This is a genomic window from uncultured Algibacter sp. (assembly GCF_947490405.1).
Lineage (GTDB): Bacteria > Bacteroidota > Bacteroidia > Flavobacteriales > Flavobacteriaceae > Algibacter_B.
The window spans coordinates 288,357-389,135 of sequence record NZ_CANLGU010000004.1 but is presented as its reverse complement, the minus strand read 5'-3'; the positions used below and the strand labels follow the sequence as shown (position 1 = coordinate 389,135).

90 protein-coding genes and 1 riboswitch (1 of these 91 cut by a window edge) are annotated in these 100,779 nt (G+C 31.7%); of the genes, 16 read left to right on the top strand and 74 right to left on the bottom strand.

The window, feature by feature from the left end; translation table 11 throughout:
• The 4 genes from Q0772_RS11450 to Q0772_RS11435 all read right to left on the bottom strand — a co-directional run.
• On the bottom strand, nucleotides 1-1,199 hold a 1,199-nt coding region (locus Q0772_RS11450), incomplete at its 3' end, for a PorP/SprF family type IX secretion system membrane protein (RefSeq protein ID WP_298344626.1).
• 1 nt (nucleotide 1,200) lies between these two features.
• On the bottom strand, nucleotides 1,201-2,646 hold the full coding sequence (locus Q0772_RS11445) for a gliding motility-associated C-terminal domain-containing protein (protein ID WP_298344623.1): 1,446 nt from the start codon (nucleotides 2,644-2,646) through the stop codon (nucleotides 1,201-1,203).
• A gap of 139 nt (nucleotides 2,647-2,785) precedes the next feature.
• Nucleotides 2,786-4,114 (bottom strand): hypothetical protein, encoded by a 1,329-nt coding sequence (locus Q0772_RS11440; protein WP_298344620.1) that lies wholly within the window; start codon nucleotides 4,112-4,114, stop codon nucleotides 2,786-2,788.
• Between the two features lie 255 nt (nucleotides 4,115-4,369).
• Nucleotides 4,370-4,816 (bottom strand): hypothetical protein, encoded by a 447-nt coding sequence (locus Q0772_RS11435; RefSeq protein WP_298344617.1) that lies wholly within the window; start codon nucleotides 4,814-4,816, stop codon nucleotides 4,370-4,372.
• A 313-nt stretch (nucleotides 4,817-5,129) separates the two neighbouring features.
• Between Q0772_RS11435 and Q0772_RS11430 the strand changes: the two genes are divergently transcribed.
• On the top strand, nucleotides 5,130-7,172 hold the full coding sequence (locus tag Q0772_RS11430) for a hypothetical protein (RefSeq protein ID WP_298344615.1): 2,043 nt from the start codon (nucleotides 5,130-5,132) through the stop codon (nucleotides 7,170-7,172).
• A 5-nt stretch (nucleotides 7,173-7,177) separates the two neighbouring features.
• On the opposite strand, the gene Q0772_RS11425 is transcribed toward Q0772_RS11430, so the two are convergent.
• From Q0772_RS11425 to Q0772_RS11350, 16 genes are all read right to left on the bottom strand, one after another.
• On the bottom strand, nucleotides 7,178-10,354 hold the full coding sequence (locus Q0772_RS11425; protein ID WP_298344612.1) for an efflux RND transporter permease subunit: 3,177 nt from the start codon (nucleotides 10,352-10,354) through the stop codon (nucleotides 7,178-7,180).
• A gap of 18 nt (nucleotides 10,355-10,372) precedes the next feature.
• Complete coding sequence (lepB, locus tag Q0772_RS11420; RefSeq protein WP_298344609.1) at nucleotides 10,373-11,518, bottom strand: signal peptidase I; 1,146 nt, start codon at nucleotides 11,516-11,518, stop codon at nucleotides 10,373-10,375.
• A 288-nt stretch (nucleotides 11,519-11,806) separates the two neighbouring features.
• Nucleotides 11,807-12,289 carry a hypothetical protein gene (locus tag Q0772_RS11415; RefSeq protein WP_298344607.1) on the bottom strand — a complete coding sequence of 161 codons (483 nt, stop codon included), beginning with the start codon at nucleotides 12,287-12,289 and terminating at the stop codon, nucleotides 11,807-11,809.
• Between the two features lie 2 nt (nucleotides 12,290-12,291).
• A complete protein-coding gene (locus tag Q0772_RS11410) occupies nucleotides 12,292-13,479 on the bottom strand; it encodes a DUF4221 family protein (RefSeq protein WP_298344604.1) in 1,188 nt (395 codons plus the stop codon).
• 116 nt (nucleotides 13,480-13,595) lie between these two features.
• Nucleotides 13,596-13,856 (bottom strand): hypothetical protein, encoded by a 261-nt coding sequence (locus tag Q0772_RS11405; RefSeq protein ID WP_298344602.1) that lies wholly within the window; start codon nucleotides 13,854-13,856, stop codon nucleotides 13,596-13,598.
• Nucleotides 13,857-14,139: 283 nt separating this feature from the next.
• Nucleotides 14,140-14,340: a DeoR family transcriptional regulator gene (locus tag Q0772_RS11400; protein ID WP_298344599.1), complete on the bottom strand. Its 201-nt coding sequence runs from the start codon at nucleotides 14,338-14,340 to the stop codon at nucleotides 14,140-14,142.
• A gap of 12 nt (nucleotides 14,341-14,352) precedes the next feature.
• A complete protein-coding gene (locus Q0772_RS11395; protein ID WP_298344596.1) occupies nucleotides 14,353-15,831 on the bottom strand; it encodes a TolC family protein in 1,479 nt (492 codons plus the stop codon).
• Nucleotides 15,832-15,866: 35 nt separating this feature from the next.
• Nucleotides 15,867-18,950 (bottom strand): efflux RND transporter permease subunit, encoded by a 3,084-nt coding sequence (locus tag Q0772_RS11390; protein WP_298344594.1) that lies wholly within the window; start codon nucleotides 18,948-18,950, stop codon nucleotides 15,867-15,869.
• An 11-nt stretch (nucleotides 18,951-18,961) separates the two neighbouring features.
• Complete coding sequence (locus Q0772_RS11385; protein WP_298344592.1) at nucleotides 18,962-20,056, bottom strand: efflux RND transporter periplasmic adaptor subunit; 1,095 nt, start codon at nucleotides 20,054-20,056, stop codon at nucleotides 18,962-18,964.
• Nucleotides 20,056-21,744, bottom strand: a complete 1,689-nt coding sequence (locus tag Q0772_RS11380) for an O-antigen ligase family protein (protein ID WP_298344591.1) — start codon at nucleotides 21,742-21,744, stop codon at nucleotides 20,056-20,058. The genes Q0772_RS11385 and Q0772_RS11380 overlap by 1 nt, the downstream gene beginning before the upstream one ends.
• Nucleotides 21,745-22,478: 734 nt before the next feature.
• Complete coding sequence (locus Q0772_RS11375; RefSeq protein ID WP_298344589.1) at nucleotides 22,479-23,825, bottom strand: DUF3526 domain-containing protein; 1,347 nt, start codon at nucleotides 23,823-23,825, stop codon at nucleotides 22,479-22,481.
• Between the two features lie 2 nt (nucleotides 23,826-23,827).
• Complete coding sequence (locus Q0772_RS11370) at nucleotides 23,828-25,276, bottom strand: DUF3526 domain-containing protein (protein WP_298344586.1); 1,449 nt, start codon at nucleotides 25,274-25,276, stop codon at nucleotides 23,828-23,830.
• A 5-nt stretch (nucleotides 25,277-25,281) separates the two neighbouring features.
• Nucleotides 25,282-27,771: a TonB-dependent receptor gene (locus tag Q0772_RS11365; RefSeq protein WP_298344584.1), complete on the bottom strand. Its 2,490-nt coding sequence runs from the start codon at nucleotides 27,769-27,771 to the stop codon at nucleotides 25,282-25,284.
• A gap of 14 nt (nucleotides 27,772-27,785) precedes the next feature.
• Nucleotides 27,786-28,481, bottom strand: coding sequence for an ABC transporter ATP-binding protein (locus Q0772_RS11360; protein WP_298344581.1), 696 nt, complete (start codon nucleotides 28,479-28,481; stop codon nucleotides 27,786-27,788).
• Nucleotides 28,482-28,483: 2 nt separating this feature from the next.
• Complete coding sequence (gene folE, locus Q0772_RS11355; RefSeq protein ID WP_298344578.1) at nucleotides 28,484-29,137, bottom strand: GTP cyclohydrolase I FolE; 654 nt, start codon at nucleotides 29,135-29,137, stop codon at nucleotides 28,484-28,486.
• An 8-nt stretch (nucleotides 29,138-29,145) separates the two neighbouring features.
• The gene (locus tag Q0772_RS11350) at nucleotides 29,146-29,547 is read right to left on the bottom strand and encodes a MerC domain-containing protein (RefSeq protein WP_298344575.1); all 402 of its coding nucleotides are present in this window, start codon (nucleotides 29,545-29,547) and stop codon (nucleotides 29,146-29,148) included.
• Nucleotides 29,548-29,627: 80 nt separating this feature from the next.
• Here Q0772_RS11350 and Q0772_RS11345 point away from each other — a divergent pair, with 80 nt between their 5' ends.
• A complete protein-coding gene (locus Q0772_RS11345; RefSeq protein WP_298344572.1) occupies nucleotides 29,628-30,005 on the top strand; it encodes a transcriptional repressor in 378 nt (125 codons plus the stop codon).
• Between the two features lie 256 nt (nucleotides 30,006-30,261).
• On the opposite strand, the gene Q0772_RS11340 is transcribed toward Q0772_RS11345, so the two are convergent.
• The 28 genes from Q0772_RS11340 to mnmE form a co-directional block, all read right to left on the bottom strand.
• Nucleotides 30,262-30,903: a DUF6266 family protein gene (locus Q0772_RS11340; protein ID WP_054724105.1), complete on the bottom strand. Its 642-nt coding sequence runs from the start codon at nucleotides 30,901-30,903 to the stop codon at nucleotides 30,262-30,264.
• Between the two features lie 125 nt (nucleotides 30,904-31,028).
• A complete protein-coding gene (locus Q0772_RS11335; protein WP_298344561.1) occupies nucleotides 31,029-31,469 on the bottom strand; it encodes a hypothetical protein in 441 nt (146 codons plus the stop codon).
• 1,115 nt (nucleotides 31,470-32,584) lie between these two features.
• A complete protein-coding gene (locus tag Q0772_RS11330; protein ID WP_298344558.1) occupies nucleotides 32,585-33,025 on the bottom strand; it encodes a heavy-metal-associated domain-containing protein in 441 nt (146 codons plus the stop codon).
• 35 nt (nucleotides 33,026-33,060) lie between these two features.
• Complete coding sequence (locus Q0772_RS11325) at nucleotides 33,061-34,839, bottom strand: efflux RND transporter periplasmic adaptor subunit (protein ID WP_298344555.1); 1,779 nt, start codon at nucleotides 34,837-34,839, stop codon at nucleotides 33,061-33,063.
• Nucleotides 34,829-35,311, bottom strand: a complete 483-nt coding sequence (locus Q0772_RS11320) for a DUF305 domain-containing protein (RefSeq protein WP_106688417.1) — start codon at nucleotides 35,309-35,311, stop codon at nucleotides 34,829-34,831. The genes Q0772_RS11325 and Q0772_RS11320 overlap by 11 nt, the downstream gene beginning before the upstream one ends.
• Nucleotides 35,312-35,329: 18 nt before the next feature.
• A complete protein-coding gene (locus Q0772_RS11315; RefSeq protein WP_054851356.1) occupies nucleotides 35,330-37,825 on the bottom strand; it encodes a heavy metal translocating P-type ATPase in 2,496 nt (831 codons plus the stop codon).
• Nucleotides 37,826-37,829: 4 nt separating this feature from the next.
• Nucleotides 37,830-39,065 (bottom strand): TolC family protein, encoded by a 1,236-nt coding sequence (locus Q0772_RS11310; RefSeq protein ID WP_298344539.1) that lies wholly within the window; start codon nucleotides 39,063-39,065, stop codon nucleotides 37,830-37,832.
• Nucleotides 39,065-42,769, bottom strand: coding sequence for an efflux RND transporter permease subunit (locus Q0772_RS11305; RefSeq protein WP_298344536.1), 3,705 nt, complete (start codon nucleotides 42,767-42,769; stop codon nucleotides 39,065-39,067). Before Q0772_RS11305 ends, Q0772_RS11310 begins: the two co-directional genes overlap by 1 nt.
• A 107-nt stretch (nucleotides 42,770-42,876) precedes the next feature.
• The gene (locus Q0772_RS11300; protein WP_036122971.1) at nucleotides 42,877-43,290 is read right to left on the bottom strand and encodes a hypothetical protein; all 414 of its coding nucleotides are present in this window, start codon (nucleotides 43,288-43,290) and stop codon (nucleotides 42,877-42,879) included.
• A gap of 71 nt (nucleotides 43,291-43,361) precedes the next feature.
• Nucleotides 43,362-45,314, bottom strand: a complete 1,953-nt coding sequence (locus tag Q0772_RS11295) for a heavy metal translocating P-type ATPase (protein WP_120201169.1) — start codon at nucleotides 45,312-45,314, stop codon at nucleotides 43,362-43,364.
• 10 nt (nucleotides 45,315-45,324) lie between these two features.
• Complete coding sequence (locus Q0772_RS11290; protein ID WP_120201171.1) at nucleotides 45,325-45,531, bottom strand: GDCCVxC domain-containing (seleno)protein; 207 nt, start codon at nucleotides 45,529-45,531, stop codon at nucleotides 45,325-45,327.
• Between the two features lie 5 nt (nucleotides 45,532-45,536).
• Entirely contained in the window at nucleotides 45,537-46,124 is a 588-nt protein-coding gene (gene merTP, locus Q0772_RS11285) for a mercuric transport protein MerTP (RefSeq protein WP_133355506.1), read from the bottom strand.
• On the bottom strand, nucleotides 46,121-46,483 hold the full coding sequence (locus Q0772_RS11280; RefSeq protein ID WP_120201175.1) for a DUF3703 domain-containing protein: 363 nt from the start codon (nucleotides 46,481-46,483) through the stop codon (nucleotides 46,121-46,123). The genes merTP and Q0772_RS11280 overlap by 4 nt, the downstream gene beginning before the upstream one ends.
• A 56-nt stretch (nucleotides 46,484-46,539) precedes the next feature.
• A complete protein-coding gene (locus Q0772_RS11275) occupies nucleotides 46,540-46,953 on the bottom strand; it encodes a transcriptional repressor (protein ID WP_133355505.1) in 414 nt (137 codons plus the stop codon).
• Between the two features lie 2 nt (nucleotides 46,954-46,955).
• Nucleotides 46,956-49,142 carry a TonB-dependent receptor gene (locus Q0772_RS11270; RefSeq protein ID WP_148870045.1) on the bottom strand — a complete coding sequence of 729 codons (2,187 nt, stop codon included), beginning with the start codon at nucleotides 49,140-49,142 and terminating at the stop codon, nucleotides 46,956-46,958.
• A 49-nt stretch (nucleotides 49,143-49,191) separates the two neighbouring features.
• Nucleotides 49,192-49,509, bottom strand: coding sequence for a DUF6660 family protein (locus Q0772_RS11265; RefSeq protein WP_298344491.1), 318 nt, complete (start codon nucleotides 49,507-49,509; stop codon nucleotides 49,192-49,194).
• 102 nt (nucleotides 49,510-49,611) lie between these two features.
• Entirely contained in the window at nucleotides 49,612-50,343 is a 732-nt protein-coding gene (locus Q0772_RS11260) for a hypothetical protein (protein WP_298344488.1), read from the bottom strand.
• A 9-nt stretch (nucleotides 50,344-50,352) separates the two neighbouring features.
• Nucleotides 50,353-52,464: a Piwi domain-containing protein gene (locus Q0772_RS11255; protein ID WP_298344485.1), complete on the bottom strand. Its 2,112-nt coding sequence runs from the start codon at nucleotides 52,462-52,464 to the stop codon at nucleotides 50,353-50,355.
• 30 nt (nucleotides 52,465-52,494) lie between these two features.
• Nucleotides 52,495-52,818, bottom strand: coding sequence for a hypothetical protein (locus Q0772_RS11250; protein ID WP_298344482.1), 324 nt, complete (start codon nucleotides 52,816-52,818; stop codon nucleotides 52,495-52,497).
• 5 nt (nucleotides 52,819-52,823) lie between these two features.
• Nucleotides 52,824-53,117 (bottom strand): helix-turn-helix transcriptional regulator, encoded by a 294-nt coding sequence (locus Q0772_RS11245; protein ID WP_298344479.1) that lies wholly within the window; start codon nucleotides 53,115-53,117, stop codon nucleotides 52,824-52,826.
• Between the two features lie 155 nt (nucleotides 53,118-53,272).
• Nucleotides 53,273-55,024 (bottom strand): DUF3987 domain-containing protein, encoded by a 1,752-nt coding sequence (locus Q0772_RS11240; RefSeq protein WP_298344477.1) that lies wholly within the window; start codon nucleotides 55,022-55,024, stop codon nucleotides 53,273-53,275.
• Nucleotides 55,021-55,929 carry a BT4734/BF3469 family protein gene (locus Q0772_RS11235; protein WP_298344474.1) on the bottom strand — a complete coding sequence of 303 codons (909 nt, stop codon included), beginning with the start codon at nucleotides 55,927-55,929 and terminating at the stop codon, nucleotides 55,021-55,023. Before Q0772_RS11235 ends, Q0772_RS11240 begins: the two co-directional genes overlap by 4 nt.
• Nucleotides 55,916-56,212: a helix-turn-helix domain-containing protein gene (locus Q0772_RS11230; RefSeq protein WP_298344471.1), complete on the bottom strand. Its 297-nt coding sequence runs from the start codon at nucleotides 56,210-56,212 to the stop codon at nucleotides 55,916-55,918. The genes Q0772_RS11235 and Q0772_RS11230 overlap by 14 nt, the downstream gene beginning before the upstream one ends.
• Nucleotides 56,209-56,508 (bottom strand): helix-turn-helix domain-containing protein, encoded by a 300-nt coding sequence (locus Q0772_RS11225; protein ID WP_298344469.1) that lies wholly within the window; start codon nucleotides 56,506-56,508, stop codon nucleotides 56,209-56,211. Before Q0772_RS11225 ends, Q0772_RS11230 begins: the two co-directional genes overlap by 4 nt.
• A gap of 157 nt (nucleotides 56,509-56,665) precedes the next feature.
• Nucleotides 56,666-57,616 (bottom strand): DUF6617 family protein, encoded by a 951-nt coding sequence (locus tag Q0772_RS11220; protein ID WP_298344466.1) that lies wholly within the window; start codon nucleotides 57,614-57,616, stop codon nucleotides 56,666-56,668.
• On the bottom strand, nucleotides 57,616-58,710 hold the full coding sequence (locus tag Q0772_RS11215) for a site-specific integrase (protein WP_298344464.1): 1,095 nt from the start codon (nucleotides 58,708-58,710) through the stop codon (nucleotides 57,616-57,618). The genes Q0772_RS11220 and Q0772_RS11215 overlap by 1 nt, the downstream gene beginning before the upstream one ends.
• A gap of 6 nt (nucleotides 58,711-58,716) precedes the next feature.
• Nucleotides 58,717-59,169, bottom strand: a complete 453-nt coding sequence (locus Q0772_RS11210; protein ID WP_298344461.1) for a helix-turn-helix domain-containing protein — start codon at nucleotides 59,167-59,169, stop codon at nucleotides 58,717-58,719.
• A gap of 130 nt (nucleotides 59,170-59,299) precedes the next feature.
• Complete coding sequence (gene mnmE, locus Q0772_RS11205; RefSeq protein ID WP_298344458.1) at nucleotides 59,300-60,718, bottom strand: tRNA uridine-5-carboxymethylaminomethyl(34) synthesis GTPase MnmE; 1,419 nt, start codon at nucleotides 60,716-60,718, stop codon at nucleotides 59,300-59,302.
• Nucleotides 60,719-61,137: 419 nt separating this feature from the next.
• On the opposite strand from mnmE, the gene Q0772_RS11200 reads away from it, so the two are divergent.
• Nucleotides 61,138-61,566 (top strand): hypothetical protein, encoded by a 429-nt coding sequence (locus tag Q0772_RS11200; protein ID WP_298344454.1) that lies wholly within the window; start codon nucleotides 61,138-61,140, stop codon nucleotides 61,564-61,566.
• Here Q0772_RS11200 and Q0772_RS11195 read toward each other — a convergent pair.
• A complete protein-coding gene (locus tag Q0772_RS11195) occupies nucleotides 61,549-62,388 on the bottom strand; it encodes a S1-like domain-containing RNA-binding protein (protein WP_298344451.1) in 840 nt (279 codons plus the stop codon). The two genes, Q0772_RS11200 and Q0772_RS11195, sit on opposite strands and share 18 nt — an antisense overlap.
• 298 nt (nucleotides 62,389-62,686) lie before the next feature.
• On the opposite strand from Q0772_RS11195, the gene Q0772_RS11190 reads away from it, so the two are divergent.
• Nucleotides 62,687-63,187, top strand: coding sequence for a hypothetical protein (locus Q0772_RS11190; protein WP_298344448.1), 501 nt, complete (start codon nucleotides 62,687-62,689; stop codon nucleotides 63,185-63,187).
• Between the two features lie 350 nt (nucleotides 63,188-63,537).
• Here the strand turns inward: Q0772_RS11190 and Q0772_RS11185 are convergent, their stop codons facing one another.
• Nucleotides 63,538-63,876: a DUF2853 family protein gene (locus tag Q0772_RS11185; RefSeq protein ID WP_298344445.1), complete on the bottom strand. Its 339-nt coding sequence runs from the start codon at nucleotides 63,874-63,876 to the stop codon at nucleotides 63,538-63,540.
• A gap of 98 nt (nucleotides 63,877-63,974) precedes the next feature.
• Nucleotides 63,975-65,735 (bottom strand): thiamine pyrophosphate-binding protein, encoded by a 1,761-nt coding sequence (locus Q0772_RS11180; RefSeq protein ID WP_298344442.1) that lies wholly within the window; start codon nucleotides 65,733-65,735, stop codon nucleotides 63,975-63,977.
• 91 nt (nucleotides 65,736-65,826) lie between these two features.
• Between Q0772_RS11180 and Q0772_RS11175 the strand changes: the two genes are divergently transcribed.
• A complete protein-coding gene (locus Q0772_RS11175; protein WP_298344439.1) occupies nucleotides 65,827-66,423 on the top strand; it encodes a hypothetical protein in 597 nt (198 codons plus the stop codon).
• Between the two features lie 37 nt (nucleotides 66,424-66,460).
• Here the strand turns inward: Q0772_RS11175 and Q0772_RS11170 are convergent, their stop codons facing one another.
• The 6 genes from Q0772_RS11170 to Q0772_RS11145 all read right to left on the bottom strand — a co-directional run bounded on the left by Q0772_RS11170 (nucleotide 66,461) and on the right by Q0772_RS11145 (nucleotide 72,544).
• Nucleotides 66,461-67,576 (bottom strand): chorismate-binding protein, encoded by a 1,116-nt coding sequence (locus Q0772_RS11170; protein ID WP_298344436.1) that lies wholly within the window; start codon nucleotides 67,574-67,576, stop codon nucleotides 66,461-66,463.
• Nucleotides 67,577-67,580: 4 nt separating this feature from the next.
• Nucleotides 67,581-68,006: a PaaI family thioesterase gene (locus tag Q0772_RS11165; RefSeq protein WP_298344433.1), complete on the bottom strand. Its 426-nt coding sequence runs from the start codon at nucleotides 68,004-68,006 to the stop codon at nucleotides 67,581-67,583.
• A 382-nt stretch (nucleotides 68,007-68,388) separates the two neighbouring features.
• A complete protein-coding gene (locus Q0772_RS11160) occupies nucleotides 68,389-69,078 on the bottom strand; it encodes an Abi-alpha family protein (RefSeq protein ID WP_298344430.1) in 690 nt (229 codons plus the stop codon).
• 201 nt (nucleotides 69,079-69,279) lie between these two features.
• Nucleotides 69,280-71,043 (bottom strand): serine hydrolase, encoded by a 1,764-nt coding sequence (locus Q0772_RS11155; RefSeq protein ID WP_298344427.1) that lies wholly within the window; start codon nucleotides 71,041-71,043, stop codon nucleotides 69,280-69,282.
• Between the two features lie 147 nt (nucleotides 71,044-71,190).
• Nucleotides 71,191-71,679, bottom strand: a complete 489-nt coding sequence (locus tag Q0772_RS11150) for a PAS domain-containing protein (protein WP_298344425.1) — start codon at nucleotides 71,677-71,679, stop codon at nucleotides 71,191-71,193.
• A 101-nt stretch (nucleotides 71,680-71,780) separates the two neighbouring features.
• A riboswitch (cobalamin riboswitch) is annotated at nucleotides 71,781-71,910 on the bottom strand.
• A gap of 28 nt (nucleotides 71,911-71,938) precedes the next feature.
• The gene (locus tag Q0772_RS11145; RefSeq protein WP_298344422.1) at nucleotides 71,939-72,544 is read right to left on the bottom strand and encodes an MSMEG_1061 family FMN-dependent PPOX-type flavoprotein; all 606 of its coding nucleotides are present in this window, start codon (nucleotides 72,542-72,544) and stop codon (nucleotides 71,939-71,941) included.
• 136 nt (nucleotides 72,545-72,680) lie between these two features.
• On the opposite strand from Q0772_RS11145, the gene Q0772_RS11140 reads away from it, so the two are divergent.
• The gene (locus tag Q0772_RS11140) at nucleotides 72,681-73,037 is read left to right on the top strand and encodes a hypothetical protein (RefSeq protein WP_298344419.1); all 357 of its coding nucleotides are present in this window, start codon (nucleotides 72,681-72,683) and stop codon (nucleotides 73,035-73,037) included.
• Here the strand turns inward: Q0772_RS11140 and Q0772_RS11135 are convergent.
• The 3 genes from Q0772_RS11135 to Q0772_RS11125 all read right to left on the bottom strand — a co-directional run bounded on the left by Q0772_RS11135 (nucleotide 73,030) and on the right by Q0772_RS11125 (nucleotide 79,487).
• Entirely contained in the window at nucleotides 73,030-73,977 is a 948-nt protein-coding gene (locus Q0772_RS11135; protein ID WP_298344416.1) for a nitronate monooxygenase, read from the bottom strand. The two genes, Q0772_RS11140 and Q0772_RS11135, sit on opposite strands and share 8 nt — an antisense overlap.
• A gap of 106 nt (nucleotides 73,978-74,083) precedes the next feature.
• Complete coding sequence (locus tag Q0772_RS11130) at nucleotides 74,084-75,805, bottom strand: efflux RND transporter periplasmic adaptor subunit (protein WP_298344413.1); 1,722 nt, start codon at nucleotides 75,803-75,805, stop codon at nucleotides 74,084-74,086.
• Nucleotide 75,806: 1 nt separating this feature from the next.
• Nucleotides 75,807-79,487: an efflux RND transporter permease subunit gene (locus tag Q0772_RS11125; RefSeq protein WP_298344410.1), complete on the bottom strand. Its 3,681-nt coding sequence runs from the start codon at nucleotides 79,485-79,487 to the stop codon at nucleotides 75,807-75,809.
• A gap of 314 nt (nucleotides 79,488-79,801) precedes the next feature.
• Here Q0772_RS11125 and Q0772_RS11120 point away from each other — a divergent pair, with 314 nt between their 5' ends.
• Entirely contained in the window at nucleotides 79,802-80,302 is a 501-nt protein-coding gene (locus Q0772_RS11120; protein WP_298344408.1) for a nicotinate-nucleotide adenylyltransferase, read from the top strand.
• Nucleotides 80,303-80,305: 3 nt separating this feature from the next.
• Here Q0772_RS11120 and Q0772_RS11115 read toward each other — a convergent pair whose 3' ends face one another.
• From Q0772_RS11115 to Q0772_RS11095, 5 genes are all read right to left on the bottom strand, one after another.
• Nucleotides 80,306-81,535, bottom strand: coding sequence for a class I SAM-dependent rRNA methyltransferase (locus tag Q0772_RS11115; RefSeq protein WP_298344405.1), 1,230 nt, complete (start codon nucleotides 81,533-81,535; stop codon nucleotides 80,306-80,308).
• A gap of 110 nt (nucleotides 81,536-81,645) precedes the next feature.
• Complete coding sequence (locus Q0772_RS11110) at nucleotides 81,646-82,821, bottom strand: T9SS type A sorting domain-containing protein (RefSeq protein WP_298344402.1); 1,176 nt, start codon at nucleotides 82,819-82,821, stop codon at nucleotides 81,646-81,648.
• A gap of 134 nt (nucleotides 82,822-82,955) precedes the next feature.
• Nucleotides 82,956-83,768: a T9SS type A sorting domain-containing protein gene (locus Q0772_RS11105; RefSeq protein WP_298344399.1), complete on the bottom strand. Its 813-nt coding sequence runs from the start codon at nucleotides 83,766-83,768 to the stop codon at nucleotides 82,956-82,958.
• A gap of 360 nt (nucleotides 83,769-84,128) precedes the next feature.
• Nucleotides 84,129-86,036: a molecular chaperone DnaK gene (gene dnaK, locus Q0772_RS11100; protein ID WP_298344396.1), complete on the bottom strand. Its 1,908-nt coding sequence runs from the start codon at nucleotides 86,034-86,036 to the stop codon at nucleotides 84,129-84,131.
• Between the two features lie 319 nt (nucleotides 86,037-86,355).
• Nucleotides 86,356-86,814 carry a nuclear transport factor 2 family protein gene (locus Q0772_RS11095; protein WP_298344393.1) on the bottom strand — a complete coding sequence of 153 codons (459 nt, stop codon included), beginning with the start codon at nucleotides 86,812-86,814 and terminating at the stop codon, nucleotides 86,356-86,358.
• A 120-nt stretch (nucleotides 86,815-86,934) separates the two neighbouring features.
• Between Q0772_RS11095 and panB the strand changes: the two genes are divergently transcribed.
• From panB to Q0772_RS11080, 3 genes are read left to right on the top strand one after another with little or no spacing between them, the layout of a single operon-like run.
• Entirely contained in the window at nucleotides 86,935-87,753 is an 819-nt protein-coding gene (panB, locus tag Q0772_RS11090) for a 3-methyl-2-oxobutanoate hydroxymethyltransferase (protein WP_298344390.1), read from the top strand.
• On the top strand, nucleotides 87,753-88,451 hold the full coding sequence (locus tag Q0772_RS11085) for an RluA family pseudouridine synthase (protein WP_298344387.1): 699 nt from the start codon (nucleotides 87,753-87,755) through the stop codon (nucleotides 88,449-88,451). The genes panB and Q0772_RS11085 overlap by 1 nt, the downstream gene beginning before the upstream one ends.
• Nucleotides 88,452-88,480: 29 nt before the next feature.
• Nucleotides 88,481-89,860, top strand: coding sequence for an aldehyde dehydrogenase (locus tag Q0772_RS11080; protein WP_298344384.1), 1,380 nt, complete (start codon nucleotides 88,481-88,483; stop codon nucleotides 89,858-89,860).
• Here Q0772_RS11080 and Q0772_RS11075 read toward each other — a convergent pair whose 3' ends face one another.
• The 5 genes from Q0772_RS11075 to Q0772_RS11055 all read right to left on the bottom strand — a co-directional run bounded on the left by Q0772_RS11075 (nucleotide 89,861) and on the right by Q0772_RS11055 (nucleotide 93,123).
• The gene (locus Q0772_RS11075) at nucleotides 89,861-90,511 is read right to left on the bottom strand and encodes an ATP-binding protein (protein ID WP_298344381.1); all 651 of its coding nucleotides are present in this window, start codon (nucleotides 90,509-90,511) and stop codon (nucleotides 89,861-89,863) included.
• Between the two features lie 125 nt (nucleotides 90,512-90,636).
• Nucleotides 90,637-91,341 carry a hypothetical protein gene (locus tag Q0772_RS11070; RefSeq protein ID WP_298344379.1) on the bottom strand — a complete coding sequence of 235 codons (705 nt, stop codon included), beginning with the start codon at nucleotides 91,339-91,341 and terminating at the stop codon, nucleotides 90,637-90,639.
• 97 nt (nucleotides 91,342-91,438) lie between these two features.
• Nucleotides 91,439-91,960: a hypothetical protein gene (locus tag Q0772_RS11065; protein WP_298344376.1), complete on the bottom strand. Its 522-nt coding sequence runs from the start codon at nucleotides 91,958-91,960 to the stop codon at nucleotides 91,439-91,441.
• Nucleotides 91,961-92,036: 76 nt separating this feature from the next.
• Nucleotides 92,037-92,663 carry a CPBP family intramembrane glutamic endopeptidase gene (locus Q0772_RS11060; RefSeq protein WP_298344372.1) on the bottom strand — a complete coding sequence of 209 codons (627 nt, stop codon included), beginning with the start codon at nucleotides 92,661-92,663 and terminating at the stop codon, nucleotides 92,037-92,039.
• A gap of 1 nt (nucleotide 92,664) precedes the next feature.
• A complete protein-coding gene (locus Q0772_RS11055) occupies nucleotides 92,665-93,123 on the bottom strand; it encodes an Lrp/AsnC family transcriptional regulator (protein ID WP_298344369.1) in 459 nt (152 codons plus the stop codon).
• Between the two features lie 159 nt (nucleotides 93,124-93,282).
• Here Q0772_RS11055 and Q0772_RS11050 point away from each other — a divergent pair, with 159 nt between their 5' ends.
• Nucleotides 93,283-94,515, top strand: a complete 1,233-nt coding sequence (locus Q0772_RS11050) for an aminotransferase class I/II-fold pyridoxal phosphate-dependent enzyme (protein WP_298344365.1) — start codon at nucleotides 93,283-93,285, stop codon at nucleotides 94,513-94,515.
• 165 nt (nucleotides 94,516-94,680) lie between these two features.
• Here Q0772_RS11050 and Q0772_RS11045 read toward each other — a convergent pair whose 3' ends face one another.
• The 3 genes from Q0772_RS11045 to Q0772_RS11035 form a co-directional block, all read right to left on the bottom strand.
• Complete coding sequence (locus Q0772_RS11045) at nucleotides 94,681-95,703, bottom strand: metal-dependent hydrolase (RefSeq protein WP_298344362.1); 1,023 nt, start codon at nucleotides 95,701-95,703, stop codon at nucleotides 94,681-94,683.
• 42 nt (nucleotides 95,704-95,745) lie between these two features.
• On the bottom strand, nucleotides 95,746-96,516 hold the full coding sequence (locus Q0772_RS11040) for a hypothetical protein (protein WP_298344360.1): 771 nt from the start codon (nucleotides 96,514-96,516) through the stop codon (nucleotides 95,746-95,748).
• Between the two features lie 93 nt (nucleotides 96,517-96,609).
• Nucleotides 96,610-96,834 (bottom strand): hypothetical protein, encoded by a 225-nt coding sequence (locus Q0772_RS11035; RefSeq protein ID WP_298344357.1) that lies wholly within the window; start codon nucleotides 96,832-96,834, stop codon nucleotides 96,610-96,612.
• Between the two features lie 110 nt (nucleotides 96,835-96,944).
• On the opposite strand from Q0772_RS11035, the gene nhaC reads away from it, so the two are divergent.
• The 5 genes from nhaC (at nucleotide 96,945) to Q0772_RS11010 (ending at nucleotide 100,505) form a co-directional block, all read left to right on the top strand.
• Nucleotides 96,945-98,426 carry a Na+/H+ antiporter NhaC gene (nhaC, locus tag Q0772_RS11030; RefSeq protein ID WP_298344354.1) on the top strand — a complete coding sequence of 494 codons (1,482 nt, stop codon included), beginning with the start codon at nucleotides 96,945-96,947 and terminating at the stop codon, nucleotides 98,424-98,426.
• A 150-nt stretch (nucleotides 98,427-98,576) separates the two neighbouring features.
• A complete protein-coding gene (locus tag Q0772_RS11025) occupies nucleotides 98,577-99,221 on the top strand; it encodes a peroxiredoxin (RefSeq protein WP_298344350.1) in 645 nt (214 codons plus the stop codon).
• Between the two features lie 102 nt (nucleotides 99,222-99,323).
• Nucleotides 99,324-99,638, top strand: coding sequence for a thioredoxin family protein (locus Q0772_RS11020; protein ID WP_298344348.1), 315 nt, complete (start codon nucleotides 99,324-99,326; stop codon nucleotides 99,636-99,638).
• The gene (locus tag Q0772_RS11015; RefSeq protein WP_298344345.1) at nucleotides 99,619-99,876 is read left to right on the top strand and encodes a hypothetical protein; all 258 of its coding nucleotides are present in this window, start codon (nucleotides 99,619-99,621) and stop codon (nucleotides 99,874-99,876) included. The genes Q0772_RS11020 and Q0772_RS11015 overlap by 20 nt, the downstream gene beginning before the upstream one ends.
• A gap of 173 nt (nucleotides 99,877-100,049) precedes the next feature.
• Nucleotides 100,050-100,505, top strand: a complete 456-nt coding sequence (locus Q0772_RS11010; RefSeq protein WP_298344342.1) for a GNAT family N-acetyltransferase — start codon at nucleotides 100,050-100,052, stop codon at nucleotides 100,503-100,505.
• A gap of 151 nt (nucleotides 100,506-100,656) precedes the next feature.
• Here Q0772_RS11010 and Q0772_RS11005 read toward each other — a convergent pair whose 3' ends face one another.
• A protein-coding gene (locus Q0772_RS11005; RefSeq protein WP_298344340.1) for an ankyrin repeat domain-containing protein crosses the window boundary here: on the bottom strand, nucleotides 100,657-100,779 show its 3' end. Its footprint extends 348 nt past the window's final position; only the last 123 of its 471 coding nucleotides appear in the window; its start codon lies beyond the right edge, outside the window; its stop codon occupies nucleotides 100,657-100,659.

The window sequence follows — 100,779 nt, the reverse complement described above, 5'->3', positions numbered from 1 at the left end:
ATTCTTGCCTCTTCAGCTAATTTTGCCTTAGCCGCTTCTTCAGCTTTTAACCTTGCTGCTTCTGCTATTCTTGCTTGCTCTTCTTTATTTAATTCATCAACTGATTCAGTTTGGGTTTTAGCTATTACTACTTCTTCTGCTTTAATTTCGTCGTTGTTAACTACAGTAGGTTTTGTTTTTTTATTTGATTCAGATTTTGATGTTTTTCTTCGTTTTGCAATAGATCTTGCTTTTCTATTTGGAGAAATTAACAGCGCTTCCTCTTCATCATCTCCAGCATAATCATATCTGTTACGGTTAATAAATTTGAATGCTACAGTAATATCATGAGAATTACCAAAGCTTGAAAAACCTCCAACACCGTTTTCATAATTATATTCAATTGCAATTTGAGAAGTAACATTTAAACCAATACCAGCAGATATAGCGTATAAACTATTATAGCCTATTTGTCCCCAAATACCTTTAGGCACATTTAACATTATCATACCGGTTAGTATGGTTTGGTCTTTTCTAAATTCAGAGCTTACCAATCCCGTAAATCTACTTTCGTCAAAAAAACCACGTGCATTCATATAACCTGTATACATAATATGTCCTTTAATACCTTGCTCTGGGTTATCTTCAATCATTCTTGAAGATGTAAGATTATAGGAAACAAAATTATTGATGGAAACACCAAAGTCTAAAAACTCAGTACCATAGTTTATTCCAGGGTTTAAAGTAATAATTGAATTTGAAGGTATATTATCTAAAGCACTATCAGGAACGTTAGTTACAACATTACCTTCATTTAGTCCGCTCTTGTAAAAACCTAGATTCATCCCAAAAGTCAAATTGCTGTCCCGGTTAAGAACAGCATTGTAAGCGAAATTTGCAACCCCTCCAAAGGTGGTTAGAACACCATAGTTTTGTTGAAACAAACTAACTCCAGCTCCAATATTCTCTTGGAATCTTCCGGAATATCCAAACAAATAGGTTTGGGGGGCACCATTGAATTGCACCCATTCGCGTTTGTTATTAAAGCTTATATATTTATTTTGCTCTCTAACAAAACTAAACGTTGGGTTTATAAATTGTCTGTTAAATTTCAAGGAATTTCTAGCAGGAATATTAAACGCAACTACACCATCCTCTTGAGAATTTAGCAGCTGTACAATACAGAAAAATAAAACTATATGTAATAGATATTTTTTCACGCTATTTAATTACTGTTATTGTGCCTTTTTTTTGTTTACCGTTTATTGGTGTAATAATGTAATAATACACAGGGTTTACATCCGCAAAAATTATTTCGTTTTCTGGCCAATTATTTTGATAGTTATTTGTTTTAAATTCAACTTTACCCATAGAACTTATTATAACAACTTCAGCATTTGTACCATTAACATATTTTTGCGGAATTACCCATGTGTCATTTGCACCATCGCCGTTAGGACTTATTACATTTGGAATTTTTTCAACATTTGGAAATGCATCTCTTACCACAAAAGGAAATTCAATAGAAGCGTTACAACCCGTTGTTTGTGTAACTACAGCTTTATAAGTTCCTGTTTGTGTTATTTCGTAACTACCACTTGTAGCATCACTTATCATAACATCATTTAAGTACCATTTAAACTCAGGATTATTTGCAGTGGTAGTAATTGTAGCAACTAAGGTTTCGTTTTCATCAATATTATTAACATCGTCAACATCAATACTACTTGAAAAGCCTGTATTGTCTATATTGATTGAAGCGCTTGTCATACAACTTCCTAAATCAATATTTACCGAATACGCACCAGCTTCATTAGTTTCATACATCTGGCTTATTGCACCAGAAATAGCTTCACCATCTTTAAACCATTGATAACCATTAGCATTTATAGCACTTAAAACTGTTGGTCCATCTGTAGAACAATATGGGTTTCCTAAACTGGAATTAATACTAGTAGTTGAATTTGTTGTTGCTTCACTTAATGTTACTCGGTTTGATTCAGACTCTGATGTACATGAACCGTAATTAGTTTTAACAAAATAAGTACCTGGTTGATTAACTGATAACGTAGCACCTTCAGATATAAAAACAGATGTGGTCTCACTAGTCTCTTTATACCAGTTGTAAGTTAAATTAGGATATTGAATAGGAGAATCTCCTGGAAATTTATTAGGATTGTCAATACTCAATAGGTAACTGCCACCAGAACAATATACCGCTGTAGCTATTAAGTTATTAATCGAAAAATCTGTATCATGAACTTTATAATAGGCTGGAAACACATTTGAACTTCCGCTAATTGATGCTGGTGCAGTACTCCTTACACGCATGGTATAGTTTTCTCCTGATGCTGTTGTAGGAAGTGAAAAACTAAAATCTACAGGAGAAGTTGTAATTTCCCCTGGATTAGAAACATATATTTGGGTTGGATTAGAAAAGCTACTATTTCCATCAGAAAGCTCTACTATAAATTGATTAGATGCTTCTAAATTTGATTCTGGCGAAAACGTAAAAGCCACATCATAATTATTAAATGATGAACTTGCACATAACTGAGTAACTATATCTGTAAAACTAGGTTTACCTATTACTATTTGCGCATGAAGCGTTACGTTTAAAGATAAAACGAAAAAAGCAATAATGTAAAATAGAGTAAAGTTCCTCATACAGTTTCATTTAAAAAATAAAACATCTAGAAACCGATACTACACAACTGAACTTTTAGTTAGGATTTAATCATCCAAAATCTTGAAAAGTGTAAACATTAGAGTATAAAGGTCTAGAGTTTTATTATCCATTTTATATTTAATCTACTTGTCTTAAATCAGGATCTACCTCGTTAGACGCAATTATCTTGTTTATTTTCAATCTAAAATCTGGCCGCTTATTGTTTTCTGAATCAATAAAGGTTTCGTAATTATCACCTTTAGAATACACATTAAAAAAAGCACTATTGCCATACCAGTTTTCTAAATCATCATTGTTAGCATTGTATTCAACAAAGATATTTCCATTACAATTATTGAATAACATGGCTTCAAACTTGATTTTCTCTAAATTCTCTTGGTTTATATAAATATTCTCGTCCAAAATAACGGCTGGATTAAATCCCGAGATTACACTTTTAGACATTTGAATTTTAGCATTACTCCCAACAAATACAGATTCTTCAACCAAATTCATTTTTATATCAGTTTTCAAATCGTTACTAATATTAATTAACGTTAAATTTTCTGCCTGAATATTTGTTATATTTTTTGAAAAATCGAACTCTTCCTTTTGTTCATAAGATTTCACCTCTAAACACCTAGATCCTGTACCGTTAGAAGCATAAGGAGATCTTACCGCAAGAGAGTTTTTAATAATGGACTCAGAACCATAACTAAATTTATAATCACTTCCTTCATTGTTAAAAGAAACCATTCTAAACAAATCTAATTTACCTCCTAACACTTCAAAACCTTTACCTGCAGAGTGGCTAACCATAACATTAGATAATTTAGTTTGTTTCCCAACTCCTGCCAGTAATAATCCACTAAAGTACGCGTCTTTAGATACTCTTCTACCAGCATATTCAATTCTTACATATTCAATTACACCAGAACCATCCACTTTATCATCACCGCCATAGTTAGCATTTGCATAGCTACTACTACTAATATTTGGGTATAACATAGCAACAGAACCTGCTCCAAATTTATTAACAGGTGCTTTTCCTAATAAGATAAGGCCACCCCAGTCTCCTGGTCTTTTTAAACCTCTATTAGAACTGAAAATAATTGGGTCGGTTTGCGTTCCTTTTGCAAAAAGTTTTGCTCCACGTGAAATAGTTAATGAACCATTTGATTTAAAATCTCCTAAAATAACGGTTCCAGGTTCAATAGTAAGCTCTGTACTGTCTGTTACAAATACGCTACCTAATAGTAAATAAACATTCCTCTTGTTTAAAGTGGTATTCTCAGTAATATTTCCTGTAAGGATTTTTGTAGGCTCTCCATACTCACTTTGGCTGGACCTAAACTCTGTCCAATTATTTAGCCAGTTTTCTTCTCCAAGAATACCTTTCTCTTGCTGAGCAAAACTACTGGCTATTCCAAAAAGAAATATGAAAATGATTTGGGTAAAGTTTTTCATAATGAAATAATTAGTAAATAATTCTTTGATATAATAATAATCAAAAATAGAAAAAAACCTATGAAATACCAATTATTTCGTTGAAATACAATATTTAAAAAGAAAAAGACTACAAATTTAATCGATTAAGTGTAAAAATTGGTAATAAAAATTGAAGAATAATTTCGATAAAAAAAAATCGAATTTCTTTTTTAGAATTGTAAACTAAAAAGGAAATCCGATTGTATGTAATAATTATTATATAATAACCAACTTTTAACGAAACTCGTTATACTGATGAAGAGACTTCATAATTTCCTCATAAAACAGTATACCAGCAATTAAGTTACCTGTATCTGAGTATGGTAAATACTCACTGTGAAACTCGTCTGTATTTTCTAAATAATTATCAGTAGAATCAAATTGATTATCTAATGCTTTTTTATTATCATTATTTGTAGGTATACCTAATGTAGCCATAGTAATTCCTGGCTTTGTAGCAAATGCAACATAAGGCAAGGTTCTTGCCAATACTTTAATTCGTTCAGAATATAAAGTAATAAGCTGACCTTTTGCCATTCGTTCTAATTCAGCTTTATTATGATACTTACTTATTGTGGCTTTCTCACTAATGAAACTTTTTGGTCCTTTCTTTTTTTGAGAAAAACCAATGCTAGTAAAGAATAGTAGGCTAAAACTGAATAAAATAATCTTCAATTTCATGATATAGATTTAAGGGTTTGTAGCACAAATGTATGTAATTTATCGTCAAAAACAAGCGTTTTATCGATTTTTTTAATAAAACAAATATTAAATATCACTTTTATAAAGTCTACATTAGCAATAGTGAATAGTATTTTTATATAAATAATCAGATAAATCATTTATCCTTATAAAGTTTATAGAAAACTATTTAAGTATTCAATTAAACTTCTAAAAAATTAATTATTGTATTAGTGAGATAAGTACTAAATGTTAAATATATTTATAACTAGATTAAGTTCTATATTAAACAAGAAGCCCAAAGACAGAAAACATGAAAAAACTATTTATAATTCTTATTTTAACAGGGTTGATTTACGTGACCTATCTTAATAAAGAAATTTTTTATAAGTACCCAGAAGCTGTAAGATACACTTTAAAAAATTCAAATGAATTACAAAGAGCAGAATTTGAAAAAGTTTTAAAATATTTCAATAAAGAGGAAGATAATTTAAAACTAAAATGTGCACAAGTCCTTATTTCTAATATTCCTTTGTATTCCTATAAAAAAGAACCTGAAACTTTTAATCAAGTAGTAGATTCAATTCATGCATTAAAAAATAAATTAATAATTTACTCCGATAGTTTAAAGTATAATAAACGAATGCTAAAAAAAGTTCAAGATTTATTTGTAGATAAAATGAATTTTCTTTGTAAAACTAATGATTTTTTTGACAAAGAAGAAGTCAGAGACATTGACACACTTAGTTCTTCTTTTCTAATTGAAAATATAAACTTAGCATTTGAAGCTCACTATAAACTTCCAAAAAAATACAGAACCAATTTTAATGATTTTTGTAATTACGTTCTACCATATAGAAATGATCGAGAACCATTAGAGTTTCAAAAAAGAAGAGAACTATATGAAAAATACTCTTGGGTTTATGATTCCATAAAAATAAAACCTTTAGAAGATATAGTCATTCAAATATATGACGATTTAAAAATAAATATTGACTTTAAAAAATTAAGTAATCTAAATCTTAGCCCCACTCCTTCACAAATAGAAAAACTTCAGTATGGACTTTGTAGAGACGTAACAAATTATTTTGTTTTACTTTTTAGATCATTGGGCTTTGCTGCTGGTACAGATTATATTACAACTTACGGTAATAGACATAGCCCAATTGGACATAATTGGTTTTTTATTATGTATGATGATACTTTCTTACCTATACAAGCAAGATCTAAAAGTTTAATATTTTCTGATATCGAAAAAATTTTTAAACTTACCAATATGCCAAAAGTATATAGAAATGTATTCAATAAGATTAATTTTAAAAATTCATCAATTAATATAGATACGGATGTAACTAATATGTATAGACCCACCTCGACAGTGCAAATTGAAAATATTTTTCAAACTAGCAATAAAGAAGATTTTAAACTATGTGTGTTTAACAAAAAATCTAATTGGTTTGAAGTAGATAAAAATTTTAAATTGAATAATAATAAAGTTACATTCAATAATGTTGGGAGAGGAATAGCATATGCAGTTACAAACAGCTTCTTAGAACCTATTAATTATCCCTTTTATTTAGACTATAAAGGCAATTTAATGTTTTTAAAAAACAAGAATTTGAAAGAAGATATACCTTTTAATATCACAAGAAAATATCCTCCAATAGACCTACCCAATAAATGGAAAATAGATCGAATAAAAGCATTAAATAACTGCAAATTACAAGGAAGTAATTATTTAGATGAAAATAGTTTTAAAGATATTTATACAATAAAGAACTTCTGTAGTACTCAAAAAAGTCAATTTCTGTTTAAGAAAGAAGAAAAATATAGATATTATCGGTTAATTGCAGAAGAAGTAACTTCATATACATCGTATATAGCAGAATTTGCATTAATTAATACGGATTTAGAACCAATAAAAAATGTAAAAATAGATTTTTATGGAACTAAAGAATCTAAACTTAAGCAAAAATCAAAAATAACAGATAACGACCCTTTAACTTTCGGAAGATTTTTAAATATGAAAATTACTTTTGAAGTAGAAAACAATCAAAATGTCAGTGGCTTTGAAATACAAGCAAGGAATGATGATAATCATATAAATATAGGTGAAGAATATGAATTAAAGGTATTTGATAAAGCATGGAAGCGTGTTAGAAAAGAAAAAGCAAAAGATACCGTTCTTAATTATAAAAGTCTTGCAAAAGATGGTTTATACATACTACACAATTTGACAAAAGGAAAAGAAGAAACTGTTTTTACTTTTGATGAAAATGGAAATCAATTTTGGTTTGGAGTTTCTGATGTCAATGATTTAGGTGTTGGTGCTCCAATGTCGATGGGTTTTAAGTAAAAAACTTAATTTCTTCCTGATTTTAGTTTCTTTTCAAACACTTTATTATTCTTTTTCAAAGAAAAAATTGGTAAATAAATGAATATTCCTATTAAAGAAAAAATCAATCCCCCAATAGAACCAACAGCAAATGAAAACCAAAAAGCTTCATTTTGACCATTCCAAACAAAAGGTATCAAACCAATAATAGTGGATATTATAGTTAATACTATTGGGATTATTTTGTAATTAAAAGCTTTAAAATACAAAGTGCTACTATTTCTGTTTGGATAATCTTTCTTCAAATTATTAAAGTCGTTAATAATATATAATGCAGAATTAACACTAATACCACATAATAAAATAAATGCGGCGTAACCACCTTGATCAAAATTAAAGTCAAAAATGTAAAAAGTTAAAAATACACCAATAAAAGAAATTGGAATCATACTAATTATGGACAAAGGTTGTTTTAAGGATTCTAGTAATATGGCACCAATAAAAAATATAATCACAATCACTATAAATAGATAGTAATATTGTGTTTTTTCATCTTTATCCCAGTTTTTATTTTTTTTCTGAAAAATATTATAACCTAATGCTAGTTTAGGTTCAAATTGTTCAACGGCAATATTTCTTACTTTTTTAGCCATTTCTTTTGTTCCTAAAAAATCATAAGCTACAGTTAGTCGATACTGTTGATTATTCTTTTTTATTGTATTTCCTGTTTTCTTTTTTTCAATAGATACTAATTGATTTAGTTTATACGTTCTATTTTGAATTGTTATTGGTCTATTTTTTAAGTCCCAAATATTAAATTTTTTATATTTATTTGAAACTAATTTTACATCCTGAAATTCATTGTTTTGAATAATAGAAGCTAACTGTCCTGAGTGTACTTGGTTTTTTAAATAATCATATAATTTGTTTTCAGATATATTAGCATCTGCCAATTTATTAGAATCAAAATTTAAATGATACTCGTTTAAAGCATTTTCTCTAAAACCACCGCTAGTTATTTCTACATCTTTAACACGTGAATTAAAATTTTCAACCAATTGTTCTTTTAGTTGTTCAGCATAACTATACAATTTATCATAATTGTAACCTTCTAAAATAATTCTATTTTGCTTGAGTCCATTACCTAAAGCATTAGAAAAACCTCTCCCTACACCTGTAATAGTCCAATCTAATCCCCCTAAGCTTATAGCTTTAGTTTGTAACAAATTTTTTAAAGCGTATGGAAAACCATTAAATTCATAGCCCTCATTAAAATAAATAGAAATACTAGAATTTTTATGACTGGATATACGCGTTTCAAACAAATCAATTTCATCGAACCTACTTAAATAAGATTCCATTTTCATTATAGCTTCATTAAGTTGTTGTATAGTACAACCATCAGGCATGGAACCTGAAACCTTTAAGGTAGTTCTTTCAACTTCAGAATAATAAGAATCTTCAAAAACATGTTCGGTAAACAACCTTAAAGAACCTCCAATAACTTTTTCTAAAGTAGGTCTTACATCATTTGAAAACCATTCATTGCCAACAATTTTACTGTATATGTTTGAAAAAAAATCATCATCATCTTCTTCTAGGTTTTTAGGTAATAAATGAAAAGGAATTCCAAAACCTAATATAAAAATTACAATAAGTGCCCATTTATAGCTTGGTCTTTTAATCCAAAAAATAATTCTTTTATAAAAATTTGTAAATTTTATAACGTTTCTTTTTCGTTTCCTAGAAAACTTAACCTGTTTGCTAGTTAAGTTCATTTTGTTTAAGAGTGCTGGCACATAATACAAAGACACCAATAAAGAGACACCAATATTTATCGCAATAACTAGCGCAAAATCTAATAAATCGGCTTGTTGGCTTTCTTCTAATAAAAAGATAATCATTAGTGCTCCAATAGTGGTTAACGTTGATGCTAAAATGGCTAAAAAAGCTTTTTTATCACCTTTGTTTCTAATGTGACCTATCATTATAATACTATTATCTATAATAATTCCAAAAGAAATAGTAATACCTGCAAAAGAATACAGTTGTAGTTCTACTTTAAGCAGATAGTAAAAAATTATGGCAATTAGTAAATTGGTAATAATACTTAAGAATAAAACAATTAGATATTTCCAACTTCTATTAATTATTAGAATTAAGATTAATAATATTAAAAATGAAAAGAAAGTACGTTTTTGTATTTTTTGCAATTCTTCTACCACATATTCTGTCCCGTCCTGGGTTAATCTTATATCATAACCCTCGCGTAAATCATTATTCAAGGTAGTTATTTTAGCTTTAATAGTATTCGCTAAGTCTATGGTATTAACTCCATTTTCAGCATAAACGGTCATGTTAACGGTATTCAATCCATTTATTCTATAATAACTATTTACGCCGGCTTCTTTATATTTTACTTTCGCAATATGCTTTAAAAAAATAATTCTACCACCTATATGTTTTATAGGAATAGTATTCCAGTTAATTTCATTTTTAGATTTATACGACAATTGTAAACTAATTTGAGAGTCATAATTATCACTCTTAAAAACACCATTACCTAATTCTTGATTACTAAGGTGATTATTAATAGCGTTTTTTATATCATTTACAGTTAGATGTAATTGTAATAGCTTATCAGTATCATATTCAATAACCCATTCAAAAGGAGCAGCACCATAAACATCTAACTTGTTAACTCCTTTAATTATAGCTAGTTTAGGTGCAATATAGTTCTCTATATATTTTTTAATATAATAAGGGCTTTCGTTAGCATTAATACTGTAAGACAAAACAGGTGACTTATTTTCATTAATAGTACTTTGCGATATATTTGGATAAGTAACCCCTTCAGGAAATTCAGAATAAGATTGACGAATTAGGTTGGCTATTTCAAACCTAAGCGCATCCATATTCATATTATCCTTGAACTCAATTGAAATATTCCCTTTACCTTTATTAGAAGTAGAACTTATTTCTTTAATACCTTTTATCGTATTAAAAACACCCTCTAATTTTGAAGTAACTTCTTGCTCTATTAATTTAGCAGAAGCATCTTGCCATTTATAATTTACACCAATTGATGCTGTTTTTGCAGAAGGAGATAATTTGATATTTAATAAAGGTATAAGACTTGCCCCAATAATAGATAAACAGACAAAAACAATAAGGATAGAAAAAGAAGAAAACTTAAAGTTCATAAACCATTTAGCTTACATTTAATAAATACTTTTAAATAACCGTCCCCATTGAAAAGTATCTTGATAGTTTGATAAAAAAACCCCTTGTACATAACCCACAATATTCTTTTCTGGTAAAAAACCAAAAAACCTTGAATCTATAGTTTCATCCCTATTATCTCCCATCATAAAATAATAATTTTGTTTAAAAGTATACAGGTCTTTTATAACATCATTAATAAAATAAGTACCATTTACCCTTTTTATTTTAACTTTTTCGTATTTTCGGAGCGCTTTGTGGTAAATGGCAAAATTCTTATCATTAAGAATTATTTGCATTCCCTTTTTCGGGGTTATTATAGGTCCTAAATTATCAATCGTCCATTGTTCTTTATTTTTGCGATAAAAAAACTTATCATTTTCATTAAAGGCTTTAATTGTATATCCAAATGAATCTATTGAAGATAATTGATTCATTTCTTTTGCTTTTTTAATTGATAAATTTATTGTTGAGTATTGCAGTGAATCGGTTTCTATATTAATGCAATCTGTTATTTCTAAAGCGTCAATATCTCGATGAAATTTATCAACATTTTTAATCTTAAATTGATAGCTTTTTTTAATATTATTATTAAACTCATGGTATGTGTTATTAATATATACACTTCCGTTTTTAATGTAGAGTGTATCACCAGGAATGGCAACGCACCGTTTTACAAAAAAAAAGTTTTTCCTAAAGTTTTCATAAACAATTATATCGCCATTTTTCACATTTGAATAGCCTGATAAACGTTTATAAGCCCACCAGTTTTTTTTTATTTTTTCTTTAGCTTTTTTATTAAAATAAAACGCAATATTCAAAATGGGAATATCAAAAGGAGAACGGGGCAGTTTGGGTCCATATTTCAGCTTGTTTACAATAATTATATCTTTAGGAAACAAGGTGTCTTCCATTGAAGAACTAGGTATTTTGAAAATATCGAAAATAAACAACCTAATTATTATTAAAGCAAATAAAAGTGAAAATAAAACAAATCCTTTTTTAAAAAATGACTTACTTATTAGCGCTAAAATTTTCTTAAAGATTAAGACCAAAATAAACAATACTAAAAAAAGCCAGAATAGGTTTATCAATGCAAATAAAATTGCAAGCAAGCAACTTAAAAAAATAGTTCTTTTGGTCATTTACTTGTTTGTTCTTTATGAGGTTAATTATCAGTACTTTTTCTAGGTAAATAAAAAACAACTATATTTTAAAATAAGAATTAGCCTTACTTAATAATACGTAATAACAAAAATTAAAAGACTCATTAATGTAAAATGGAGATTTATAAATCCATTTTTAATTTTATAAGAGTTTTTCTTCAAGTAGATTTTTTTTAACTAAAAAAGAATACTTTATCTCGTTTTGGGTAGAGACAAAGTATCATACATATAATTTTTCAGTACCTTATTAGTATATTCATCTCATCTTTATTGTTTAGCCAAAGCTTTTATTTGCGTACTTAATTTAACAAACGCCTCCCCATTATCAGGAGACTGAAACTGATAATTTTGTGTTTTACCATTTTCTAAGCTAATTATACATGGGTATATACTATTATCAGAAAGAATAATAAAATCATCTTCCCTATCAATATAAATATTAGAATGATCTTTAACTTTAATACCTATCTTATTTTGTAATGTTTTAAGAGATTCTACCTTTGTAAGCACAAACAATACTTTCTTTTGGGCAATATTTTCTTTTATAAACATTTCTGCTTGTTTTATACAGCCTTTGCAACCTAACCCTGGTAATACTACAATCCAATTGTATTGCTCTAAATTTTGATCTAATTTTTCAACAAATTGTTTTATATCTGTAAAATCAGAACTTTCTTGAGTTTTTTTACAACTGGTTAAAGCATTAGAAACCAAAAAGAGTATAAATATGTATTTATAATGTTTTATCATAACTAAATATCTTTAGGTTGGAAAATTTTAAAAATTAAAGCGACTTCGTTTATATTATGGTTATCTAAAAACTCGATATTCAATCCTTCTTCTGTTACAAAAGAGTTTTCCCAATTCCAGTTTCTCCAAGTCCCCAAAACTTTTTCTCCTAAGTAATTAAAATTTTCATCCATTATAATTACTACTACTTTCTTTTTCTTAGAATTAGTCTTAACAGTAACATTAGGTAGGGCTTTAAGCATAAATCTATAGTAAACTTTGCTCCATTTATCATACAATAACCCGCCATAAATATCTTGTTGATTAAACTTTAAGCCAATTCTATTTTTTGGTATTCGTTTTTTTTCAGAGGCATCAAAAGATGTTATTGTACCAGCAAAATTACTGCTCGCATGTACTTTATCTAATTGATTAGTTGACAAATTGTGTCTGTATAGATGATGAGAAACTGGATAACTATAAACTAACTCGTTTTTGTTAGGGTTATAAACTGGGTAAACAATTTTATATAAAGGATCTCCCCAATTAAAATTTCTATACAATTCTTCTGGATAGGTATGCTCAAAACTAACATTATTATTAATCTTATTAAACCTTAAAGTGTGTTTTGACTTTTTTATAGATTCTTTTGAAGAATTATAAATAAAAAAACCTGCTAAAAATAAGTTATCCTTTACATTTATGAATGGAACGATTGAAGTAGGATAATATTGTGGATAAATCTGCGCCCAATTACTTTTTCTAAAATCTTTGTTGCCTATTAAAGAATGTCTGCTTAAAATTTCAGAATCACCATTTGCAATTACAATTTCTAAATTAGAATTATCATAGGCATATATAGAATCTAAGTTTTGGATATGATAACCAAGTAATCCAAATATTCCATTCGGTCCTTTTTTGTCAAAGGAAATCTTTTTTAAGAATGATAAGTCTTGATAGTTATAAAAATAAATCGAATTATTGTAGGAATTCAAAAAAGTTAAATTTCTCTTATTGTTTATATCTTTATAAATTTGTATGTACTTAGGGTTTGGTGCCGTTACACTATCTAAAGGGAATTTTTTGACATCTGTTTCTTTTAAAGTTTTACTGCTTTTTAACTTTCCTTTATTGATATTTTCTATTTCCACTACATGATTTGAACATGATAAGAAAAACAATATCATTAATAACGATAATGGTATTTTCATAATTTATTTAATTAGATAAAAAAGCAATTTCTAAAATAATTTTAGAAATTGCTTATTTAGAGTGAAATAAGAATAGATATTAATAACTCAATTGTTTAATATAATACTAATGACCATTACCTAAAACTGTAATAAGGATCGTAATCGTTCCAAGTATTACATTCGTCTACATAAGCATCATGGTAACATCTACCCGACCATGATGACCTACCAAAACCCCAATCATTGTAATCAATTGACTCTGCATTAGCAGTATTTAAACTTAATAAAGAAGATAAACTAACATCTTGGTTTCCTTTAATCTCAAAATTTGTAGTGTTAAAAAGCATGGTTAATGCAAATACAAAAGCTCCTACTATTCCTAATATTTTTTTCATTTTTATTGAAATTTTAATTATTTAAACAATTATTATTTTCAAAAGTCTTCGAGGAAATACTACTTTTGCCGAATATTAAATAGTACTACGAGTAGTACTACTTAGTCTAAAAAAAAACTTCCTCTGGGTATTAATCTTATTTATGTCATTGGCATGAATTTTTAGTTAAACAATTTGTGATTATATTTTTTAACCTTATGCACAGAGGTTTTTTTAGATTTTGTTTTTTTAGATTTTGTTTCCTCAAATTTAAAACCTCAAAGGGACAAATTTTGTCACTTTGCTATTCTTCAAGAAAATATTTACTAGTTTTTCTGCAGTATACTATGGTTTTACCTTCATTTCTTAGATTTTCTAGCATCCGTTTTACGGTTCTAATACTACAACCATAATCATTTGCCACTTTCTCTATTGAGCATAGTCTTTTTTGCTCTATTAAATACAACAAATGCTTTTCTTTTTCTTTTCTTTCAGGATAAGTCATATTTGCCAAATTTTAATTTTCTAGTATCGTTTCAAAATCTTGTATTAATGGCGTGTCATTAATAAAGTTATATAGCGTTAACTGTTGTACTTTATAATAAATCGTCCAATAATTTTGTAAGGTTCTTATATAGTTTTCATTAGCCTGTTGCCATGCCTTTCGAGAAGCGGTTAAGTTTAAAAAATCTACATTCCCAGATAAAAATCGTTTTTCTGTAAGTGTATAAGATTCTTTGGCTAAATCCCTTGTTTTCAATGCACCATCTACCAATTCTTTTTGTAAATTAAAATCTAGTACATTTAAGGTAATATCTTGTTTATAGCTATCTTCATTTTGTTGCAATTCTATATCTACAACATCTTTATTCATTTTTGCTGTTTTTATCTTGCCTTTACGTTCACCCCAATCTAGAACGGGTACATTTAATTGTATTGAAACCATTTGTTGGTCTAGAAACCTACCATAGGCATCAACAAACGTGTTGGCTTGTTGATTTAAACCATAACTAGCGTTTAAAGACAAATCGAACCGATTATCCTTTATGGCTTTATCTAAATCTCTTAAGGCTTCAATTTTTCTAAGCTTTAAATCAAGTATATCTGGGTTGTTTTCATAAGCGAGGGCTATAGCCTCATTTAAATCTATACTCAAATTAGTTATTAATTCGGGCAATTCTGGAATAGTGTTTTGAGGTAACTGATCCCTTAAAAACAGTTTTAGCTCCGCTTCTGTTTTTTGTAGGGTTTGTAGGTTTTGTGCTAATTTGATATTTGCATTATAAACATCTAATTCTAAGTTTAGAAGTTCATCGCGTTCTATAGCAATTAAATCGTAGCGTTTTTTACCTATATTGAATAGTTTTTCTGCAGATATTTTATTCTCTTGCGCAATTTCTACTTTTTTACTTGCTAGCGCCCATTTAAAAAATAAATCAACCGATTTTAAGTTGATGGTTTGTAACTCGTACAAAAAATCTTGTTTTGCTTTTTGAAATTCTATAGGTGCTGTTTTTTGTTGCCATTTAAAGGGGTTAAAAGCCATTATCGGTTGCGACAAACCTATTCTAACAGGGGTAGCATTGTAGCTTTCGGTTTCAAAATCGCCAAAATTTTCAAGCCTATTAAAACTAGAATTTATAAATAATCGCGTGCCTGTTGCAGCTATATTTTGACTTAACGAAAGGTTTCCAAAACTGTTTATAGTTTGCTGTTGCCTAAATACATCAATGTTTTGTTCGGAATCATAACGTTCAATCAACGCACTATTATACGTAAACGGTCTTGTTTCAAAATCAATTTTAGGTAATAGACTAGATTTAAAAGAACGAAACTGCCAATAATTTACACCGTATTTTCGTTTAGCCTTAAAAACATCTAAGGAGTTTTTACTAGCCAATTTTAAAATATCGTTAAGTGTTATGGTTTGATGAGTAATAATTAAGCTATCTTGTTGTTGTGCTGCAAGTTTACTGCTACTTATTAAGACGCACACACAGAGCGCAATTTGCTTTATTTTCAAGTATTTAATCATATTCTTTTAGTAAAATAATAATAACAAAGAGGTATAAAATAAAGACTTACTATCGTACCTAATAACATACCACCAATTAAAGCCACCGCTAAAGGTGCTTGTAATTCAGCTCCTAACCCACTTGAAAACAATAATGGTACTAAGGCTAGAATGGTTGTTAAACTCGTCATAAGTATAGGTTTCAATCGTCTTTGTCCTGCAACTAATAGAGCTTTTAGTAATGGATACCCTTGACGTTGCAATTGAATGATAGTATCTATTTTTAAAATTGAATCGTTAACAATAATACCACTCATAACCACAAGGCCTATCATAGACATTAGGTTAATACTCATGTCAAACAATTTTAAAAATAAAAACGCGCCCGCTAAGTCTATAGGTACTTCTAATAATATGATGAGCGGTAAAACAAAAGACTCAAATTGAGACGCTAGAATAAAGTAGAGCAGCACTAAAGAAATTGCTAAAACGATTTTAAGTTCTCCCATGAGTTCTTTATTTGAAAAAAAACTACCTGAGAAATTAACATCAAACCACGAATTATTGCTAACTACATCTTTTATATTACTTATTGTAGATTCTACCTCATTATCATTAATATGAAGCTCAACAGGAAAATATTCACCTTCCCTACCCCCAGTTATGGTTTTCAAATCTTTTGCCTTTACCGTTTTAATAAAGTTTTTTATTTGAAAAACAGCACTATCTTTCGCCTTTACTGTAGTTTCATTTAAAATAGCGTTAAGATGCTTGGTTTTATTTCCAAGAATAACAGGAACAAAATTTTGATTATCGGTTATCGTTAAAATTTCACGTTCGTTAAAAGCACTTTTTAAGGTGTTAAATAATGTGCTAGAAGACACATTATTATAGGTTATTAACTTTTCTTGGTCTGCTATTAGCGTAATATGGTTTTCCCATGCTATCGGTTTTAATGTAATCTCATTTAGATTGCCTTGTATTTGATGCCAAATGGTTTTTAACTGTTCATTTTGTTGACTTCCTAAATTTTCTACATGCCTTAAACGAGCAACTAAAGGCGTTTCTCTATCCGAAAAGATTAAGCTAAAAATATTATCAACATCTTTATAATTATAATTCGCATCAGGATAAGCTAACACCAAATCATCGTTTAAAGTATCCATTATTTTAAACAATTCTGTTTGCGATTTGGTCTGAATATAAATAATGGTTTCAGATGTTTTTGCATCTGCATTTTTATCTAATAGAAATTGTTGCGTGCCTACGAGTGCGGTTTGATTAATTAAGTCTGGGGTTATGGGCTTTAATAAATCTAGAACTCTACGTTTATTTTCGTCAACATTAATAGGTTCGTTCCAATCTATTTTAAGTATGGTTTCCGTATTAGAAAATTGAGGCATTTGAGATTTTGGTAATGCGGTAAATAATGCGATTGCAGCTACCAAAAGCAAAAGACTTATACCCCAAGAAATTCTTTGTTTACGCATCACCCAACGGAATCCATTTTCATAAAGAAAAGCATAGTCTACTGTATTTATTTTAGCTAGATAACGATTCATTTTAAGTGATGCTTTCGTATTACTTAAATGGAATAAGCGGTACAATACAGGTAGTAATGTAATAGAGACAAAAAAGGAAATAAATAAACCAATACTTATGGCCATAGCTTGATCGTAAAACAAAGCACCACTAACACCACTTAAAAACACCAAAGGAATAAATACAGCACAAGTTGTTAAAGCAGAACTTAACAAAGGTTTTATAACCTCTGTAGTTCCTGTAATACAAGCTTTAGATAAATTATAACCACGCTCTCTATACTGGGTTATATTATCTATAACAATAATAGAATTATCTATCATAAGTCCAATACCCAACACCAAACCAGAAAGCGATATTATGTTTATTGAAATGTTTAACAAATGAAAAAACAATAAGCAAACAATAATTGAGGTTGGTATGGTAACACCTATTAATAAAGGAGATGTTATATTTTTTAAGAAAAAAAACATGACTATAAAAGCCAATAACATACCCCATAATAAACTTTGAAATAAATTAGTTATAGCGTAGTCTAACAGTTTCGTTTGATCTCTAGTTATTGAAAAATTAATATGCGGATAGTCTTTTTTTAGCGCTTTTATTAGTTTGTTAAGTGACGCTTTTAAATCGTTCATTTTGGAGTCACTTTGTTTTATAATAGCCATGGTTACGGCTTCATCCCCCTGAGACAAAACCAACCCTGTTCGCTTTTGCGGATGCTCAATAACTTTAGCAAGTTCTTTTAACTGAAATACACGATTTTGATGATTGATATAAACGGACTCAATATCCTTTATAGTATTTAACGAAGTGCCTAAGCGTACATCGTATTGGTACTGATTGTCTTTAATTAACAAATTACCTATGTCTAGATCATTCTTTTTTATACTAGATTCTAAATTTTCTAAGCTAATGCCCAGAGCATCTAATTTATTTTGATTTGGAATTATTAGGATTTCAGAAGACACCAAACCACTCATATCAACCATAGCAACCTCGTTAACCTGCTCTATACGCTTTCGAATAACTTGATTGGTAAACCGATTAAAATCTACAAATTTTTGAGATACAGGATATAAACCACTCGTCTCATTTTTTCCGTTTTCAATCTTGCCCTCTGTCTCATTAATTGACATGCTTAAATAAAAAACAGGGATATCTGTAGCACTAGCCTTTATAACTTTGGGTCGTTTTACAGTTTTAGGCAAACCACCCATAATCCGGTCTATCTTTTCGTTTACTTCTATAAACGCATAGTCTATATTGGTGCCGTGAGTTAAGCTTAAACGTATAATGCCAGACGATTTACTGGTTTCACTTTTTATATCCTTTAAATGACTGACTTGCATTAAACGATATCGTAAGGGTTTTACAATAGCATCTTCTAATTGTCTTGCCGACATGTTATCTGCCTGTACCTGAACCGTAATTTCAGGCACATCAATATCTGGCATCAGAGAAATGGGGATAAAACTAAAAGCATATATCCCTAAAATAAGAATGCCTAGAGCTGTCATTAAAACGGCAATGGGTTTATGTATTAAAAATTTCACCATATTATTATTTATTAATGGCTTGATTTAATACTTATCTCACTATCATGAGCTAAATTTAAATTGTTGGACACAATAATAGTATCTCCTGCCTTTAACAAAGCACTACTTTTATCTGGATGTGGTATTACGGCGTAAGCTCTACTATTTTCTAGTGTTATAAGGACATAAGTCCAATAGGCTTTTCCATTTTTAACGGAAAACAAAACTTCTTGATTATCTCTTAAAACAACAGCAGATTTAGGTACTACAAATTGATCTGAAATATCTTTTTTAACAAACACCTTCACATTCATTCCTTCAAGTAAACTATTATCATTTTTTACCAACGCTTTAATTAAAATGGTGCCATCTTTTTCAACTTGGGGATTTATAGTAATAATTTCTCCTTCATAAATTTTATTTGAAGCAAAAGGTTCAATAGTTATTTTATCTTTTACTTTAATATCTTTTAGTTCAGATTCTATAACATAAAATTCCACCTCAAAAATTGCGTCATTTATTAATATAGCAAATGTTTTACCTGAACTTATTTGATCGTGTTTTTTACTAATTACATTCGCTATTTTACCACTAAAAGGCGCTATAAGCTTAGTCGATCTTAAATCAAATCGTGCATTTTCTAATTGGTGAAGGGCATTTTTATAACCTGATTTAATAGCCATTCTATTGTATTCTTCAACTGGAATAGATGCTTTATTATTAGAGTTGAAACCACGACGTATTTGCAAATCATCAAATTCTAAAGTCGCTTGTTTTAAATCTATTTCTGCTTTATTTACTTTTTGCTGAAATGTAAAAGCATCCAAATTTGCTAATAATTGTCCTCGCTTAACATAATCTCCATTTTCTATATAAATACTTTTAAGCTTTTCACTTACATTAAATTTAAGCTCATTTTTTTCTAAGGCTACAAGTCTACCATTACTAACTAGTTCTTTCTTGAATATGCTCTTATTTAAAACAATAATATCTACTTCGTTTTTGTCAGGTAGGTATTGCTTTTTATTTATAGCTTCTTCTCCGTGTTCTTTATGTTTATTGCAATTCACCAAAACGCCAAGGCAAATAATTAAAAAGACACTTTTTAAAATATATACTTTATCCATTATTTCATGTTAAGCTTAATCATGAGATTATTCATTTCGTGTTTTATTTCCGTTATTGCTGTAGACGGAACTTTTATTTCTTTTTTTAAGATAATCTCCGCCATAGACATTGCTTTTTCTTTTTGTCCGCTCTTATCGTATAATTTTGCCAATAAATAAAGAGGATAAAATCGTGAAGGAATCATATCAGCAGCATGTTTATAAACTATTTCAGCTTCTTTGTAATGTTCTATACTATTGTAAGCATTACCTAAAGCAGTTTCAATAATAGTTGTATTTAAATGGATTTTTGCACGTTCTAAAATTTCTACTGCTTTTTTATCTTGTTTATAAATAGAAAGTGCTTTTCCATAATTCATTAAAAACTCACCATTATTCCTCAATTCAGGATATGCATTTTTGTATTTTTGTATCGCTCTTTCATAATCACCATATTGATAACTATTTAATGCTAACTCCCAATTTTTAAAGCCTGAATTCAATTTATTTAAATATTTAAAGCTGAATATAATTGCTAATAAAACTGCTCCTTTTATTAAAATTTTCAGAGTACGTTTAGCACGAATCTTTATTTTAAAGGTTTGTAATGGCTTTATTATGTTTTCGTCCAACTTAGCTAGAGCTGCCAATAAAAAACACATCACAAGTTTAATAGGTAAAATTTCCATTGGGTAAGAAAAAAATGCAAAAACCCCTATAGACAATAAGCTTATGCCCAAAAGTTTACCTAAATAAAAATTCTCTTTTGTTATTAATATTTTGGTAATAAAATATAATATTGACATCAATATTATAAAACCCAATATGCCATTTTCAGAAGTAAATTGCATAAATTCATTAAATGCATAATAAGTATTATCAGCTACCAAAGCTGTACTAGCTTCTTCGTTTTTTGAAAAATAGTTAGCTTGATAATTCATGTAATGCGCTTTGAAACGATCAAAACCAACTCCAAAAAACGGATTGTCTTTTATAATTTCTGTAGAGGTTTTCCAAATAAATAAACGACCATCAGAAGAACCTTTTTTGAGATGATAAACGCCAAATAAGCTCATTCCAACAATCAATAATATGAGAATAGCTAATACTACTTTTTTTAGTTTAGACAATAGATTAAATCGTTTTTTCAGCGTTTTATAACGAAGTTCCAATAAGAAAATACTGCTTAATATAGCAGCTAACCACGATGCTCTAGATTGCGTAGCAGGAATTACTAAAGAAATGCTTATTACTCCAATTACCGAGATATACTTCACAGCATGCTCTATAAAAGTATTAATAAGTAAAAAACTTTTATTTTTTATATTTAGTTTCACATGACTGATCACGTTTTCTCTAAAAAGATAAACACCTAAAGCTATTGGGAAAACAGAAACAAGAAAACCTGCATAAGGTCCTGGATTAAAAAAACTACCTGTTAAAATAAATACCGAATGATTTGAAGGAAAATAACCTAGCAATTGTAAATTCCCATAAATAGACTGAAAAACACCAGAAACAATAATTCCTAAAAGTAAAAAATAAAATAGCTTAATATTTAAAGTTCTAAAAATCACATAAAGGAAGCTAAGACCCAATAATTCTAAAAAACGAATGGAAAAGCTATATTCTGATTGAAAAAAATATCTATTACAAACTATATAGATAAATAGTGTAGCTAATGTAATGTCTACTTTAGATAATGACAACTTGGTTACTTTGGATTTCAAAATCCAGAAAACGGAAAGACAAAATAAACTAGTACAAAAATATATAAATACGATAAATTTACTTGTAATTGTGGATTTAGGAAAGCTTGGTAAATTTATTTGTGGGATACATACTAACAAAAGTGTTAAAGATGATATCAATAAAAACTTTTTCGTCTTTAAACAAATAAAAGTTGATATAATATTATCTCTGAACACAAGCATTTTCTATTCTGTTTTTACTTATTGCTGAGAGATATCTTTTAAAAAAAAGACTTACGTGAAATAAAAAATTTTACTTACAGATTGTATCCTGTGCTATCCTGTTTTTTTTTATGTTTTGTTAAACAGTTTATAGAAACCTATTAATATAATGCTAATATTCCTGAAATTTTAGACAAAATAAAGTCTGATAGAATTAAGTATTATTCGGGCTAAGCGAAATCGCTAATTTAGTATTCATAAAATAAGTTTCTGATTTCTCTGAATCTTTATAATTAATAATTATGTATTCTAGATTTAAATAATAAGTAATTAAAAATCCAAAGAATAATTTATAATTAACGTTTTACAATTGGGAAAACATGAACTCATAAGCAAAGAACATTGTAGATCCTTTCTACTTTGAATAAATATAAATAACTGGAATAACTAATTCTTAATCTTAAGTCTTTTGAGCAATAGAAACTTTGACAAAACCAAAAACATAGACTAAAAAACATTTTGATTTCATGTCATTTAAAATATTTCAAGTTTCTAAAAACTGCAAAACCAACTAAAATTATCGTTATTAATGTTATTGGCAATAGATTTTTTACCCAAGTGAAATTTAGTTCAGATATAAAAAACTCTGGTTTATACTTTTCAAAATCTACAGTATCTGGATGGTGCTCTTCAAAAACTTTAGGGTAAATATCTAAACGAATATCCTCATGAAATTTAGTGGTGGCATGTAAAAAATCAATATGATCTGTTAAACTTGTTTTTGCTATAGCATTCATGGATAACTGCAGTTGCAGTGGAGGAAAAAATTGGGCTATTTTTTTACTTAACACCTCTCGTTTTTTTATTTTCTTATACAACGCATCCCGATCAGTTTTAGAATCGTCATCTCCCATTTGCTGCATAGCATAGTACCATAGCCATGAAAAGCCTTCTGTTTTAAAACCGTATTTACGCAATTGCGGATAGTGCTCATAAAAATGTTCTAAAGTTTCTTTTTTATCGGTATCCCACTTTTCATGGTAAGCATCACGTTGCTTAATCACCATAGTAAATGCTTCGTCTACAGGATACACTTTATTTATATAATTACTTATTAGCACGGGAATAAAAACAACCAATAGTAGCCAACTAGCCAATAATACAATAAGGTTGGTGTTTGAAGAGTTTCGTAGTAGAATAACAAAAAAGCAGAGTGCAAACCAAAATAAAATATAAAAGCAACTCATGGCAATAATGGCAAAAAAATCTGAGCTTAAAGGAATATTTAAAACTAGTTTTACACCAAGAAACAGGCATAGTAAAATGGAAAAAACAAATACCAAACGTATCGATATTTTAGATAACAAAAAGCGAAACGAAGACTTAGATTGAATGGTTACCATTTTCCAAGTACCTTTTTCTTCCTCTTCAGATAACACATTAAAATTAAGTGCAATAATTACTAGCGGAAAAAGAAAAACAATAAGAAAACTAACATCTAAATTTCCCACTTGTTGCCGCATAGGGTTTACCAAATCGGTATTGTGTTTTTGTGCTTCTAATGCTGTAATACTAACACTTTGAATATGCGAATTTATATCGCTTTGCCCAATAGATATACCAGTCAAGGGGCTTACAGGATTTATAAAAGAAAACTTTAGATAGTACGATAATAAACCAATATCATCCTTATTATATTGTCGTTGCGTTTCTAAATGTTTTTGTTGCTGTTCAATAGTTTTTGCAATTGCGTTGTTCTGTTGAGATAAAAATTGTTTCCCTGTACTTATACTCAAAACACTTAAAATAAAAAGTATAGCAACAGTTAGCCATACAGTTTTCGATCTAAAAAATTGTGTTATCAACAAGCTGTACATGACTAAATGATTTTAAAATAGTTAGAAAAATTTGTTATAACTACAATAGCTAATAATAGCCAAATACCTAAAGCCAATATTGAGATGATTTGATAATCTGTTGTTTTAGAAACAGACAAATACTTATACCTAAACTTTGGTGCATTTTTCCAATAGGTTTTATCTACAACATGTATTTTTCCTTCACTACCTTTTGCTTTATTACTAATAAATTTCATTTGTAGTTTGTTCATATACTGCGACTGCTTATAGCGGTATTGCTCAGTTTGTGCTAAAAAATTGGTATACGTATAAAAATCGGTTCCAGACAAGCCCATAGATAAATTTTTAATGGCTAAATACGGGTTTATTAAAACTAAACTATTAGTAATACTATTCTGTTTTTCGTAGGTTTTAATCAATTTATTATACTGATCTGCATATATTTTTGCCGTTTGCTCTTCGCCTTTACTCATTAAAAAACCACTATAATTAAATGGCAAATCTTTTACACTGCTTACGTTATGCGCTTTTAAAATAGAGTCGCGTATTTTATTAAAATGCGGATCGTCTGGATTGTGGCTATCACCTTGTTTTGCAACCTCTGTCTCAATAGCTTCTCTGAATTCTATCTTTGATAAATTTGGATTCAAATAATACCCTAGAACTTGACCTGCTTTTGGAATAATAATAAAAAACAATAACCAGCCACCTAATAAACTTAATAAGGCTTTATTTGAACTTTTACTTCTTGCCGATACAATTACTGTAATAAAACATAACACGATAAAAAACAAAAAGTAGCAAATGGTAATTAACAATGAGCGCATTATAATTTCACTATTTACCTGATGATTTTCTAAAAATGCAATACTCCATAAAGCGATTAAGGCTGGTACAAAAAATAACGCAGATACCATTAGCAAACCAACCGCTTTACCTAAAAGTATTTGTTTCATTGATGCACCTTGTAAATACATAATTTTAAGTGTACCATTTTCCTTTTCAGAGGTAATAGACGCGTATCCAATAAAAAAGATGATTAAAGGTAAAATAAGCTGCAATAACAACGCAATATTTAAATCGCCAAAACGTACCAAACCTGTTGATAAAGCAGCTTCAGAAAAATTAGCAGTATTTTGCTTGTGCGCTTCCAAAAAAATAGAGTTTCCTGTATAACTTTCTAATCCAGAATCGAAAATACTTAAAGGGTGTTGTGTTCTAAAAGCAAAAGAACCAAAATGTGCCATTCTATGTGGGTGCTTGTCTGGATTGGATTCCCAACTTTCTCTAGACGCGTCTTGATGATGTTCTACACTATCATGACGCGCTTCAAAAACATTCCATCCGTTTACAGTAACATAAACTAACACTAACCAGAAAAGTGATAACAGCACAAGAAGACCTCTAGTAAAAAAGGTCTTCTTAAAAAACTGTTTCCCTAATAAAATGACTAAATCATTATTTTTCATTCATATTAAAAATTATAAGTTGCGTTTAGCAAAATATTTCTTGGTGCTCCTGGACCTAATCTTGAAGGATTAAGACCACCCAACCAATAAGTTTTATCAAATAAGTTATTTATTTTAAGTGTTAATTGAATTCCAGTATTATTTGGTCTATAATATACTGCAGCATCAAATATGGTATAGTCTGGTAGTAGTACTCTTCCAGTAGAATATGTTGGGTTGTACCATGTAAATCTTTCATCTACATATTGCGCCCCAAAACCAAGACCAATGCCTTTTAAGGTGTTACCTGTAAAATCATAACGTCCCCAAAAATTCGCGTTATGTTTTGGCGCACCACCAATTCTAGCACCAATAAATTCTTCAATGGCATCCTCTTCAATTGTAGCATCGTTAAATGAATAAGACGCTGTTAATTGTAAATTTGGCATAATGTAACCTGAAATATCAGTTTCAAAACCTCTACTTCTTTGCTCTCCTCTAGTGGTCAAATTGTCTAAATCATAAGTATCGCCAAGTAAGATATTTTTTTGAGTAATGTTAAATATAGCAAAGTTGGCAAATATTTTTCCATTTAAAAATTCCCCTTTTGCGCCTATTTCGGTTAAGCTACTCTCTAACGGATCAAATCGACTTGGTGATGCTGCCCAAAAGAAGCCTTCTGCAGTTGGAGATAATGAAACAGTATTGGTATGCGGTTGAAACCCTCCAAGATATGTAGCGTAAGCACTAATAGTATTAGTCACTTCATAAGTTAAACCTAACCTAGGTACAAAAGCACTTGTTTTAAATTCTTCTTCATCCCCTTTATAATCAAAAATATCTGTAAACCACTCATATCGTAAATTTACTAAAGCAGAGAATTTACCAACTTTAAATTGATTTTGGATATAGATACCATTAGAAGTATTTAAGTTAGCTGGAATACTTAGTTGAGCAATGTTGTAATTTCTTGTATCTCTAGCACCATTAAAAGGATTATTTAAATCGAAAAACGCAGCAGATGGCGCAGGAAGCGTTATACCGTTTACCTCTACTTGTTCAAACGCATCAGGATCACTTGCATCAAAATTGGATTGCGCACCATTGGTTCTTGTATATCTTCTGGCACGAAGAAATCCAGCTCCTAGTTTTCTTTCCCATCGCGTAGCATCGTACCCTACCAGTAATTTATTGGTTATGTTACCTGATTTAATATCATAATTAAAGTAGGAACTAAAATTATCAGTTTCCCAAAATTGTTGTCTTTCATCATATCGTAATCGTATTAAACTAGGCACAGAATTACCATCAATATCTACAGCATTTGTTTCTACTCTATGTTCAGCTAAATCTTCATCCCAAGTTTGTTTCATATACTGTGCAGTGAAACCAAAATTATCAGTAAACTTTTTATTAAAGCTCACCATAAGCATTAACTCCTTGTTTATATAGTGGTCACTAGATGCTCCTACATTACGAGTTATAGGTGTACTATTTATATCATAATCACCACCTGTGTCAAAAATAGGTTGTCCTCTATCTAAATTTCCTTCAGCATCACTATATACCATTTCTACATTAAGAGATGTTGTTTCATTAGGAACATAACTTAAAGAAGGTGCAATTAAAATAGCATTATTATTCACAACGTCTCTAAATGAATCTGCATCTTGATACGCAGCATTAAAACGATATAATAATGTTTTAGAATCGTTTAATGGACCAGTAAAATCTGCTGTTGCTCTTAGAGTTCCAAAACTTCCTGTTGTAAATGCTATGGAACTTCTTTTTTCTGCCAATGGTTTTTTAGTGACCATATTTACAGTTCCACCAGGATCTGCACTTGAAAAGGTAACAGATGCAGGCCCTTTAATTACTTCTACACGCTCTAAATGCGAAGTAATAGGTTGTAAAAAGTAATATTGACGCGTACGCATACCATTAATAACTTGTCCATCATCAGCTTGTGTAATACCTCTAATGTTATAGTGGTTATATAACCCCGTGGCAGAGACACTACTTACTGTTTTTACGGCATCTGGTAATTGAAATGCTAGACGATCATCAATAAGCTCTTTGGTTACAGTAGCCACCGCCTGTGGCAATTCTCTGTTTTTAATAGCTGTTTTAGTGGCTGAGAAGGAATAATCACTGTTATAATCTTTTCTTACACGTCCCAGTATTTCTACGGTTTGTAGTTGTTCATTACCTTCCTCTAAAGTAATTGTACCAATGCTTTTAGCTTCATTATTAGTAACCTCAATAGTTGATTTATAAGACTGAAAGCCTAAATATCTAACTTCGATATTGTAACTACCTAAAGCAACTTCAATTTCAAACTTACCATCTTTATCTGTAAGTTGGCCTAATGTGCTTTTGGAATTTTTGAGTACTATAGTAGCTCCTGGAATTGGAGCATTGTTTTCATCTAAAATATTTCCATTAACCTTAGATTGCGAAAAACCAAGTTGTATCGCTAGCAAAATTATGGCGAATATGCCGTTTTTAAAATTCATTTTTAGTTAGTTATTTAATTAATTGTTTTTATGTATAAATCTTGTAGTTCTTGAGCAGATATTGTTGAAGTTTCTGCGGTATGTACCAGAGCTCCCTCTCGCATTATTCCGATTTTTGAGCCAATGTTAACAGCATTAAAGATATCGTGTGTCGCCATGAGGACACCCACACCATCTGCTGATAATTCTTTACAGATTTCAGCAAATTCTACTGATGCTTTTGGATCTAATCCAGAAGTTGGCTCATCCATTAATATGTAAGATGCTTTTTTGGCTAAGGCAATTGCTATTCCAACTTTTTGTCGCATCCCTTTGGAATAGGTAGATAATTTGTTCTGGTGCGCCACTTCCTCAAGATTAACACGTTTTAAAAGACTACCAAGCTCTTCTTGGGTATAAACAAACCCTGCTAAACGACTGAAGAAATTTAAATTCTCTAACCCTGACAGATTTCCATATAGTTGTACTATTTCTGGTATATAGGCTATTAAACGTCTTATTGATGTATCCTCTATTACAGATATATCATTTATTAAAGCCTCACCCGAAGTTGGTTTAAGCAGCCCTAAAAAAATATTAATTGTAGTGGTTTTACCTGCTCCATTTTGTCCTAAGAGACAAAAGATTTCTCCAGGTGCAACCGTAAAACTTAAATCGTTTAGCGCTAAAGTATTGTCATAGCGCATACTTAGTTTATTTGCTTTTAGCATAGCTAAATGTTTAATATGTTTAAAAATTCATCACGATATAACTTGTTTTCAAAGCAACCTCCATATTCTATGGTAGTGGTAAAACTATCTTTATCTTTTATACCTCGAGATGAAACACAAAGGTGTTTTGCAGAAATCATAACGATGACGTCTTTTGTTTCTAAAACATTTTGAAGATCCTTTAGTATTTGTAATGATAGACGTTCTTGAACCTGTGGACGATGTGCATAATAATCGACTAACCTATTTATTTTTGAAAGGCCAACAACTTTATCTTTTGGCAAGTATGCAATATGTGCGTGTCCTGTAATAGGTAAAAAATGATGCTCACAGGCAGAATCTATAATGATATCCTGCTCAACAAGCATTTTCTTGTAACCATATTTATTTTCGAAAGTAGAAAGCTTAGGCTTATTCTTGGGATTTAAGCCGTAAAACAATTCTTTTACATACATTTTGGCTACACGATATGGAGTACCTGACAGACTATCGTCTGATAAATCAAGTCCCAATTCCTCCATAATCTTTTCAAAATGATGCTGAATATTTTTTATTTTATCATCATCAGAAATTTCAAATGCATCGTCTCGTAACGGTGTTTCAACACTTGAAGATATATGGTTATCGCCTATTATTTCGATGTTTTCCTTATTCATTTTCATTTCTAGGTATTAGCACAACATTTTTCATCTTTACACTGACAGAAGATGCTACCGTACCAGTGAAAAAACATTAAACTTATAGAAGGCACGTAAATGGCAGCTTCAGGAATATCAAACCACAACATTTTTTCATTTAATATTATCATTATAAGTAAAAACCAACTAAACCAGAGAGCAATTACAATCCATTTTTTTGATACATTTGTGCTAGATTTATATATAGCTAAAGCAGAAATTAGTAGAAATATAAAATCTAAACTAGACCACCACAAAGGCTTTGCTTCGCAGCACTTTATGCTATGTGCTTGAACTGCAAATAAAAAAGGGGTGGCAATACAATGCATTAGGCACAAAGCACTGGAAAGTATACCTATTGAATCTGATTTATTAAGAGATAAGGTCATCTAAAAACTTTAAAGCAACTAAGTTGCAATATTAGTTTAGATTTTTTTAAAATGCAACTCAGTTGCAATATATTTATATCATGGGAATAACAAGACAAACAAAACAGGTTAAAGTTTTAACTGATGTATTCGATAGAGGACAAAAAGCAATCTCTGTAGCAAGCTTAGTTAAAATGTTAGCATCTGAAATGAATAAAACTACTGTTTATCGCATTTTGGATAAACTTATGGATGATGGAATTGTACATTCTTTTATTGGAAAAGGAGGTTTAAAATGGTATGCTAAATGTCAAGATTGTTCTTGTGAAACACACAATGATGTACATCCGCATTTTCAATGTAAAACCTGTGGAGAAGTAAAATGCTTACCTGTAAAATTTTCTATACCACCCGTTGATGGCTATAAAATTGAATCTGCTAGTTTGCTTATGGTTGGAGAGTGTAGTGCTTGTTCTTAATTTAAAATTTATTCAATTAAGGTTGCCACCAACTTCGCCTATTAAACTAAAATTTACATAAAAATAATCAACTATTTCCCAATACAATATTTAACTAACCCTATGTCCATTGGTACTATTACATTTGGGCAACAAATAGCATACAAAAAACATATAAAAAGAGAAGATTAGCAACAACTATTAATAAATTGCTCAACAAATATAGCATAAAAAAACCGCTCGATTAGAGCGGTTTCATAATAAAAAACACCAAGCATTAATTAGCTGTACCAGAGCCTAAATAAATACTGTTTGATACTTGACTACCATCAGCAGTAATAAAAGCCATAAATAGCTCTACAGTATCTCCTGCATAAGTTGTTGGGATTGGAACAATTTGAGAACCTACTGTTCTATCTGCTCCATCAAGTAAAGAAATAGATTCTCTTTTTGATGGATTGTAAACCAATAACATAGACTTGTCAGTAGTATTTGCATTACCTTCAGCAGAGTTATCATCCCAACCAAACGTTACTTCTCCAGCTGTTGCCAAATCAGTCGTTGGGTTTAACGCACCAGATAAACCTCCTCGACTTACTAAAGCGTTCGGATAGTCGATAACAAAGTTAGGTTCTGTACCTGTAATCGCATTATTCAACACATACGACATCGCAGCATTAAATTCTGTTTTCTTAACAGCTAACCCTTTATAACCTAACTTAATAAAAGGTTTTACAGCTTGTAAAAATTCTAAAGTGGCAGTAAACTTTGTTCTTTGGTTTACCTGACCAACAGTTCTTGGATTGGCTACACTTGAAGGTTTAATTCTAATGTAATCAATTCCTTTCCAGCTTCCACCGATAATGTTTCCAACCTTACCTGAAAGCCCTCCTAAAATACCTTGAGCAATTTTACCCATAACATAAATGATTTAAATGAAACTTACTTTTGTTCGGACTTGGTACGGACTTGAAATGTAGTTGTACCCTCCGCTGAAATATATGGCAAGTTTTATGCTATTCTTTTGATATGGATTTTGTTGCTTTAGATTGCTTCTTTTTGCATTATAGAAAATAAACTTTGAATATAAGATACTTTTAAATCTGCCATTTTTGAAATGATATTATGAAGCTCCGCTTTCTTTTTGCTAATTGCTGACACTATATTAATATGCTTTTGCAACTGAATTTCATTATAAAAAAATGAGATGTAACTGTTTTTTAAAGTGTTTCTACAATCATCTATCGAGATAAACGGAATAACACTACCTTTTAAATAGTAAGCGTAAAAACCGCCAATTTGCAACATCATAGATATGTGAAAAAGCGTGTTTTTTTCTTCTTTGGTTGAAGTTGTGACTACAAAACAATTAGGACAAGGATTTGTCAAGGGTTTTCCGCTGTTTAGTCCTTTGTTTAGTATAAAAAAGTGAGGGTTTGAGTAAGTTCTTCCGACTTGGTGTGTTTTTAGTTCAAAAGTTGACATAGCTATCCAATTTAAAATTGCTTCGCTACGCTTCGCCACATTATTTTTTTGAAAAGAAAAAAGATAGCCATAGTACTTGTGGCGTGGGTAAGGCTGTCAAGGTTTTTGGGTAAAAGTTTTTTGAGTTAAAATGTTTAAGGAAAAAGAATAAGGGTATTTAAAAAAGTTTTATTCAAAACCCGAAGGGCTTGACCTTTATAGCCTTGTGCGGCTGGCAGAGGTAGCCACATATATTTGCTACCTTTTTTTATTTTAATATTTCAAATTGGTTTTATCTTGATTGAAATGCTTTTAACTTTTCTGGGGAATTAACACTTAAAAAAATAGGTTGCTGTTCGTTTTTGAGCGTTGGGTGAAGTGTTTGTATAGGTAGCGTTTTAAATAGTTGTTTGATAAAACAGCATTTAAACAAGCTACTTATACAGGACTTTTAGATAATAGCTTATTGCTTTTTTGAGGTACGATAAAAAGTAATGTGCTATGACGTACTACAAATTATTGTAAACCTATTTTTTTATATCCGCTGACTTGGGTGGTGGGGAAAAGTGGACTTTAATATTTGTTAGCGAAATGAAACAAACAAAGACTTGAGGTAAGGAATACTTGGACTTAACGATGGTTTTGTGCAGATGAATGAGATAACGAATATTATTCAAAATTAACGTTACCCTTTAAATGTTCGACTGTTTAATGCTTGTTCAAAATGTGGTTAAAAGTTCGGATGTGAGCGTGGGATAAGCGGATATTTTACATAATAGCAGTTATAGCTACGAAAATATAATAAAACGCCGTAGGCAACCATTGAAAGGATTTTTGCTACTATAACTTCTATTATGTAACATAGCTTGGGATTGGTTTTGTGGCGTTATAATTGTTTGAGCGTTGGCAATGGCTCTTTGCTTTTTTATTGTACCATTTTCTCAAACTAAACTATGTTAAATAAAACAAGTAATGTGCCATTATAGCTTTGGCTACAAGTATTATAACATAAAACCAATTATGCATTGGCGAGCGGAACAACACAAAAGACAGAGGATTTTGAGGTACGAAAAAACTGGGTTTTGGGTTGTGGGGAATAAAAAAGAGCCTTCCGAAAAAGACTCTTTTAATATTGTTTAGTGGTCGTGATTTGAATGGTCTTCCGATTTCATTTCTCCTGTTTGATTCATAGCCATTTCGTGGTCGTATTGACAACATCCTGGTAAGTTTTTATAGGCTTCTTCACTACCTGCAACTTTTTCAGTATCATATCCTGAAGCTGCAATAGCTTTGTGAATTGTCATAGCATCTGTTTTGGTATCATCAAAAGAAACATCAATCTTTTTTTTATCGACATCCCAATTGGCACTTGCAACACCTTCAACACTATTGGCTGCTTTTTCAATGGTACTTTTACACATACCACAATTTCCTCTTACTCCAAAAGATAAATCCGTCATTGCGATTTCTTTTGACACTTCTGTTGTCGTAGTATCTTCAACTTTTTTAGTTTCGTTTTTACAACTTGTTAAACCTAATGCTGCTATTGCAACTACACTTAAAATTACTTTCTTCATTGTTTAAAATTTAATTGTTATTACTTGATTTGTTATTATTCTATTACTTGTTTTATTTCTCCACAGGTTAGCATTGCTTCACCAAAATATGGATTGATTACTTTTTCTTCTTTACTCAACCAGTATGCGCCATTGTTGTTATCTGCCATAGGACAATACTCAACATACACTTTTTCCTTAACACCAAACAGTTGTACAGTATTTATTAAATGTAATGATAGATGTTTGAAATGGTCTCTTTGTCCTTTTATATCTGACGTTTTAGAAATGGATGTTGCAGAAGATTGTATTTCTTTTACTAATGACATCCAATGTGCGTGAGCATTATTGTCCGATAATAATTTCATATCAACTTTACCTAAATTGTCTAATAAACTTGTTGCATTAACTGAAGTATTTTTTGAATCTTCTTTAACTAAAGCATCTTTTAAATTGATGTAATCATTGTAAACAAATTTTAATTGTTCTTGGAATTTCTCTGATACCGTCAATCTTTCGTTCATATTAGTATGGTCACTTTCTTTGTTAGATGCATTGTTATCCATACCTAAATGACCTTCGTGTCCAGTCATTACTTTACCACCATCTTTATTCATCATAGACTTTTTGCCTTGTAATTGTGCTGCTGCATCAACCGTAAATGTTCCGTTAGTCACTATTTCATTTCCAACAAATAAACCTTCTACAACTTCATATTCATTACCAATTTGATTGCCTAATTTAATTTCACGCATTTCAAAAATAGGTTGGTCTGGATTTGTTTTAAGGTACACCACAGAACGTTCACCTGTCCATAATACAGAAGATGCAGGAATTGATAATACTTCATCATTTTTAGCTGTACTGCCTTCAATATTTGCGGTTACAAACATTCCTGGTTTAAATACATCGTCCTTATTGCTTAAAACAACACGTAAGGTTACAGTTCTTGTTTTCGTGTTTAAAACTGGGTCAATGAAATCAACTTTACCTTTAAATTCCTTGTTAGGATAAGCGTTGGTTGTAATCATCACTTCCTGTCCTTTTTTAAAGCGGTCAATCTGATTTTCATACACATCAAAATTTCCCCAAACTGTGTTGAGATTGGCAATTTTTAATAAGGGTTGTCCTTGTTTGATGTAATCGCCTTGCTCTACCAATTTTTCTGTAACAGTACCCGAAACGGTTGCATAAACAGGAAAGTTTTCTTTTACTTTTCCTGTTTCTTCAATCTGGTTGATTTGATTTTCAGAGAGTTTCCATAATTTCAATTTATTACGGACTGCTTTGTATAAAGCAGGTTGAGATTCTTTTAAAGAAGCTGCTGTGATTAATTCTTGTTGTGCTGCATAGAGTTCTGGCGAATAAATGGTTGCCAATAATTGACCTTTACGAACTTCTTCGCCTGTAAAACTCACATTCAAACGTTCAATTCTACCCGAAAAATAACTGACTTGTACTGCATTGGCTTCTTCGTTTTCAGCAATTTTACCAGATAACTTTATGGTGTTGCCTTCAACATTTCCCTTGCCTACAACAGTTGTTTGAATATTGGCTAATGCCATCGCATTTTCTGTTAGTTTAAATTGGTCTGCCATTAAGCCATCACTTCCGCTTTCCGCAGGAATTAAATCCATACCACAAATGGGGCAGTCGCCTGGCTCTGGTTGCATAATCTGTGGATGCATAGAACACGTCCACATTTGATTGGTTGCTGCAACCGCATCGTGATTATGGTCTATTTCTTCATTTGATGAGCCACCAAAAAGCAACCAACCCAATAACACACCTACTACGAGTATGCCAATATATATGACTATTTTATTATTTTTCATTCTCTAATCGTTTTATCATTGCTTTCATTTCTTCTATTTCTTTACGTTGTGCTTTTATAATGTCTTCTGCTAATTTTTTAACTTCTGGGTCTTGAATATCTGCTCTTTCACTTGTTAAAATAGCGATAGAATGATGTGGTATCATTGCTTTCATCCATAGTACGTCACCAATGATTGGTGCTTGTGTTCTTACTAATCCTAATGCACCTACAAACAGGATAAAACTACCTGCAAGTATGGCTATGTTTTTCTTTCTATCATTATACATTTTTCGCATAAAAAACCACATTATTACTGCCATTGCTGAAATACCTAAACAGGTCATATAAAATCGGGTTAAGCTAAACCACACGTGGTCTATTGCATAGGTGTTTAGATACATTGTGATGTACATTGCTACAAATGAGCAAGCCAACATTATAAAGAAGGTTTTGTAATTTCCTTTGTTTGAGTGTTCTTTTGAATTTTCCATAATTATTTGATTTTATAGTTAAACTTTAATTGTTCTTAATCGTAGTGCATTTCCAATAACTGAAACAGAGCTAAAACTCATTGCTAAAGCTGCTATCATTGGCGAGAGCAATATTCCAAAGAATGGAAACAAAACTCCTGCTGCAATAGGCACACCTAAAGTGTTATAAATAAGTGCAAAAAATAGGTTCTGCTTAATGTTCTTCATTACAGCATTACTTAAATTTTTTGCTTTTACAATACCGTGTAAATCGCCTTTTACGAGTGTTATCATAGCACTTTCTATCGCTACATCTGTTCCCGTACCCATTGCAATACCTACATCACTTTTTGCCAATGCTGGTGCATCATTAATGCCATCACCTGCCATAGCAACTACTTTTCCATTTTTTTGTAGTTTCTCTACTTCTTTGAGTTTGTCTTCTGGTAGCATACTGGCTTTAAAATCTGCAAGATTTAGTTCTGATGCTACTGCTTGTGCTGTATTGTGATTATCACCTGTTAGCATTATTACATCTATCCCTTTATCTTGAAGTGCTTTAATGGCTTTAGCACTTGTTTCTTTTATTTTATCGCCTATAACTACATATCCAACTACGGTTTCATCTATTGACAAATAAGAAACTGTTTTACCCTGTTCTTGGTAAGATTTAGCTTCGTCTTTCATTTTAGAAGTAATATCCGCTTTAGCATATTCCATCATTTTAGGATTACCTAATGCTACATTTTTTCCATCAATTTTAGCTTCAACACCTTTTCCTGTAACAGCACTAAAATCTTCGGACTTTAAAATTTCTGCGTTGTGTTCTTTGCCATATTTAACTGTCGCTTCTGCCAAAGGATGTTCGCTATTTGTATTTAATGACACGATGTATTGTAACACTTCTTTTTCGCTTAAAGCATCATTAAAAGCTCCAACGGTTTCAACTGTTGGTTTTCCTTCGGTAATTGTTCCTGTCTTGTCAACGATAAGCGTATTTACCTTATCCATTTTTTCAAGAGCTTCAGCATTTTTAATCAATACACCATTTTGAGCACCTTTACCCACACCAACCATTACAGACATTGGTGTTGCTAAACCTAAAGCACAAGGACAAGCAATGATTAGTACTGCAATTGCATTGACAAACGCATACACATAAACTGGTTCTGGTCCCCAAATAGACCATACAATAAATGTGATAATAGAAATAAGAACTACAACTGGCACAAAATAGCCTGAAACTTTATCTGCTAAATTTTGAATAGGTGCACGACTTCTACTGGCATCATTAACCATATGAATGATTTGTGATAATAAAGTGTCACTTCCTACCTTTTCTGCTTTCATTAAAAAGGATTGATTCCCATTAATGGTTCCGCTACTTACTTTATCTTCTTGAGATTTGTTTACAGGAATAGGTTCGCCTGTAATCATAGATTCATCAATAGTTGTTTCGCCTTCAGTTATCACACCATCCACAGGAATTTTATCTCCTGGTTTCACTTTTAGAATATCATTAAGTTCTATCTCGTCAATACTGACTTCAACTTCTTCACCATCTACTATTTTTATGGCTTTATTAGGTGCTAATTTCAACAGTTCTTTTACTGCCGAATTGGTTTTACTATGTGCACGAGCTTCTAACAATTGACCTAAAAGCACTAACGTTAAAATCACAGTTGCTGCTTCAAAATAGACGTGAACTGCACCTGATTCTGTTTTAAATTGACTTGGAAATACGTCTGGAAAGAACATACCAAAAACACTAAACGACCACGCCACACCTGCACCAATCCCAATAAGTGTAAACATATTGAGATTCCAAGTCTTAATGCTTTTATAGGCACGTTCAAAGAACATCCAAGTGGCATAAAACACTACTGGAATTGATAATGCAAACTGAATCCAGTTCCAATATTTCTGTTCCATTATATCGTACAACGGATTGTTATTGAGCATTTCGCTCATAGCCATTAAGAAAATGGGCAAGGTAAATGCTGTGGCAATCCAAAATTTCTTTAATAGCTTTTTATACGTTTTTTCTTCTGCTGAACTATCTGCTTCCATTGGCACTAAATCCATCCCACAAATAGGACACGAACCTGCTTCTTCTTTTACAATTTCTGGATGCATCGGACACGTCCATTGTTCCTTTGAAGTTGCTGATAGATTTTGTTCTTCCACCAAATCCATTCCGCAAACAGGACAATCACCTGGTTTGTTATAGATTTTATCGCCTTCGCAATGCATAGGACAATAAAATGTGCCTGTACCTTTAGGTTGCTTTTCCTTTTTAGCTTCTGAATGCTGATGGTGTTCACCTTGTTTATGAATGCTATATGTACCACCATCCTTTTTTAAGGCTTCTTGAAATGTTTCTATGGGAATATGTGATTCCATTTCTATGTTAGCTTCTGCCTTATCTAAATCGACTGTTGCTTTTGAAACACCTCCTACTTTAGAGAGCGTTTCCTCAACGTGACTGCGACAACCGTTGCAGGTCATTCCGTGTATGTGATATGTGTGTGTCATTGTTTTACTGAATTAAATAATTAATGATTGTACTTTGCACATAGTAGGTCTTCACAGATTCTATTTGGTTCATTTGAAACTTTAGCTGCAACTCTTGAATATCCAAAACATCATTAAAATCAATCGTTCCTGTTTCATAGCTTTTGATTAAAATGTCTTCTGCATCTTTGGCTTGCTGTAGGTTTTTGGTTTGGGTAGCATAACTTATTCTTGCAGAAATGCGTTCGTTATTCGCTTTGTCTAAAAGCGTTTCCAATGCATTTAAACGTTCCTGTTTTTGAGCAGTAATTTCCTGCTGTTGCAAATCATTTTGTTTGGTTTGGGATTTATATTTCTTATTGAAAATTGGGATAGATACCGAAACCATTGGCATTACAATATCCTTTCCGTTATCGCTGAAATCCATATTTGGTCTTTCAGCAACATTGATATAATCTAATCCAAAACCAATCATTGGACTGCTTTCTTTTTGATTCAATAATTCTGATTGCTCTATGGATTGATAGAGTTTATCAAATTTTAGTAATTCAGGATGTAATACTAATTTTTCAAAAGTAATATCAAAGTCTTCAGAAGGTATCATTAAACTATCTACCACATTCACGGTAACATCATTACCTCTATTCAATAGATTATTGAAGTTAGTTTGTTCTGCTAAAAATTGTTGTTGCAACACATCTTTGAGTTGTTGCATTTCGTTTTGACGCATTTGTAAACGCAATACATCAACCGCTGATGCTTTACCAACCTCAACAGAAGTCAAAGCCATTGTTTCATATGTTTCTAACAGATTGATATTCTCTGTTAATACCTTTTGTTTTGCTTTATTAGCATATAGTCTATAATAAGATTGTGAAACTGAAGACATTAGTTTTCGCTTCGCAATTACAATATCTTCATACTTAACATCTGCTAACGAACTAACGTAATTTTCTCTTGCCGAAATATTACCAAACCACGGTAACATTTGTTTTGCAGACACCTTAAAGCGTTGAGCACCTGTTCGAGTTTCTGGTTCACTTACAAAATAACCAACTCCAAATTCTGTATTAGGAACCGTATTTACTTCATTTACTTTTTCTGAAACCCTTTTGTATTGCAATTCAAATTTTTGAATTTCAGGGTTGTTATTTAATGCTTCATTAATGAGCACATCTAATTGTTGCGCATTTCCTTTGAGAACAAAGATTAAAAAACAAAGAAAAATGACTGACTTTATGTGTGATTTTATATGTTTCATTATACTGTTCTTTTAAGTTTAACTTCTGCTTTCCAACTATATAAAACAGGGACTACAAATAGTGTTATTAAAGCGATTAACATTCCACCAAAACTTGGTATTGCCATAGGTATCATAATATCACTACCTCTTCCTGTAGATGTTAATACTGGTAATAATGCCAATATGGTAGTAGCAGTTGTCATTAAACAAGGTCTAATACGTTTTTCTCCTGCTTCTACTACTGATGCTCTGATTTCTTTTTTATTTTCTGGTGTATTTCTATCAAATGTTTGTGTTAAATAAGTTGCCATTACAACTCCATCATCGGTTGCGATACCAAATAGTGCAATAAACCCAACCCAAACCGCTACACTTAAATTAATGGGGTGCATTTGAAATAAATCGCGCAGATTTTCACCAAAGACATTGAAGTTTAAGAACCAATCTTGACCATAGAGCCATATCATTACAAAACCACCAGCAAAAGCAACTGCAATACCTGTGAATACCATTAGTGATGTCCCTACTGAACGAAATTGGAAATACAGAATTAAGAAAATGATTGCCAACGCTAAAGGCACAACAACCGACAAGGTTTTTTCTGCTCTTAATTGGTTTTCATACGTTCCCGTAAATTGGTAGTTGATACCTTTTGGGACTACCAATTCGCCACTATCTATCTTTTCTTGAATTAAGGTTTGTGCATTTTCTACCACATTGACTTCTGCAAAACCATCCATTTTATCAAATAACACATAGCCAACTAAAAAAGTGTCTTCACTTTTAATTACTTGTGGACCTTGTTCATATTTTATAGTCGCTAATTCACTTAAAGGAATAGGGCTTCCTTTTTCAACAGGCACATAGATTTGTTTTAAATCGGTTGGATTTGCTCTTAATTCTCTTGGGTAACGAACTCTAACACCATAACGCTCACGACCTTCTACTGTCTGTGTTAATACCATACCACCAACAGCCACTTTCAAAACATTTTGAACTTCCTCAATGGTTACGCCATAACGAGCAATTTTCTCTCTATCAATATCAATTAACAAATAGGGTTTACCTACAATACGGTCTGCAAAAACAGCTTCATCTTTTACACCTTCAGCTTGTTTTAAAATATCTTCTAATCGCATTCCAAACGCTTCAATCTGCTTTAAATCTTGCCCTTTTATTTTAATACCCATTGGTGCTCGCATTCCTGTTTGCAACATTACCAATCGGGTTTCAATAGGTTGTAGCTTTGGTGCAGACGTTACGCCTGGTAATTTGGTCACTTTTACAATTTCGTTCCAAATATCATCTGGTGATTGTATTTCAGGTCTCCAATTTCGATAGAACTCTCCATTATTGTCTGGAATGAGTTGAGACCTTTCGACTGTGCTCAAGGTGACATTTTCTGTATTATTTGGATTTGCGATAAATCGACCATCTTTTAATTCAAACAAGCCATCATTATTCACTTTGTAGCGTTGACGTTCTCGGTTTTCATTCAGCATATATTCTGACTTATACTGAATAACATTTTCATACATTGATAGTGGTGCTGGGTCTAATGCAGATTCTGTACGACCTGCTTTTCCAACTACAGTTTCGATTTCAGGAATACTGGCAACTGCCATATCTAACTGCTGTAAAACACGCTTATTTTCTTCTACACCAGAATGTGGCATAGAAGTAGGCATCAATAAAAAAGAACCTTCATTTAACGATGGCATAAATTCTTTGCCTGTGTTTTTCATAATGAAAAAACCAGCAATGACAATTGCAGTTGGAATTGAAAGAAATAGTAATTTATTATCTAAACACCACTTTAAAATTCGAGTATAATACCTGATAAACAATGAGAAAACACCCAATAAACCAAAGCAAATGACACCAACAAAGATGAGGTTCCAGAAGATACTTTTATCAACTCCTAAAGGTCTCCAATATTCCGCTAATAGGAACACTATTGCTGATGCTGAAATAATGATATTGGTAAGATTCGCTTGTTTGTCTGTTATCTTATTTTGAAGATTAAGACCTGCTGTAATCCCAAACGCAATTAAAATTAATCCTAACCAATATCCATAGACTATGGCTACGATTCCCAATGCTATTAAAACACCATTTAAAACATATTTAAAAGTGTTTTTGATGTTTTTCTTTCTGAATAAAAATGCAGCAAACGGTGGAATTAAAAACAACGCTACTATTATAGAAGCTGTTAATGCAAAGGTTTTTGTGAATGCTAATGGTCTGAACAATTTACCTTCAGCGCCAATCATTGTAAATACAGGAATGAAACTTATAATTGTAGTCATTACTGCGGTTACGATTGCACCAGAAACTTCGGCTGTTGCGTTGTAAACTACTGTATTAATGGATTGTGTTCCATCATCTTCATCTAAATGCCGAATGATATTTTCTGATAGTATAACACCAACATCGACCATTGTTCCGATAGCAATTGCAATACCAGATAATGCGACAATATTAGCATCGACGCCAAAGAGTTTCATCGCAATAAATACCATTAAGACTGCAACTGGTAATAATCCTGAAATCAAGACAGAAGCTCGAAGATTAAACACCATAATGATTATAACCAAAATGGTAATCAATATTTCAAGAGTTAAGGCTTCATTGAGTGTACCTAAAGTTTCTTGTATCAATTCTGTTCTGTCATAAAAAGGTACTATGGTTACTTGTGACGTTCTACCGTCCGCTAACACTTTTGAAGGTAATCCTGCACTTAATTCATTAATTTTTTCCTTTACGTTATTAATGACTTCCATTGGGTTTGCTCCATAACGAGCCACCACAACAGCACCAACAACTTCAGCACCTTCTTTATCCAATAAACCTCGTCTTGTTGCTGGACCTAATGAAACTTTTCCAATGTCTTTAATTTTTATTGAAGTGAAATTTTCAGAATCAACTACAGCATTTTCAATATCTGCAATGGATTTTACATACCCCAAACCACGAACTAAATATTCAGCTTGGTTAATTTCCAAGGTTTGTGCGCCAATATCCTTATTACTTTCTTTTACAGCTTTAACAATATGATGTAACCCAATGTTATATTGACGCATTAGTTCTGGGTTTACATCCACTTGGTACTCTTGAACATAACCACCAATTGATGCAACTTCAGAAACACCGCTTGCAGAGGACAAGGCATATTTAACATAGTAATCTTGAATACTACGTAATTCGTGTAAATCCCAACCACCTGTTACATTACCGTTCTCATCACGACCTTCAAGTGTGTACCAAAATATTTGTCCTAATCCTGTGGCATCTGGACCTAACGCTGGATTAACACCTTCGGGTAATAAACCACTTGGTAAGGAATTAAGTTTTTCGAGAATACGACTTCTGCTCCAGTAAAATTCTATATCCTCTTCAAAAATGATATAGATGCTTGAAAACCCAAACATAGAGGAACTACGAATGGTTTTCACTCCAGGAATACCCAATAATGATGTGGTTAATGGATAGGTTATTTGGTCTTCTATATCTTGTGGGGAACGACCATCCCACTTGGTAAATACGATTTGTTGATTTTCACCTATATCGGGAATAGCATCTACTGCTACAGGGTTACTTGGCAAAAATCCTGTATCCCAATTAAAAGGTGCATTAACAGTTCCCCATCCAATAAAAAGGACAAGTAGTAAAACTGCAACGAGTTTGTTTTCTATTAAAAATTTGATGCTTTTATTTAGCATATGATTGATTTTAAACAATTAGACAATAGTGTTGTAAAAACACCGAATACAGTAAATTATCCTTACGACATTGCAGTCATAGGATAAAAGAGTCTATTGTTTAAAAATCAAATTAAGTATGTCTCGTCAATCTTGTAGAGTTGCCTTATGACGAGTGGTGGTTTGTATTCTTCGTAGGTAGATACATTACTGTCTAAACCTTCAAAAAGGTTAATGTAAGTATAAACAAATGAAGCGATGAATACTTGTTGCTCAAACGTGATTTTGTCAACTTGCAATTGTAATTCGTCTTGACCTTCAATTGCTAATTGTTTATCATCACAACAATTTTTCTTGGTAATAGAACATTCTTCGGTTGAAGGCTTTTCCATTTCCATTCCGCAACCTTTGGCTTTTTGAAAGATAGCAGATTCTACTAAAGTATCTCCACAATAATGCATATTCACAGTAAATGACATTGTAGAGAATAACACTACAAAAGTCATTGCTAAAGACATTATTTTATGGAAAATCTGCTTCATATTGATTGCGAAGTTACGAAATTTTAACAACTATTGATTTTGTTTAACAGAAGTTTAATTGATTAATCTGCTTAATCCCATTTCATTTTCTGCAATCGAACTGCATTTAAAATTGCTAATAATGCTACTCCTACATCTGCAAAAACAGCTTCCCACATTGTGGCTAAACCACCTGCTCCTAATATCAAGACAATAACTTTAACTCCAAACGCTAAAATGATATTCTGCCAAACTACTTTGCGTGTAGAACGACTAATTTTAATGGCTCTCACTACTTTTGATGGTTGGTCTGTTTGAATAATGACATCTGCTGTTTCAATAGCTACATCACTACCTAAACCACCCATCGCAATACCAACGTTACTTAATGCTAAAACAGGTGCATCGTTAATACCATCACCTATAAAAGCTACTTTATTTTCAGGATTCTTCTTTAAAGATTCAACTTCGTTTAATTTATCTTCTGGTAGTAAACCACCTTTAGCATTTTCAATATTCAACTTTTTAGCGACTTGTTGAGTTATAGAATCTTTATCACCAGAAAGCATCATAATATTTTTAATGCCTACTTTATGTAAATCTGTAATTGTTTCTTTTGCATCCTCTTTTAATTCATCTGCTATTACTACATAACCTGCAAATTGATTATCGATTGCAACTAATACTATCGATTCTACAATAGATTCCGTTTCAGTTGGAACATCAATACTATTGGCAATCATTAAGGCTTGGTTACCTACTAAAACAGTTTTACCGTTTACTATACCTTTTAATCCTTTACCAGCAATTTCAGAAACTTCTTTTGCTTCATAGCTATTTTCAGTTCCTTTATATACCATTATGGCTTTAGCTATTGGATGCGTGGATTGTTCTTCCATAGCCATTAAATACTTCATAAAATCAGATTCATCCCAACCAATAGTTTTTATTTCTTTGATTTTAAATACACCTTTGGTAACGGTTCCTGTTTTGTCCATTACCAATGTATTTATCTTGGTCATAGCGTCTAAAAATGAAGCCCCTTTAAATAAAATACCATTCTTTGAAGCTACACCTAAACCACCGAAATAACCTAATGGTATTGAAATCACTAACGCACAAGGACAAGAAATCACCAAGAATATTAATGCTCTGTATAACCAATCTCTAAAAGCATAATCATCTACAAAAAAGTAAGGTATAAAAATAACACCAATAGCCAAGAATACTACAATTGGCGTGTAGATACGAGCAAACTGTCTAATGAATAATTCTGTTTTAGATTTACGTGCAGTAGCATTTTGAACCAATTCTAATATTCTGGCAATAGAACTATCTTCAAACTTATTAGTTACCTCAACTTCAATAACGCTTTCTAAATTGATACTACCTGCGTAAACCTTTGCTTCTTTCTGAATGGAATCTGGTTTGCTCTCGCCTGTTAACGCTGCGGTGTTTAGAGATGCTTTTTCGGATAATAAAATCCCATCTAACGGTATTTTCTCACCTACTCGAATTTGTATTTTTTCACCAATATTTACAGCTTCTGGCGACACACTAACATAATCACCATCACGAAATACATTGGCTTCTTTTGGTCGAACATCTAATAAGGCTTTAATATTTCCTTTTGCTCTATTAACTGCTGCGTTTTGAAATAATTCTCCTACTGCATAAAATAGCATTACTGCCACACCTTCAGGATATTCACCAATGATAAACGCACCAATGGTGGCAATAGACATTAAAAAGAACTCGGTAAAAACATCGCCTTTTATAAGACTTTTCCAACCTTCTTTAATTACAGGAAATCCAACTGGAATATATGCTAAAGTGTACCAAACTACTCGAATCCATCCTTGAAATTGAGGAATCGCATCAAAATAATCTACAGCGATACCTACCATTAACATAACAAAACTTATGATAGCAGGAATGTATGTTTTGAATGCACTTCCATTACCGTGATTATGACCATCATCGTGAGAATGTTGTGCTTCTGAATTTGGTTTTAAATCTTTTAAATTGATTTTCTTTTTTTTCATCAAGTTAGTTTTAACAACAACTTTTGTTTTGTTGAATTGGTGGACAAGGAACTGTACCATAAGAACAATACACACAACAATCTCCTTTGTTTGGTTTTAAAACTGTTTTACATTTCTCACATTCATAAAAGAATTGACAGGCATTTGTTGGCATATCTTCTTCCTTTTTATGACCACAGGTTGGGCAAGTGATTTCAGATTTTAATATAGTTTGCATCAATTTTAATTTTTATCAGTTACTTTATAACCTGTAGAATTAATTGCTTTCTCAATTTCTAATTCATTAGTTTTAGTTTGGTCATACTCAATGATTGCGTTACCATTCTTGTATGATGTTTTTGAGTTCACAATTCCGTTAAGTTTATTTACTTCGTGGTTTACGTGAGCTTCACAACTGGGACAAGTCATTCCACTTATTTTATACTCTGTTGTTTTGATATTTGATTTATCAACGACAACAATTTGTTTCTCTGAATTTGGATAAAACATACTTGAGTAGTATGGAAATGCCAACATCACTATTGCGAATACTGTTACAACTCCTAAAAAGGTTTTTGACTGAATAAATTTTGGTTTTTTATCCGTTTCACATTCACAGTCGATTTCTTTTTCTGGTTTTAATTTTTGATACCAAGCAAAGAGAAGAACTAATATAGTTAGCCCTATTAAGTAAGGTCTAAATGGTTCTATCCAAGAAAAAGTTGAAGCTACACCACTTGTTCCTGCAATTAATGCCAAAACTGGTGTGATGCAACACAATGAAGCTGTGATTGCTGTTAGGATACTTGTAACCGCTAATTTATTTTTCATTCTATATCTAATACTTTTTCAATGTCATTTGGAATAGGCATACGTTTTAATGGTGGTACGTTTGCGCCACCTGTATTACCAAGAGGAACGTGATTTATAAATGATTTCCAACCACCAACAAGCAATCTAATAATTTGACCGAATACTTCTTTAGTATCTTTTTGTCTAAATCCAAACTTTAGCATTAGCCAATGTGAATAGGTATGTTCTATAGGATAAGACTGTCCTATTATATGACTGCGTTCTAAATGAAACCAAGCATTACCAAACCGCTTATTTTCTAAACAGAAACTGTATTGTTTTAATTCTTCGATATAAGCCTGTTTGATATGTTTAGGTATTTTAGTATTAAACTTCATATCCACTAATTTTGGATAAAAGTAATTTAATAGTAAGTGCAATGGAAGTGCATTTGTTATCCACTACACTTATCACATATACCTTTTACAACCAAGTTTACATTTTCCGAAACAAAGCCATCAGGTACTTTAATTTGTGGTATTTTATGTTCTGTTAGGCAAATGGTTTCATTGCAATTATTACAATGGAAATGTAAATGCAAATCGTTTTTTATATCACAATTACATCCCTCTTCGCATAACGCATATTTCGTAATTCCTGTACCATCGTCTATTTGATGAACAATGACTTTCTCTTCAAAGGTTTTAATAGTCCTGTAAAGTGTTGTTCTATCTGCTTTTTCAAATGCGTTTTCAATATCACTCAATGTTACTGCAACCTCCTTCTCAACTAGGAACTTATAAATTAACATACGCATTGCAGTAACTCGTATGTTTTTTGATTCTAATACTTGTTCTATTGTTTCCATAATTAATCGTCGTCTTCGTTACCAAATGGTTTAATAATAAGTCCTACACTAAATATAAAACCATCTGTAGGCGCATATATTTCTGGGAAAACAGGATTTTCGTGCGGTGGTAAAACCAAAGGTGAAAACCTGCTTTGTCTTCTATCTGTAAAGTTTTCGAAATTTACAAATACACTTCCCAATTTAAAGTTACGCATCACCATTAAACCCATAGTTACAAAGTCTGTAGTTTCTGTACCATTAGACAAGAACTGTTTCCCTGTATAATAAGTTTCATAACCTATGCGCCATTTTTTAGATTCGTACATTATAACACTACCTGCATTATGTTTTGCTGTTAAGGGTTTTTGAGGATTGCCTTCTAAATAATTTAGCCTTGTATCAATAAATGCATAATTTAAAAACCATCTAAAATCCTTATATGTAAATTTGATGTTCGTTTCTGAACCTTTGCTGAATATTTTATCTGAAGCATTTTCAAATTGAAAAAATCCGTTATCTGTTGAATTTAAAAGCAGTCCATCATTAATAGCAGTCACATAGAATAATTGGTTTATGGAAAAACCAATCTCATCCGATAATCGTGTTTGATAATTCACATCGAAATTAACACCATAAGAACGTTCTGCATCTACTGTAGATTTATCTATTGCAAGCACATTTTCAAAGTTAATATACTCTGCTTCTTCTGTAAAAATATCAGGAATCTTATACCCTAAACCTCCACCAATTCTACTTGAAAATCCACTATTGTTTTTATAAAGTAATGAAATTCTTGGAAGTGGAAAGAAACCGAAATCCGTATTATAATCTGCTCTTAATCCAGTTTCCAATATCCAATTATCTGATATGTCAAAGATATTATTTGCAAATGCACCAAAGGTTACATCTTTTTGGTCTCGCTGTAATGGTGCATTATCGTTTTCATCAAAATTTGAGGTATAAAGATTAGCTCCAACTATCCAATCCGTTTTATCTGAAGCTGTGTTATAAGATATTTCAGTAAACGTGTTTGTTTGCTTACCATCAAAATTGAAATCCGGAACGGTTAAATTCCTATCGAAAAAAGAGACACTATTTTTAAATTCTAATGAACTAACGGAATCTAATTGTGTTTGATATACCAATTGACTGCTTAATCGTTTTGAATTGTTTTCTTCAGTATATTGATGTATGCCATTTTCTCCACTTTCAATTTTTGTCATATCTCCACCAATTCTATCATCATACGTACCGTTTAATCCAAACCAAAGTGTTGTTTTCTCTGATGGGTAATAAAACAATTTAGGATTAAATGAAATTGATGTTGTATTTGGTAGGTTGCTAAAACCATCATCTTCTGGGTCGTATGCTTTTTGATAATGACCAGAACCGTAAAGTGAAACACCGAATTTTTCATTTCGTTTGCTATAAAACACATTGGCTGTACTTCCTAACGCTTGTGTTTGTGTAAGCATTATGTCTAATGCAGGTTCATAGTCTGGTGTTTTAGATACCATATTTACTAATCCTGCAATAGCACCTCCACCATAAAGTGTTGATGAACTTCCTTTTATAATTTCAAATTGTTGTAAGTCTAAAGGTGGTATTTGTAAAATACTTAACCCACTTGAGAAACCACCATATAATGGAAACCCATCTCTTAAAAGTTGTGTGTACCTACCATCTAATCCTTGAATACGAATATTGGTACTCCCACTACTTAATGATGTTTGTTGCATTTGTATTCCTGTACTTTCTCGAAGCACCATAGAAATATTAGTAGGATTCATTATAGCTTTTTCTCCTAATTCCTCTGCACCTATAAACTCTATACGTGTCGGTATTTTTCTTACGGTTCTTGTACTTCTTGAAGATTGCAATACTACAGCATCTAATTGATTACCGCCCTCTTTTAGTTTAAACATTAATTCTGTATTACTTGGAATTTGAATTGTTGTCTCAAATGTTTCAAAGCCTAAAAAAGAAATAATTATTTGATGCTGACCATCTGGAATTTCTGTAAAAGTTGCAATACCATCAAAATCGGTTACTGCTCCTTTTTCTAATGCTTCAAAGTAAACCGTAGCACCCAATAAAGGCTCGTTTTCAGCTTCTGTTAGGACTTTTATTTGTATGTCTGATGTTTGTGCCTGTAACGATAGGCAAAGTATTAATATGAGCTTTATACTCAATAGGTATTTATTCATTGAATTATAATTGTAATTAACTAAATAATTGATTTAAAATCGAAACGTTTTAGCTTATTACTTGTGGCGGTTGCCAAATATTGGAAAGGAAGTTAAACCTATAAATAGGTTGATATGTAGAAATTAACTCCGATGAGATTTCAATATTGAGTTTTAAATCAAATGTCTTGATTGGTTCGTAAGTAATGGACAAACCACAACAATTGCAGATACACGTAATAGGACAAGAATCGTCACTATCTTCTTGGTGGTTGTGATTAACACTTATCTCGTCTTGGTGTTGGTCTTCTTTATTTTGACCATCAGAACAAGGCTTTGCTGAAAGCAATAGTATTATTAAGGATAATATGATTGTTACAAATTTCACAATTACAAAGATAAAAATTTAATGATGCAATAGTTGTGCAAAAGATTTATGAAATTCTATTATTAACCAAATTACCATTTACCCATTTTAGAAAGTAATTTTTTATACTGTGTTTAAATGCATTTCTTCACTTCCTATTTTATCCAATAAACTTTCGATGTTGTTTATTATCTCTTTAAAAAACTGTGGATTATCAAATACTATTTCAAATCTATTTTTTGAAGATGCATATTCATTTAGCGTAAACCGACCCTTGCTAAAATTCTTAATGTTATTGAACTTTCTATCGCTATTATTGACAGAATCGTTGTTTTTAATTATACCCTTGTGATGCACAACTAAATTACGTACTTGTCTAAAATTATCAATAAAACTCCATTCAGGATTGAGGATAGAAAAATCTACTTTAGCAGACTGCTTTAAAAACTTTTTTACTTTATCAATATCATTATTACCCTTTAAATCATCTACTCTATAATCTGTTTGTTTATAGGATGCGAACCTATCACAACCACGTTTTAAAACATCTTCAAAAAAAGAATACAGCTGTATGACTTGAGCGTTTCTGTAATTTTTGATGTAAACATCATTAAACATAAACACATTGTCAATAAAGGAATCTTGTATGTGGTCTAAATATTCTTCTGAATATTCTGATTTATCTATCTCTTTGGAACTTTGAAAATTATCATATTCAACCTCAATATTTTTTAATTCCCTTTCGAAATGAGTTTCCATATGATTCATATAATCTTCAATTAAATGAAACTCAAAATGGATAAAACCAAATCCCATTATAGATGCAAGTGTTTCTTTTCTTCTTAATCTTGACATATCATTATTTTATAAAAACCATAAGGCATCTTTAGCATCGTCTGGAACACCATTATTAAATCGTGGTGCTATTTGTGCTACCATTTCTGGGTATTTTATGGTAATAGGTACATTTTGTTGTCGAAGTGATTTCCAATACAATCTGCTAAATTGATATACCTGTGTTAATAACTCTAAAACCACGTCTGCATCTTCAAAAGCATCTTCATCTGGACTGCTTACCTTAATTTTTATTGGAAACGGATAACCATCTGTATCTGCATATCGCTGTGAATTAGGATAACGTGCATTATTAAACAGTAGGAATTGATTTTCGCTAATACGTATGTATGTGCCACTTACAGGCATTAACTTTTTACCCCAATTGAGGTCGTAAGCAATAATATCTTCTGCTTCTGTTTTATTGATATTTAAAATGTAAAGAGGAATTTTCAACCCTAATGTATGCATCCCTCTTATAATAGGTTTTAGTTCCTCGTAGCTCATTTCCTTATAAAAGTGAATGACTACTTTATCTGCTTCAGCAACCGATGTAAAATCTCTAATGGCTTTACATATACTTCCTGCCAATAGGTCTGTTTCGCTTTGGTCAAAATATTCGAACTTTCTAAATAAACCATTGTTTTGAAAACTAAAGGCACTTGCTATATACCGTCTGTTTTCGCCTTGATTGGTAAAAGCACCAACACCAATTACTAATTCTTTTTTATCGGTTACTGCGAGTTTCCAAGGTGCACCACCTAATTTAGCGTGAATAGCTAATGCCATATTTTGTAATGTGAATTGGAAGTTGTATTGATTCTCGATATTGACCACCATTTTTTCATAATCCACAACCTGCGTAACAATGCCTTCATTTAAAAACAATTCTTTGATTTGTATATAGATGTCTCGGTCTTCGGGATTTGGTGTGAATTTATCGAAAGGACTTAAATAGAACGCTGCATAACGTACATTATCGTGGTCGAAGGTTAAGCTCTCTAACTTTTCAACTATTTCTGGAATTGGGTCGCTTTCATTGGTAAACTCAATAAAATGTTCTTTAGACGTTGAAGCCTTAATGTTTACATAAGCCTCAATCCCTTTAAAATACTTTTTATCCGCAGTAACGCCAGTTTTAAGGTTATTGTAAAAGGTTTTAATTGCTTCTTTATGAGACGTATGGTACACAAAGAAAAACTTAATGTTTTGGTTGTTTGGTCTCTTATAAGGATTAAGATTATTCATTGCCAATTTAGGCACTAAATGGGTTTTCTTGTTACCGTATTGGTCTTTACCAAATTCTAATAATCCTACTTGTGGGTCAATGTGATTGATACGATTAAGTGGCACATCAATAAATGCATCGTTTTTAAACGGGAAAATGGCTTTAAAATCTTCTGCAAACAAATAATTGGTTGCAAAATTATTAATAAGTGCTACATATTTTTGGTATTTATTAGCTGGTCTAATTGGTTCTTCAATAGGTATATCTAATGCTCTGGCTAATGGTAAACTAAAAATTGGGAATGCTTTATCAAACTCAATAGCATTGAAATAATCTTCTTTTTCCTCTGTGTCGAGGTTCATTTGATAATTGAAGATAGTTTGTCCATATACGCAACGTTTTATTAACTCTGAATCCTCAATATCCTTAACAGACGTTGTAAGGACTTTTGATGTGCCATCGTACGATACAATAAGTTCTGGTAAGTCGGTTAATTTTGCAAATTGTATTTTAAATGAAAACTTATAATATAAATTATAATGCTCTGTATTGCCTTTAAGAGATGGCATCCAAACCTGTACGTCACCTACAAAGTTTTTTACAACTACGTAATCTTTAGCTTGAAAATAGCTTCTTAACTGATGCTTTAGGTATTGCTTATATATTCTTAATTCTCTACCATCAACTAATTTCAGCTTAATACTTGGTGCATTAGATATTTCGTTAGTAAACGTAGTATATATTTGGTCTGTATGCGATAAGTCTGTTTCTGGAAACGCCTCTTTAATTTGTTTAGAAAACTTTGATTTATGGATAGGGTGACTACCTTCAGTATCCTCTAAAGTTAAATAAATGGTAGGCGCACTATTAGGCCATTTAAAGTTAAGTATGTTGGTTTTGAGGTGTTCTTGCATAGAGTATTAATTTTAATTTAATCCTTCTTATTAATCCGCTTTATCAATCAAATCTTTTGGCTTGTAATCTATTGTACCACTCGGTTTTGAAGAATATCCAGCAAAGCCTGGGTAACCTGGATAACCCGGATAACCTGGGTAACCCGGATAGCCAGGATATCCGCGATACGGAAAATTTGATACTTTATAAAATCTATCGTTATCGAATATGCTCCCTAAATACTCACCTTCAGTATCGACAGCGTGTTCATCTTCCCAAGGAAACCAACCTATCCAATCAGCATCAGAATTATATAAATAAGCACCTATTTTAAACGCAATCCAATCGCCTTTTGAGTTATATAAATATTTCATAGTTATTATTTTTTTGTTAATCTATTTAAATTTTCTTCAGCTATTTTGAGGATTTCCGTACGCTCTTTTTCATTTTTTAGCATTAGTACTATTTGTTCGGACATCCATAACTTAATTAATTCGTTTTCGTCTTCCTTTAAGGTTTTGGCAAATGCAACTACTTGTTCGCGTCTTGCCATACGATTTCCTCTTTCTATTTTACTTAAATAAGCAACATCCATATTTAGGTTTGCAGCCATTTCCCTTAATAGCAAATTGCGTTTTTCACGCAATGAGCGTATGTACTCTCCAAACTCCATAATAGAATTATTTAGACTTGTCAAAATTTGTCTAATTTAAGAAAAGGAAAGAAAGAAATAAGAAAAAGATATTAACAGTTATTAACAAGATAATGAGGATATTAAGGATTTAAGGACATAATAATTAATATCCTCGAAATCCTCAAAATCCTGAACTATGTTTTTACAGGATTTGAATAGGTATTATGTGCTTCTCTATCTATTAATCCTGCTTCTACAAATTTGGTAATATAGCCTTCAGCTGTTTTATGTGGTATGTTCTGTTTAGTGGCAAAATCTAAATAATCTTGTCTGGTAAATTGTTTAGGTAAACTTTCCAAAAAGCGTTCTTTTCTATTTAAACGTTTTGTTGCTTTTTGCTCAATAGGTAAGTCGTTAAACACTTTACTGCTGTGTTTCACTAAAATTGAAATTATGGTTAGTGCATTTTCAAAATCAATATCCTCACATTCTTTAGTTGCATTAACATCACCATCTTCCATAATACGAAATACCGTAAAAAGCATCATTATCCTAAATGCAATTAAGCCTAACCGCCTAATGGTAGCAATATATTCTTCTGGTTGTAGGTTGATGTATTTGGTCTGTAAAGACTCAAAAAACGTATTGAATTGCTCTTGTTGAGCTGTGGTTAACCTAATTTCAATCTCTGGATTATTTTTAAGCGTTTTATACAGTCCTAAAAACTCACTACCTAATTGGTTGTAATAATCATCTAAACCTACATTATTGTTGTTTTTAAATACATTTTTCCAAGTCGGCTTGATATTCATATAATAAAACATAAAACGACTAAATAAGCCATTTTCAGCATTTGGTATTAATGTCGCTACTTGTTTTGGTGTGCCAGATAATACAGTTGATAAACAGGGTTTTTCTATATCTACATATTCTCTATCGGTTCTGCGATAATAACTTATAGTTTCGTGATGAAATGCTTTACGAAAACCATCGGAATAATTGCCATAATCACTTTTAAAGGCTTGGGCTAACGTATCTCCTTCAGTTTCAAAAATCAAACCTTTACCTTCATTATCTGAAATTAATTGATATACACCTGTTACACTATTATTGGCAGGAATAAACAACATTCGTTCTGGCGGTTTACTCGGTTTTTCCAAGTTTTCATCTTTACCCTTGTTCATATTATAAGTCGCTGTTTCTGACTGAAACTGTTGCTTTAATATTTTTGCTTGTTCTCGTTTTAGTTTATGCACAGGGTCTACCAAATTTTTAATTTGGTTAAGTCTGCCTTTACCTGCCGAAGCTGGTGCGGTTACAAATAAGTATAAATTACTGAATACTTTTCTTTGGTCGTAAATACCAAATAATTTTGGGAAACAAGCACTAAATGCTGTTAATGCGCCTAATAATAAAATGTCCTTTTCTTCCTGACTACTTGCAGGATTTACAACTTGTTGTAAAAACTGCGGTAATGTGTCAAATACCTTTTCTGGTATTGTTGGCATAGATTGTTTTGGCGCATCAACAAAGGTTGCAACATTTGTTGCAGCCTCGTTGTTGCTTTGTTGCTTTATTGGTTTTATACCTGCCTGATGTGCATAATGATAAAAGGTTGCAATTGTAATACCGTGCCCTTTGGCATTTAGACATTTATTGAATTGTTCTTCACATTCTTTTGAATCATAGCCTACATAGTTTTTGCTAACTCTATGGAAATAGTCTCTTCCTGTTTCTCCATATTCTTCGGCTAATGCAAAGCCTAAATCTCTCCAAGTGGCATAATTATCTGTTATGTCTATACCAGATTGTTCAATTGCAGAAATATAGGCTTCAATGTCGTTATCAGCAACAGCAACAACATCTGTTGTTGCGTTGTTGCATATTGGTTCTTTCTGCTCTTTTGGAACGTTTAACCAATCCTTTGGGTTAAATATTTTATTCATAATGCTTGGTGTCTTTTATGTAAAAAAGCGGTTGGGTCGTATGGTAAAAAACACGCTCTGGAAACGTCTTTACCTGACTGGTCAACCTCAATGTTATAATTGTGTTTAATGTAATTTGCTACTGCTGTGAAATACTTTGAATGCGTCACTTCTGAAACATCAATCCTGATAATCCATTTTAAGCCATCTCCAGATGGTGAAATGAAAAGCATTTCGGTTTCAAAATATTCATCGTTTAGCAATTGTGTTTTTAACTCTTGCAGATTATCTAAATGGTCAAAATCAATAGTTAATAGATTAGAATGTTGTAATAAATTACTATCGTTACGTTTTTCAAAAGTTCCTGAAAAGGTTACGTAGTCAAAGCGATTAGCTTTGAATTTACGTGCTTCTTTTACATCGGTTATTGCCCTTAAATCTTCTGTAATCTTTTTGTATTTATCACTTGTGATTAATGCAAATACTTGATGTAATCGCATAGTTTCCGCAGGAAACACATTGCGAACTGGGGCTTTGAAAAAGCTACAGTAAGCAAACCAGGTATCGTCTGGACCATTCAACCAATCTAATTCGCTTGTTTCCTTTGCTTCTAAATTTAGATGCAACTTTTGGTTAATCTTGAGTAACAAATGTTCTTCATCAGTTATTCTGAAATGGTATTGCGCAAAATCGAATACATCACCGTTAAACGTTTTTAGTTCTGTATCTCGATGCGTTGCTATTACACCATCAATATGAATCCGTAAAGTTTCTTTACCACCATTAAAAGGGTTTCGGGTTATCCCGCAGTCCCTTCCTTTTAAAGAAAGGACTGTTTGATTAGGATAATACTGTCTCAACACATAGGCATAGATTTTTAAACCATAATGTGTTTTGTCTAAAATTGCTTCTCTACTTATTACCATCTTGCTTGAAATTATGGTTGTAGTAGTTGTCTTGAAGCAATTGCTCTATGTCAGCAACTCTATAATAAAACTTACCTTTTACTTTACTGTAAGGTAAAGTACCATTGGTTCTTAAAGTTTGTAGCGTTCGCTTACTTATATGTAAGGTCTGCAATACATCTTGATTGTCTATCCACGTATCTTTCAATACTTCTGCTCTCGATTGTCGCAACAACTCGATACGCCCTTTTAAGTCCTTAACATCTTGCGAAAGCGCCAAGATTAAATCGATTATCTCCGTCATAACTTTACCGCTCCTTTCTTAATTAGGTAATCGGCAGCTTGCTGTTCGATTTCATCTTGTGAATCCACACGGTTACTTAATAACCATTGTTCTAATTCAACTCTGTTAAAATAAATTTTCTTACCATTCGGTTTATAATGTGGAATGGTTCCTGTGCTTGTAAGTTTGTATAAATGGGATTGTGATAATTCCAAAAACTTACACGCTTCGTTAAAACTTAATACGTTTTTTACAATAATGTTTCTGTCTAAAACGTGTGCTTCGATAATTTTAAGACGTTCTAATATTTCGTCCATAACTAATTAATTTTTAAAATAGAAATGGACATCTGGCCAAATGTCATTCTTGGTTATCAAGAACAGGACAAAGGTTTAAAATTGGTTTGTTGATTTTAGTAAGAGTGTAAATTGAGGGTAAGACAACAGTAAGGTTTCTTACTATTCTTACTGTTTTTTATTGCAGTTGTTGGATAATCTTGTCTATATCTTCCTTTCCTTTTGGGTTATGAACTTTGTTTTTATGAAGATTATTTGCTTTTAATTGCGTTCCTGTTTTAGTTATAAATTTACCTGAACGCTCTATTGAAGTAGCATTGAACCCTGTAAAGAATGGCTTTAAAACATCTACAATATAACTAAACTGCGTTGTTTCACATTGCAGATAAATTTGCGATTCTGTATTTGTAAAATCTTTTGCTAATAAAAGTTGGTGCAACTGTTCTACAGTTGTACGGTTATCTAACAAATCTATTTTTAGATTTATTTGTTTGAGTACGGTTAATAAGGTTGAGGTGTCTTTGTTTTTATAACCAAAAGAGGTCTTGGGTTTTGCTTTAGACTTTGATGTTTTATTAACTGCAACCTTTTTAGAAATATCTACTTTTTCAATTTTAGATGTATCAAAATCAATATCATAAAAATATTTTTCGGCTATTTCTTGAATTGTGAATCGAGATATTTCTGAATACTGTCCGTATTGCTCTTGAAGTTCGGCATATATGCGTATTGCTGATACTTTTAAGTAGTTTATGATATAATTGTCATCATTATTTAAATCTGCTGTTATTTCTCTTTTATTGATGTAAGTTGCAATATCATTTAGGTACTTATCAAATTTATTAAGCAGAAGGGTAAAGCTGTATTTATTTTCTGGTGTAGTTGCATTTTCAGGAAATTCCTTTACAAATGATGCTACTATACTTTCTGTTTCATTAAAAATTAGCTTTTGGTAGTATTCTTTCTTCGCATTTAAAGGCTTTTTAAAGTTTACTTTAAAAACAGCGTTAGCGGCTTTTGGATTCAATTTAAAACCAGACAGCAAGTATTTAAAATCCTTTTCTTGTCTATTATCTCTATGTAAGCCATTGGTAATTGAAACCAAACTTGAAAATATGCTTCCTTTCATTATAAATCCAGTTGAATACGGTTAGCAGCTTCTTTCTTTTTATCATCAATTACCTTGGCATATATCTGTGTTGTTCTTAATTCTTTATGCCCTAATAATTTTGATACTGTATAAATATCTGTTCCTAATGTCAATTGCAATGTCGCATAGGTATGACGCGCACAATGAAAGGTAATATCTTTTGAAACACCTGCTTTCATTATCCATTGCTGTAATTTTAAATTAGACCAGGCACTATAATGTAAACCATTAAAAACTTTTTCATCTGGTTTGCCTTCTTCTCCTAATATTTCTTTTGCTTGGTTAGATATTGGTAAGGTTTCAGCACCTTTAGTTTTCTTTTGTCTAAAGCGTATGTAATAGCCCATTTCTTTTGAATGCTGTATTTCTGACCATACAAGTTTTTCAATATCTGACCAACGTAATCCAGTAAGGGCTGAAAATATAAAAGCATTTTTCAAAAGTGGTAACTCACATTCTGTGTTAACTGCATTTTGTAATTCATCAAGAGTTAAAAATTCTCGTTGAGGTTCTCCTTGTTTGAAATAATCTACACCATTAGCAGGATTGACTTTTAAAAAACCATCCTTTACCGCTTGCTTTAATGCTGCGCAAAATTTACCATAGTACGAATATTTAGAGTTTTGAGACAATTTTTTACCTGCTCTACCAATTGCATCTTTATCTAAATATTCTTTGAAACGCTCAACAAACGATTTGTCTATATCTTGAAAACTAACATCAGTTGGACAAAACTTTTTCAAATGTTTTAGCATACTATTCCAATTCCCATAATTGCCAGAACTCGTATTTTTCTTTTCTGCTAAAGCTGTGATGTATGTAATAAAACTACCTTTTAGCTTTTCAATATCTTGAAAGCCATAAATACCGTTTTGAATTTCAATCTGTCTTTGAGCACAAATAGTTTCGGCTAATTGCTTGGTTTTCTTATTAACCTCTCTTTCCGTTTTGGTTTTAGGATTAGGTGTAAGGTATAACCGTAAGTATTCGGTTTTACGCTTACCTTTGTGATAGTAATCTAAATACAGACTTATTTTATCATTCTTTTTTCGTTGTCTTAATGTTACTTTCATAATCTACTAATTAAAAAGGTTTTCTATTTGCCATCTTGCTACAATACGCTTTCTACCAAAAGAAACAGCTTTTAAACGCCCTTGTTGTATCATTCTTTGAATGGTCCATCTACTAACACCAATAAGTTGTGAGGCTTCTGTAACGCTTAAAAAATCTTTATTATTTACAGCATTTGGATTGTGAACTTGAACAACTTCTTTTTGTTGTTGCATATCCTTTGTAAGAGTAGCTTGTATTTTCTCCTTACGTTTACGTGCCTTATAAGCTCTTTTAGCACAACTATCACCGCAGTATTTGGTAACTGTTGTACGTGCTGTAAAGGCATTAGCGCAATGCTTACAAGTTTTTGGAATGTATAAATTACTGCTCATAAATGGTGCTTTATGTAGCGTAATGGTGCAACGTGGTGCGTTATGGTGCATCATTTCGCCTATATCTTCGCTAACAGAAATGGGCAACAATTTTGTGTTTTAGGCAACAGATATACAACAAATTTAGTTAAAAAAGAGCAAATAAACAACAAAAAAGAGAAGATAAAATCCTATAAAGTCAACAATAACAAGGGTTTAACAAATAAAAGAAAGTAACTTACTTCCCGATACAGAAATTAGCAAATATATTACCCAATAAATCATCATTAGTAATCTCTCCCGTAATTTCGCCAAAATGATATAAAGCCTGACGAATATCTATAGCCAATAAATCTCCTGATAAACCTGTATCTAAACCTTGTTTTACTTTATCAATGTCTTCAAGAGCCTTCAATAACGAATCATAATGTCGAGAATTAGTTACTATCGTATCATTATTTCTTAGCGCACCAGTATTTACAAAGCTTAAAAGATTATTTTTTAGCTCCTCTACCCCAATGTTTTTCTTTGCTGATAACAACTGCCCGTGAGATTTTTCGTTTTCATTAGAAATAATATTAAGCGCTTGGTTTATAATAGTTACTTCTTCTTCAGAAAGTGTATCAATTTTATTGGCTATAATTAAAAGTGGTTTTTGTGGGTATTTATTTTTAATTTTTTCTATTTCAACTTTAAATTTTGAGCTATTAGATTTATAGTCTGCAGCATCAAATAGATAAATAACAACTTGAGCCTGATCTATTTTTTCAAAGGTCTTTTTAATACCTATACTTTCAACAACATCTTTCGTGTCTCTTATACCTGCAGTATCAATAAATCTAAAACCAATACCACCTATACTTATTTCATCTTCAATGGTATCTCGAGTTGTTCCTGCAATATCAGAAACTATGGCGCGCTCTTCATTTAGTAACGCATTTAAAAGCGTAGATTTCCCCACATTAGGCTCACCAACAATGGCTACAGGAATACCATTCTTTATAACATTACCTACTGCAAACGAGTCAATTAATCGTTTTAAAACAAATTTGATACGTTCCACTAAATCTTTAAATTGACTTCTATCAGCAAATTCTACATCTTCCTCCGCAAAGTCCAATTCCAACTCAATTAGAGATGCAAAATTTAAAAGTTCTTCTCTAAGTTTGGCAATTTCAGAAGAAAATCCACCACGCATTTGTTGCATAGCTATTTGATGAGAAGCCTCATTATCACTAGAAATTAAATCTGCAACGGCTTCTGCTTGAGATAAATCTAACTTACCATTTAAAAAAGCTCTTAGAGTAAACTCCCCTGCAGTAGCCATTCTACAACCGTTTCTGAGAAAAAGCTGAATAATTTCTTGTTGAATATAATTGGAACCATGGCAAGACACCTCTACAACATCTTCTCCTGTATAAGAATTTGGGTTTTTAAAAACAGACACTAAAACCTCATCTATTGTTTTTTCAGCATCAATAATGTGTCCTAAATGTATTGTATGTGTTTTTTGCTCTAAAAGTGATTTCTTTAAAATAACCGATTGAAAGCAAGAATCAGCAATCTTAATGGCATCGTTTCCTGAAAGTCTAATTACAGCAATAGCACCAGCTCCTGAAGGCGTTGCTAAAGCTACAATAGTGTCTTGATTTATCATGCGGCAAAAATACTAAATTTGAAATGCTATCTATTAAAACTTTAAAATCAATACATGAAATTAATCTTGAAATTATGACAACCTTAACCTTAAAAATCAATAATAATTCAATTTAACAACTAAGCATACTTTCTATTCTTCAATAAAACACTCTCATCAATGATTATTTTTCAATACTTTTTAGTAAAATTAAAATTTTTGTTAATCTTTTGTGTTTCTACTAAACAACTTCATAATAATCTGATTTACAAAATTTTAACTAAAATATTCTATGCAAGCATAGTATATTTGCAAACGCTAATTTTAAATTATCACAAAAAAATGTGACCAATTATTTATTGGTGTGTCATAATTTCTGATAACCAAAGCGTACTAATTTTTATCCCCCTAAAGCAACCGAGGTAAAGATTTGCAACAAAATGAAAATTATAGAATCTGATTTTTCAAATCAAATTTTAGAGTTCGTACAGAACCGTTTAGGTAATATCTTCTTCTTCAATCACATCGCGGTTGTTGAGCTTAACGAAGGTGTTCATTTTGATCTTGAAAATGCCCCAATTATTATTAACGAATTAGAATCTTATTTTGGAAAAAGTCAGCCCTATGGTGTTGTAGCTAACCGAGTTAATTCTTATTCTGTAGATTTAATAAACACACCTTCTTATAAAGAAAAAGCAAAAAACTTGTATGCTTATGGTGTTGTTGGTCATGACCTTGCAAGTAAAATGAATGCAGAAATAGAAAACGATTTCTGTGTTTCAGAAAAAGTTGATTATGATAATATCTACGACGCTATAAACAACGTGTACAACAAGGTGAAAAATAGTGGTTTATTTAGCCTCAACTAAATAAATACCATCGGGTTTTATTTCAATTAGTCGCTTTTTGTAAAGCGTACCAACTGCCCGTTTAAAATTCTTTTTACTCATTTGTAACTGCTCTTTAATCAAATCTGGACTAGATTTGTCGGTAAGATTTAAAAAACCGCTATTATCATCTAACTCCTGCATAATACGATCCGCATTAGGTTCTATATTTCTATATCCAATCTGCCCAAGAGCTATATCTAATTTATTACCAGGGCGAATCTTTTTAACAATGCCTCTCAAGGTATCACCCACACTTAAATCACTAAAAATATTATCTTTATAAATAAGTCCTGTATGCTTTTTATTTACAATAACATTCATTCCAATATCAGAAGGATGCGAAACTATCAAATCAACCTCTTCAAACGCTTCAACGGTAAGCTCCTTGTTATCTAAAAACCTATTAGTTTTACTCGAAGCCACTAATCTATCGGTTTTTTCATCCAAATAGCAATGTACCAAATACCAACCACCTGGTTTCATTTTAAACGCCTGCTCTTTAAACGGACAAAACAATTCCTTTACTAAACCCCAATCTAAAAATGCCCCATAATCCGTTACTTGGTTACAACGCAATAATGCAAATTCGCCTCGTTTAATATAAGGCATATCAGTAGTAGCAACAGGTCGTTCCTCATTATCCAAATACACAAACACTTCTAGCTTTTCCCAAATCTTAAAAGACTCCGGTACATAACGATTAGGCAACAAAACCTCATTATCCTCATCATCAATTAAATACACACCATGGTCGGTTTCTCTTAGTATTTCCAGCGTGTTTATCTCTCCTAGTTTTATCATGCGGCAAAGGTAACATTTTATTGTTATGGCGCAACCCAAGGGTCGGGCTTTCACTACTCGCTCCCTCTCCCGATAGCTATCGGGATCGGGGAGCTCAAACATGCCGTTCAATCCCTTGCGCACCTACCTGCTAAAGTCAATTTTAATTCAAAATTTCATAAAAATCTGCCTAAAATTCGCTTTAACAAATTGTATGAAGCACAAAATACATGTCTCACTTACAGTTACTTAATATATTTATCACATATTCTTCAGGATTTTTAATAATTGAATTGTTCTATTATAAAAATCAATCACCATGAAGAAATTAATTGTATTAGCAATATTAGCGCTTTCGTTTACAAATTGCGAGAAACAAGAGTTAAACGACACTGAGCAAAATTTTATTGAAGCTAAAGTTATAGGAACTTGGGAACTTTATCGTGATGAAAATTTAGAATCTGTAATAGATGAATGGACTGGTACAGCGTGGACTAATAAAGATGAGTGGTATCAAAACACAAGAGAGAACTCTCAAATTATACTAGAATTTAAAGCAGATAACACATTTGTAGACCGTTATGCAGATGTTGAAGTAGCTAGTGGCACTTGGTCAATTTTAAATGACGGACGTTTTTACTTTGATTATCTTCAAAACGAAGAATCAATTAATAACAAACTAACACAAAGAAGATACATTACTATACATTGCGATAATACGTATTCAGTAGAAATTGAAAATAACGATCGAGTTATTTATTATTATAGAAAAATGGGAACCGCAGAATGCTCAGATTTAATAGAATACAACGTTGATTAAACAGTGGTAGAATCACACAAAACACACCCTAATTAAAATATTTCTAATACTATTATTACCACAAATTGTAGCCACAACATCTAAGGAAGATGGCTCAAGTTCTGGTTTCCAGTCCGAATATATTATAGACCATAATTCAAGTATAAACTAAATTTTATTTCAAGGAGGAAATTCACAAATTACTATGGAGAATGGGTTCCGTCTAACTCTTGCCTCTAATTTAAATTAAGAAGCAAACCCAATCTCTACAAACAAAACTCTAACATTCAATAATATTAAATTAGTTTTGAGGTTAAAACATAAAAAAAGCGTTACAAATTGTAACGCTTTTTTTTTATCTAAACTGAGTTCTAGTAAACAGACTCTTTTCCAAAATGCTTAGTTAACAAATAGTAAACTACAGCTCTATATTTGTTACGGTTAGATTTACCATAAGTTTCCATAACAGAAGCAATAGCTTCATCTAACTTAGGTCCGTCACTTAATCCTAATTTTTTAATTAAAAAATTATTTTTAACAGTAGCTAATTCAGATTCATCCGATCCTGAAACCGTTGATGCATCTGCATTATATATAGATGGTCCACATCCAATAGTTACTTTTGTTAATAAATCCATGTCTGCGTTAACTCCGCATTTGTCTTTTAAATCAGCAGCATATTTTACAATAAGCTCGTCTCTTTTACTCATAATGATTTCGTTTTAATGTATTAGTAAATAATTTAAATTGATAACTGTTCTAAAGATAACTATTTTTTAGACACAACAAAAAACGGTTTGTCACATTATTACTTAATAAATTCAAAGTAGTTTAAAAGCACTTCATCATTAATATGTTTAGGTGTAAACACTTCCAAAAGCTTGGGCTTCTCTCCTTTTGAGTAAAACGATTTTAAAGAAGATTTTAGCTGTTCTTCATCTGAAACTGAATCATATTCAAAATCATACATCTTACATAATTGTGCCGCTGTTAAATCATGATTCGTTTCAAAATACGTATCAAAATTTTCAGTGTTTTTATGTCCAGGTAAGATTCTAAAAATACCGCCCCCACTATTATTTACAACAAGTATTCTAAAATGCTTTGGGATGTAGTTATTCCAAAGCGCATTACTATCGTAAAAAAAGCTTAAATCTCCAGTAATAAAAAGTGTTGGACTCTCACTAGCAACCGCACAACCAATAGCTGTGGATGTACTTCCATCTATACCACTGGTACCACGATTACAAAACACCTTAATGTTTTTATCTATTTTAAATAGCTGCGTATAGCGTATGGTAGAACTATTCCCTGATTGCAAAATGTAATGGTTAGGGATTGATTTTAAAATATAACTAAACACCTTAAAATCAGAAAAAGGGATGATTTCTAAATAATTTTTATGCTTTTTTAATCGCTGTTGCTTTATTGCTGCCCAAGTTGATTTATAATTACTTTTTACAACATGTGTAAGCTTAGGTAAAAAGGCTTCAAAAAATACATTAGGTGTTTTTTGAATATGATTATCTAAACAAAAAAACGTGTCATTAGCTTGCTTTGGGTCTATATGCCAATGGTGCTTAGGTTGATACTTTCTTAGAAATTGTTTAATTTTTTTAGAAACTATTAAGCCTCCAAAAGTAACAAGTATATCTGGCTGTAACTCCTGTTTTTGGTCTTCAGAAAGTGGTGCAATTAATTGGTCGATACTCGGAAAAAAACTCGAATGATGTAAATTTGATGTAGTTTCAGTTAAAACTATCACACTATCATCATCAGCTAACTCATCTAACCACTTTTTCTCAATTTGGTTTGGCTGATTAACCCCAACTAAAATCATTTTTTTTGTTGCCGAATTCCAGTCTTCTAAAGCGGTCTTTAAAACATAATCTTCAATTTCAGTTTCCTTTACTTTGGGATTTATATTTTTTGGAGTAACACTTAAAGCATCTACCCTTTCGTAAAGTGGCTCATCAAAAGGTATATTAATGTGTACAGGGCCATTTTTAAGTTTTGCAACGTTTATAGCAGTATTAATTTCTTCTTCATTATGAGTTTGAATATCCTTTTGTAAGCCTAATAAGCGTTCAAACTTATCCTCAAGGCTTTTCATTATAGGCAACTCTTCATGCTCAGGCACATTCTTTTCATCTTTTAAATCCAGCTTCAAATTAGCAGAATACAAAATATGGTTTTCATAAACATTTTTCTGATTTATGGTTTGCCCATCACCAATACCAACTAGATGTTTTGGTCTATCTGCCGATAAAACTACCAAAGGAATATCACTATAAAACGCTTCCGAAACCGCTGGGTAATAATTTAACAATGCACTTCCAGAGGTGCAAACTACAGCTGTTGGTTCTTGCAATTGTTGCGCGATGCCTAATGCAAAAAATGCAGCACAACGCTCATCAACAATACTGTAGCATTTAAAAAAATCATCATGAGTAAAACCAATGGTTAATGGGGCATTTCTGCTTCCAGGAGAGATTACTATATGCTTTATGTCTTTGGCTTTACAAAGCGCAACAACAGTTTGGGCAAGCGGAATTTTTGGGTATATCATGCAATTTTAATAGATATACAAAAATAAGAAATCGTTACTTAGTTTATGTGCTATAAAGTACTATATTTACCCAACTATTTAACAAATTCTTATGAAACTTAAAACGATTTTATTTAAACATGCTTTATGTTTATTAGTAACCATTTCTTTTTTTAGTTGTTCTGATGATAACGACAGTGATGATGTATCAAGTTGTAACGACTCTGTTATTCCTTTTTTAAAAAAGGGAAATACTTGGACTTATAATATTAAAAGTTTAGGAATAGATAATGGTCAATTAACCTTAACGGTTAAAAATTGTACTGGAGACGGTTTTGCTGTAGATATGCTTGCCACAGACTCAACATTTGATGAAATACTTACTAATGATGCATTTTGGAAAGAAACTGATGATTTTATTTTAGCTGATGTAGCTGATAACGTAGGCGCTAAAATGTTTAGAAAAAATGCTCAACTTGGAGATACTTGGTCATATACTCAAGGCGATGGCGGTATAACTACCCACGAAGTAATTAAAATAGATTCTGTTGTAACAGTACCAGCAGGGACTTTTACCTGTAAAGTTTATAAGTATACTGCAACTGATATTTTTAACGAATCTTTTGTGTTTTGGAATGACGAAATAGGGCAAATTAAAGAGGATGCTGGGTTTGTTAGTACAGAACTTACTAGCTATACCGTTAATTAAAACCCAAAAATCATATAGAGTTAAGTGTTATAATTCGTTATAGCACTTTTTTTATAGTTTTAGTTTTGCTTACCGTTTCTAACCATTCGCTCTCTGCGTTAGAATGTTTTGTAATACCGCCTCCAACATAAATAATAGCCTCGTTATTTTTAATTTGCATACAGCGTAAATTAACATACAATTGGGTGCTACGCCGCTTTACAGCATAAGCTCTATTTTCAATATTTCGCTTACTAGAACGAGGTGCTATCGTTGCTTCACAATTTAATTCGCCTAAAAAACCTGTGTAAAATTCTCGATTATAGTTCTCGTGCTTTAATATAAATTGCTTAGCAGCTTCCTTTGGTAATCCGCAAACCGCTGGTGTTGGATGCAATGCTCTAATAACTTGCTTTAAGGGTGTACCCTTTTTTAACTGAGCAGAAATCATGGTTTTTAAGTGTACCAAATTTCCAGCTTTTACCGTTTCCACATCCGAAACTTTAAAACTTTCAACCGCAGGTTTTAAATTATCTATTATAAAATCGGTAACAAATTGCTGTTCTTGCTTTTCTTTATTTTGCCAAACCACATCTAAACTGCCTTTGTAATCTTGTGTGCCTGCTAATGCCATAATAGAAAATCGAGAGCCTTCAATTTTTATTAATGTCTCGGGGGTAGCTCCCAACCACAAGCCAATTTTTGGATGATACCAACAATACACAAATGCCGATTTATAAATATTTAAAAGACTTTTAAAAATTGAAATAGGATTTGGTTCTGAAAGTGTTACAGTTTCGCTTCTGGACAAAACCACCTTTTTTAAATCTGTAGTTTTTAGAGTTTCTACACCTTGTTTTACGAGAGTGATGTGAAAATTTTTCGAATCAGTTGAAATATTTTTGGGCATTGAGTGGATTCCTGCCTGCGCAGGAATGACAGAATATTTAGAGTAACTTATAACCTCAGAAAGTTCATCTGGAATTAGCACCGTTTTTTCTGCATCATCAAAAGGAGAAAAGACAAAGCCTTTTTCAGTAAAATCGTCTACAAAATATGTGGCATCATTATTTTGTAAACGCGCAATAAGAGTTGCTTTATTGGGTTTTCTGTAGGCTACAAAAGGACGTTGGTTGCTATATTGCGCTTTAATACGCTCAAAAAAATCTTGCAATGCTTTATTTTTTTCTAGGTAATGAAATGGTTGTTAGCTTACATAAAGAAATTAGATTATCATCATCGTCAGTCACCTTAATTTCAAACAATTGGGTGGTTCTTCCCTTATGGATAAACCTTGCTGTAGCATAAACATAACCTGTTTTTACACTTTTTACATGGTTTGCACTAATTTCAATACCACGTACAAAAGTATGCTCTAAATCTAAAAGTAACTCTGCAGCAAAACTCCCAACGGTTTCTGCTAATGCTACAGTAGCACCACCATGAAGCACACCATCTGGCTGATACACTCTTTTATTTACGGGCATTCTTCCTACTACAAAATCATCACCAAAATCGACCATCTCTATCTCCAAGGTTTCCATTAACGTGTTTTTGGTAATGGCATTGGCTCTTTTTAATATGTCTTCTTTGGATAATTTCATCGGAATCTTTTTTATTTAAGCAGTTGTAAAAATACAAAAAGCATAGGTAATCTTTAGCTATTCATACATTGATTCCTCTATTAATTAGCATAACAAGGTTTAAGTAATTGGTATAAACTTAAAGGCATTGCATATATGCATTACTTAATGCGATATACATAATATGTGTTTGTTTTGGAATTTTAAAATAAGAGTGATACACTATAAAATCTCCAGATTTTGAAGGTTTTTATGATTGCGCTTATCGTTTTTGTGTATGGTTAGTTGCGGGTTTGTATGCGAGGATTTTCCGAAGGAAAATCAGAAGCTAGCAAACAAAGTAACTCACATTGGTTAAGGATAAAACTAGCAATTTTTTATATACTGTGTTGGTCATTGTTTTTTATTCAGTCACTTGTCTCATTAATTCAGCTCCAAATTTCGATAATCTAAATGAGTCAGAAGCGATTATTTCGTTTTTTGGCAATTCCTTATCTTCTCTATACAAATACGTTTCACTGGTTAAAGCTTCTTTAAATTTTGGTGGCTCTTCTTCAATCAATCGTAGTCTTAAAAGATTATCAATTAATAGTGGTCCTGTATGAAAATCCGAATGACTATTCCTTATTAAATCTCCTCTGTCCAAATAAGGTCTATCGTCACTAGTCATTATATAACTTCTTGATTTTGCATAGCTCAAAAGATAAAGTTCATTTACTGAAATCTGGTTTAAAACTTGACTAAATAGATGGCAAGTATTAAATTGGTTTTTTGGGTTCATTGCATTTGCCAATAATTTTGCCCAACTATCTTGCATAATTTCATCCTCTTCAAATGAAGCATATTCTAGTAAAGTAGTAACATCCTTAATCGGAAGTTTTTTAGGCGTTTCAATTCCTTTACTTTTTAAATATTCACGAGCTTTTGTTATAATATTTACTTGGTTTTTAAACCTCCAATATTTTACCTTATCCGTAAAAATTCCTGTTCCTTCCATTATAGGTGCAGCAATAATTTTTTCGATAAAGTCCAATGCTTTTTCGGCTGCAATTCCAATTCCATTTGCTATGTCAATATTCTTATTTTCGCTCATTTTCTCAAATTATGCCCAACGTTTAGATATGGTTTCATTTTAATGAACTATATCGTTCGATACTGAAACAAATTCAGCACAAGCAAGCAAAATTAGAATTTTCTTACCAGAATATCAATAAACTGCACAACGTATTATCAAATAATTATAAACAAAAAACCTCCCTAAACGGGAGGTCTTGTTAGAATATTTTAAAGGCTACTATTCTACTAATTTTTTTCCAGTAATCTCGCGCCCACCTTGAAAAAGCGTTACACTTTCTACTTTTCCAGTAGCATCTCTATTAAATTTTAACTGTGCTTGTACCACTTTTAAATAAAACTCAGTTTCATTTTTAGGAAAAACATCAAATACAGGTTGTCCTGTAGCTTGTGTTTTTAACTGGGTGCCTTCTCGGGTTATGGTTAGTATAAACCCAGGCATCAATTCGTATTTTCCTAAATAGGTGTCTAAAATGGCCTCTGATACTTTAACCTCTTTTTGCAAATTGCTAACATCATCACCTAACTTTTTTAAATAATCAATACCGTTTTGGTTGTTTGGGTTTAACTCTACAGATTTCCTGTAGTTTTTTATAGCCAAATCGGTTTTACCTAAATTCATTAAGGCTTCGCCATAACTATCATAGGCATTGGAAGACTTTGGAAACGCTTCAATAATTAACTTAAATACTTTAGCAGCAGACTCGGTTTTACCGCTGCCCATTAGCTTATATCCCATAGCATTCATATCACCTTCATTGGTATCATATAGTTCTGAATCTTTTATGGTATTATAATGTGCTAGTCCCGCTTCAATACCCTTTTCTTCAATAACCGCATATAATGCCTCTGCAACCGATTTTTTAGGCATGCTGTAATCTTTACCATTTAAAATACCATAGATTGCTCGTGTTATAGAATTTAGTGGTGCACCGCCTGTATTACTAAAAAGTACAACTAAAGATTTGTTTGAAGGTGCTCTGGAAATATTGGTATTAAATCCATTAATTCCGCCACCATGCCCGATGGTATAAATGCTATCCTTAGACTTTCCTATTTTACTATAACCTACGCCCCAGCCGTAAGCATAATGATTATTGCCCCATGCAGGAATATGAGCTTTAAAATACATATCCATGTATTTTTTAGGTAACAATGTATTGGTGTACAACCCTTGATCCCATAAGTACAGATCTTCTACCGTTGAATACATAGAGCCTGCCGCATATGGAATGGACATATCTAAATACCTAGAATTTTCATAACCACTTCCATTTCTCTCATAGCCTGTGGCACGTTTCTTTAGTATCTCACCATGGTGATCATACCCGGTATTAATCATATTCAGGGGTGTAAATATCTTTTCGTGTAGCAATGCTTCGTAAGTCTTTCCGCTTAGTTTTTCTACTAATACACCCAATAAAAAGTATCCTGAATTACTATACTTGAATTTTTCTCCTGGAGTGAATTCTAAATCCTTATCCTGAAATTTCTTAACAAAGGCTTCTGGCGTGTATGGGTTGCGAGTCTCATTTTCCATAAACCCAGGAAACGATGTATAATTTGGTATTCCTGAGGTATGTGTTAACAGATGGTGTGTTGTTATTTTATCTCCACTTGCTTTGGGATACTCTGGTAGGTATGTTGTAATAGGTACTTGTAAGTCTAATTGTCCTTCCGAAGCTAATTGCAAAATTAGCATCGCAGTAAATTGTTTGGTGATAGACCCTAAACGGTGTTTGGTATCTGAAGCATTAGGAATATCCCATTCCATATTCGCCATTCCAAAGCCTTTTTTATAAATAACTTTACCGTTATCTGCTACCAATGCAGAACCGTTAAATTTACCATACTCAGCATATTTACTAAGGAGTTCATTTATTTTATCGACTTTGGATTGTGAAAATACGGCACTTGAAACAATTAATAAAGCTAGTACTAGCCCACTTGTTTTTAACCATTTAAAATTTGAAATTGATTTCATAAGATGATTTTTTGATTGATTATTAGATTCCTTTCAATGTGACGATACGCATTGTAATAAGTTACATAATAAATCAAAAAAAAAATCAAATTTTGCTTAAAACAAAAAGATTAGAAAAATTATATGTTTGATTATAAGACAAATTATCTATAAAGCCAAAGCATTTTCTAAGGCTAAAAGATGCGTGGTTTTATTACTATCATCTTTTAATGGGTATATTGCTATTTCGCACTTATAGGGCTTACCATCTTTTTTGTAATTGATAATTTCTTCTCTAAAATGCTGTTCTGATTTTATCTGAGTCCGCATGGCTTTTCTAGTTTCTGGAGATGATTTTTCTCCTTGAAGAAAATTAGGTTTTTTCCCAACTGCAAATTTCGCTGGATAACCCGTCATTACACTAAATCCTTTATTTACCCATTTAATGTCTTGATTGGCATCAGTAAGAATTAAGGCTTCAAATTTATTCTCGATAAGTAGTTCTTCAATATCTAGCGTCCAACCAAATTTTTCCTTGCAATCATTCAAAAATGCAATTTCTGTCTGTTTATTAAAGTTTTTAGCCTGTTCTGATAAGTACATCCCGTAGATGTCCCAACATAATAAAGGTGCTCGTAATGCAGTAGTTCTTTTCATTGCTCTTTTTTTTGTGCAAAGCCATAACGAAGCAAGATTAACTATTAAAACACCTTAATAGTTTATCGTTTAAATCTTAACTTGCTTCAAATCGCGAAAGCACGGTTTTATGATTATAAAGAAAGTGTCTGGCTTGTAATACACATTACTCACAGTTGCGCGACAGCTCGTGATTCTAACACGATTCCTTTTTATTTAGCAAAAGCTAAACCTTTATAATTGTTCAAAGATACTCAATTAAATTTTGAGTATGTAAAACTTACAAATCCTTATTGTAACGCTCTATCATTGCTTCTCTTGTTTCTGGAGTTTCTTTTGTGCCCAATTGATCTTTTAACATTTGCCCCATAGTTGGGAATGTATCGCGATTAATTTGCTCTGAGGCTTCCCATAATCTTGATCGCATAAAAGCTTTAGCACAATGCAAAAAAGATGCTTCAACAGAAACAACAACACAAGCTTTTGGCGGATTATTTTCTTCAATGAATAGATTTAAATAAGAGGATTTTGTAGATAAGAAAGCACTACCATTTATTCGAAGTGTTTCATCAACTCCCGGAATTAAAAATAATAAGCCTATTCTATGCGTCTCAATAATATTTGATATACTATCTACCCTATTATTGCCTTTAGCATCAGGAATTACAAGAGTTTTATCATCAATAACTTTTACAAATCCTTGGCTTCCTCCTCGGGGTGAGGCATCTTGTTTTCCATCAATACTTGATGTAGACATTACTAAAAATGGGGAGGTTTTAACAAAATTTATAGCGTGTTTTTCTAGATGATTTAGAACTTTATCTTTAGCTCTTCCTTTGGGATAGCCATATAATTCGCGAAGTTGAGATTCATTTTCAATTTTCATAATGAAGATGTTACTATAGTTACCAAATTTAATAAATTAATAAGGTCCTAAACCGTGTAAATTGGTTATTCGTCAAGTATTTATAAATCAAGTGATAATTATTATTTAAAATTACACGTTTTAATACTTTTTCAACTTGAAGCATTTAATAGTCGTATTCGCCTTATTCTTTACAAGTTTATGTAGTGCACAATTTATATCTGATGATGATAAATTGCATTTTGGTGCAGGTTTTTTAATATCAGGAGGAACCTATTCAATTGTTTATGCCAAAACCAAGAATAAGAAAAAAGCTTTCTGGTATAGCTTTGCAGCTTCAACTCTAGCTGGACTTTCCAAAGAAATTTATGATGGTTATATTATAGAGGGAAGGTTTGATACTGGAGAACTAGTAGCAACCACTCTTGGTGGTTTAACAGCCAGCACAACACTTGAAATATTTGTTGGCAAAAAGAAAAGCAAAAAGCGAAGAAATATAGCTCTAGTTAATTAACCAGACGTTTAATAATATCTTTAGTTGGTAAAATTGTAGTGGTATGCTCAATACTTGGGCCTGCTACCCAAACGGTTTTATAAGTCGCCTTTGTAGCTGCATTTTTAGTGGCATTCATTCCGATAGAAAAACGGATCATCTTTACCCATTTTTTAAGTTTCTTGTTTTTATTTAAAACGGACTCTAACCAGGTTTGTTTAGTTCCTATTTTTTGTACGTAAGGGGTATTAATCACGGTACATGGTGTGCCAGAAATACGCTCGGTCATCACAATATCATCAGCACCATAATCCACACAGGCTTGTTTGTATTCCTCAGTAACATTAGCTTCTTCTGATGCTATAAACGGACTTCCGACTGAGACGCCTTGGGCACCATAACTTAACATCTTATCTATATCAGCTTTACAACCAACGCCACCGGCAGAAATAACTGGGATACTGCAATTGGAACTCAATTCTTTTATTAAATCTTCTGGAGATGAATTACCTCGATGCCCACCAGCTTGATTATTCACAGCTATAATGGCATCTGCACCTAAATCTTCAACTTTCTTTGCAAACTTTAAGTCTACAACATCACAAAACACTTTAATACCAACTTTATGAGCTTGATTTATAGTTTCCTCAGGGCTTCCTAAAGAAGTAATAATAAAATCGCAACCTTCTTCACAGATTACCTCTAGTTGTCCTCTATACTTTACATTAGATTTATTTACAATTAAATTAAATCCAAATGAACCTCCTTCTGGTTTTGCTGCCTTTAATTCACGTATTGCTACTCGTAACTCATCTAATGTACGGTAGTTTAGTGCTGGAATACAACCCGCTATACCACCATTCATAGCCTCTTTAACCATAGCTACATTAGACACTAAAAACATTGGAGCTTGAATTATTGGGTATTTAATGTTTAATAGTTCTGTGAGTTTGGTTTGCATAATATAGATATAGATTTATACAAATATAATAAATATTATGCATGCATAATATTTATTGAATACACAATAAAAATGTTATGAAAGTGGTTAAGCTCTTAGATGATTATCATTTATAAATTTGCTCTACTCTACCACAGTTTAGCATGGCATCACCAAAATACGGGTTTAAAACTTTACTATCTAAACTCAACCAACTACCTCCTGTAAAATCATCAACACAATCACAATGTTGAACAAAAACTTTTGAGTCTAAACTTTTAATTTGTGAAAAGATTGAAATAAGATAGTCTGATAAAGGTTTAAAGGCTTTTCGCTGACTTTTAAGCGTTTTAGCATTGCTTATATTATTCAAATTCCTTTTTATTACATGGAGCTCTTTGCCTTCATTTTTAGTAGATTTTAAAAGTTTTTTTATCTCATCACCAAATACTTTCGCTTTAATGCCAGCTCTTGTAAAATCAGATTTAATTAAAGCATCCTTTAAATCGATATAATATTTTAACAAAGCTCTAAAATGATTCTCTGATTGAGCACTTAAATGAAATGCTGTCGCTTTTCCTTTTAAATCTTTTTCATCGTTATGATGATTCATCATAGGTTCATTTTCAGACATAGACATCATTGATTTTTTCCCTCCAAGTTCAGCTGTAGCGTCAACTGTGAAAGCACCTTGAGTTACAATAATATCGCCTTCAGAAACACCTTCTAAGACTTCATAATAATCTCCTATTCGTTTTCCTAGCCTTACTTCTGCCATTTCAAAAACCGATTCGTTTTCAAACGGCTTTACGTATACAACTGAGCGTTTACCCGTCCATAAAACTGCAGATTTTGGAATGTTAATTGAATTCTTGTTAGAACTTTTTGAACCCAATTGTGCTGTAACAAACATACCTGGTTTTAAAGTCCCTTCTCTATTATCTAAAACAACACGTATATTAATTGTACGACTTAATTCATCCATTATTGGTTCTATAAAATCAATTTTAGCTTTAATAAGTTTTTGACTTAAACCTTTTACATAAACTTTAATATCATCACCTTTTTTTAAACCGTTTAATTGGTTTTCATAGCAATCAAAAATAGCCCAAACCTTTCTTAGGTCTGAAGTTTTAAAAATAGCATCACCTTCTTTATAAAAATCGCCTTCTCTAGCCATAACTTCTGTAATTGTTCCAGAAACATCAGCATAAATAGGAAAGGTTTCTATAGTTTTTCCTGTTGAAATAATTGAGTCTATTAATGCATCTGGCACTTTCCATAATCCATCCGAATTTCTAGCAGCTGTAAATAATCTTTCGTGTGTTTTACGATATTTTACAGAATTTAAAAACTCATCTTGTGCTGGAATGAGTTCTGGTGAATAAATCATTCCTATTTTTTGCCCTTTATAAACTTTCTGCCCTACATAGTTAGTATATAGTTTTTCTATTCTTCCAGTAAAGATTGATGTTTGTATCCCATCTGTTTTAGTATTGGTGCTAATTTTACCCGACAATGTTGTACTTGAATTTTCATTTACATTTGAGCCTATAGTAAACGTTTCAATATTTGCTAAAGCAATGGCATCTTCTGACATTTTGAACTGAGATTGTGAAAATGTAGAGTTTTGAGCGGAGACATAAACCAAATCCATGGCACATAAGGGGCATTTCCCTTCAATTTCACTCTGCACTTTTGGGTGCATAGAACAGGTCCAACTTCCAGTATTCGCAGTGCTTTCATTTGTTTGATTTGATGTTGAGTCGTTATTAGACCCGAAAAACAGATACCCTAAAAACAATCCAATCAATAATATAATTATATATGAGACTATTTTTTGTTTCATATTATCTTGTTTTTATGTTATTAAAACTTATTTCTTTTTTCCAGCAATATAACAACGGAACTACAAATAACGTAATTAAAGCCATTATCATACCACCAAGACATGGTATAGCCATTGGCAACATTATACTAGCCCCTTTACCACTAGAGGTTAAAATTGGTAACAATGCTAAAATGGTTGTTGCAGTTGTCATTAAACAAGGACGTAATCTTTTTTTACCTGCCTCTAATACATTTGCTCTAATCTCTAAAATACTTTTTGTAGGTTTAGCATCGAAATTTTGTTTTAAATAAGTTGCCATAATTACACCATCATCAGTAGCAATACCAAATAATGCAATAAAACCTACCCAAACAGCCACACTTAAATTTACAGTATTCATATGAAACAGTTCTCGGAAATTAATTTCTCCAAAATTAAAATTCAAGAACCAAGATTGCCCATAAAACCAAATTAATATAAACCCTCCTGCAAAAGCAACTGTAATTCCAGAAAATACTATTAAAGATGTTGTAATAGATTTAAATTGTAAATAGAGTATCAATAAAATAATCACAAGACATATTGGAACAACTACGTTTAGCGTCTTTTGAGCATGTAAATGATCCTTGTAAGTACCACTAAATTCAAAATTCACACCTTTAGGTACTCTTAGATTACCTTCATTAATTTGTTTTTCTATGTCTTTTTTTGCTTTAGTTATAAGTGAAACTTCTGATATTTCACTCTTTTTGTCAAAAATCACATAGCTTACAATAAAACCATCTTCACTCTTTATACTTTGCGGACCTTTTTCATAACGTATAGAAACAAAACTATTCAACGGAACTTGCTCACCATTTGGAAGGTCAATAAAGATATTTTCTAAATCCTCAGGAGAGCTTCTTAATTCCCTTGGATATCTTACTCGTATGCCAAATGTTTCTCGGTCTTCAATAGTCTTAGAAATTATTTTTCCTCCTACAGCAACCTCAATATTGCTTTGAATTTTGTTTATAGACAGCCCATATTTAGCGATTTTTTTACGATTAATATCTAATAAGAGATAGGGTTTCCCTATAACTCTATCTGCGAAAACTGAGTTTATAATAACACCTTCTGTTTGTTTTAAAACACGTTCCAAATCCAATCCAAACTTTTCTACGTCCTCTAAGTTTTTACCTTTAATTTTCACTCCTAAATTACTTCGCATTCCCGTTTGAAGCATTACTAATCTGGTTTCAATGGGTTGAAGTTTTGGAGCAGATGTTACACCTGGTAGTCGGGTTACTTTTGCAATCTCTTTCCATATGTCATCTTCTCCTCTAATATGTTGTCTCCAGTTTCGATAATATTCGCCATTTTTATCTGGTATTAATTCATGCTTTTTAATACTAGTTCCAGAATCTACAAACCTACCTGAAGTAGTTTCAAATTGCCCATCATCATTTACCTTAAATTTTACTGGATTATTATCGTCATCCAAAATATATTCTGTTTTGTATGATATTAAATTTTCATACATGGACATAGGTGCGGGATCCAGAGCCGAATTTACTCTACCAGCTTTACCAACAACATATTCTACTTCTGGTATAGAAGCTACAGCGATATCTAATTTCTTAAGTACTTCAATATTTTCATTAACACTAGCATGAGGAAGTGATGTTGGCATTAACAGAAAATCTCCTTCCTCTAATCGAGGCATAAATTCCTTACCTGAATTTAGAAATATAATAAAACCCAAAAACACTATAACCACAGGAACACTAATTGCAATTCTTTTATGTTCAAGTATCCATTTTAAAAGCTTCTCATAATATTTACTAAAAATATAAAAAGGCAATACAACAGAAACCAAAAGGCACACTACAAACATTAGGTTTCCAAACCAACCTATACCAAAACCTAGTGGCCGCCAGTGTAATGCCAATAATAGAGAAACAGCCAGAACCACAGCCCCAAGCATTAAATATTTGTATTGGAGTTTATTAACTAGATTTCTGTATGATGCTAGAGCTATGAAACCAAATAATAAAGCAATTCCACCTGCCCATATTCCTGAAAACAAGGCTAAAACCCCTAAAACAGAAATGATAATTTCTAAAATATAATAATTAGTTCTTGTCTTCTTCTTTTTTAATAAAATAGTTGCAATTGTTGGAATAACAAACAAAGTAATTAGTATTGCAGAGAATAATGCTGCTGTTTTAGTAAACGCCAAAGGTGTAAAAAGTTTTCCTTCTACTCCTGATAATGCAAATACTGGTATAAAACTTATTATGGTTGTTAACCCAGCAGTTACAATAGCCCCAGAAACTTCTTTACTGGCATCTAAAACAATAACTTTCAAGGGTTTTTCTGGAAACTTCTGCTGAAGTCTAATAATATTTTCAGACAGGATTATTCCCATATCCACTATTGTTCCAATGGCTATTGCTATTCCTGAGAGCGCAACAATATTTGCCTCCACTTCAAACAATTTCATTATAATAAAAACTGCTAAAATTGTTAGAGGTAATAATCCTGATATTAAAAAAGCTACTTTTAAATTCCTAAGCATGATAATAACTATCAAAATGGTTATCAAAATCTCTAACCATAAAGCTTTGCTTAATGTATTTAATGAGGCTTTGATTAGGTTTGAACGATCATAAAAAGGAATGATTTTGAGTTTAGAAACGGTACCATCACTGAGTAGTTTTTCTGGTAAACCGTCACTTATCGTTCTAATTTTTTCCTTTATATTATCAGTTATTTGCATTGGATTTTCACCCTGAGTAACCGTAATAACACCTCCTACTACCTCTGCACCACCCTTATCTAAAACACCCCTTCTAGGAGCAGGACCAATAATAACATTAGCAATATCTTTAATAAAAACAGGTCTAAAATCATTTGATACAACACATGTGTTTTCTATATCTTCCAAAGATTTAACATAACCTAATCCGCGTACAAAGTATTCTACTTTATTAATTTCAACGGTTTGAGCTCCAATATCCCTATTACTATTTTTAACTGCCTGAACTACTTGTTCAAGAGTAATCCCAAACTGACGCATTAATTCTGGGTTTACATCAATTTGATATTCTTTTACGTAACCACCTATAGAAGAAACTTCTGAAACACCTTCTGTAGCGCTTAGGCTATTCTTTATATAAAAATCTTGAATTGTTCGAAGTTCTTCTAAATTCCAGCCACCAGCTACCTCACCTTTTTCATTTCTACCTTCTAACGTATACCAAAAAATTTGCCCTAATGCTGTTGCATCTGGCCCCAGTCTGGGTTTTACATCCTTGGGAAGAAGATTACTAGGAATAGCATTTAATTTTTCTAAAATTCTAGAACGTGACCAATAAAAATCGACATCATCTTGAAAAATAACATAAACCATGGAAACTCCCAACATTGAGTTACTCCTAACAGATTTAACTCCTGAAATTCCTAATAAGTTTGAAGTTAAAGGAAATGTAATTTGATCCTCAATATCTTGTGGAGATTGACCTCCCCATTCTGTAATAATGATTTGTTGGTTCTCACCTAAATTGGGAATAGCATCTACAGAAAGCTTATAATCAGATATTAATGAAGTTTTAGAATTAAATGGAGATATTACTATTCCAAAAAAGGTTATTAGAATAATAATGACAACTATAACTAGTTTATTTTCAACTAAATATTTAATACTTTTATTAAACACTTGATTAAATGAGGCTTTGGTTTATACAAATAAAATCTTATTAACTAAGAAAATCAAAAAAATAGCTCTTAATAGTACTTTTTATTCGTCAAACCACGATTAATAAGAATACTTTATAGTACAAAAGCGTGCAGTGGCTATGATATTGACTTTCTTTTACTAAAAAATAAATATTACTAAGGCATAATAGCTGATATTCATGCAGTTATATTTTAAACAATATTTTATAGTAATAAATATCTGGTTTTATGATATTTATCATTTTTTTATTATGCATGCATAGTTAATTTTGAGGTTAGAAAAAATAATCTATTATGAAAAATGTATTCTTAGGTTTAATTTTAATTGGATTTACCTTCCAAGTTAATGCACAAGCTGTTGAGTTACCTGAAACATTAATTTCAGTTAATTACAAATATTTAGATGCGGTAGCTTTAGACCATGTTCCTAATCGTGTTAAAAAATTAGAAGAAGAAGTACTAAATTATAAAAACGTAGAACAATCAAAACTTTACGATGACAAGCATGATACTTATACTGTATCCTTTTATGTTCCTGAAGGTAAAATAGTAGCCGCTTATGATATTCATGGAAAAATTATAAGAACTATTGAGAAATACAACAATGTAAGATTACCATTGGCTGTTATGCAATCTATTTCTAAACGATTTCCCAATTGGGGAATCGTTGAAGATGTCTATCTTATCAAATATCATTATAATGAGGATAACTTAAAACAAGAATACAAGGTGAAAATAAAAAATAATAACAAATTACTAACTGTAAAAACTAATGAAAAAGGGGAGTTTATTTAAAACTTAATCTTCAAATCTGTAATACCCACTTTTTAAATAAGCCCCTTCCGGAAACCCAACAGGATGATCAATATCATGTTGGGTTTTCAATTTTAATTTAAATGGTCGTTGCATTGACAATAGTACCTGATTATTAATATCAAAAAATGATTGTGCTTCAACTCTAGAAGAACAGGATGCTAAAACAAGAAGCCCTTTTTTTGAAGTCAATTTCACTCCTAGTTCAGCTAACTGAGCATACTTTTTCTTAGCCAAATCAATTTCACTTGCTTGTTTTGCAAAACTTGGAGGATCGATAACCACTACATCAAAAGTAATTTTGTTTTTAATCAGCTTTTTTAATTCTTTAAAAGCATCACCTGCTATAGTTTTATGAGTTCCAGAATAGGAGTTTAACTTTCCGTTTTGTACTGCTATATCTAAAGCCTGTTTACTTATATCTAAACTTGTAACTTCAGTAGCACCATTTGCTAAAGCATGTACTGAAAATCCTCCAGCATAACTGAATACATCCAACACTGTTTTTCCTTTACTCCACTCACCTACTTGTTTTCTGTTGGCACGATGGTCTAAAAAATAGCCTGTTTTATGACCTTTGATGACGTTTGCTGAAAATTTAACACCATGTTCTACAAATTCTACAACTTCATTTTCAAGTGTGCCGTAAACTACTTCTCCATTTTTTAGTTGGTGCAGTTTTGATTTTTCTAGCCCCCTGCTTAATCTCATAACTATAGTTTCAGCTTTTGATGTTCGTTGTAAACTTGGAATAATAGTTTCTAGATAAGGCAACCATATTTCAGAATAAATTTTGATTACCAAAACAGATGCATATACATCTGCAATTAACCCTGGAAAACCATCGTTTTCTCCAAATAGCAAGCGATAACTATTGGTGTTAGTTTTTAATAATAAACTACGTTTGTTAAAAGCTTCTTTAATTTTATTTTGAAAAAAAGCTGCATTTATTTCTACCCTTTCAGTACCAGAATACAGCATTTTTATTCGGATTGGTGAATTTGCATCATACAAACCTAAACCAATAACCCTATTTTTATTCTTACTAAATATAATGGCTAAATCTCCAGAAATCGCGTCGTCATTTATTTTAGTGATATTATTAGAAAACACCCAAGGGTGACCATGAACTACAAATTGTTCGCCTTTAGCATTTAGTTTTACTGCTAAACGTTTTGGATTATAATGTGGTGTTATCTGTGTTGAAAATGACATACGTTATATGTATGCACCAAAAGTATTGGTTTTATAGATATTAAAAAATTATCAATGCACCTTATATTTTTTAAATACAAAGTGCATCAATATTTATGAAACAAGAACTTCTAGTGTTTTATAACTTTTTTTATAACTTGATTTTCTTCATTATATATTTTAAAAAAGTACAAACCATCTGGTAAGTTAGAAATGTTAATTCTATGATTAATTAGCTCTAACTTTTGTTTTACTTTTATTCCTTTAGCATCAAACACATCAAAAGTATAAGAAGAGTTACTGTTTGCAAAAGTAATAATACCTCTTGTTGGATTGGGTGATATAGAAATATTATTATATGTTTCACTGTTTGTATGCAAAACACTGTTAGCAAAAACTCTACTACTTCCATTACTATAATTAAAAGCCAATAACTCATCCCAAATAAAATCTATTGTATTTTGAAAATTGGCTTGTACCAATCCGTTCACAGTATTAGGAATTGCATATGTAGATGGTGCTTTCTCTTCATAAATTGTCATGTAAGTTATTAAACTTGCTAAGAAATAAAGTGTTGGCTCTCCATGAGGGGCATTATCTTCATATAATTCTAAAATAGGGATTTGGCTTAAGGATGTATCAGTTAACAATTTACTTAATATTGGACCAACAGGTATCATTCTAACATTCTCATTTGGCCGTTCAGCTTGAACAAAATCTTGATAATCAACCCACCAGTTATGAAAGTTTCCAAGAGTATAATTATTATAGTTTTCAAACTCGGTCTCTGATGGTGGGAAACTTTCTCCTGCTATAAAACCAGCCATATCTGGCCAATTTTCATATATGTAAGTTACTGCATTCTCCTCTTGAGTATCAATCCAATCTATAATTTCTAAAGTTGCAGATACAGGAGATGTCGTCGAGTTTCCATGATAGTTAACATTTGATGGCTGATCTTGTACAAAATTTGCAGCTGTTAATAAAATAGTATTAAAATTTGCATCTGTAAAGTTTTGAGTATCTGAATCCCAAGCCGATGCCACTTCACTAAATCCCCATTGAGCTGTAGGTGGAAGATTTGCATGTTGTGGTAAAAAGCCATATTGTCCAGAAACTGAAACATTATGTCCTGCTTCTTGAGCTAATAAATGTAACCAGTGAGGTACTGTAGTTTCATCAGAATCTGTGGCATGAACAATAAGACTATGTCCAAAAACATACATAGTTTTATCCTGTTGAGCTATTGTTTTACTTGAAACAACAAGGCATAGTAATGCTAAGATTAATTGTAGTAGGTTTTTCATGTATTAAATTTTTAAGATTTGGTATTTATATATATAACAAACTACTTTAAAAAAAACCTACCACTGTATTTGATAAAAAAAGAGGCTACCATTTCTGATAGCCTCTTTTTGAGATATTGTACTATAAATTTTTCTTACTCTTTAATAAATTTAAATGAAGAACCACTTTCTAAAACAAGAAAATACATACCCGCAGCTAATCTAGAAACATCAACAGAATTAAAATCCCCCGTTATAGCTTTTGTATCTAAAAGTTTTCCATGAACATCATATATATGTGCTTCTTTATCTGTTATATTAGCTTTGATATTAATAGCTAAACGTGCTGGATTTGGATATACAGAAGTACTAGCTTTATTAAAATTACTACTTGATAATGTAGTAGCAGAATTTAAAGTTAAATCGTCAATAAAGAAAGAATAAGCACCACTAGTAGGTTCAGCAGGGTTAAACTGTAAGGTAGGATAAACTCCAGATCCACCATTAGATGTTGTTAAATTAGCTTCTACTAACTGCCAGTCACCATTTCCTGTATAAGTAATATCGCCACTATGGAAAGGTTCTGCATTAGGATCACTGTTTGCTGCTTGAATATTTACACTAGTGTTGTTCTGTGCAGAACGCATTAAGAATGAGAAAAATGGTTCAGCATTAAGATCAAAAGTATTCCTAAATATAATTCTATAAGAACCAAATCCATCAGCAGTAACGTTAACATTTACCTCTCTAACTCTAGCCGAACCGTTTGTAGCATCAACAGAAGGATTAGCTTCATAAGGAGGGTTTAAAAACCTATTATTACCATTGGTTACTCTACCGAAACTAAAATCGTTTGATACCTCACCAGTATCTGGGTCAAAAGATTGGTTCTCAAAATCAAGAAGCAAAGTCTGTGCGAATGTAGCACCAGTAAATAAGAATAATAAAATAATTGTAATTTTTTTCATATTAGTTAAATTTTAAAGATTAATTAATTCCAAACCTTGAGAAAACAAAATTCAGCTTTAGCTAATTTATAGCCGTTAACTAATAGATATTAGAACAAATAGAGCATATAGTATAAATATGCCACCATATTAGGGTTAATTGTCTAAAAAACTGCTATGGTATTTATTTAATGAGAAGATGAACACTAAATACAAGATTATACTTTTTAATAAAATAGAACTTTTAAAATACAGATTGCTGCTCTTATTTACTATAAATTAAATAGATGTAGATTACTAAAATAAAAAAACGCAACCATTTTGGTTGCGTTTTTTACTATTATTTGATGAGATTCTTGCCTTTTCAGGAATTACACATTCTTACTTCACTTCCTCAAAGTCTACATCCTCAACATCATTACCTTCAGCTTGAGCTTGCTCACCTGCTCCTGCATCAGGACCTGGTTGTGCACCACCTTGGGCTTCTGCCTGTGCTTTGTACATTTCTTCAGATGCTACTTTCCAAGCTTCATTTATTTTATCTAAAGCAGGTGTAATAACCTCTATATCTTTAGTTTCATAAGCTTTTTTAAGTTCTTCTAAAGCTTCTTCAATTGGTTTTTTCTTATCATCAGATAATTTATCACCAAACTCTTCTAATTGCTTTTCAGTTTGGAAAATCATAGAATCAGCTTCATTTAATTTCTGAGCATTTTCTGCTGCAGCTTTATCCGCTTCAGCATTTGCTTCAGCATCTGCTTTCATTTTCTCGATTTCCTCTTCACTTAAACCAGAAGATGCTTCAATTCTAATATCTTGTTTCTTACCAGTCGCTTTATCTTCAGCCGATACTTTAATGATACCATTAGCATCAATATCAAACGTTACTTCAATTTGTGGTGTTCCACGTCTTGCTGGTGGAATATCACTTAAATGGAAACGTCCAATAGTTTTATTGTCTGCTGCCATAGCACGCTCACCTTGCAATACGTGAATTTCTACTGACGGTTGATTATCTGCTGCTGTCGAAAATACTTGAGATTTCTTAGTAGGAATCGTAGTATTCGCATCAATTAACTTAGTAAATACATTACCCATAGTTTCAATACCAAGAGATAATGGTGTTACATCAAGCAATAATACATCTTTAACATCTCCAGTTAATACACCTCCTTGGATACCAGCTCCTAGAGATACAACTTCATCAGGATTTACACCTTTGCTTGGTGCTTTTCCGAAGAATTTCTCAACCGCTGCTTGTACTGCAGGAATACGTGTAGAACCACCTACTAAAATAACTTCGTCAATATCAGATTTTGATAAACCTGCTGCTTTTAATGCAGACTCACACGGCTCAATCGTACGTTTTACTAAATCGTCAATTAATTGCTCGAATTTAGAACGTGTTAATGTACGTACTAAGTGCTTTGGTCCACTAGCAGTTGCCGTAATATAAGGCAAGTTAATCTCTGTTTGTGCAGAAGACGATAATTCAATCTTAGCCTTTTCAGCAGCTTCTTTTAAACGTTGTAAAGACATTGGGTCTTTACGTAAATCCATATTCTCATCAGCTTGAAACTCATCAGCTAACCAGTTTATGATTTTCTCATCAACATCATCACCACCTAAATGTGTATCACCATCTGTAGAAAGTACTTCAAATACCCCATCACCTAATTCAAGGATAGATACATCGTGTGTTCCTCCACCAAAGTCAAAAACCACTATTTTTTGGTCAGTCCCTTTTTTATCCATACCATATGCTAAAGCAGCAGCGGTAGGTTCATTAATAATACGTTCTACTTTTAAACCAGCAATTTCACCAGCTTCTTTAGTAGCTTGACGCTGAGAATCATTAAAATAAGCAGGCACTGTAATTACAGCTCTACTTACATCAGTTCCTAAATAATCTTCAGCCGTTTTCTTCATTTTTTGAAGAATCATAGCCGATAATTCTTGTGGCGTATATAAACGCCCATCAATATCCACTCTAGGTGTGTCGTTATCTCCTTTTACCACTTTATATGGTACACGTTCTGCTTCTTTCTTAGACTCAGAATATTTATTACCCATAAAACGTTTAATAGAATAAACTGTTTTTGTTGGGTTTGTTACTGCTTGTCTTTTCGCTGGATCACCAACCTTAATCTCTCCTCCTTCTACAAAGGCAATCACCGATGGCGTAGTACGCTTGCCCTCCGCGTTTGGGATTACAACAGGCTCATTACCTTCCATCACAGAAACACAAGAGTTAGTTGTTCCTAAATCGATTCCAATAATTTTACTCATAATATATCTTTTATTGTTTATAGATTCCCGTTTTCACAGAAACATTGTGTTTATTTTTAATTATCGGAAAGTATAAGTCAATCTTTATGCCAATACAAAAAGTGTGACATAGTGTCATACTTCTTTAATATAATAGTCACAGTAACAGATATCAGAGTATGTTAATGTCATTTTTTTTGCAAACTCAAAGGAGTGAATTTTTACTCATAGTTCATATTTTAAATCAATGAATTCATGAATATCAATATTTCAATACTCAACCCCTTACAAAGGTTGATTCAGAAAAGTCAGCAATTAAAATAAACCTTTAACCTCAAGATTATTGATTGCAGGTAGAACGCCTTCGCGTATCAATCAAATAAATAATCTCCCAAGTATTACCGTTTTTAAATAACTGAAAAGAGTTAACACCACAATGGCTAAATTCACCATTAAACCAAAATTCGTATGGCGTCCAAGCATTAGCCATGTTGCCATCCACTTGTATACTGTAGTCTAACAAACGTTCATCCCATTTTTGGTCGTCTGGTCTATCAGCAATAGCATTAATAAGTTTATTGGGGTTATCAGTTACCAAAATATCTTTACCTTCTTTATTTCTATAGGCTGTTTGCATCAAAATTTTATCCGCCATAACAGATTTCATTAAAGCGGTATCACCTTTATGAAAACCTTCAAAAAAAGTATCAACGGAAGCTTTTACAAGTGTGTCTTCATGGGTTTGTCCAATTGAAGTAGAAGTAATCAGTAATGCTATATAAAATATTATTCGAGCCATGGTTTTTGGTTTTTTGCTAAAATAACTGATATCTAAGCCTATAGATTCCCTTTAAAGAAAAGTTTAACAGTATCTTCTTATTTTGTGTATTTTTACGTGCTAACTAATTACAAAAATAACATGTCTACTGCCAAAAAAGAATATAAACGTGTAACAGTAAAATCACTTGTTGATATGAAAGCTACGGGTGAAAAAATATCAATGCTTACCGCATACGATTATACCATGGCAAAAATTGTGGATAGCGCTGGAGTTGATGTAATCTTAGTAGGCGACTCTGCTAGTAATGTAATGGCTGGACATGAAACTACCTTACCAATTACCTTAGACCAAATGATTTATCATGCATCATCGGTTGTACGGGCTATTTATAGAGCACTTATTGTTGTAGACTTACCTTTTGGAAGTTACCAAAGTGATCCTAAAGAAGCACTGCGTTCGGCAATTAGAATCATGAAAGAAAGTGGTGCACATTCTGTAAAACTTGAAGGTGGTAAGGAAATCAAAGAATCTATAAAACGAATCTTAAACGCTGGTATTCCTGTAATGGGCCATTTAGGTTTAACACCTCAATCTATATATAAATTTGGAACATATACTGTTCGTGCTAAAGAAGAACAAGAAGCAGAACAATTATTAGAGGATGCTAAAATGTTAGAAAAATTAGGATGCTTTGCTATTGTTTTAGAAAAAATACCTGCGAAACTTGCTAAACAAGTTGCAGAAAGCGTAAGTATTCCTATAATAGGTATAGGTGCTGGATCTGAAGTTGACGGACAAGTTTTAGTATTGCATGATATGATTGGTATGACGCATGAGTTTAATCCTAGATTTTTAAGACGATACTTAAATTTATATGAAGAGATGTCCACGGCTATTTCTCAATATGTAGATGATGTAAAAACTCAAGATTTTCCTAACGAGAGTGAATCATACTAGTGCAAAAAACGCATTCAAATAAAAGCAATCTTCAAGTCTTATATGAAGACAACCACATCATCATTATAAACAAACGTGCTGGTGATATCGTTCAAGGTGATAAAACGGGAGATAAACCACTTAGTGATGTTGTGAAGGAATTTATCAAAGACAAATACAACAAACCAGGAAACGTGTATTTAGGAACTGTACATCGCTTAGACAGACCTACTAGTGGTCTAGTGATTTTTGCAAAAACGAGCAAAGTACTTCCTAGACTAAATAAATTATTCCTTTCTAAAGACATAAAAAAAACCTATTGGGCCATCGTTAAAAACGAACCACCTAAGCACGAGGATACGCTTATAAATTGGCTCGTTAAAAACCCTAAAAACAATAAATCTAGAGCTTACTCCAAAGAGGTTACTAATAGTAAAAAAGCGATTCTACATTATCAAGTTATAAAAAAGTTAGATAACTATTATTTACTAGAAGTTAATCTAGAAACGGGAAGGCACCATCAAATTCGCGTTCAATTATCAAATATAGGGTGCCCTATAAAGGGTGATTTAAAATACGGTTTTGATAGAAGTAACAAAGATGCCAGTATAAGTTTACATGCCAAACATATTGAGTTTATTCATCCTGTAAAAAAGGCATCTATTTCAATAGATGCCCCTTTACCAAATGATGCTATTTGGAACGCTTGTTTAGTTTAATTTAAATACCTTTAGAAAAAGCTTTACTATTGAATACCCTACCCAATATAATAAAGAATCAACGAAGATTTTTCAAGTCTCAACAAACAAAGGATGTTACTTACAGGCTAAAGCTTTTAAAAACTTTAAAAAAAGAAATTTTAGAGCATGAACAAAACATATTTGATGCTTTAAAAAAAGATTTTAGAAAATCAGAATTCGAATCTTACCTAAGTGAATTTGGATTAGTTATTGCAGAATTAAATCTGGCTATAAAAAATCTAAAAAAGTGGTCGAAACCAAAACGTATTAAATCCTCGCTTTTAACCTTTCCTTCAAAAGATTATATCTATAAAGAGCCCTATGGAACTGTTTTAGTTATTGCACCTTGGAATTATCCTTTTCTTCTAGCTATGGAACCTTTAATCATGGCTATAGCTGCTGGAAATACAGTGGTATTAAAACCTAGTGAACTTACAAAGCATACATCAAAAGTAATCACTAAAATTATTCAAAATACTTTCACTAAAACAATGGCTATTTCTATTGAAGGCGGTATAGAAACTTCAGCAGCATTGTTAGCGGAACAATGGGATTATATTTTCTTTACAGGCAGTACAAAAGTTGGAAAAATTATAGCTCAGGCTGCAGCAAAACACCTAACACCAGTAACTCTAGAACTTGGAGGGAAATCACCATGTATTGTAGATGACACTGTAAACTTAAAACTTGTGGCTAGAAGATTGGTTTGGGGAAAGCTCTTAAATGGTGGACAAACCTGTATTGCAGCAGATTATGTAATTGCTAAATCTAATATTAAGCATAAGCTGATTGATGCATTGAAAACAGAAATAATTCGACGTTATGGTAAAAACTCAAAATTATCGCCAGATTTGCCTCGAATTATTAATACAAAAAATACCAAAAGGCTTGCAGATTTATTAAAAGACACAAATATTGTTTTTGGAGGTGAAGTTGATATTGATGAGTGTTATGTCTCTCCAACAATTGTAGATTCACCAAGCTTAGATAGTAAAATCATGCAAGAAGAAATCTTCGGACCTATTTTACCTATACTAACTTATGAGACTAATGAAGATATGGAGCAAATAATATGGAGTTTAGAACGACCACTATCGTTATATGTGTTTTCAAACCAAAAGTCGTTTGTTAAAGAAGTCATTGAGAAATTTAGTTATGGTGGCGGAGTTATTAATGATCTATTGATTCATTTTGGAAACCACCGACTACCATTTGGGGGTATTGGCGCCAGTGGCATGGGCAAATACCACGGTAAGCATGGGTATGATACTTTTTCAAATATAAAGCCAATTATTAAGCGAAGTAATTGGTTTGACCCTTCATTTAGATATGCTCCTTATAAAGGGAAAATGTATTTACTAAAAAAAGTTTTTAAGTATTTCGGGTAATCAATTTAAAGGGTAGTCTAAAACTAATTGAACACCTTTATTGGGTTTAGAATGTAAATTTAAAGTAGCACCAATTAAAGTTGCTCTACTCTTCATGTTAATTAAACCAGAACCTTGTTCAATTTCTTTCATATCAAAACCTTTGCCATCATCAGATGCAGTAATAATTATACTTTCAGGCTTATAATCTAAAGTAATAGCGATGTTTTTGGCTTCAGAATATTTTACAGAATTCGATAAAAATTCTTGAAGAATTCTAAAGATAATAATTTCGTGTTTTCGGTCTTTAAAATCAACTTTATCACCCATAATTTTGAGTTCAGCAGAGGTGAATTTCATCTTTTTCATTCTGTCTAACTCATTGGTTATAGACTTCTCAAAACCGATATTTAAAATCACATCGTTATTTAATGTTTTTGAAAGTGCTCTAACCTCTTTTAAACCATTACTGAGCGCCTCAGAAGTATCTTTAAACTTATCCCTAACATCATCCGCAACTTGCATTTTTAAAATACTTAACTGCATACTAGCAAAAGACAATAATTGCCCAACATTATCGTGCAACTCCCAGCCAATGTTTTTTAAGGTTTGCTCTTGAGCCTCAGTTTGTGCTTGAACTATTTCTGCTTCAAAAGCTTGTTGTTGTTTCATTTTATCTTGTAAAAGTTTGTTTTTCCGCCTTTGAAAAACTATAAAAAACACTATAACAAGTGAAGTAATGATAATTAATACCATTATCATATATACTAATAAATAACGTTCAGAAGCTGTACTAGCTAATCTTTCTGTGGTCTGCACCATATTAAAGCAAAGGTAAAAGTTGAATACATTAAAATATTAGCAAATAAATAAATTTGCCACCTTAGAAAAATAAAATTCCAATCTGAATTGGACATATATATATCATAAAATACGATTGGAGTTACAATTAACCACCAAATAAATATAGCAGCACTGATATAAAAGTTTAATGATTTATAAAAAATTAATATTTTCTCACTTTGTAATATTTCAATAAAATAAAATACCGAACATAAAAAAATAATGATCGCTCCTAAAACACTAATTATTGGAAAAAAAGTATTGAAATAGGCTTCCCAGTTTAAAATAATATAACTGACCGAAAACAGTAAAAACAAAATCCCACCATACCTAACTAATTTTTTACTCGTTTTATTAGATAAAATTTTAAAGTAATAAAATGAAAAAAAAACTGGCGCTCCTATCTTCCAAAATAATGTAAAAAACCAATAGTTTTGTTCAAGCGGTGTACCTTCTAAAAAATTAAGAAAACTATCATTTCTTATATACTTTGAGTAACTACCCAAAAAATCGCAAAAAAAAAGAAAAACTAAAAACCATATAAAATATTTAGCGGCAGTTGATCTATACCTTGTATAAAGTAATAAACCAGTAACAGCCGCCAAAATTTCTACACTAATTGTAATTGTATTTTTGTATTCTAATAAAAAATCATTCATTAAAGTTAATATGGGTACTTTTATTTTCTATTAAGTTGGTTTAAATTTATTAAAAAAAAGTCATAATATTTGACTTATAAAATACACTAGTTTAGATTTATTGAGGATACCCATTTGGCCCTCCATTTCCTTCATTTAAAGGCGGTGCAGGAATATCATCTTCTTTAACACTAAGACTAATACTTAAAGCACTTGCTTTTGAGGTATTCCTTGGTCCTGTTGGCACAATAAACATTGTATTTCTATTCTTTTTTATAGGGTCTTTTACATTACCGTAATTCCCTAAATATACTCTAATACCTGTCATAGTATAACCTAAATTATGAGATTCTGTTTTAGCATAATCCAAATATTCGTTTATTTCATCTAAAGACCACCAAACAGAACGAATTTTCTTTTTGGAGCCTTCAACCTCTAAAGTAGAATCTACTTCGGTTGGATTTCTTTGCTCCCAGTTTTTACTTAAAATTTTAGCTTGTGCTACAGAAATGGTATCTTTTGGTGCTTTAACTTCTATATCCATTGTCGTCATATCCATATCACCATGCCTTGGGCAAAAGTAATACGTTAATACAGCTCCAATAATAAATCCAATAATAATAGGTCCTAATTTTTTCATATTTAATAATATTTAGTTAATAATAGCTTCCCTAAAGTAACAAAAAGTTTTATTATGTACGATTTTATTTAAATATTTAGCTAGGAAAACCAAGTATTTCACCCATACCAACTGTAAAAAGCCAACACCCATAAATAGCATGCTCTATAGATACCAAAAGCGTTGATTCTGTTTTCTTGAATGTTAGTGCGAATAAAATGCCGCCTAAAAAAGTTAATAATAATACCAAAGGGCTTCTAAAAAAGAAATGTGCCAAAGAAAACAATATGGCATTTATAAAAATAAATAAGCTATCACTTTTTAGCAGTGAGCCATAGCGTTTAAAGAAGAAAGTTCTATAAATTAATTCTTGAGGATACACTGAAAAAAAACTATAAATAAATAATAACATGAGCCACTTTAAAGGTTTGTTTAGCAGTACATTAAAAAGCTGAGTACTATCAGTAACCCAAACAAAACTAATTGTAATAATTATAATTAGTGAGAGTTTAATAGCGGTGGCCTTCCAAAAGGTTTTCCAATCTAATTGTTTTGCTATTTTTAATTTAATTTTTTCAACTCTCAATAACACATAAATTACATAAATGAACCCAAAAACACCAATTCCAAGTTTGATCCATACTGAATAATCTATAGCAAAACTAATTGGTATTAAAACAAATACAATAAATAACTCTAAGCTTTTGTATAGTGTGGATTGCATGTTAAAAATTTATTACTGTGGTATGTTTAACTTCGTTAATTACAAACATACTGTGCGTACTCCCAATATGGTTAATGTTGGTTAATTTCTCAACCATAAAGGCTCTAAATTCCTGCATATCGGCAACAATAACTTTTAATAAATAATCGTAATCTCCGCTTAAATGATAACACTCTAATACTTCATTTAATTTTTTTACTTCTTTTTCAAACCTAACTACAAATTCTTGACTATGTTGCACCAATTTTACATGACAAAATACTACAAAATTACGATTTACTTTTTCTTTATTTACTAATGCTATGTATCCATCAATAAAACCTCCTTTTTCTAGTTTTTTTATACGCTCATAAACGGCAGTAACTGATAAACCGAGTTTATTAGAAAGTTCTTTATTTGTTTGTTTACTATCGTTCTGGAGGTATTCTAGAAGTTTTTTATCTACAGTATCAAAAGTCATAATTGAAATAATTTCTTTAGAAGATCAAGAAAGCGTCTATTATTAAAATATAATTCTATAAATATACATTATTATAGTTTTATTTTCTAAATTTTATATCAATAATTGTTTTATAATCTTATTTTAATAAGTTTTGTATAAGAATAAAACATACTAAAAATGGCTTTTAAACCCGCAAACAATATTCAGGACTTACAATATTTTGGTGAATTTGGAGGAGTAAACCCCTCTATTTCAGATTCGTCTACTTACACCTTTTTATCTGCAAAAACCATGTTTGATACTTTTGAAGGTAATGCAGATGGTTGCTATTTGTATTCGCGACACTCATCACCATCAAACTTATATTTAGGCGAAGCTTTAGCAGCAATGGAAGGTACTGAAACGGCTAATGTTTCAGCTTCTGGAATGGGCGCTATAACCCCTGTAATTATGCAGTTGTGTGTTGCGGGAGATCATATTATTTCTAGTAGAACAATTTATGGTGGCACGTATGCCTTCCTTAAAAATTTTACACCTAAATTTAATATTAAAACTAGTTTTGTTGATATTACTAAACTAGATATTGTTGAAGCCTCAATAACAAAACATACTAAAGTTATTTACTGCGAATCTGTGAGTAATCCACTTTTAGAAGTTGCAGATATTAAAGGTTTAGCAGAAATAGCAAAAAAGCATGATTTAAAGTTAGTGGTTGATAATACGTTTTCTCCATTATCCATTTCTCCTGCTACTTTGGGTGCTGATATTGTTATACATAGTTTAACAAAGTTTATTAATGGCTCTAGTGATACTGTTGGCGGTGTGGTTTGTGGAACACAAGAATTTATAAACGATTTAAGAAATGTAAACGATGGTGCTTCGATGCTTTTAGGCTCTACCATGGATAGCTTACGTGCTGCGTCTGTTTTAAAAAACCTAAGAACACTACATATTAGAATGCAACAACATAGTAAAAATGGTTTGTATTTAGCTGAAAAATTTGAAGCTGATGGTTTAAAAACAGTTTATCCTGGACTAAAATCGCATCCTTCTCATGAGTTGTTTAAAAACATGATGAACGAAACTTATGGTTTTGGTGGTATGCTTACCGTAGATGTTGGCTCACTAGAAAAAGCTAATAAACTTATGGAACTCATGCAAAATAGAAATTTAGGGTATTTAGCTGTGAGTCTGGGGTTTTACAAAACGTTGTTTAGTGCTCCTGGGAGTTCTACATCTTCTGAAATTCCCGAGGATGAGCAAAAAAAAATGGGGTTGAGCGATGGCTTGATTCGTTTTTCTATTGGTTTGGATGCTGATATTAAACGTACTTACCACATGATGCGAGATTGCATGATTGAAATTGGCATTTTGGAAGACAAAAAGAGCTGTTTTACTGAAGCTTACTAAATAAACTTATAAGAAAATGGCTTAAGCAGGTACACATTTATTTTTGTTTTGAAATTAAAACTGGCGGATGATTGCGCAAGGGATTGTAACGGCAGCTTTTGGCGAGGCGTGCATCGAGCCAAAACTATTAGTGGAAAGCCCGACCCTTGGGTTGCGCCCAAAAAACTAAATGCCTTTAATACGTTCCCAAAGTTGAGAAATGATATCATTTAGACTGTCGAATTTAGGTTTAAAAGGTTTCATATTAAGTCGGTTACCATCTTTATATAAGGTGAGGCTAAACACAGATGTATTTGGGTTATCTAAATCTAACAACGGATATCTCAAATCATTATAAAGGTATTCGTTTTTGTTTAGCTTATATATACTATAATATTGATTACTAAACCATGCTAAGTCTTCAATATCTTTATATACCGAAGGTTTTAAATCGCGCTGTTTTGGTACTTCCCTAAAGTTTAAAAAACGATTTTTGGTATCGAATAACGAATAATCTGCAACATAATAAGCTGTGCTATTTTCTGCGATAGCATACCACAAAACATTATTAAAAATAGCGGGTTGAGTACTGAATCTGGTTGCAGTAATATTGCTTTCTTTTAAGGATTTTCTAAAAATAGAGTCTACATATAATTTATTACCTAAAGTAAATAGCATGTATATAGAACTGATACCTAAACCTAGTTTTAGCCATAGTTTTCTTTTGGTTGATGTTCTTTTAAAAAACATTAAAACTATAATGCAAATTAAAAATGGTAAGGTGTAAGCAGGATCTGCAACCGCTATGTTATTTAGTGCTACACGATAATTACTAAATGGCGCAAAAAGCTGAGTACCATATGGTGTAAAACAATCTAAAATTGGGTGTGTAAAAAGCGACCAAAAGAATAAACTTATCCAATCTTTTTGAGTTGTAGTATTTATGCGTACACCAGTATTGTAGGCTTTATAGACTAACCAACCAAAAAGAAAAGCTGCCAAAACGGTAAACACAATGGAATGCATGAACCCACGATGGAACAACATCGCATCAATTTCATTGCCATAAAGCCAGCTACCTACTAAAACATCTAAATCTGGAATAGTGCCACCTACAGCTCCAAACAAGAGTGCTTTGTTTCCTGTTTTTTTCCCTAGTACGGCTTCTCCGCAAGCAGCGCCTAAAACAATTTGAGTGAGTGAATCCATAATTAAGTTGGCTAAGTTAACCAACTTTTTACTTTTAAAGTATTATGGTATACGTCTTAACCATACAGCAACACGGGCGCTATTTATGTTACCCACTTCTGTTATAGATCTAAAGCCTAAAGTAGTTCCTGCTGGAATAGCTACAGGAGTTGTTAAAACTTCAGTATAAGACAGATTATCGTTAGCTCCTGAAGCTGTAAATCTGAAAAATTCTGTAAACGCGCCATTGCCTGATATGTTTACAACAGCCATAAGCATCGTATTAGAACCATTGGACGTATTATCCGCATGAAAACTTACTGCATAAGCCTCCCAAGCTTCAGGAAGAGGTATACCTATAAAACCCGTATCTCCATTTGCAAAACTCCATTCCATTTGATTACTAGCTAAATCTGATGCTTCTTCTGCCCAAATAACAACTTTTTCGTAAGCAATTTTATTTGTACTTATTTGTTCCCAATTAGTACCATCGCTTTGTAGACTGATAGTTGTTTCATTACTTAAGGAAGTAGATGCATTCCCTTTTAAATCGTTGTATGATGATATAGTAGGCGTATTTGTTGTTGGATTTTTAATAACATATACTCTTCCATTGCAGGTATTTGCTGCTGGCAAGGTGATATTATGATTTCCTGCAATTATTATTGTATGATGTGTAGCATCTAAAGTGAGATTACCTGAAGTGCTCGTTATGTTTAGAGATAACGAACCATTAACATCTAAAGTTGAGTCTGGCATGGTTGTACCAACTCCAACTTGTGCAGATAGGTTAAGGCAGAAAAACAAAAGAAACCGAGAGAAAATTCTTTTCATTTTTTGATAGGTGCTTTTATAAGCGCTACTTATTGGTAAAAATAAATAAAATATATGTAAAAAACCTCTTATAGTCATCATTTTTATAAGATTTTAATTAGGTATATTATTTTCGGCATCCATTAGAAAACCTAACTCATCAGGGATTATGAATGATTTAAAGTTTAACATTGGAGTAGTTTGATGAATTTCAGATTCAATCAACTCAAAACTATTTTCATTTTTTGATATGGTAGATGCTAAATCTTTGTTAGATTCTTCATATATCAAAAAGTAAAGTACAGCGAATGCAAATAAAAATGATAAAATATATAACATGGTTAAGTTATTAAGGTTTGGTATTAAATAAGACACTATGAATCAAAAAAGTCACATCATTTTGAAAGCTTTCAATAAAATCGTAACATTACGTAGCAAAAAAAACCTAGATGAAAGACGACCAAAACATATCTGAATTTAAAGCCAATGACCAAAATATTATAGAAAATAAGGAGCTTAATATCTGGGAAGCATTAATTCCTTTACTTGCCCTTGTTGGAATGTTGGCCTATAATGTGTATGTTTTTGGGGATGATGCGTTAAGTGGCTCAAATCAATTCATTTTACTACTTGGAGCTGCTGTAGCTGCTATTGTTGGTTTTTACAACAAGGTATCGTATAAGCTTATGTTGGATGAAGTTTCAGAAAGTATAAAATCAGCAACTGGGGCTATCCTCATTCTGTTAATGGTAGGTGCTCTAGCCGGTACTTGGTTAATTAGTGGCATTATTCCATCTATGATGTATTACGGGTTACAAATTTTAAACCCTAATATTTTTTTAGCTGCTTGTGTTATTATCTGCTCCATAACTTCTATAGCAACAGGAAGTTCATGGACAACTGCAGCAACTGTAGGTATTGCATTAATTGGAATAGGAAACGCTTTGGGTATTTCTCTTGGAATGACAGCTGGAGCAGTATTATCAGGAGCTTATTTTGGTGATAAGATGTCCCCACTAAGTGACACAACAAATTTAACACCAATTATGGCTGGTGGCGAATTATTTTCGCATATCAAATATATGACGTTAACTACCGTTCCTACTGTTATTATTACACTTATAGTTTTTATTATAATTGGTTTTACAATTAATACCAACGGGGTTGCAGACACATCCATTATCTTAGAAGCTATAGATTCAACATTCCTAATTAGTGGATGGCTATTCCTTGTTCCAGCGGTTCTTATATTTTTAATTATAAAAAAAACGCCTCCTTTAGTTGCCCTTTTAATAGGAACATTATTAGGCGGTCTATTGGCAGTTACTACACAACCAGAAATAGTTAAAAATATAGCAGAGGCAGACTCCTTAACATTTAAGTCTGCATATAAAGGTATTATGAATGCTATGACGGTGAATACTGCAATTGAAACTTCAAATAGCGATCTAAATGATCTATTCACTTCAGGAGGAATGAGTGGTATGTTAGGTACAGTTTGGCTGATTATTTGTGCGGTAGTATTTGGAGGCGTGATGGATGCCATTGGTGCTTTATCAAAAATCAGTAAAGTCTTATTAAACCTAGCGACTTCTACATTTGGATTATTTGCTAGTACTGTTATTAGCTGTTTAGCAATAAATGTTACTGCATCAGATCAATATCTTGCTCTTGTCGTTCCTGGAAAAATGTTTAAAAAGGCTTATGAAGATAGAGGGCTTGCTCCAGAAAATTTAAGTAGAACACTTGAAGATTCTGGTACCGTAACATCACCTCTAATACCATGGAACACTTGTGGTGCCTACCATAGTAGCGTACTTGGAGTTAGTGTTTTTGATTATTTTATTTATGCGATTTTTAATTGGTTAAGTCCATTCATGACGCTCCTTTTTGCTGCCTTCCATATTAAAATCAAACAACTAAAATCTTAGACACAAATCGGTAATACACTCATTTTCAACACCCATAAATAAATACTATTAATCAATAGGTATTTAAAATTTTATGATGTTTTATTTTCTTTAGTTGTAATCTATTTTTGCACACTGAAAAATGAATCTTAATTATAAAATTTTAAAAATATGTCATTAGTAGGAAAAAAATTTCCAAACTTAAACGTAGATGCCATGAACGACATGGGCGATACTTTTAAAGTAAATGTTCTTGAAGAAGCAGTTAACAATAAGAAAAAAGTAGTATTGTTTTGGTACCCAAAAGATTTCACTTTTGTATGTCCAACAGAATTACATGCATTTCAAGCAGCTTTAGGTGAATTTGAAAAAAGAAACACCATTGTAATTGGTGCATCTTGTGATACGCCTGAGGTGCATTTTGCATGGTTAAGCACTGCAAAAGATAATGGCGGTATTGAAGGTGTTACTTACCCACTTTTAGCAGATAGCAACCGTAATTTATCTAGCGTTTTAGGTATTTTAGATATCACTAACGAAACCTATGATGAAGAAACAGGAACAGTTCAAGTTGAAGGCGATAACGTTACTTACAGAGCAACTTATGTAATTGATGAAGATGGTGTTGTACAACACGAAAGCATAAACAATATGCCTTTAGGTAGAAATGTTCAAGAATATTTACGTGTAGTTGATGCATTAACACACGTACAAGAAAAAGGTGAAGTTTGTCCTGCAAACTGGGAAGAAGGTAAAACTGCTATGAGTGCCAATGCTAAAGCTACTGCTGAGTATTTAGCTGCTCATGCTAATTAAAAAAAATCCAAATTCTAAACGTCATTGCGAACAAAGTGAAGCAATCTACTCAATTATAGTGAGATTGCTTCGTTTCTTGCAATGATGATAAAATAATAAGTTATGGTAAAAGAATTAGAACAAGATAATTTACAAAGCTTAGTTGCAGAGAACGATACTGTTGTTGTGCAATATTCTGCAACCTGGTGTGGTAACTGCCGTATTATGAAACCGAAAGTTAAGAAACTAGCTTCAGAATTAGAAGACGTTACTTTTATTATCGCTGACGCGGAAAAGTTTCCAGAAAGCAGAAAGTTAGCAACTGTTGATAATTTACCAACATTTGCTACTTTTAAAAATGGTGCATTTGTAAACCAAGTGCAGACTAACAAGTTTGATGTTTTAAAAGATTTAGTAAATGAAGTTACCAGTAATTAAACACTTAACGCAGTTTATTGAAGACAACGACGAAGACTTCTTAGTTGAAACCATTGAAACTTTAGAAGCTTTAACAGAAGCACCTTCATTAAAGGATGAAGAATTAGATGTTATAGGTGAATTAATCTCTAACATGTACGGTGCCATTGAAGTTAATAAAATGACTAAAGATGGTACACCTAAAAAAGAAGCTTTAAATAGTTTTATGGGACGCGTAATGGGATCGATTGACACATAATTGAAAGAGAAAAATAAGTATTAAAAACCACTTCAATTGAAGTGGTTTTTTGTTTTTATTGAAACTTGACTTTGTAAAAAAATTTCAGCTATCTTCGTTTAACGTCGGATATAAGTCATTAAAACGACGCATATCCGTAAAAACATTGGTAATTAATTTAAAAAAATACTGAATTGGAAATTAGAGAAATCCATAAAAATGAATATACCATTTCAACTGATAAAGATAAATTAGATGTTTTTAGCATTCACAAATTCCTTGCAAACGAAACCGATTGGGCCAAGGGAATTCCAATCAATACTTTAAAAACATCAATTGAAAACTCTTTGAATTTTGGGCTTTATTACGAAAACAAGCAAATTGGTTTTGCTAGAATAATTTCAGACTATTCAACTATTGCATATTTAGGAGATGTTTATGTTCTAAAGGAATATAGAGGAAAGGGGTTAAGTAAATGGCTTATAAATGAAATAATGGAACATCCAAATCTACAAGGATTAAGACGATGGATTTTATTAACTGACACAGCCGAATGGCTTTATAAAAAATTTGGATTTACGGAATTACCTTATCCTGAATTTTACATGGAAAAACATAATCCAAATGTATATAACAGAATAAAAAACTAATGCAACAATGTATAAAATTATTGCTAGTTCATTACTTACTCGGAAAACCCTCCGGATTTTCCTCTGGCTATTTTTTGTTTGTTAAATTAGTGACTTAACGCCACAACTATTCTTTCTTATAATAACCGTTAAACGAACCTCAAAATTCAAACTAATTCAAAAGATCTACAATACCTTTAAACCCTTTTTCCTCAGCATAATCAAAAGCAGTTTTTCCATCTTTATCTGCAAAAGAAACATCAACATCATGTTTCAAAAGCATTTCAACCATTTT

Bases quoted from the DNA above. Each gene is read 5' to 3' on its own strand.
- Q0772_RS11435 (WP_298344617.1), bottom strand. From the start codon at position 4,816: ATGAAATTGAAGATTATTTTATTCAGTTTTAGCCTACTATTCTTTACT.
- Q0772_RS11120 (WP_298344408.1), top strand. From the start codon at position 79,802: ATGAAAAATGTATTCTTAGGTTTAATTTTAATTGGATTTACCTTCCAA.
- Q0772_RS11340 (WP_054724105.1), bottom strand. From the start codon at position 30,903: ATGGGTAAAATTGCTCAAGGTATTTTAGGAGGGCTTTCAGGTAAGGTT.
- dnaK (WP_298344396.1), bottom strand. From the start codon at position 86,036: ATGAGTAAAATTATTGGAATCGATTTAGGAACAACTAACTCTTGTGTT.
- Q0772_RS11060 (WP_298344372.1), bottom strand. From the start codon at position 92,663: ATGCAATCCACACTATACAAAAGCTTAGAGTTATTTATTGTATTTGTT.
- Q0772_RS11130 (WP_298344413.1), bottom strand. From the start codon at position 75,805: ATGAAACAAAAAATAGTCTCATATATAATTATATTATTGATTGGATTG.
- mnmE (WP_298344458.1), bottom strand. From the start codon at position 60,718: ATGATAAATCAAGACACTATTGTAGCTTTAGCAACGCCTTCAGGAGCT.
- lepB (WP_298344609.1), bottom strand. From the start codon at position 11,518: ATGACCAAAAGAACTATTTTTTTAAGTTGCTTGCTTGCAATTTTATTT.
- Q0772_RS11115 (WP_298344405.1), bottom strand. From the start codon at position 81,535: ATGTCATTTTCAACACAGATAACACCACATTATAATCCAAAACGTTTA.
- Q0772_RS11320 (WP_106688417.1), bottom strand. From the start codon at position 35,311: ATGGAAAATTCAAAAGAACACTCAAACAAAGGAAATTACAAAACCTTC.
- Q0772_RS11040 (WP_298344360.1), bottom strand. From the start codon at position 96,516: ATGAAAAGAATTTTCTCTCGGTTTCTTTTGTTTTTCTGCCTTAACCTA.
- Q0772_RS11415 (WP_298344607.1), bottom strand. From the start codon at position 12,289: ATGATAAAACATTATAAATACATATTTATACTCTTTTTGGTTTCTAAT.
- Q0772_RS11350 (WP_298344575.1), bottom strand. From the start codon at position 29,547: ATGACCTTATCTCTTAATAAATCAGATTCAATAGGTATACTTTCCAGT.
- Q0772_RS11015 (WP_298344345.1), top strand. From the start codon at position 99,619: ATGAAGTTACCAGTAATTAAACACTTAACGCAGTTTATTGAAGACAAC.
- Q0772_RS11370 (WP_298344586.1), bottom strand. From the start codon at position 25,276: ATGAAAAATAATGATTTAGTCATTTTATTAGGGAAACAGTTTTTTAAG.
- Q0772_RS11175 (WP_298344439.1), top strand. From the start codon at position 65,827: ATGAAACTTAAAACGATTTTATTTAAACATGCTTTATGTTTATTAGTA.
- Q0772_RS11065 (WP_298344376.1), bottom strand. From the start codon at position 91,960: ATGAAAAAATTAGGACCTATTATTATTGGATTTATTATTGGAGCTGTA.
- Q0772_RS11335 (WP_298344561.1), bottom strand. From the start codon at position 31,469: ATGTCAACTTTTGAACTAAAAACACACCAAGTCGGAAGAACTTACTCA.
- Q0772_RS11260 (WP_298344488.1), bottom strand. From the start codon at position 50,343: ATGTCAAGATTAAGAAGAAAAGAAACACTTGCATCTATAATGGGATTT.
- folE (WP_298344578.1), bottom strand. From the start codon at position 29,137: ATGAATAAGGAAAACATCGAAATAATAGGCGATAACCATATATCTTCA.
- Q0772_RS11145 (WP_298344422.1), bottom strand. From the start codon at position 72,544: ATGAAAATTGAAAATGAATCTCAACTTCGCGAATTATATGGCTATCCC.
- Q0772_RS11300 (WP_036122971.1), bottom strand. From the start codon at position 43,290: ATGAAGCAGATTTTCCATAAAATAATGTCTTTAGCAATGACTTTTGTA.
- Q0772_RS11410 (WP_298344604.1), bottom strand. From the start codon at position 13,479: ATGAAAATACCATTATCGTTATTAATGATATTGTTTTTCTTATCATGT.
- Q0772_RS11345 (WP_298344572.1), top strand. From the start codon at position 29,628: ATGGGAATAACAAGACAAACAAAACAGGTTAAAGTTTTAACTGATGTA.
- Q0772_RS11200 (WP_298344454.1), top strand. From the start codon at position 61,138: ATGAAAATTATAGAATCTGATTTTTCAAATCAAATTTTAGAGTTCGTA.
- Q0772_RS11190 (WP_298344448.1), top strand. From the start codon at position 62,687: ATGAAGAAATTAATTGTATTAGCAATATTAGCGCTTTCGTTTACAAAT.
- Q0772_RS11135 (WP_298344416.1), bottom strand. From the start codon at position 73,977: ATGCAAACCAAACTCACAGAACTATTAAACATTAAATACCCAATAATT.
- Q0772_RS11150 (WP_298344425.1), bottom strand. From the start codon at position 71,679: ATGAAAAGAACTACTGCATTACGAGCACCTTTATTATGTTGGGACATC.
- Q0772_RS11305 (WP_298344536.1), bottom strand. From the start codon at position 42,769: ATGCTAAATAAAAGCATCAAATTTTTAATAGAAAACAAACTCGTTGCA.
- Q0772_RS11390 (WP_298344594.1), bottom strand. From the start codon at position 18,950: ATGGTGAAATTTTTAATACATAAACCCATTGCCGTTTTAATGACAGCT.
- Q0772_RS11110 (WP_298344402.1), bottom strand. From the start codon at position 82,821: ATGAAAAACCTACTACAATTAATCTTAGCATTACTATGCCTTGTTGTT.
- Q0772_RS11180 (WP_298344442.1), bottom strand. From the start codon at position 65,735: ATGATATACCCAAAAATTCCGCTTGCCCAAACTGTTGTTGCGCTTTGT.
- Q0772_RS11195 (WP_298344451.1), bottom strand. From the start codon at position 62,388: ATGATAAAACTAGGAGAGATAAACACGCTGGAAATACTAAGAGAAACC.
- Q0772_RS11375 (WP_298344589.1), bottom strand. From the start codon at position 23,825: ATGTACAGCTTGTTGATAACACAATTTTTTAGATCGAAAACTGTATGG.
- Q0772_RS11360 (WP_298344581.1), bottom strand. From the start codon at position 28,481: ATGCTAAAAGCAAATAAACTAAGTATGCGCTATGACAATACTTTAGCG.
- Q0772_RS11220 (WP_298344466.1), bottom strand. From the start codon at position 57,616: ATGAAAGGAAGCATATTTTCAAGTTTGGTTTCAATTACCAATGGCTTA.
- nhaC (WP_298344354.1), top strand. From the start codon at position 96,945: ATGAAAGACGACCAAAACATATCTGAATTTAAAGCCAATGACCAAAAT.
- Q0772_RS11275 (WP_133355505.1), bottom strand. From the start codon at position 46,953: ATGGAAACAATAGAACAAGTATTAGAATCAAAAAACATACGAGTTACT.
- Q0772_RS11250 (WP_298344482.1), bottom strand. From the start codon at position 52,818: ATGAAATATTTATATAACTCAAAAGGCGATTGGATTGCGTTTAAAATA.
- Q0772_RS11165 (WP_298344433.1), bottom strand. From the start codon at position 68,006: ATGAAATTATCCAAAGAAGACATATTAAAAAGAGCCAATGCCATTACC.
- Q0772_RS11025 (WP_298344350.1), top strand. From the start codon at position 98,577: ATGTCATTAGTAGGAAAAAAATTTCCAAACTTAAACGTAGATGCCATG.
- Q0772_RS11405 (WP_298344602.1), bottom strand. From the start codon at position 13,856: ATGAAAAAAATATTAGGAATAGTAGGAGCTTTTGTATTTGCATTAACC.
- Q0772_RS11105 (WP_298344399.1), bottom strand. From the start codon at position 83,768: ATGAAAAAAATTACAATTATTTTATTATTCTTATTTACTGGTGCTACA.
- Q0772_RS11095 (WP_298344393.1), bottom strand. From the start codon at position 86,814: ATGGCTCGAATAATATTTTATATAGCATTACTGATTACTTCTACTTCA.
- Q0772_RS11280 (WP_120201175.1), bottom strand. From the start codon at position 46,483: ATGAAGTTTAATACTAAAATACCTAAACATATCAAACAGGCTTATATC.
- Q0772_RS11445 (WP_298344623.1), bottom strand. From the start codon at position 2,646: ATGAGGAACTTTACTCTATTTTACATTATTGCTTTTTTCGTTTTATCT.
- Q0772_RS11045 (WP_298344362.1), bottom strand. From the start codon at position 95,703: ATGGATTCACTCACTCAAATTGTTTTAGGCGCTGCTTGCGGAGAAGCC.
- Q0772_RS11185 (WP_298344445.1), bottom strand. From the start codon at position 63,876: ATGAGTAAAAGAGACGAGCTTATTGTAAAATATGCTGCTGATTTAAAA.
- Q0772_RS11245 (WP_298344479.1), bottom strand. From the start codon at position 53,117: ATGGAGTTTGGAGAGTACATACGCTCATTGCGTGAAAAACGCAATTTG.
- Q0772_RS11155 (WP_298344427.1), bottom strand. From the start codon at position 71,043: ATGAAATCAATTTCAAATTTTAAATGGTTAAAAACAAGTGGGCTAGTA.
- Q0772_RS11050 (WP_298344365.1), top strand. From the start codon at position 93,283: ATGGCTTTTAAACCCGCAAACAATATTCAGGACTTACAATATTTTGGT.
- Q0772_RS11385 (WP_298344592.1), bottom strand. From the start codon at position 20,056: ATGGATAAAGTATATATTTTAAAAAGTGTCTTTTTAATTATTTGCCTT.
- Q0772_RS11365 (WP_298344584.1), bottom strand. From the start codon at position 27,771: ATGAATTTTAAAAACGGCATATTCGCCATAATTTTGCTAGCGATACAA.
- Q0772_RS11325 (WP_298344555.1), bottom strand. From the start codon at position 34,839: ATGAAAAATAATAAAATAGTCATATATATTGGCATACTCGTAGTAGGT.
- Q0772_RS11440 (WP_298344620.1), bottom strand. From the start codon at position 4,114: ATGAAAAACTTTACCCAAATCATTTTCATATTTCTTTTTGGAATAGCC.
- Q0772_RS11310 (WP_298344539.1), bottom strand. From the start codon at position 39,065: ATGAAACATATAAAATCACACATAAAGTCAGTCATTTTTCTTTGTTTT.
- Q0772_RS11020 (WP_298344348.1), top strand. From the start codon at position 99,324: ATGGTAAAAGAATTAGAACAAGATAATTTACAAAGCTTAGTTGCAGAG.
- Q0772_RS11255 (WP_298344485.1), bottom strand. From the start codon at position 52,464: ATGCAAGAACACCTCAAAACCAACATACTTAACTTTAAATGGCCTAAT.
- merTP (WP_133355506.1), bottom strand. From the start codon at position 46,124: ATGAAAAATAAATTAGCGGTTACAAGTATCCTAACAGCAATCACAGCT.
- Q0772_RS11235 (WP_298344474.1), bottom strand. From the start codon at position 55,929: ATGGTAATAAGTAGAGAAGCAATTTTAGACAAAACACATTATGGTTTA.
- Q0772_RS11215 (WP_298344464.1), bottom strand. From the start codon at position 58,710: ATGAAAGTAACATTAAGACAACGAAAAAAGAATGATAAAATAAGTCTG.
- Q0772_RS11400 (WP_298344599.1), bottom strand. From the start codon at position 14,340: ATGACTTATCCTGAAAGAAAAGAAAAAGAAAAGCATTTGTTGTATTTA.
- Q0772_RS11225 (WP_298344469.1), bottom strand. From the start codon at position 56,508: ATGGACGAAATATTAGAACGTCTTAAAATTATCGAAGCACACGTTTTA.
- Q0772_RS11290 (WP_120201171.1), bottom strand. From the start codon at position 45,531: ATGCAAACTATATTAAAATCTGAAATCACTTGCCCAACCTGTGGTCAT.
- panB (WP_298344390.1), top strand. From the start codon at position 86,935: ATGTCTACTGCCAAAAAAGAATATAAACGTGTAACAGTAAAATCACTT.
- Q0772_RS11070 (WP_298344379.1), bottom strand. From the start codon at position 91,341: ATGAATGATTTTTTATTAGAATACAAAAATACAATTACAATTAGTGTA.
- Q0772_RS11055 (WP_298344369.1), bottom strand. From the start codon at position 93,123: ATGACTTTTGATACTGTAGATAAAAAACTTCTAGAATACCTCCAGAAC.
- Q0772_RS11315 (WP_054851356.1), bottom strand. From the start codon at position 37,825: ATGACACACACATATCACATACACGGAATGACCTGCAACGGTTGTCGC.
- Q0772_RS11270 (WP_148870045.1), bottom strand. From the start codon at position 49,142: ATGAATAAATACCTATTGAGTATAAAGCTCATATTAATACTTTGCCTA.
- Q0772_RS11425 (WP_298344612.1), bottom strand. From the start codon at position 10,354: ATGAACTTTAAGTTTTCTTCTTTTTCTATCCTTATTGTTTTTGTCTGT.
- Q0772_RS11240 (WP_298344477.1), bottom strand. From the start codon at position 55,024: ATGAATAAAATATTTAACCCAAAGGATTGGTTAAACGTTCCAAAAGAG.
- Q0772_RS11075 (WP_298344381.1), bottom strand. From the start codon at position 90,511: ATGAAACAACAACAAGCTTTTGAAGCAGAAATAGTTCAAGCACAAACT.
- Q0772_RS11230 (WP_298344471.1), bottom strand. From the start codon at position 56,212: ATGACGGAGATAATCGATTTAATCTTGGCGCTTTCGCAAGATGTTAAG.
- Q0772_RS11430 (WP_298344615.1), top strand. From the start codon at position 5,130: ATGAAAAAACTATTTATAATTCTTATTTTAACAGGGTTGATTTACGTG.
- Q0772_RS11160 (WP_298344430.1), bottom strand. From the start codon at position 69,078: ATGAGCGAAAATAAGAATATTGACATAGCAAATGGAATTGGAATTGCA.
- Q0772_RS11330 (WP_298344558.1), bottom strand. From the start codon at position 33,025: ATGAAGAAAGTAATTTTAAGTGTAGTTGCAATAGCAGCATTAGGTTTA.
- Q0772_RS11035 (WP_298344357.1), bottom strand. From the start codon at position 96,834: ATGTTATATATTTTATCATTTTTATTTGCATTCGCTGTACTTTACTTT.
- Q0772_RS11295 (WP_120201169.1), bottom strand. From the start codon at position 45,314: ATGAAAAAAAAGAAAATCAATTTAAAAGATTTAAAACCAAATTCAGAA.